A 94091-nucleotide genomic window follows, 5' to 3' on the forward strand; every position below is an offset into this window, starting at 1 on the left:
GTCGTGTAAAGCCCCGAAGTATATTAGTTTTTCAGCAAGCGACGTTGAAGAAAAATCCTTGGAGAAACATTAACATTGTTATCCCATTGCATTTTGAGTGTTTAATCAGGAATGTAGAATCGTTTTTTATTTATAGTTTTTATAAAGGTGAGCACAATTATTTAAAAAAAGATGAGGAAAAAGGTATATTTAAGATGTGCATTTAGGGCATAGAGGAATGTATTTCATTCCCCCGAGACTCCCCCGAAGGTTTTTTTAAACAAAAAAAGAGGGTCAATTAAGACCCTCTAAGTTGTTGTAAAAACAGGTAAGTACACCCGGGGGGATTCGAACCTCCAACCGCCTGATTCGTAGTCAGGTACTCTATCCAGTTGAGCTACGGGTGCAAAAAAATTGAGAGCATCAAAGATAAGAACTTATGTGTCGCAGGGCAATTATTTTTACCGGCTAAATTACCCGACATAAAACAAAGGATGCTTTTAAATTTCCGTTATAGCTCACCGAGAGAATGGTAATATCATCCGATTGGTCCGCTTTGCCCATAAATTTCAGTACATCCACAATCAGGCTTCGGATCAGTTTATCGAGCTCATTATTAGAATGCTTCGCGAGGAATCTTTCAAGGAGATTATTTTCGTGCCACAAAGCTTACATGGTATGTAACGGTAGATACGGAACATTAACTTTATACATATAGACTAGTAGATCGAATATAGCTAAAAAGCACAATGCTTGATATCAACATCCGAGTTATCACCTGAGGGTATTTCAGTTTTATAAGTCCATAAAACGTCTTTAAAATCTCATTTTATTTACTACTTTAAGGGTCAATTTTAATTGAGTTCTTGCCATGCGTCATCATAAAACACCGTATTTACTTTCATTCTTTGCTCTCTTTCTATTTCTGACCGTTGATGTTTTAGGTCAAACTGATATAAACACCTTCAAAAAAGCCGTAAGCAATTTAGAATTGCGAAGTATTGGTCCTGCCGTTATGGGTGGGCGAATTGCAGATATTGCGGTTAATCCTGAAGACAAAAGTGAGTGGTATGTAGCGGTAGGCTCGGGAAACCTCTGGAAAACGAACAACAGTGGGACTACATGGAATACCGTTTTTGATGATCAGGTATCCTATTCAATAGGAACGGTTACCTTAGATCCCAACAATCCAAGTGTGGTTTGGGTGGGTACCGGTGAAAATGTGAGTGGTCGCCATGTAGCCTGGGGCGATGGGGTGTATAAAAGTTTGGATGCCGGGAACAGCTGGCAACATATGGGATTGGAAGGGTCAGAGCATATCGGGAAGATACTGGTGAACCCGGAGAACAGTGATATGATTTTTGTGGCAGCTGAGGGACCGCTCTGGTCTGAAGGTGGACAAAGGGGATTGTATAAATCCATGGATGGCGGAGAAAGTTGGGAAGCAGTACTTACCATCGATGAACATACGGGGGTGACGGATGTCGTATTTGATCCTTCGAATCCGGAAGTGCTTTATGCCGCTACATATGAAAGAAGAAGGAAAACGTGGTCTTTCATGGCGGGCGGACCCGGTTCAGGTATTTACAAATCGGTTGATCATGGCGAAACATGGAAAGAAGTGACGAATGGACTACCGAGCGGCGACATGGGTAAGATTGGGCTGGCTGTGACTGCCGCAGATCCACAGATCGTGTACGCAACTATTGAAGCCGGTGTCGGGGAAAGAGGCTTTTATCGTTCAGCCGATAAAGGGGAGAGCTGGGAAAAACGAAACAGTTATTTATCGGGAGGTACCGGCCCTCATTATTATCAGGAAATTGTAGCTTCTCAAACAGATCCGAATTTGGTATATCAGAATGATGTTTTCATCCATGTAACCCGAAATGGCGGAGCTACTTTCGATTACCTGGGTAACGGGCGGGAAAAGCACAGCGATAACCATGCACTTTGGATTGATCCGGAAAATGGGAAACATCTTATCGCCGGTTCCGATGGCGGTCTGTACGAATCTTTTGATGAAGGGACTACTTGGAAGTTTTTCCCAAATCTACCTATTGCTCAATTCTACAAAATCGCCATCGATAATGCGGAGCCCTTCTATAATGTAGTGGCCGGAGCCCAGGATTTAGGAACACTTATCGGCCCGTCAAGAACGACAAATACGGCGGGAGTGCGAAATCAGGATTGGTACGTTCCCTTAGGAGCAGATGGCTATGATGCTGCTTTTGATCCTGAAAACCCAGATATCGTATATATGGAAATTCAGGGCGGTGAATTGTATCGACTTGATCGCAAAACAGAAGAAATTATAAGCATCAAACCTCGTCCCGAACCCAACGATCCACCGGAACGATATAACTGGGACAGTCCGGTTATAATAAGTCCGCACGATAACCATACGCTATATTTTGGATCACAGCGACTTTGGAAAAGCACGGATCAGGGTGATTCTTGGGAAGCTATAAGTGAAGATCTTACCACCAACACCAATCGCTATACCCTGGAAATGATAGACCGTGTGCCAAGTGTGGACGCGCTTTATGATAATGGGGCCATGTCATTATATGCTACGTTAACAGCCATTTCTGAGTCGCCAATTCAAGCGGGTTTGCTGTACACCGGTTCGGATGATGGATTAATTCACGTAAGTAAAGATGATGGGGAAAGCTGGAATCAAGCCGATGCCCTGCCGGGTGTGCCGGAGCGTTCTTTTATTAACGATGTAGAAGCCTCGAAGTTCAATGAAGAAACCGTTTTTGCTGTAGCGGATGCCCATAAACTGGGAGACTATTCTCCATATATTTTTATGAGCACCAATGCCGGTAATTCATGGAAATCCATTTCCGGTGATTTACCTGACGGCGTAATCGTCTGGTCTATTAAGCAAGATCATATCGATGAAAACCTGTTGTTCATTGGGGCAGAAAACGGGATGTATGTCTCTCCAAATAAGGGCGAAAATTGGATCAAGTTTACGAGGGGAGTACCAACTATCGCTTTTCGGGATATTGAACTTCATGAACGAGATCATGATTTAGTAGGAGGCACCTTTGGTCGTGGGATTTACATTTTGGATGACTATTCTTCATTGAGAGGTATGCGGGACAACCTGGATTCGAATACTATTTTCCAGGTAAGGGATGCTTGGTGGTATGTGCCCAATATTCCTATGCAGGCGAAGGGAATGCCATCTCAGGGTTCAATGAATTTCCATACTCCCAATCCTGAATTCGGGGCGATGATAACCTATTATATTGACGATGTTCCTCAAACAGCGAAACAACAACGCCGTGAAACGGAACAAGCCCTTGAAGCTGAGGGAGAAGATATTCCATTTCCGGGCTGGGATACATTGTCGGAAGAATCCGAAGAAAATGCCCCAAGCGTACTATTGCTTATCAGGGATGATGAAAATAATGCGGTTAGATGGCTGCAGGGTAATACTGCAACAGGCTTGCACCGTATAACATGGGACCTGAGATATCCGGCGCCTAATGCTATTTCACTGTCAACGCCCGACTTTCAGCCCCCTTGGGCCGGTTCACCGGAAGGTCCTATGGCTGCACCTGGCACTTATTCCGTAGAACTGTTTATTCTGGATAATGGAGACCTCCAATCACAAGGAGCAGTACAGGAATTCGTAGTAAAGCCCACACCCGCAGTGGAAGGAAATGCCAATTTCGAAGCTGTGGCAGCATTTAATAAAACCACCAGTGATATATATCGACAAATGATTGTAGAGAGCAGAAAGTTGGGCGAAGTCAGTAACAAACTTAGTTATATGAGGGAGGCAATAAAGCAAGCCAGTTCTGCTGAACCTGCGCTATTTGAAGGTTTGAAAGAACTTGAAAGTGAACTTGCTGATATACAAGAAGCCTTGTCAGGAGACCGAACCCGAGGAGCATGGAATGAAGCTTCGGCACCGTCAATGATGTCAAGAATATGGATGGCGAGAAGTGGATGGTCCACTACACAAGCACCCACAGAAACCAGCCGAAGACAATTGGAAATTGCCAAGGCTCAATTTGATGAATACTTAACTACTACGGAATCATTTTTTGATATGGTATCCGCGTTTGAAGAAGAGCTGGCTGCTGCAGGAGCCCCATATACGCCGGGAAGGAATAACTAATAACTGAAAGCAATTACCTCAGCCCAAACACCATTAAGGAAATGTTCGGTGTTGGAACTGCGGATTATTGGGATTAAAGGATCTCGCTGATTTCAGCAATACCTGAATCCGTGTTAATCCGAAAATCCGGTTAATCTGTGGTTCAAATAGCATATTTCGGAAGAAGCGGAGCATAGAAATTTTAGGTTATTTAAAAGGTTGGAAGAGGGACAAATAAAAGTTCATGTGATTAACTGTTTAGTTTCAAATTGATGCAAACCAATCCGCAAAAGATTGCCACCAGTTTAAGCCCGTAAGATCAAAATAAATGGGGATTTCAATAATTAAATAAAGCAGTAGTAAGCTGGGATATACCCATTTGGCTTTTCTATTATTACGGTCAATAATGGATAAAGCTATCAGGATCACATTGATAAACCCGAACGTTATCCACTGATTGCTAATTTGAAGCTCGGGTGCAATCATCCCGATAAACCGGGCCAGGATCGGGTCGATGAAGGTAAATGAAGTAGCTATCATCAATCGGGCATGAACGGTTTTTTTTTGCGATAATAGATGGCAAACCCGTAGGTGAAAGCAAAAACAAAAGCGAGAGAGAGTTGCAAGTAAAGCACATAGGTGCGCAGTGAAAATAAAGATTCTGATGCTGTTGAGATCTTATTATGTGCCAACAGTAAGATACTGATAATAACCAAGCCGGCTATGGAATATGAAATTTTCCCCAAGGTGCGATGCAGGTCCAACAGACGTTTTTTTATGAGATACGGCTGCACAATCAGTAGAGCAAACCAAAAAATGGCCGTAAAGGCGTGAAAGTGGACATAAAATGAACTCTCAAAAAATAAGAGGTAATAGCTTTGCCAAAAAGCCACAATAGATAATAACAGAAGTCCAATAATCAGTGTGCTTGAATTTGTGTAATCCAGCTTAGCTGTTTTCATAGGCCTCAAGTATTCTACACCGAATAATCCGATATCAGATGTAATTAACTATACAATTTTGATTAAGGGAGAAAATCTGTAAAACAATGATTGCCTGAATATTACATCAAACCAGAAATACAGTACCCGTTAATTAGTTATTAAAGTTAGTATGGCTTTTCATTAGAAGAGAAATCACTAAAGACAAATCAAACCCATAACTTTTAATAAATATCTTAAACTAACACAATATTTTTCATATCAAAATACGATAGGACTGGATTTTAAAGCAGAAAATTGTATTAATGGAACACCCTTTTTAACCAAACAGCTATTATTATGAACTACAATGTTTCGGAACGGTACAATTGTGTAATTATCAGTCTTAAAGGTAATGTTATGGGAGGTCCTGATGCGGAAGAATTCAGAGACCAGCTCCACAAATTTATTGATGAAGGAAAGAAAGAGGTAATTGTAGATCTCGGAAAAGTAAAGTTCATGAACTCATCCGGACTTGGAATTTTAATTGGCGGGATGACAACCATGAAAAATGCAGGTGGTGAAATGGTTATTTGCCAGGCTGACAAAAAAATCGAAAGCTTGTTGATGGTAACACAGCTTATTAAAGTTTTCAATCACTTCCGCACACTGGATGAAGCCGTGGAACATTTTAGCGATGACGAAGAGTAATAAAAAATCCCGCACTAACTGAATAATGCGGGATCAACATTTTTCACAAGCCATCCGGTGATTTATTTCACCGGACGGTTTTTTTACACTTGTAAATTAATACTATCCACTAATTGTCATCCTTGTAGATGTTAGATCATTCGATGACAGCTACTAGTTTTTTTTAAAATAAAACGGAAATGTCCTCCCTTGAGGGAGGTGCCGGGCTGAGCGGATGCGAAGTCTGGCGGTGGGTGTTGGTGCTAAGGGCAACACCTCTCTTACTATTCCCAATACCTTAGATTCTGAGTTGTATCACTCTACACTTTCCTTGACACCAACACCCCTCAAAATCAGTCAGGAACAACTGACTGATTTATCTCCCCTCAAGGGGAGACTTCACTTACTTAACATCTACAGGTGTGAAAACCTTAATTGTTTAAATTTTATTAATACCGGTACTGATCAGATTTATAAGGCCCTTTAATCGGTACACCGATATATTCGGCTTGCTCTTTTGTAAGAGTTTCCAATTCAACACCAATCTTTGAAAGGTGCAGACGAGCCACTTTCTCATCCAGTGATTTTGGCAGTACATGCACACCCGGCTCAAATTCTTCCGGACGATTCCAAAGTGCAATTTGTGCCAGCGTTTGGTTGGTGAAGCTGTTGCTCATTACAAAAGATGGATGTCCGGTTGCATTACCGAGGTTCATCAATCTTCCTTGTGAAAGCAGTACTACTTGTCTGCCCGTTTCTTCAATGGTAAACAAATCAACCTGTGGCTTAATGTTTTCTTCTTCAGAATGCTCTTTCAGCCAGGCTACATCAATCTCATTATCAAAGTGACCAATATTTCCAACGATGGCTTTGTCTTTCATCTTCAGGAAGTGGCGGTCTTTGATGATGTCTTTGTTACCGGTTGCGGTTACAAAGATATCTCCTTCCTCAACGGCGCTGTCCATAGTTTTAACTTCATAGCCATCCATTGCGGCCTGTAGTGCACAAATAGGGTCAATCTCGGTGACAATAATCCGGGCTCCTGCACCACTTAATGAAGCGGCTGTTCCTTTTCCTACATCTCCGTATCCGGCTACAACAGCTACTTTGCCTGCCATCATTACATCGGTGGCACGACGAATAGCATCGGCTGCAGATTCACGGCAACCATATTTATTATCAAACTTTGATTTGGTAACAGAATCGTTCACGTTGATAGCGGGGAGGGTCAACGTACCTTTACGCTCACGTTCAATCAGGCGAAGTACACCGGTGGTGGTTTCTTCAGAAATGCCGTTGATGCCATCAATGAGCTCTGGATATTCGTCAAGTACCATATTGGTGAGGTCGCCACCGTCATCTAAAATCATATTTAGTGGCTGTCCGTCAGGGAAGAATAGGGTTTGCTCAATGGCCCAGTTAAATTCTTCTTCGTTCATTCCCTTCCAGGCATACACCGGAACGCCGGCTTCAGCCATAGCAGCTGCGGCATGATCTTGGGTGGAATAAATATTACAAGACGACCAGGTTACATCGGCTCCAAGCTCGATCAGCGTTTCAATAAGTACCGCAGTTTGGATGGTCATGTGCAAACATCCGGCAATACGGGCACCTTTAAGCGGCTGCTCGTCTTTGTATTCTTCTCGGATGGCCATCAAGCCGGGCATCTCGGCTTCAGCTAAGTCGATTTCCTGCCGACCATAATGGGCCAACGAAATATCTTTTACTTTATAAGGTAGTTTCTCTTCTTTTACTTCAGGCATAATGAATTATGATGTTTTGTTTTGTTCTATAATTTCTTTGGTGTCTTGATAGTCATTTCCGGTTAAACCGAGCTCCGCTTTAATCAAATAACCTTGTGGGTCTAAAAATACTTTAAAAGGAATTCCGAGAGTAATGACTTCATCTCCAACTTTATTTGTGTCCAATACATACTCAAAATCGTAATCTTGATTATTCATGAAATTTTGGACGTCTTCACGGGTATCAGAATTATTTAAATTTACGGCAACTACAACAAAGTCGTCCGGGTATTCATTCTGAAGTGAATCCATGGCCGGAAAGACTTGTAAACAAGGACCACACCAGGTTTCCCAAAAATCAACAAGTACGACTTTACCCTCGAGGTCTTCAACTTTTAAAGTTTCTCCATCCAAGGTTTCAAACTCAGCATTCCAGATAGCTTGGTCAATATTCTGTTCAGTTTCGGTGAGCTCCCTGGGATTTTGACGTTCAGAAGAACAGGCTGTAACTGCCATAATTATTATTACTGATACGACAAAAAAGGCATGTTTCATAAAAAGGTGTATAGTTGAAATTAACTTGGTCAAAAAATAACACTCAAAGATACAATATAGTTCTGATAATGTAGAGCCCAGATTCCTGATGAATATTTTTTCTTGATGCAAAATAGAGTCATTAAAAAATGGAATGCTCTTGGAATAGTTTGTTAAATAATTTTTTTGTTTATTAATATTGGATTAATGTTTAGAACAGGTGAATCTGTGATAAATTAAATTCTTATTAAAATTAAAGATTAACCAAAATCATAATACTATGAGAAAAAGCTACTATTCGAAATTGCTGGCTGTTTTTTCTGTGATATTTTTTAGTACACAGATTGCAATAGCTCAGTACACAGTAACCGGTACGGTGACAGAAGCCTCGACCGGAGATGTATTAGTAGGTGTTACCATTTTTGATGCTGAAACTAACAGCGGTACATCTACGGGAATTGATGGCGAGTATTCACTGGAGCTACCTGCAGGGACAACCACCTTGCGGTTTTCTTCAGTTGGATTCGTCACCAAAAATATTGAAGTATCAGGGTCAAACGGAGAAGAAGTTACCTTAGATGTGGAGCTTCGAACCGACTTGGCAAACCTTGAAGAGATCGTTGTTTCAGGTCTTGCTTCCAATATAAAACGAAGTAACCTTGCTAACGCCGTAGGTACGGTATCAGCTGAGGAGCTGGCAGGCATTTCCGTAACTCAATCTGTTGACGGTGCTCTTTCAGGTAAATTATCTGGAGTGAATATTGTATCAAGTAGTGGTGCTCCCGGTGGTGGTAGTAATGTTCAGCTACGCGGTATATCTACACTTGGTGCCGGTTCTTCACAGCCACTTTATGTAATTGATGGTATATATGTTGATAACTCTGTTATATCAACTGGTAGGTCATCAGTAAGTGGCGCAGGTGGCTCAAGTCAGGATGGGGTTGCTAGTCGTGTATCTGACCTTAACCCTGAGGATATAGAATCGATTGAAGTTCTAAAAGGACCTTCTGCCGCTGCTATCTATGGTAGTCGTGCGAATGCAGGTGTAATTATTATCACTACCAAAAGAGGGCAGGCCGGTGAAACTCGTGTAAGTATCAAACAAGATGTCGGGTTTGCTAAAGTCAGAAATCTGTTGGGCTTTGATAAATGGACAGAAGAAAAAATAAACCTTCTTTATAGTGGTAACAGGTTAGATACCGAGTTGGCATTATTTCGCCAAAATGGAAATCTTTTAGATTATGAGGAAGAAATGTATGGTGAAACTGGGTTGCTCACGAATACCCAAATTAGTGCATCAGGTGGTAATGAGCGTACTCAATTTTACTTAAGTGCTGGTATTCAGAGTGAAGAAGGCATTATCAAGAGAACTGGATTTGATAGAAATAATATTCGTTTGAATATTGATCATTCAATTAATAATAATATATCAATTTCATCTTCCTCGAATTATATTAGAACTGATTCTGACAGAGGGTTTACCGGTAACCAGAATGGAACCGGTGGTAGTATTGGGTATAATATTGCTTATGTGCCTAGTTACTATGACCTAAGACCTGATGAAAATGGTAATTACCCTAACAACCCATATTTTGCAGAAAACCCTTACGCAATTGTGGACCATGCTGTGAACAACCAGTTAGTAAACAGGTTTCTGCAAAACTTAAATCTTGAAGCACAGTTATATTCTGATGAGAATAGCTTCCTGACATTCAATACTCAAGTTGGTTTTGATTATTTGAATGCAAACTCTGAAGTTTATTTTCCTGAATGGTTTCAATCACAACAGGCAAGTGCAACTCCTGGTGATGTGATTCATGGTAAGCAAGATAACTTCAACTTGAACCTTCAAGCTTTTCTTGTTCACAATATTGACTTGGCCGGATTCAATTTTAATACCCAGTTAGGATACACTCGTATTTATGAGGAATCTAACCGCCTGTTGAATAGAGGTAGAGGTTTAGCTCCAGGGCAGACAAACTTGAATCAGGCTCAGGTACAGTCCGTATTTGGGCAAAGATTTCAAGAAGTGTCTGAAATTGGGCTGGTTGCTCAGGAAGAGATCAACTGGGAAGACAAGTTGATCGGTACTGTAGGTGTTCGTTTTGATAAATCAACGCTAAATGCTAATCAAAACGAATTTTATGCATTTCCAAAAGCTTCATTAGCAGCAAACCTGACCAACTTTGATTTTTGGAGTATCGATCAAATCGATCAGTTTAAGCTGAGGACAGCTTACGGTGAAACCGGTGGAAAAGCATCCTTCGGTTCAACTTTTGAAGCACTTGGAGGTGTAAATATAGGTGGGAATCTTGGTTCTGTTATCTCAACAAGAGCAATTGATCCCAACCTAAAGCCAGAGACCGCAAGTGAGATAGAGTTTGGTGCAGATATTAGTGCTTTTGAAGGTAAAATTGGATTAGAGGCAACATATTATATAAAAGAAGTGCGTGATCTGATCCTTGATCAAAGTCCACCAGCTTCTACTGGTATAAGTGCTATAGCTACGAATGCAGCAGACTTAGAAAATAAGGGATGGGAACTTACGCTTACTTCCTCACCTGTAAGGTCATCAAATTTATCCTGGATGACGAAATTGATGTATTGGAAAAATGATTCAGAGATCACTCGCTTGGATATTCCTTCTTTTGAGACAGGTGGATTTGGTCTTTCATTAGGTCAATATCTGATCCGTGAAGGTTTTTCACCGACAACCATCGTTGGAAACCCGCAAGATCCAGGGCTGACTTTTTATGGCAATGCGCAACCGGATTACCAAATGTCATGGTATAATGAACTTAACTTTATGAGCAACTTCGACTTGAGTTTCTTATTCCAATACAGTAAGGGCGCAGATAATATTAATTTAACAAGCTTCTTGCTTGATGGTGGAGGAAATACTCCTGACTGGAGTGATGATGATGACGGCGATGGCACACCTAATGGTCTCGATAGAGGGCCATTCAACCCAAGTCGTTTTGTAGAAGACGCAACGTTTCTAAAACTTAGAGAAGTTGGTTTATACTATACAGTACCAGCTGATGTAGTGGATGGTCTTCTAAATGTGGAGAGAATCAGATTGGGTGTTTCTGGTAGTAACTTGTTTGTAATAACCGATTACACCAGTTACGATCCTGAAGTGTCAAACTTTGGTGCACAACCAATAGCACAATCGGTAGAGGTTACCCCTTACCCTAACTCCAGAAGAGTATTCTTCCATATAAATCTCGACTTTTAAGAATGATTATCATGAATAAGATTAAAATATATTTACATAGTACAGTATTTGTACTGTTATCAGTTTTTATGGTAACAGGATGTAATTTGACAGAGGTAGATGAGGTTGTAGACCCCAATAATCCTTCTGTAGCCGGTGTATTGCAAGATGCCTCCAGAGGTGAATTGCAAAACATGATCACGGGACTGGAATCACGCCATCGAGGGTATGTGTCTAATGCTACTCTACTCTATGGTTCATTTGGTCGCGAGGTTTGGGCATTTTTTGAATCAGACCCACGATTTACTATTGACTGGTTGGGACAGGAAGGCATAACTCCTTATCCTAACTTTTTTGCATCAGGGGGTGTTTATAACACGCCTTATCAGGCAATAAAACAAGCCAATTTACTTATTGGTGCAACAGAAAATACATCCAGTATTACTGAAGCAGAAAAGAGTGCAATACTTGGATTTGCAAAAACTATCAAAGCATTCCAATACTTGATTCCACTTCATGGTCAGTACCAAAATGGAATACGTTTTGATGTTGATGAACCCTTGAATCCAGGTCCTTTCCTCAGTTATGATGATGCTCTAACAGAGATCCTTGCTTTATTAGATGAAGCACACAGTGATTTGAATAATGCTTCTTCCACTCTCCCATTCAGTTTAACGGATGGGTTTGGTGAGTATGGCTTTGATTCAGTTGACGGCCTTATTGAAGTAAATCGAGCTATCAAAGCCCGTACTTCTATTTATGCTGAAGACTGGGACGGTGCATTAGATGCCTTGAATAATTCCTTTATGGAATTAACTGCAGGTGAGGCCAGCATGAATACAGGAGTTTACCATGTTTACGGTAATCCCCCTGATGCATTCAACCCGCTTTATGAGCCGCTTGATGCCAATACAAATCAGATTATGGTTGTACATCCATCTATGATTGATGATGCTGAAGCCGGTGATCAGCGTGTTGCAAATAAATTCTACGAGCGTGCTGTACCGGTTTCAAATGCAAATGTTCCGGAAGATGCTTCATACCAAGATGCTCGATGGGCGACAAACACATCGTCAATTCCATATTTAAGAAATGAAGAGTTAATTCTTATATATGCAGAGGCGTTGGCTCAAAGAAATCAAGGAACAGATATAGCTGATGCAGAAGCAGCTGTTAACCTGATTAGAAATACATGGGGTTTGCCTTCTGTAAGTCTAAATAATACCCAAGAAGTTATTGATCAGGTGTTATTTGAGCGGCGTTATTCCCTCTGGGCAGAAGGAGGACATCGTTGGATAGATGCCAGAAGGTATGATCGACTGGACGAGATTGATGCGAGATACGGTACAGTATTTACTCAATTAGAACGTCCGACAAGTGAAACCAACTTCGAGAATAATAACTGATGAACATCAGTTAAATATTAATTTTAAAGAGCCCCTGATTAATCAGGGGCTCTTTTTTTATTGTTATAAATCATATCTTTGCCCTCATGATGTACGATTTCACTATTATTGGGGCTGGTATCGTTGGCCTCTCAACAGCTTATAAATTATCTCTCAAATATCCGGAAGCAAAGATCCTTATTCTTGAAAAAGAAGACCGGGTAGCCGCTCATCAAACAGGGAAAAACTCAGGTGTTATTCATTCGGGTATTTACTACAAACCCGGCAGCTACAAAGCCAAAAACTGTGTGGATGGCCGTCACCAACTCGTCGATTTTTGCAAAAAGCACGATGTAGCCATGGAAGTTTGCGGCAAAGTAATCGTGGCTTCCGATGAATCTGAAGTTCCAAAACTCAAAGAAATATTTGAAAGGGGTTTACAAAATAAAATCGAAGGAATCGAACTAATTGGACACGAACGACTGAAAGAGTTAGAACCCCACGTTGATGGTGTTGCCGCTATCCATGTGCCGTGCTCCGGTATTGTAGATTATGTAGGTATGTGCCGTGTAATGATGCATTTACTGGAACAAGGCAATGGCACCGTCCAATTTAACAGTGAGGTGAATAACATCAGTAACAAAGGAGAATATTTACAGATTGAAGCCGGTTCAGGCAAAGTTAAATCTCAATATTTAGTGAATTGTGCAGGCCTGTATTCTGATCATGTAGCTAAATTTGCCGGTGTATATTCCCCGGTTAAAATTGTGCCCTTCAAAGGAGAGTACTATCAGCTTAAGCCGGAAGCCGAGTATTTAGTGAATGATCTGATCTATCCCTTGCCCAATCCTGAATTTCCATTTTTGGGCGTGCATTTTACCCGCATGGCGTTGGGGGGAATTGAATGCGGGCCCAATGCCGTTTTTGCCTTTAAGCGAGAAGGCTATAAAAAGGTGTCGTTTAATTTGAAGGAAACTACAGAGACCTTCAATTTCCCAGGATTCTGGAAAATGGCCAGAGAACACTGGCGCATGGGACTGGATGAATACCGACGCTCCTTTTCTAAAAAAGCGTTTGTTAAAGGACTTCAAAAACTGATCCCTGAAATTCGTGAAGAACATCTTGAGGTATCTCCATCCGGCATTCGGGCAATGGCACTGCAACCTAACGGTGAAATCCTGGATGACTTTTATTTTGAAGTGGCTGATCGTCAGATTCATGTGTTGAATGCTCCGAGTCCTGCAGCCACAGCCGGGCTTGCCATCGGTGATGAAATAGTGAATAAAGTAGATGAGAATTTCACACCTTCAGTTGCCATCTAAAGCTAATTGGCAGCATCGAGCTTGAATATATTGGCTACAACCCAGCGTTCGCCATTGTGTTTTAAAAGATATAGTTGGCTGGCCTCAAAGCTCTTTTGAAATTCTTGGTCCTTAAATTTATTCCAAATATCGTAGAACGTACTTTTATCCAAGTCTTTGAAAGCTAGCGTTAAATGAGGATGATATGGCCGTTCATCATAATTGTAATTGAAAATATCGGGATTGGAGCGCGCTACTTTTTCAAGTTTGGATTGTATTTCTGTGAGCTCCGGTGATTTCACTACATCAATAAAAACGACTTTTGGCGGGAAGGTAGAAAAATCATCAAAAGTAACTTCGAGCGGTTCCAACTTTTGTACGAAATTTTTAAGCAGTGAATTCAACGTATCTCTGTTTTTCTTTTCACAACGAAAGGGACTTAGCAGAGTGATGTGAGGTGGAGCATTCAGCGAGTGTTTACTGCCAAATTTATTCCTGATTTCCAGTTTTAATTCCTGAATATTATCTTTCAGAGGTGCAGGAGGGATGAGGGCGGTGAAGTAAAGTTGATTCATTTGTTCTTAGTGAAATATTGGTTAAAATATTTATATTCAGTGTATGAAAACCAAAGAATCAATACAAAATGCATTAAGAGAAGCACTTCCTGAATTGAAGAAAAAATATCCAATTCAGACTCTTTCTTTGTTTGGTTCCTATAGCCGTGAAGAATATAATTCAGATAGTGATATTGATATTTTGGTTGAATTTAGCAATCCGGTAGGAATTGAATTCATAGATTTGGCTGACGAGCTTGAAGAGCTTTTAACGGCAAAAGTGGATCTGGTTTCCAAGCATGGAGTTAAGCAAAAATATCTTAAAGAAATTGAAAATGAATTAGTGCATGTCTAAACGGAACATAAAACTGTTGTTAACAGACATGATTGAAGCTATTGACAAGATTGAGGCCTACACAAAAAATTTAGATCTTCCCGCCTTTCTTGAAGATTCAAAAACTTTGGATGCAGTAGTTCGAAATTTTGAAATTCTTGGCGAAGCTGCTAATCAATTACCTCAAGATTTTAGAGATAAAAATGAAGCTGTTCCATGGCACAAAATAATTTCAGTTAGAAACAGAGTAATCCACGGCTATTTTGGTGTAGATTATCAAATACTATGGAAGGTTATACAAGAAAATTTAAAAGAGCTTAAAGTTGAAATAGAGAAACTTTTAGAAGCGTGAGAAATCTTTTTCTAATTTTGAAATACGTATTTCAATTCTTTCCTGAATCCCCTCAGCCCCTAAATTTTACCGGCTCCATATCGGTGATAAGGAGACATTATTTTCTTACCAGTTAAAAATAACAGTGCTTCAGCTAGATATTAAGTGAAAAAAAGTTTTGATCTCAAATTCACTGTAAATAAATAATGAATTGAGAAAAAATGACACTTTCCTGTTATACTTAGCGTTGTGATAAATCCCATGAAATATTTCAAACACATATTATTTACAATTGCTCTGCTATCGGTTGGATTGTCAGCAGTTGCCCAGGTACAGTCCGATGAAGAGCTAACCGGAAAATCAGCGTATATCCAAGGGCTTGAAGCTTTTGAAAGCGGAGAATACGAACGAGCGGAAGAGCTTTTATTACAGGCAAAAAATAATCTGCCTGATGCGGCCGGCGTTAATTTTGCTCTTGCAGATACGTATTTGGAGATGAATAATCTACCCAGTGCTGCACTCTATGGGAAACAAGCAGTGGATAAAGATCCCGAAAATAAATGGTATCGGCTAAAACTGGCACACATCTACAGGCAAGCCGGGCGAAATGAGGCAACTTTAGATGAGCTGAATACCTTGCTTGAATATCACCCCAACGATTTTGACGTGTTATACATGCTGGCGGATACCTACAAAAGTTATGGTGAATTTGTGAGATCGAATGAGATCCTCGACAAAATTCTCAGGCTTAGAGGAGGAGATTCGGCTGTATTGATGCAAAAATTCAGAAATTATGAAGCGTTAAATCTCCCCGATTCAGCCATCGTTCAGCTTGAAAGAATTCGTGAAATAGACCCTGATAATTTGGAAATGCTGAATTTACTGGGACAGTATTATGCTCGCTCGGGGAAAACGGCTGAGGCCAAAGAAACGCTAAATGATGCCTTGGAAAGAAATGCCCGGGATCCACAGTCGCTGATTAACCTCGCTGGTATTTACCTGGATGAACAAAAATGGGACAGTGCCGGAACGTTACTAACCGATTTTGTTTCTGATCCTCTTAATGCAGCTGAGGAAAAAATGAATATTGCACGGTTCTTGTATTCTCGTGTTCAGGAGCAGGATCAAAACATACACCTCAAAGTTGAAACGGAAAGAGTCCTTGATGCTTTTACTGCCACCGAGCAGGATTTTGGCCCCGCTTTTACGTTAGCAGGACAATATTATTCCCAAACGGCTCAACCCGAAAAAGCCCTTGAAAACCTGGAGCAGGCCAATCAATTACTGCCTCAGGATGAAATGGCCTGGCGACAACGACTCCAGCTTTTATTACAGCAAGAGAGATATGAGGAAGTAACTGAGGTAGGAAGTCAAGCGCATGAGCGGGTTCCTGATGATGCCTTTATACAGTTTTTTGTAGGCAGCGCATATATGCTTTTGGAGAACAATCAGGAGGCTGAAAGATGGCTTGAAAATGCGAGTCGAGCTCCGGCGCGTCGACCGTTTAAATCAGCCATATATAGCACACTCGGAGATGTCCGTTCAAATCTGGGTGAGCACCAAAGCTCAGATGAATCCTATGAACTTGCGCTTCGGTATGATCCTGACAATGACAATGCAATGAATAATTATGCATACAATCTGTCAGTAAGGGGCGAAAATTTGGAAAGGGCTAAGGAGCTTGCTTTAAAAGCCATTGAAGTTGCGCCTGAAAACGCATCTTACTTAGATACCGTCGGTTGGGTGTATTTTAAATTGGGTGATTACGACCGGGCGCAACGCTTCATAAAGGCATCCATCGATACAGGAGTTGCAAGTGCAGAAGTGCTGGAGCATATGGGGGATGTGTATGAACAACTTGGGGATATGGAACAAGCCCGGGAATGGTGGCAACAGGCATTAGAAAAAGATCCGGACCGAACTCATCTACAAGAAAAAATTAATTAGTGTGAATTTAAGATCCCGTTTATTTCTCTGTTTAATTACAGGTGCCGCGATGTTGGTATCCGCTTGTAGCACTACACGCACGGCATCCATAGAGGGAGATTTCAGTAAAAGTAATTCTGATATAGAAACCTTTATAAATTCAGTTCCAAATTATAAGGACCAACTGAATACTTTATCTGGAAAGGGACGGGCATTGGTTAGCGAGCCGGGCAACAGCGACCGTGTCACTATCGATTTTAAAGCAAACAAAGAGCTGAGTTTACTCACCATTCAGAATAGAATTGGTATTGAAGGCGGGCAAATGTTGGTTGAGGAAGACTCTATCCTGATATATAATCGCATGGATAAAGAGGCACAAAAAATTTCTATCTATGACGGGCGAATGACCAGATTGAATGAATTAGCCTCTATCAATATTCTTGATTTGGTTAATTATAAAATTGAGGCAGCTGATGTGTCAGAGTTGTATGAAAGCAATAATTTATATCAGTTTCGTTTGAAAAACGGAGCCCGGGTTTATACAGATAAGTCCGAGGGCACAGTGAGACAGGTAATTCAATCATCTTCCGGTGAGGCTCCTTACTCAAAAATAGTATATGAAAGCTATGGTGAACTGGAAGGATTCACATTGCCCCGAAAAATAACGATATTCAGTGCAGATGAACGGTCAAGGGTGGTATTTTTGGTTCGTAGTTTAGAAATTAATCCCTCCCTCGGTTCATTCTCAATAGATATTCCGGATAACATTAAAATTCAGCGGTTATGAGCTTTAGCAATTTTATGAAGGCAAGTATCGGTTTTCTCCTCATTTTGTTGATGAGTGTAGATGTTACGGCTCAAAGCTATGAGCAAAAAAGGGAAGAGCTCTTAAAGCGGCAAGAAAATACCCGGGCAGAAATCAACGTGCTTGAAGCCAGAATTCGGAATTACCAAGAGCGAATTAATAATGCTGAGAAACGCTTTGATAATTCTTTTCAGCAACTACAGTCTTTTAATAATCTCATTGCCCTTCAGGATGATAAAATTCAAAACCTGGAAGATGAACAACAACAAATTCAGGCTGAAATAGAGCTCACCGAAAAAGAGATTGAATTACGGGAATTAGAACTTGAGCAGCTTATCGAGAATTATCGGAATATTATATTGTATGCCTATAAAAATGGGAGAAAAGGGAATCTTGAATTACTGCTGACTTCTGAATCCATCAACCAGATGTTGGTACGAGCCAATTATCTCCGCCGGTTTGAAGAACAAAAAAATAAACAAGCTGAAATTATCCGTCGTGCCAAGAAAGACCTTGACCAGGTTAAAGCCAACTTGGAAAACAGTTATCAGCGAAATCGGGAGCTGCTCTCTGAAATTCGGGATGAAAAACAGGAGCTGGGCGATCAGCGGCAACAACAGGAGCAAACGGTAGAACAAATTAAACAGGAACGAAGCGAATACCTGGAAGAACTTCGAAAAACCCGCGAGCAAAGAGAAAATCTTGAAAGCAGTTTTGCAGAACTGATTGAGGAGGAAGAAAGACTCCGGGCCGAAGAAAACGCCAGTCCGGTGACGCGCGAAAATTTTGTAAGTGATGAGGTTTTGCTCACCTATGAAGAAGCATTTTCACAGTCTAAGGGATTGCTTCCCTGGCCGGTTAACAGCACAACGGTAGCTAAGCAGTTCGGCCGGGTTCGAAATCCGCTGTATGGCACCAATACCGAACATCCCGGAATTGATATTGTGGCAGATGCAGAAGCCCCTGTAAGAGCTATTTCACCGGGATATGTGATCAGAATTTTACCTATCCTCGGCTATGGAAATGTAGTGGTAGTAAGACATGGAGCTTACTACACATTGTATGGCAACCTGAGCAGCATCAATGTGGAAATGGGTACTGTGTTGCAAGAAGGCGATATAGTTGGAAATTCCGGAACGCCTCAATCAGAATTGGGTGAAGTGTTGTTTTTTGCAGTTAGGGAAGGGGATGAGTTTGTAAACCCGGAAGTATGGCTGAGAAATCAATAGAAATTGCTTGAACCGGTATTGGAAATTTTCTGCATCTGTAATCATCTTCAAAAAAAGAAGATTAAAAGATGTGTTGTATTGGAATTTGGAGTTTGTTTTTAGGAATTTCTGCCCATCTTACTAAAACCGTTAATTATTAAACGAAATCGATTTGGATAATCTCCCAAGGTTTATTTTTTATGCATCCGGTGTATTTATAGTCTCAGCAGCATTCACACTTTTTTCTTCAGAGTTTTTGAAAAAAGTAGCTGACCCTACCTATGTAGGAACGCTTTTCTTATTGGGATTTGGTTTGGTTTACCTGAATATCGTATTTGTTTCAGGCCGACGATTTATGAGGAGGCTTCAGGGGGTGAACCCGGCGCCTTACATTTTTGGATTATTGGTAGTTGCACCTCCACTGGCTTGGGTAAATATATACGACGCAGGATTGGGTGATTTTGAACTCACTTTTATGTTTACGGTTATTTTAGCCTGTGGACTTGGAGCACTATTAGGACATCGGGCAGGATTGAAGGCACAAGTTAAATTTCGCCAAAATCTTGAAGAGTTTATTAAGCAAGATCAGGAATTAAACGAGAATGACAATCAAAACTAACTTTATGAAAACAATGAAAGCTACTGTACTCTCTGTCTTTTTGGGCCTTCTTTTTATGGGAACCGGGTGGGCGCAAACCTCCCAAATGGAAATTCTTCGTGATATTGGAGAAGCACCATCAGCAGAACGAATAGAAGCGGATATAACAGAATTGGTAAATTTTGAAACCCGCCATACCCTGTCTGATACAACGTCAGATACAGAAGGTATCGGAGCAGCACGCCGTTGGCTCAAAGCTGAATTTGAACGTATTTCTGAAGCCTGCGGAGGATGCCTGGAAGTATTTTACGTTCGAGATTATGTTGGAGGTGAAAACCGAATTCCGGAACCGGTAGAAATTGTAAATGTAATTGCTATTCAGCGCGGAACAGCCGACCCAAATCGGTTTGTGATGATGAGTGGTGATATCGATTCCCGTGTAAGCAATGTGATGGACGGTGAGTCCGTTTCCCCGGGTGCTAATGACAATGCATCGGGAGTTGCTGGTGTTTTAGAGGCGGCGCGTGTTTTAACACAGTATGAATTTGAAGGTTCCATTATGTACGCCCAGCTTTCCGGGGAAGAACAAGGATTGTTTGGTGGTCAGATTCTGGCAGAATATGCCAAAGAGCAAGAATGGGATATCAAAGGGGTTTTGAATAATGACATGATTGGAAATATACAGGGTATCAATGGGGTAATTGACAACACTATAGCCCGTGTATTTTCAGAAGGAACCCGGGCAGTTGAAACTGAAAGAGAAGCCCGAATGCGAAGATTTACCGGGGGAGAGGTTGATTCTCCGTCTCGCAACTTAGCTCGTTATATCGATAAAATGGCTGATGATTACATCCGGAATTTGGATGTGATGATGATCTACCGCTTAGACCGTTTTGGTCGTGGGGGACACCATCGTCCATTTAATGCGGAAGGGTATCCGGCAGTGAGAATCATGGAAACGAATGAAGATTATGTACGCCAACATCAGGATATCAGAACCGAAGATGGCGTTGAGTATGGAGATGTACTCAGTGAAGTAGAATTTAATTTTGCTGCTAAACTCACCGGATTGAATGCGGTAACAATGGCTGCTATGAGTTGGGCTCCAAGTCCACCGGCCGAAGTGGAAATTTCAGGAGCTGTTCGACCCAGTACAACCTTGAGCTGGAAAGCACTCGACCCTGACGAAAATCCCCAACTGGCCGGCTACAAAATCTACTGGCGACTAACGGATTCAAATCAATGGGAGAAAAGCGTATTTGTTCCTGCCGATAAGACCGAGCATACCTTAGAAAATGTAGTTATTGATAACTATTACTTTGGTGTTGCAAGTGTTTCTGAAGATGGCTTTGAAAGCCCGGTAGTATTTCCCGGTCCGGCAGGTAGTTTTGGGGAATAAATACCCGGAATAAACGCAACTTTGCCATAACTGATTATACCATAACTAATTCCCCCACACCTGATTCAAGCGTCTCGCTTGGATCAGAATTGGTTCTAAAGAATTATAGAAAAATTAATTGCTCCGGTCGTTTAAGATCGGAGCTTTTTTATTGAAGGGAAATAATTCGTACATCTTACCCACATAACACCCACCGCCTCCCATTCGGTCGGCACCTCCCTCAAGGGAGGACTATCCGAAATTGAATTCGAATTTTATAACTCAATTAAGACACTTGAGTAGAAACAAACTGGGTTAAGTCTCCCATTGAGGGGAGATCAATTCAAAAAGCTGTTCCTTTTTGAATTGTGAGGGGTGTTGGTGCAAAGGGCAGAGTATTTCTTGTTCTATATCACCTACGAAGAATAAGCCGGATCAAGCACCCGTTCAATCTTGAGTTTTTTACCCGTCACTTGTTTAAAGAGTTCAGACTTCCGTTCCGCTCCCCATATTTCAAGATAGGGTTCTCCTTCCGTGCGAATGTAGATTTTGATTTCATCTTCACCAGAATGTATCTGTAGATCTTTTACATTTTGATAGTGACTTCGATCCAGTCCATCAGCAACCCTGAGAATGCCTGATAGTTTTTTGATACGCTTTCGAATATCAGGACTCATTTTCCAATACTCCCCATGCCGTTTTTTGGGGGTGGATCGACGGTGATAGCGGGCCACATTTGCTATAATTTCAATTTCATCTTCCTTAAATCCCTTCAGGTCAGAATGCCTGATGATATAAAGCGCATGCTTATGATGTTTGGAGTGAGAAATGTAGTAGCCAATATCATGAAGGTAGGCGGCATATTCCAAGAGCTCCCGGTCATTATCAGATAAACCCAGTTCTTCCTGCAGTGTGTCGAAGATGGTGAGCGCCATATCAGCTACATTACGAGAATGGGTTTCGTGCCAATCGGTTTTTCGAAGCAACTCAAACACACTGCGACGGCGCGGATCAGCAAAAGCCCCGGTCCAGGGAAGCCCGATCATTTCCTTCTTGAGATATCGAATTACAATTCCTTCCCGAAGAGCTTGCGAAGAAATTCTCACCTTTTTAATACTGAACTTCCGAATCAGGAAATCGAGTAACACGACCCCGGTATTAATAAAGCCAACACGCTTTGTATCTAATCCGGAAACTTTTCTGCATTCTTTCTTCGAGAGCTTGATGAAGTCTTTATAAAACTCCTTGAACTCCTGAGCAGAAAACTCCATTTCATTTAGAGTTACATCAGTTGATTTATTTTTGCGGTTGGCAATCATCTGGGCGATGTTTTCCATGGTTCCGGAAGAACCAATGATGGTATCTGTTCGATGTTGGGCAAAGGCCTGGGCTACATCCCGAAGCTTTTCTTCATAATGGGTTTCCAGCGTTTGTATGTCATCTTCTGAAATTGGATCACTGGGTTTGAATATTTCGGTCATTCGGGAAACCCCGATTTTCTTACTGGCTGTGTAGAAAAACTCCTTTTCATTCCCCAGAATAAATTCAACACTTCCTCCCCCAACGTCAGCCATCAGCACCGGTTTCTCCGTCAATTTCACCCCGTGACGTACTGCCAGTCCAATTAACTCCGCTTCCACCCGACCCGGAATAGCCAGCATTTTAATACCGGCCTCATCAATACTTTTTTGGATGAATTCCCCGCCATTTTCAGCCTCACGAATAGCACTGGTGGCATAGGCGAGGATTTTCTCACATTCATAACTATCAGCCAGCCGTTTGATATTTTTCAGAGCAGACAAGCCTCGCTTAAAAGCTCCGTCAGAAAGACGTTTCCCCATTCCGCCCTTCGCTAATTCTACCATCTCCTTCAGTTTATCGAGCGTGCGGAAGCTGCCATCGGAATAAATATCCACAATGATGGCATGAAAAGAGTTGGTACCGATATCGATGGCAGCAATACGTTTTATGGGGGCGATCTGTCCGGAGCTGTTACTGTTTATGATCAAAATGGAAAGTAGTTTTTTAGGATGTGATTAGAGCATAACCAAAAGTACGGAGTTTTTACAGGGGAAAGGTGGGTATATTTTATGGTGAAGGTTATTCGAATTTATCTTGGTAACATTACTCAGGTTAAGTGCGAAAACATATGAACGGTTATTAATATAATGATTATTACCGTCACAGCAGTAATTATAGACCTTATTAAGATATATCCTTTGGAATGTTTGTAGAAAATGATGGTTTACTGCTGTGACAGTATAATTAATTATTTTCTGTTGGATTATTATTAATAAAAATTTATAATATTACTATTAACTGTTAAAAAAGTAATTATTGCAATTATGAAAGATATTGGACTAATTATTAAATGTCATCGAAAGAAAAGTAATCTCACCCAAATACAATTAGCGGACTTGGCAGGGGTGGGTAAGACGGCTGTATTCGATATTGAACATGGCAAGGAAACGGTTCAATTTGAAACACTTCAAAAAGTATGTAAGGCTCTAAATATTTCTATCGAACTGGATAGTCCTATTATGGAAATCTGTAAATAAGAGGTAAAACATGCGAAAAGCTGAAATATTTATGCAAAAAGATCTGGCCGGATTTCTGGTTGAAGAGGAAATGAATAAAAGCTATCAATTTAGATACCATGATAATTATGATGGAGCTCCAATTTCCGTGACTATGCCAGTTGAGCAGGAAGAATTTGAGTTCAATGAATTCCCTCCTTTTTTTGACGGATTGCTGCCTGAAGGAATAAATCTGGAGGCTCTTTTGAGAACTAATAAAATAGATCGAAATGATCGGTTTTCACAACTAATAGCTGTGGGTGAAGACATGGTGGGTGCAGTTTCAGTTAGAGAGGTTGAGGAATGAAACGTTGCCCTATTACTTATGAGTCTATTTCAGAAGGAAGTTACAGTAAAACAGGATTGCACAAACTAAATCCGGCATTGAATGAATTGAATCCTTTGCCCTACAATCAAAAAGAACAGATTCAGGAAGCCCAGCGCAGAATGACAAAAATGTCGATAGCTGGAGTTCAACCAAAACTTAGTGCGCAGCTAAGTATAAAAGATCGCACATTTAAAATCGTGGATAAGCATGGTAGTTTTATATTAAAACCACCATTGCCAAATTATGATCAGGTTCCCGAAAATGAAGATTTGACTATGCGGATGGCTAAAGCAGTTGGAATTGAAGTCCCGCTACACGGAATGGTGTACGCAAAAGACCGGTCACTTTTATATTTCATCAGGCGGTTTGACCGGGTAGGGAGATCCGGGAAAATTCATGTTGAAGATTTTGCTCAAGTTGCGGGAATGAGTCGAGAAACCAAGTACAATTACTCTATGGAAAAGGTAATATCACTGATTGACGAATACTGCACTTTCCCCATGGTAGAAAAAATGAAGCTATTTAAAAGAACCTTATTCAGTTGGCTCACTGGAAATGAAGATATGCACCTAAAGAATTTTTCACTGATTCACAGAGATCAAAAGATCCAGCTATCTCCCGCTTACGATTTGCTGAATACGACCATAATTCTTTCAAATCCTAAAGAAGAAATGGCACTTCCGTTGAAGGGAAAGAAATCTAACTTTACGCGGTCTATGTTTTTTTCATATTTAGGAAAGGAGAGGATGGGGTTAAATGAAAAAGTGCTATCAAAAATAGAAAAAGAAATAAGCACAAACATTCCTGAATGGGAAAAATTGATAGAGATCAGCTTTTTGAGTGATGATAAAAAGGAAGCCTACCACAATATCCTGAATGAGCGGTTTGAAATATTGAAAGGAGCATGAAGTATATTGTTATATTAAAACTAATTGATTAGTATGATTAGGTAAAAGGGGCCTGTAATTCGCTACGAAGCAGAGCGATTTTAGCGAGGTTGAAGTCGGGAACAGGTTTCAATCCCGATAGGGATGCCGGATGCATAGCCGCCGACAAAGCCAAGCGAAAGCGAGCGTTGTCGGGGTAGAAAGATGAGCACGAATCAAAACCTCCGCCCGGAATTTTTTAGAGTATTGATGGTTATCGGAGGTTGGGTAATTAAGTTGCTATGCGAAGTAGCAGCTTCACATTTGCGTTCCACAAGCATGAATGTGGAGATGAGAAAAAAAATTAAAATAAATTGTAACAATACATGGGGTTATTACTCTTGAAGTAAATAACTGAAAATACAGTTGAAGTTAAATCGTTTTGGGGTGAGGGGAACTCATCCATTGGAAGGATATAAATAACGGAAGATACCGAAAGGCACTTTTGGGCATCTAAATTATAAATTTAAATACATTTAATTTATGAAAAAACCAATGGAACAGGCATTGCAAATTCTAAAAGGAGATTTAAAGAAATTTTAACAGTTACAGAATGGGCAGATGAGATGAATTATAACTCCTTAACCTATTTTTCCCGAAATTCCGAAATCATTACGGTATAAGGCCTAAAGCTAAAATGATAGAACTGCGCATAGAAAAATTCTTCGATTTGATAAACAAAGATCATGAGCTCAGTTGCTATGAAATTGCTCTTGAACTTGGTTTACGGGATGAGATTGCCCTTAGTAAGTTTATCAATAATCATACAGAAAAATCACCACGAGAGTGGAAAAAGGGATAGTAAAATCAGTAAGTGAATTATCTTGATACATTATTAATAATTAAATTTATTTACCCTCATTCCTAATTAGATGCTAGGAACGTAACATGAGATTACCCAATCTCAATATAAATTTTGAACTAAAAGTTGATAAAATGGAAATAAAAAAGATACTAACAAGTTTTTTAATGACAGTAACACTATTTACCGGTGTAATGGCTTTCGTTGTTACCGATTGTGCCGCTTTTAGGATAGATGTAGAATATTATAATCCAGATACACAGCAAATAGATACAAGAGAAGAATGTGGTGTCTATTGTGATGATGGATTTAGTAGGAATATGCCATGTGATTCAGATTTTATACAAGACGTTAAATGAAGTTTTGTAAAAACATTAATTGTTAATTAAAGGCATAATACAAGTAGAACTTCTACTTGTATTTTTTTTATATGAGATTATTAATACTTACGCTAATTATTATTACTAGCAATTGTTTTGCTCAAGATAAATCAGAAATGACCGAGCTGGGGTATTTTGGCTCAATTGTTAATATTCATCAGATGAATAACGATTCTATTCTGGTGGTTAGTAATGGACTTGATAAGCATGTTCAGTTATATAGTCTATCACAGGGTGAGATTTTAAACCGAATAATAAGAGATGGAAAAGGGCCTAAAGAAGCAAAAGGAGTTGTAGCATCTGTACTGGAAAATGAAGGGAAGGAAAGTTACTTATATATAAATAGCCTGGGAGGAAAGTTCATCAAATACAATATGAAAGATTCGACAGCTGAAGAGACTTTAACTAAGGTTGTAAATGTCTCTTTCATGCAGGTCTTTCAAGATGATTTGATTATATCTAAAAATCTGGTGGTATTTCCTGATCAAATCAAAAATCGAGATTCAATTTCAATTGGCTATGTGCTTGACAAAAACAGTTTTAAAATAAATAAAGAATTAAAAGTATCTGTTGATTTATTTGATATAGAGAATATTAAAGGATTAGAGAGATTGGATTTTTTACAAAAAATAGATTTCAAAACACATGTGGTATATCTTGAAAAAAACGAGTTTCTTTTACTTGTAAGAGGAATGAATAAAGCTTTTTATTTAGATGATTCAGGAGATGTAATCAAAGTTTTGGATTTGGGTGATGTATTGCCTTACGAAATGGAAGTGGTAAATCATGAAATTTATGGATATGGGGTAAAAACACCAGGTATCATTAATAACATTTCCTATGTTAATTCTGATAGTAATGAAATTATCATCAGTTTTGGTCAAATTGGGGCAAATATAAGATCTGGCTATTTAAAAATAATCAAAACTGGTAGCGAGTTTATTATTTCAAAAGAAGTTTTAAGCGAACATAATGAAGTGAACTTTTTTGATACAAATATATATATGACAGGTAAACGTGTTTATATATATGGGAAAGCAAAAACCCGTACTTCCGAATTATACTTACTTGATACTAATTGATTTTTTCTCTAAATAAAAATTAATTGAAAGAGAGAGAAGTATTATAGTATTAAAGATTAAATGTGAGATGTGAGTTGGCAAAGTAAATATTTCTCCAAAACACCCACAATCAACAGGTAAATTATATAGGTATGCAAATAAGGACACAAACCAAATAGGAATAAACAGTATTAATGATACTAAGCTTTTTTTCCAGACCAAATTTGCTATAATATTTATTATCAATAGTAATGCAATAAAATAAATTAACTTTGCAATAAACTGTGTAACTGCAAACTGGAATAGTTCAAAAGTAAAAGCTATAATAAACGATAAAATAATTTCGGGCGACAAAATTTTACCAATAAGAGCTAATACAAATACTATTATAAGAAATATAACATTGGTAGTATATATATTAAGAATTCATAAAAATAATGTAATAAATGTTTATATAAGTTGCCGTGTTCAACTCACTACTTTAACAAAGTAATGTTTTAGGATTTATCAAATTTTTGAATGGGTTTAAATTTCAGGTTTTTAACGTTTTGCCTGATCAGCTACGAAACGACTGATAGAAGTTCTGTTTCAAAGCCGATTTATTGCAGTTACAATATTGGTTGAAATACACTTTTTCATTATCAGGGGTATTCCATTCGCTAAAATTTTTCACACCCGTAAATAAACCAGCCAAGGGCCTTCAGGCCTGCTTACTTACCTCCAAAATCTCTCCTTGCCCTAACTGCTTGGATTGGCTACCATAGGATAACTTATTGAACAAAGAAGTTTGTTTTCTCTCTGAGCGCTTGGCATTCTGATAAGACTGGTTAAGTTGTCGCGAATAATCTGAAAATTTGCACCATTTAAGATGTGTTAAACTTTGAGATCCTTCGCGTTAAAGTATGGACTCGAATGCACATTCTTGGGCGCTCTGGATGACAAAATCTAACCAATGAATACGCCAAAAAACTATTATGAGATTATTAACGCTACTATTTTTTATTCCTGCAATAGTGTTTGCAGCCTGCCAACCCAAAGAAACTCAAATCTCGCCATCCCCGGAAGCCGTAAATACCGTTCTCGACGACTGGCACGCTGCTGCCGCCGAAGGAGATTTTGAACGTTACTTCAATCACTTTGAAAACGATTCGTCTATTTTTATGGGCACCGACGCCACAGAGCGGTGGACGATTGCAGAATTCAAACCCTGGTCCAAACCCTATTTTGAAGATGACGGGGTAGCGTGGACTTTCACCCCAACCTTTCGCAAAATCTATTTTTCAGATAACGGCAAAGTTGCCTGGTTCGATGAAGAACTGGACACCCCGAATTTAGGTCCCGCCAGAGGGAGCGGAGTTTTGGTAAAAAATGAAAACGACTGGAAAATTGCCCATTACAACCTTACCATTCCTATTCCGAATTCCATCGTGGATGATGTAGTACAACAAATTGAAAATGAACTAAACAAAACGGAAGAACAATGAAAAAAGGGATACTTACCTTCGTATTACTAAGTTTTATAATCCCCCTGCAGGCACTGGCGCAGTTACAGTCGCCGGCTGAATTTTTAGGATATGAATTGGGCGAGCAATGGACGCCCCACTATAAAGTGATGAACTACTTCCGGCATGTGGCGGATGAATCAGCTATGGTTACGCTCTCCGAATATGGAAAAACCAATGAAGGTCGCGAGCTGGTGTATGCTGTGGTGACTTCCGTTCAAAACCAAACTAATATTGAAGAGATCCGGTTAAACAACTTGAAGCTTACCGGACTTGAAGAAGGAGAGCCTACGGAAAACCAAAAGGCGATTGTTTGGCTAAGCTATAATGTCCACGGGAACGAGACTTCATCCAGTGAAGCTGCGCTGAATACAATATATAAGTTGGTCACAGAAAATTCAGATTGGCTGCAAAATTCTGTGGTGATTATGGATCCGATGGTAAATCCCGATGGTCGCGACCGATATGTGAATTGGTTTAAGAGTGTGGTTGGAGAAGAAATTAATGTTCACCCGGAATCGCGGGAGCATAGTGAGCCGTGGCCCGGAGGTCGTACCAATCATTACTATTTCGATCTGAACCGCGATTGGGCCTGGCAAACACAGGTTGAAAGTCAGCAGCGCATAGCCGTTTACAACCAATGGATGCCCCATGTACACGTTGATTTCCATGAGCAGGGTGTAAACTCTCCCTATTATTTTGCTCCCGCTGCCGAACCGTTTCACCTTGCCATCACCGACTGGCAACGAGATTTCCAGACCATGATCGGAAAAAATCACACAAAATATTTTGATGAAGAAAACTGGCTCTATTTCACACGCGAAGTGTTTGACCTGTTTTACCCCAGCTATGGTGATACCTGGCCAACCTTCAACGGAGCCATTGGTATGACTTATGAGCAAGCAGGACACAGTTCTGCCGGTCTCGGAGTGATAACCGCCGAAGGAGATACGCTGACCTTAAATGACCGACTGACACATCATTCCACAACAGGACTTTCAACCGTAGAGATTACAGCTCAAAACCATGAAAGAGTTATTGAAGAGTTTTCAAATTATTTCTCAAATACCATCGAGAATGGGGATGGGGAATACAAAACGTTTGTAGTCAAGAAAAGCAGTAATCCCGATAAAGTGACCGGTCTGCTGCAATACCTGGATAAGCAAGAGATCGAATTTGGAATGGCTACCGAATCTTCCCGAACGGAAGGATATGATTATGCGACCGGCGAAACCGGCAGAGTGAATATTGAAGAAGGAGATTATGTGATAAGCACCTATCAGCCCAAAGGAACATTGGTCCGTGTACTATTTGAGCCAAAACCGGAACTGGTGGATTCGCTGACTTATGACATCACCGCATGGGAAATGCACTATGCTTTTGGAGTGGATGGTTACGCCATTCCAGGACAAGTAGAGGCAGGCCCGGTTGCTTCAACATCAGAAGATGACCTCACTCGGGTTATCGACAAGCCTTATGCATATTTAGCAAAATGGAATTCCCTGGATGATTTGAAGTTTTTAGCACAGATTTTGAAAAAAGGAGTGAAGGCACGATACGCACAGGAGGGTTTTGTGCTGAATGAAGAAGAGTATGCTCCGGGAACGCTAATCATCACCCGAAATGGGAATGAGCACCTTGGAGATGAATTCGATACGATTGTGAAAGATGAGGCAGGATTGCTGAACCGGGTATTGACACCTGTAGCCACCGGTTTTGTGGATTCCGGAAAAGATTTTGGTTCATCTGGAGTGCGATACATTGAAACTCCTAAAGTAGCACTTCTATCAGGAAGCGGAACAAGTTCTAATACCGTAGGACACATTTGGAACTACTTCGATCAGCAAATAGATTATCCCGTAAGCCTGATTAATGTAGATGATGTGAGTTCTGTGGATTGGGATGATTATCACGTGCTGATATTACCGAGTGTATATGGTAGTGCATTTGGAGATAGTGAAATGGACACCATCACAAGCTGGGTGCGTAGCGGAGGCACGTTAATTGCCGTTGATGGTGCCAATAATATGCTGGCCGGAAAGGATGGTTTTGATTTAGGCCGTAAAGAAAGCGAGGAAGCTGAAGAGGATGAAGACCCTGAAGATAAGCTGGTTAAGTACGGGGAAGCTTCCCGCGAACGAGCAAAGTACATGAATGCCGGTTCCATCTTCGAAACGACCATGGATAATACTCATCCTTTAGCTTTTGGATATGGAGAGGAGTACATGTCGCTAAAGCTCGGCTCCACAGCATTCGCTTACCTGGATAACGGCTGGAATGTAGGTGTAGCCAAAGAAGAAGCACACCGAAGCGGTTTTGTGGGCAGTGAAGCTAAGAAAGATCTCGAAAACACTCTGTCGTTTGGCGTTCAAAACATGGGCCGAGGGCAGGTGGTTTATATGATCGATAATCCATTATTCCGTGGTTTCTGGCATAATGGGAAGCTTTTGTTTGGTAATGCGGTATTCTTTGTTGGGAATTGATTTAAGGTGTTAAAGTGTTACGGTATAAAAATCAATCGTAACACGTTAACACTGTAACACTAAAACACACACTTTAAATTCTGCGAAATACTTCAAATGCTAACCACCAGTTGAGTTCGCCGGCAAGCTTGGTGTTTTCTTCATCGTAAAACCCCCGGATCAAGTTGGTGATCTTCTTTTGATCATAGGGGGAATAATTTCGGACAGAACTTGAGTTGTGAAGGTCTCTGACATACGGCTCCAGCCGGTTCAAGAAATGGACCTGAAGCGTACTTTCATAAGATAACCCTGCTTTTTGTTTAAGTCGCATCCATAGTGCAGCGGGCACGTCCTTTAGCCAATATGGATAGGAGGTAGTGCCTTTTACTAAATTTACTTGCTGGAGTACCGGTGCATTTTTTTTGATAATTGCTCTAAGCAATTGCGCATTTTTGCGTTGTTTGATCGGAAGGTTCAACACTTGCTGAATGAGCTCGGGCTGTAGAAACGGCATATAATTAAAAAGCTCGGCATCAGATCGGGATTGTTCCGGCCCGGCCCCGTTTGGTACCCGCGTGCGAATGGTAAAAAGATCCAACCAGTTTTCAACGCCTATATCTTTGGCTTCCGGCATAGCCTCAATTTCATGGGTGAGCTCTTCTTCGAATCCCTGAAGCATATGCTGATGTACTTCATCAGTGAAAATATCAGCCCGGTGTAAAAAGAGGTGAGGCATTATGCGAGATATATTTTTTTCAAGGATAGCCTTTTTTTCCTTTAGCAATAAAGACACCATAAACCGTCGGCGTGCGATCTCTCCAAAACCACCATCTACAACTGAAAGGGTTTCATTCCTGATATCATTATAAGCCTGAAGGGTGACCAAATGGGAAGGCGCAGCAGTAAATAAAACCTGCCCGACAAATTCCGGTAATTGATGTTCTAAATCGGGAAGTTCAGGAATTGATTGTTCGAGAATTCGGTGCTTGCGATTAAAATGTGTATTTAGCTGTTGGACTGTATGTAGGTCGGGGTGCTGTTCTTCGGCAAAGGTATGAAGCCCCCAGTTGGCCTCCGGTTTTTTGAGGAGAGTGGCAAACAGTACCCGGGAATCCAGTCCGCCGGAAAGACCCAACGATAATTCCCGATCCTGTTCTAAGGGAAGAGAAGTAAAGTGAAAAAGCCCATCTTCAAACTCTTGGGCAGAGGTTTGCTTCTTAGCGTATGTCCACCGCCGGTTACTAATTTTATTGTTATTAGGGGTGATGGAGGCATATCCACCCTGCGATAATCGATTCACCCCGTGTAAAAAACTATCATTCGAAAACTGATTAATTGCTAACCACCGGCTCCCAAATTTTTCCCAGTCAATATCAACTTCCGAAATCAGCTTTTTGATCCAGTCCAGGCGTGTTGAAAATAGTGTGTAGCCATTACCTTCATAAATAAAAATATTCCGCAATCCCAATTGATCGGTGAAGAGCTCTAGCCGGTCATCATTCCATTTGGCAACAGCAAAATGTCCATTCATTGCAGATAAGTTTCGGGGATCTGTACTTTCTTCCTCAAGGATACGTTCCCAGTCATTATGCTGAAAAATACTCGTTGCACTCTGTTGGCGACCAATACCAATTCCGCATGTAACCCATCCTTTTGAGTCCTCCAACTCAGACTGAAAAAATGATGTAGAAGAATGTCCCCCGGCAGTTATAAATAAGTTCTCGTTTTCAACTGAAAAGGAAGAATTGCTGCAAAGATTCCGGAGTTGTTTTCGCAGTGGGGGATTAACTCCATGAATGCCTGCAAACCATCCCATTAATTTCGGGCAAGTTCAGCTTCACTGGCAATGTATCCAAAAGCAGCCCAGTTGTCTCCCTCATAAACCTGAGACCAAATTTCCCGGGCCCGGTCATCTCGCCCGTTGATATCATGCCAAAAGCCAAGTCCATAGCCAAGGGTGGCATTATCCAGTTCTGAGTTTTCTTCTGATAGCAAATCTTCGGGGGTAAAGACTCCTTTAAAAACCATCAGAAGTTCATGGTAGCTGGTGTTTTCGATTAATTCTAAATTTGGGCTGACGGTTTCCAATAAATTACCGGCTTCCATATCGCGGCCCAGTTTACGGAGTGTCATGTATTTCCAATAGAGAAAAGCCACCCGCATATCATCATTATCAGCAATTTGAAGGCCATTATCGTAGGCGAGATTAGCCTGATCAAATTCGCCTTTCAAATAATGAGCTAAGCCCAAATGATACCAAGTGTTGGTTTGTAGTGAACTCAGCGGTTGGTTCTGTGCATTGGGTAGTCCGTCTTGCTCTACGACATCATCGGTTCCTTCAAAAAGTTGGGCAGCCTTTTGAAAATCATTGATGGCAAGATCAAATGCTCTGAGTGTAATATATCGATGTCCCCGGTGGCGATATAATCTCGGTTCTTCGGGAAATTCAATAATAGCCGATGAAAGCTGAATGATGGCCTCACGATAATCCCCAAAATAAGCTGTTTTTCTTGCTTCCCAAATGTAGCTGTCCACCGGGCGATTTTCTTCAAGAGCCAAAGCACTCAGTGAATCAATTCGGTTGACCATAGGTTCGGGAAGCGAGTCAATTTCAGTGTACAGGGTATCTTCCAGCAATGAAATTGTTTGAGTATGTTGAGGAAGATCCTCGAAGCGGGTCGTTTCATCTTGCGGCTGACAAGCCAGCATGAGTAGTGAAAGAGCTAAAAAAGAAAGTAATAGATTTTTCATGAATATCGGAGGCTAATTTGTGTAATGAACATCTTTTGGAATATATAGTTTTTAGAAGCTCATTTCTTATTGTCTTTATTCTCGGTGTGTAGCTCACCTTCGGGGAGGTTGAGTAATGGTCTGGTTGCTCGAATTCATCGACCCCTTTCTGTCTTTCCCCTTCAACAAGGGGAAAGGACGCTTTTGTGTGTATGGGATGCCTGAAATTAAAATGTCAAAAATCCATCTTTCCGCTCGGTGTGAATAGGATAAAATAAATTGATTTGATGAGAGCGGGGTGATGGATGGGTTTGGGGGCAAGAGGAGTTTTATGAGAGTTGGATTAGGTATGATGACGGTATAACTTATGTTTCCGTGGTCATCCGCCTGATCCGTGTCATCCGCGTTCTATTCGGTGGGTTTATCAGGATCAAACAACTTTTATCTGATATCGAACTTGTTCATTTTTTCTTGATAAAAAACGAACCAAAAAAATCAAGGCGGTCGAAAAAAGTGCTAAAGTTGACTGCATTCCGCTAAAATAAACTGAAGCTCCATCACCAATTGTTATCGCTTCTTAGTTTATCAGCGGAACAGTATATTTTTTAACGCTTCATTTCGTCATCTTTTATACGCTCTTTTTTCTAAGGCCGAAGGAGGGGCTGACTTTTTCTAAGTTATAAGATGATAGATATAGTTTACATCTTGAACTTCTCAGCGATGATCCGCTTGATCTGTGTAATCCGCGTTTCAATACGTTGGTGTTAATGGATAGAGTATAAATGAAGGAGTGCCAATAACGAACTTTAAATTGGATATTGAATATTCATCTGTTCGATATTCAATATTCTATAACACGTCTTCTACTTCATCTAATTTCACCCCAACAAGGCGCGAAATTCCGGTTTCCGGCATCGTTACCCCATACATCATCTCCGCCTTGCTCATAGTCTTTTTGTTGTGCGTGATGATGATAAACTGCGTGTCTTCACTGAAATTTTTAATCATCTTGGCGAAGCGCTCGATGTTGGCATCATCAAGCGGGGCGTCTACCTCATCCAATACACAAAACGGGGAAGGTTTGACCAGGTAGATAGCAAAAAGGAGTGCAATGGCCGTTAGCGTTTTTTCTCCCCCGGAAAGCTGTGAAATGCCGGAAGGACGTTTACCCCGTGGCTGAGCTTTAATCTCAATTCGAGCCTCCAGCGGATCTTCAACATCCTGCTCAATCAGCAAGTCGCAGTAGTCATCTTCTTCAAAAAGGGTTTTAAATACCTGCTGAAAGTTAACACGGATTTTCTCGAACGTTTCATTGAAGCGCTTCGTAGCCGTTTCATTAATCTCATCAATCGTTTCGAGGAGTTGCTCTTCAGATTCCGTCAAATCCTGAATCTGCTCTTCATAAAAATCGAGTCGTTCTTTTTCCTCTTTATACTCTTCGATGGCCAGCGGATTCACTTCCCCGATGCTATTCATCTTTTGCTTGAGCCAGCTGATACGTTCTTTCGCTTCTTCCGGCGTTTTGTCTTCGGGAAGTTCACCGGTTACTTGCTTCATCAGGATGCCATAGGTTTCCCAAATGTGATCGGATAATGCCTGACTCTGCATCTCCATTTTTTCACTAGCCATATCGAGATGGTGAACCAATTCCATATTCACCTCTTTGCGGCGGCGGACTTCCTTCAGTTCTTTTTCAATTTCATTGATCTTACCGCGCTGTTTGGCTGCGGCCTCTTCGGCTTTTTCGAGGGCTTCATCAGCTTCTTTTTTAGCCTTTTTATTGGTGGTTACGTTTTCCTCCAATTCCTCAATTCTGCCATTCAGCGTTTCGATGCGTTCTTTACTTTCTTTAGTCGAAGTTTTTCGGTTTTCAATGCGCGACTTTACATTCTCAATACCCGTCTCAGCCCGCTGCACATCTCGCTCCAGGTTTTCGACTTTATTTTTGAGATCCTGGTGTTTGAGCTGTGTGTCGTTGTACCGGCTTTGGGCTATGGACCGTTCATCTTCCAGCGTTTCGAGAAGCTCTTTTTTCTCCTGCTGCTTTTCATCCAGCCCCAGCATTTTTTGCTGCAATTCTTTTTGTTTGGGCTGAATGGAGTCAAGCTCTTCCTGGGCGGTTCCCTCGCTGCTTTTGAGGTTATCTTTACGATTAACCAATTCGCCAATGTTCTTTTGATATACCTGAATTTTAGAGCTCAAGCTGTGCTGTTGTTGCTCCAGTCGGCGGACTTCCTGCTCTTTCTCTTTCAGGGTCTGACTGAGTTTGCCGATATCCAGTTTCTCATATTTCTCAACGATTTGCTGAAGGTAGTTTTCCAGTTTGGATATTTCTTTGGAAGTTTTAGCCTCTTCCTTTTCCAGTTTCTCAATTTTATCCTTTAGTCCAACCCGGATGCCCGCATTCTTTTTCTTACTTCCACTTTGAAAAAACTTGGTTTTAGTGACTACTTCGCCATCATAAGTAACCCCTACGATACCATCCTTTTTCTTGGTTTCAGCATAGGCATCTTCGACTGAATCAAAAACCATAACATTGCCAAGTAGCAATTGCTTCAGCGCAGAATATTCGCGTTTCGACTTCACCGCGTCAAACAAACCCCCATCCTTTACCGGATACGTAGCAGCTAACTGATCGAGCGGGATAAAAGTAGCTCGCCCTTTTTTATTTTCTTTGAGGATCTTTGCTGCACGTTGGGCTTCATCCAGAGATTTTACGACTACAAAATTAAGGACATCTCCCAGTACAGCTTCCAGCGCCACGGCATGCTTTTGATCGGTATCAAAGATCTCTGACACCGTAGTCATATCTTTGAAATCAAAGCGATGATTTTCGATCAGGTATTTGACACTTCCGGGAAAGGCTTCATTGGAACTTGCCAAGTCATTCATTAATCGTATTTCAGACTCCAGAGATTCTTTCTTGCTCTGAAGCGTACGAAGTTCATCCTTAATCTCATTCTGCTTATCGGCAAACTGCTCCCGTTTTTCACGGGCGGTTTCAAGTTCTTCTTCCAGCTCATCGCGCTCTATAACCAGATTATCGAGCTTTTTTTCAATCAGGCCCTGCTCCCCGTTCATGTTGTCGATCTCGTCATTCAGATCTACAATTTCATCATTGATACGTGCGAGGTCACCCTCAGTATTCTCAAGCCGACTCTCAATTTTAATTCGCTTGGTTTGAAGCTGATTCAGTTCATTATTGGTAGCACTCAACTCAACTTCAATTTCATACAATTCACTGCGTTCGCGATTATACTGCTGCTGAATTTGTCCGTATTTCTTCTTCGAATCTTCGAGCGCTTTCTCCGATTTAGCCAGTTCATCATCAAAGCCTTCCAGTTTGGCTCGGCTCGAATCCAATAACTCCGTAAGCTCTTCTAAATCCTTTTCACCCTGCTCAATATCCTTAGCATATCCTTTGATGACCTTCTTCTCATTCTCAATTTTTTCCTTGGTGATACGAAGATTGGTATCGGCTTCCCGAATGGCGTTATGGAGCTGACTTACCCGGCGCTGAGCTTCTGCCTGCTGACGTTCTTTTTCAACCAGTTCGGCGCGTGCTTTTTCATCATTTTCTTCAAGCTCTTCAATGCTTTTGGTAATTTCTTTCTTCTCTTTGTCGGCATTGGTGATCCGCTCTTTCAGTGGCTCCAGCTCGTCCTTAATTTTATTGAACTCGTGGAGGGTGAGCGCTTTATCAAGGATTTCAAGCTCATCTTTAAAAACCTTGGCCTTTTCAGCTTTCTCGGCTTGTCGTTCCAGCGAACGGGCTTTTTTACGAAGTTCTACCAGTAAATCATCAACGCGTTGTAAGTCTTTTCTTGTGTACTCCAGTTTTCGCAGGGTTTTTTTGCGCTGTTCTTTGTATTTGGTGACCCCTGCCGCTTCTTCAAACAATCGTCGTCGATCGTTGTTTTTATCATTTAGAATTTCCTCTACCATTTTGAGCTCAATCACCGAATAGGCATCTGAGCCCATCCCGGTATCCATAAACAGCTCCATGATATCCTTCAACCTGCAAGTAGTTCCGTTTATAAGATATTCACTGTCGCCGGAGCGATAGAGTCGGCGAGAAATGGTTACTTCGCTGTATTCAATAGGGAGAATGCCTTGGTCATTTACAAAAGTGAGCGACACCTCAGCCATACCCAGCGCTTTTTTCTGAGCCGTGCCGTTGAAGATGACGTTGCTCATTGCGGAAGATCGAAGTAAGGAAGGACGCTGCTCCCCCAAAACCCAACGCAGTGCATCCACAATATTAGATTTACCACACCCATTCGGCCCCACAATAGAAGTAATGCCGCTATCAAACTTTACCTTCGTTTTATGAGCAAAGCTTTTAAACCCTTGTAATTCAAGTTCGGATATATACATGGATGGTGTTACGGTGTTTGAAGTGCTAAAGTGCTAAAGTGCTAAAGTGTTACGGTGTTAAGGTGATGCAAGGAAAAACCTTAACACCGTAACACCTAAACACGGTAATACCTACACCGTCATTATTTCTTTTTCTTTTTTCTCGAGGAGTTCATCAACTCTGGCCGTGTACTTATCCGTTAATTCCTGAATAAGATCTTCGGCTTCGAACTTAGAGTCCTCAGAGAGGGATTCTTTTTCGACTGTTTTTTTGATGGCGTCGTTGGCATCCCTTCGAGAGTTACGGATACTGATCTTGGCGTTTTCTGCAATGTCTTTGGAGTGTTTGACGAGTTCCTTACGTCGCTCTTCCGTTAATACAGGCAGAGGGATTAAAATGCGTTCCCCATCATTATTTGGGTTGAGACCAAGACCGGCAGACATTATTGCCTTTTCGATATCCTCCATTCCGGAGCGATCATAGGGCTGAACGATCAGGAGTCGTGCTTCGGGGGCACTCACATTGGCCAGTTGCTGAAGGGGCGTTTGTGAACCGTAATATTCCACTTTAATACCCTCTAAAAGGGCAGGATTTGCTTTTCCCGCACGAACGTGAGACAACTCCTTTTTAAAATACTTGGTGGCTTCATCCATATGAAGCTCAGCTTCGTCGATAATTTCCTGTAATTCTTCCGATATCATAATGCCAAGGATTTGTTAAATGTATGCTAAATGACTAAAAGACGAAGTTAATAAAAACAACAATGAGGACAAACCGATAGAATATCGAATATTGAAGTGGTTTTAGATGATAATTAAAAGAGAATAATCTAACTGTAGAAGAATGTATGGTAGTATTATGAAGAAACTTTCAACAAAATATCACCTAAAAAACCAATCCAACAAAAAAGCGCTTTCTATTTTTCAAAGGAACGATACTTATTTTGAACTAATTGGAATTATCCTGAACTTTAGGGTCCGTTGAAAATTCCTTTAAACCGCCTTTAAGGCACAAAAGAATACAATTTTATGGCGAAGGTAGAAGTGGTCATGCCCCAAATGGGCGAATCAGTGATGGAAGGTACAGTAATTGAGTGGGCCAAGCAGGTTGGCGATACCGTTGAGGTTGACGAAACCTTGCTCGAAGTAGCCACCGATAAAGTGGATACCGAAGTACCATCACCTGAAGCCGGTGTTCTCGTAGAAATTTTAGCTGAAGAAGATGAAGTGGTTGAGGTTGGAAAACCTATTGCCATCATTGAAACGGATGCGGATGCTGCCGGTGATGTATCTTCCGGCGGGGCTGATGAAGCGGAAGCAGATGAGGAAACACAAGAAGAAAGTGCGGAAGCCGAAGCTGATACTGAAGTTGAAGAAGAGCCTGAGCCGGAAGAAGAAGCTCCAGCAGCTTCAGGTGGCGGAGACGAAGGAGAGCGCATTGAAGTACAAATGCCACAGATGGGTGAGTCCGTAGTTGAGGCCACCGTGATAGGCTGGAATAAACAAGTGGGCGATGAAGTTGAAGAAGACGAAACGCTCCTCGAGATTTCTACTGATAAAGTGGACAGTGAAGTTCCTTCCCCTGCATCTGGAACACTAGTAGAAATTTTAGCCGAAGAGGAAGAGACTATTGAAGTGGGGCAAACCATCGCTGTTATTGCAACGGGTAAAGGTGCTGCTGCTTCAGGCGGATCTTCCAAGCCGGCTCCAAAAAAAGAAGAAAAAACAGAAAGCACCTCTTCTGCTTCTGCTCCAAAAGAAACTGAGACCGTAGCAGCTACTACCACTTCAAACGGAACGGAGCCTCAGCGAGTAGGAAGCGACGGACGATTCTATTCTCCGCTGGTACGATCGATTGCTAAAGAAGAAGGTATTAGTCAGGAAGAACTTGAGTCTATTGAAGGCTCCGGTCAAAACAATCGCGTATCCAAGAAAGATATTTTAGCTTACGTTGAGGATCGTAAAGCAGGTAAAGTTTCTGCTCCTTCGCAGCAAAAACAAGCAGCTTCAGCGGGTGGCGGATTAAGCAAGCCTACTTCAAAATCAAAATCTTCAGGCGACTCAATTTCTGCCGGACAGCTCGATGTAAAACATTCACCTTCCGGAGATGTCGAAGTCATCAAGATGGATCGTATGCGTAAGATGATTGCCGAGCATATGGTGAAGTCTAAGCAAACATCAGCTCACGTTACTACTTTTGCTGAAGTGGATGTAACGAATATGGTGAAATGGAGAAATGCCAACAAAGCGAAGTTCCAGGAAAAAACAGGAACCAAGCTCACATTCACCCCACTATTTGTAGAAGCTATTATTACAGCTATGTTGGAATATCCGCTTATCAACAGTTCAGTGGTTGAAGATGAAATCCACTTGAAGAAAGATATTAACTTCGGTCTGGCAGTAGCTTTAGGTGAAGGCGGCGAAGGCGGACTTATTGTTCCGGTTATTAAGAAAGCGCAGGAGAAGAACCTGGTGGGCTTAGCTAATTCTGTACATGATGTAGCCCAGAAAGCACGAAGCAAGAAATTGAGTCCTGACGACTTAGTGGGTGGAACTATCACTTTAACCAACTATGGAAGTGTCGGTAACCTAATGGGAACCCCGATTATAAATCAGCCGCAGGTTGCTATTATCGGAACCGGTGCTATTGAGAAGCGCCCGGTAGTGCGCGAAGTTGATGGACAAGATGTGATTGCGATCCGACAGATGATGTTCCTGTCTATGAGCTACGATCACAGAATTATTGACGGAGCCCACGGTGGAGCATTCCTGAATCGCATTAAAGAGATTCTGGAGAATTTCGATATCGACCGCTCGGTATAAGTAACAACCATAGCTAACAATTTTGGAGGCGCCCTCAAAACGGCGTCTCTTTTTATTTGAGCATGAAGCAATTTTCAGAAATCAGCGACATTCGAAAAGAAATTAAAGCCCTGAAAAGCACGGGGCAAAGTATTGCTTTTGTGCCAACTATGGGTGCTTTGCACGAGGGACACTTATCGCTGATTCGAACTGCACGTGAACATGCTGATGAAGTGGTGGTATCCATTTATGTGAACCCGGAGCAGTTTGGCCCCAATGAAGATTTTGAAGATTATCCACGCCAGATGGAAGATGACCTCAAAGCTTGTGAAGAGGAAGGAGTTGCCCTTGTTTTCACCCCGAATGATGAAATTATGTACGGTTCCGGGGAGAAGTATTTCGCCATCAATATCGAAGAGCTGAATGAGCATATGGATGGAGCCAGTCGACCCGGGTTTTTTGAGGGCATAGTACTGGTGGTAAATAAGTTGTTCAATATAATAGAGCCTGATATTGCTGTTTTTGGGCAAAAAGATATTCAGCAGTTTTTGATTCTCTCGCAGATGGTGAAGGAATTTAATCACGATATTGAATTGATTGCTGCCCCCATTGCTCGCGCCAATGACGGACTGGCACTCAGCAGCCGAAATGCCTACCTGAGTGATCAGGAACGAAAAATAGCTCCCGGCTTATACAGAGCATTGCAATATGTTGAAAAGCAAATTCGGGGGGGAGTGATGGAGCCTAAATTATTGTTGAATCACCAGCAGGATGAGCTGGAAGCGAAAGGCTTCAAAAATGATTATCTTAATGTGTTTTCAATGGAAACAATGCAGCCGGTTCAAGAACTCGAGGAAGGAAAGCAATACATTTTGGCCGGCGCAGTTTACTTAGGGAAAACACGATTAATCGACAATATAATTTTAGATCTCTGAACGAACGATGAAAATCACGATGTTTAAATCAAAGCTGCACCAGATGGCAGTGACGGAAGCAAACCTGATGTATGAAGGCAGCATTACTATTGATCAGGATTTGCTGGATGCCGCTAACCTTTTGCCGTATGAAAAGGTGCAGGTCTTAAATATCACAAACGGCTCTCGCATTGAAACCTATACGATTCCAGGAGAACGCGGAAGTAAAGTGTGTTGCCTGAACGGGGCCGCTGCCAGACTTACCCAGGTTGGAGATCGAATTATTGTGATCAGCTATGCGGAGATGACACCCGAAGAAGCAAGGGAACATAAGCCGCGCGTGGTGGTTGTGGATGAAAACAATGAACCCACCAAAATTTTAGATAATTCACAACCGGGTACTAAATACGACTTAGAAAAAGGATTGGTAGATAACACGCTTATTGACTAAATACAGGATTTTGATTTCAGGTCTGAAATAATAGTTGGGTTTTTCGGAGAAAGCTTATTGGGTGGCAAAATTTTAATTTGTAAAAGGGTGAAAACCAACGAACCCTGAAGCTTAAAAGTCAGTACAAAAACAATAATTTACAAGAAATGTAAAACTATTTTCGTAGTATATACGTCCTAATAATAAAGGGGTATATTTAAGTGCATTTTTAAAAATACAGACCAATGAAAAAAAGATATTTAATACCAATAATTGTAATAGGATTGTCATTTGTAGCTTGGCTTATGTTTGGCGGAAATGCCAATGACAATGTTCAGCTTACCACCACACCCAAAAAAGGTGAATTTGTTGTTGATGTTACGACTACCGGTGAGTTGAGAGCAAAAAATTCCGTCGAAATTTTAGGCCCGCAGGGAGGCCGTGATATTCGATTATTTAACCTGACTATTCAGCGACTGATTCCAGAAGGTACGGTTGTACAAAAAGGAGATTTTGTGGCTGAGCTGGATCGTTCGGAGATCACCGGTCGGTTGCAAGATGCCATGCTTGAGCTTCAACAGGCACAATCTCAGGTAACGCAGGTTTCTTTAGACAGCTCTTTAACTCTTTCTCAAGCTCGGGACAACTTGATTAACCTGGAATATGCGTTGGAAGAGCGACAAATCGCAGTTGATCAATCACAATATGAATCGCCTGCTGTTCAGCGACAGGCAGAAATTGACTTGGATAAAGCCCGACGTCAACTTGCCCAGGAACGGAAGAATTATCAAACCAGGGTGCAACAGGCAGAAGCTCAAATGTTTGAGGTTGAGACCGACCTTAAGGAGGAACAAAGCGAAGTTGAAAAGGTCCGATCTTTAATGCAAGAATTTACCGTGTATGCCCCTGCCAATGGTATGGTTATCTACAGGCGACAAAGAAATGGGACTAAAATTGCTCAAGGCAGTGAAATTAGTGCATGGGATCCCGTTGTAGCGGAATTACCGGATTTTTCAGTGATGGAGTCAGTAACCTATGTTAATGAGGTAGATGTTCAAAAAGTAAACCGGGATCAGGAAGTGGAAATAGAATTGGATGCCATTAAAGGTAAAAGCATGACCGGGATGGTAACCAGTGTGGCAAATATTGGTGAACAACGTTCAGGTTCTAACTCAAAAGTTTACGAAGTGATTGTGGAAATAGCTGAGTCTGACTCTGTGTTACGCCCGGCTATGACAACCAGTAACCGAATTATTGTAGATCGCCTGCCCGATGCCATGTACATTCCACTTGAAACGATTCATGTCCAGGATTCAACCAGCTTTGTATTTAAGCAGTCCGGATTATCGACCGAAATGCAAGAAGTGGAATTGGGACTTATGAATCAAAATGAGGCAGTAGTTCACCGAGGTCTCACTCTTGATGATGTTATTTATATGTCTTTACCTGATGATACCGCGGGCATTGAGCGCATCTATCTTGAAGAAGAAATAACCTCTAACTAAAGATAGCTGTGCTTCAAAAAATACTTTATAACTTCGACATTGCGCTCGAAGCCATCCAGCGAAACAAACTAAGAGCTTTTTTAACCTCATTGGGAATCATATTTGGTGTTTCATCCGTGATTGCCATGCTTGCTATTGGTACCGGTGCTCAGCAGGAAGTGTTATCACAAATGCAGCTATTGGGTACGAATAACGTGATCGTGCAGCCGGTGGTTGAACAGCGCCAGGGTAACGTAAATGAAGAGGGCCAACAGCAAGAGAGTACGAAATTTTCTCCCGGTCTAACTTTAAAGGATTTAGAAAGTATTCGAGATCATGTGCCTGAGGTTGAGCGATTGAGCCCCGAAATTGTGTACGAAACCAGCTTTATTCGAGAGGCCCGAATGAGAACCGGGAAGTTAGTCGGAGTAAATTCAGACTATTTTGATATCAGTAATTTTGAGTTTATTGAAGGCGGTAACTTCAGTGAATTACAAATTGGGCAGGCTGAACCGGTTGCTGTGATCGGTTATGATGTAAAAACACGATTTTTTCCCGGCGAAGATCCAATCGGGCAAAAAATTAAGGTAGGGCATTTATGGCTTACCGTTATTGGGGTTCTCGAAAAGAAAGAAGTATCGAACGAAAATATTGAAAATCTGGGTATCCGAAACTTCAACCTTGATATATATGCTCCTGTTTCAACCGTTTTACTCCGATTTAAAAACCGTGCTGTTGTCACAGCAAATGACTTAGATTCCGGAGGGAGCGGTGGCTCCACAGTCATAATGGGGGGCGGCGCGATGATTTTTTCAACGGGAGGAAGCAGTAGCTCTTCCAGTGATTATGATGGGAATTATAATCAGCTGGACAGGCTTATTGTGAAAGTTACCGACACCAAATACAGCGGGACCATTGCTGAAATTTTATCAAGGATGTTGCAGAGACGCCATAATGATGTAGTGGACTTTGAGATCATAGTACCGGAGCAGTTACTACAGCAAGAGCAGCAAACCAAAAGGATTTTTAATATCGTGCTTTCTACTATTGCCTCCATCTCGTTGATTGTTGGGGGAATTGGAATTATGAATATCATGCTTGCTTCGGTAGTAGAACGGTTTAGAGAAATTGGGGTTCGAATGGCCGTAGGAGCACAGAAAAAAGATATTGAACTACAGTTTTTAACCGAAGCACTTACCATAAGTGTTACCGGTGGATTTATAGGAATAATGCTCGGGATGGCATTTAGTTATATGATTGAAGCTTCCGCAGATATAGCAACTATAGTTACTCCCGTCTCAATTATAATTTCGTTTGGGGTTGCTGTTTTAATCGGAGTGGTATTTGGATACTACCCGGCAAAACAGGCAGCACAACACGATCCAGTACACGCACTACGACATGAGTAAACGATTTTTAAGTTTTTTGATCATATTTGCCGTTACGCTGATTACAACTCAGGTTCAGGGGCAAAATAGCAGAACACTCACATTAGAACAAAGCATTGAAATAGCCAAGGATAATAGTCCGCTGGCGCGTGCTGCTAATTTTTCCCTGGTTTCGGCGAAGTGGAGATATAAGTCCTTTCGGGCAGATTTGCTTCCCAGTTTAACGCTTGGCGGAGATGCCCCCAATTACAATAAATCCATTTTCTCAAATGTACAGGATGATGGTACGGTTACTTTTTCATCCCGAACACAGTCTGAGGCCTCGGTAGATCTTACCGTTCAACAAAATATATTGCCAACCGGAGGTAATTTGTCACTTTCAAGTGGTATTACAAGGTTGGGGATTTTTCAAAGTGAGAATACATATCTATGGCAAAGTACGCCATTGGTTGCTTCCCTTCGGCAACCTCTATTTCAGTACAATAGTTTGAAGTGGAGAAACCGTATTGAGCCGCTGCGGTATCAAATTGCCCAAAAGCAGTACGTGGAAGACATGGAAGACCTGGCGTTCAACACCACCCAAAGCTTCTTTGATTTCCTGCTGGCAAAAATTAATGTAGAGGTTGCTGAATTTAATGTCACCGTCAACGACTCGGTATATAATATTTCTAAAGGGAGATATCAGGTGGGAAGTATCGCCGAAAATGATTTACTGCAAACTGAATTGGCTTTACGTAATGCTGAAACTTCTTTAACCACAGCACGGCTAAATTTTCAAAGAGCCGAAGAAAACTTTAAGGCTCTGTTAGGTATTCCGGATGAAACAGTAATTGAAGTATTGGTCCCCGAAGATGCCCCGGAACTTAATATAGACGTTGAAAAAGCGTTAACGCTGGCCCAGGAAAATAACAGCACTTCCCTTGAATTTGAGCTTAGTGAAATTCAGGCTAACCAAGCGTATGATCAGGCTCGAAAGGATGCCGGGTTTTCAGCAACCATACAAGCAAGTTATGGATTGAATCAAACGTCGGATGATTTTTCTGATTTGTATGAGAACGCACAGAACCGACAGTTTTTTACCCTTGGTTTTGAAATACCGATTTTTAACTGGGGTAAAAATAATGCGGAGATACAATCGGCACGAAATCAGCAGGTATCAACGGCTAATACCATTGCCTACCAAAAGCTACAGTTTGACCTAAATGTACGAAGTACGGTTCGGGAATTTTCGCAGCTGCAAAGTCAGGTTGAACTTGCTGAACAATCTGATGAAATTGCCGATCGCCGTTATGATGTAGCTCAGAATCGATACCTGATTGGTAAAATCGACATCACAAACCTATTCATTGCTCAAAATGAAAAAGACAGTGCGCGGCGAAGCTATATTCAAGCACTCAGAAATTACTGGACCGGCTATTACAACCTGCGCCGCCTCACACTATATGACTTCGAACAAGGTGCTCCAATAACCATAGATGCCGACATGTAATCGGACAGTCTTGAATAAAGAATAGTAACACAATTTATATTGTGATGTGCTCGACCTTTTATCAAGGAGCCAGAGTTAGAATGAAATAGATCAAAGAACTGCCATCGCTGTAGATTTTAGATAATTTGCCCACAAAATAGTTTTTAGATTCATACAGAAAAAGTCCTCCCTTGCCTGTCCCGTACAAGCGTGTCGGGGAGGGAGGTGCCGGACTGAGCGGATGTGAAGTCTGGCGGAGGGTGTTGGTGCCAATGCCAAGATTGCTTTTACGGTCTAATTTTCTACAATAGCCATTATTCTGAGTAATGTCAGCCTGAATTATCCTTGGTGCCAACACCTCTCACAACAAATCAGGAACAACTGATTTGTTGATCTCTCCTCAAGGAGAGACTTTTTCTGGGCAGTTTAACGAAAATTGCCATCGAATTACTTAGCATCTACAACCTCCCCACAATAACTCAAACGATTCGTATCTTTGGGGTGTTTAAATCAATCACTTACTGAACACTAAAAAAACAAAAGAAACGCATGGTTATTATAATCGGTGCCGGTCCCATCGGACTTGCTACAGGAATTGCCCTTCAACAAAATGACATCCCCTTTAAGATTATTGAAAAAGGCTGTTTAGTCAATTCCCTTTTCCACTATCCCACCAACATGACGTTCTTTTCAACCTCCGATAAATTGGAGATCGGAAATATCCCCTTCATTTCTCATGGATCGAAGCCTACACGAGCAGAGGCCCTGGAATATTATCGCAGGGTGGCAGAGCATTATAAACTTCCTGTTAATTTATATGAGAAAGTTGAAACTATGGAAGGGGAAGACGGCAATTTCACGGTTAAAACGGATAAAGCAGAGTATAAAGCAGATAAAGTAATAGTTGCTTCCGGCTTTTATGGAAAGCCAAATATGATGGGCGTTCCCGGAGAAGATCTTCCCAAAGTAAAACATTACTATGACGAGCCTCATCCCTATGCCTGGCAGAAAGTACTGGTGATTGGCGGCGGAAATTCCGGTGTGGATGTAGCCCTTGAATGCTGGCGAGGCGGAGCTGAAGTCACCATGTTGTTAAAATATGACTCCATTAAGCCAACCGTGAAATACTGGGTAAAACCGGATATCGAGAACCGGATCAAAAATGAAGAAATCCCGGCCTACTTTAATTCGGAAGTAAAAGAAATCAGAGAGAAAGAAGTTATTATTAACACTCCTGATGGGGAAGTAACCCTGGAAAATGATTTTGTACTTGCCATGACTGGCTATCATCCCAATTATGAGCTTATGGAAAGTTTAGGAGTAGAGCTCACCGACGATGAAAAGTGCATGCCCGTTTACGATGAAGACAGTTTGGAGACCAAACAAAAAGGAGTTTATGTAGCGGGCGTGGTCTGTGGCGGTATGGATACGAGCCGACTTTTCATCGAAAATTCGCGCGTTCATGCAGAACAGATAGCAAGCCATATAAAGCGGAATTTATAGCGTAATATTCCACGCCGGCTTAAAATCTTTATGATGACCCTCGTTGCTCAGCTCCGCTGCGCAATGCCTGCCGGAAGCACCGCTTCCAAGGGGTTGAATTGGGGTTGGTTGCTCGAATTCATCGACCCCTTTCTGTCTTTCCCCTTCAACAAGGGGAAAGGACGCTTTAGTGAGTTTGGTATGCCTGAAATAAAAAAGTCAGGAATCCATCTTTCCGCTCGGTTTGAATGGGATGGGATCATGAATTCAATGAGAGCGGGGTGATGGATGGGTTTTGGGGCTTGTAGTATATCTTCTGTTTGAACCATGATTTGTGGGATTTTAGGATGGGCAGGATTTTTGTTTGGGAAGGTCAATAAAATTCAAAACGACATAAAGTCATTCTGAACACTTGAAGGATCATGTTTTTTTGTGGAGCATGCCATGCCCATGTTGCATTGCTGCGTAATGGCCGTCTCGTAAGCTTCGGCTGTAGTCAATTTTGATCTGTGTAAGCAGATAGAAATCGTTTTTTATATATTGGTGAGTACTAAAACAGATAGAGTAATATGGATAAAAACAACGCAGTCAGAGAAGAATTGGCTGAGTGGATTTCTAAACCGGGAAATGAAGATCTATTTGAAACATTGAAACTTATCAAAGAAACGGAAACGTCTGGCAATGACTGGTATGAAGATTTAACGGGACCGGATAAAGAGTCAATAACAAAGGGACAAAAAGATCATAAAGAGGGGAGAACGCTAAGCAGTCAAGAGTTCTGGAATGAAAATGGCTGAACGAAAGAAAGTAGTTTGAATGAAGATCCCACATCATTGAACCAGCGTGCACGAGTTGGTCGGTTGGTAATCCGCCGGAGAGGATTTCTTGATGTCTAATTGAAATTAAATAATATCATATTTTTGATAAATAGATACTTGAAGTTAATGACATCTTTCTTCATAATCTTTAAATGTGATTATCCTGTAAAAAATTAATTCATAGTGATATATGGAAAAACTAATTGAGCTTTTAAAAGAGCCGTACGATCCAAACGTTTGGCCAGATAAATCAAAGCAAGGTTTTGAAGAACTTTTTGGATCTACTGGCGGGAGATACCCAAAGCGAGCAAGTGATGAAATAAGCTTTAGGACACCGAAATTTAATTCAGGTTCAAAAAGCGTTCCTTTTTCAGCAATTATTCATGAATCAAATCCAGATAGCGGAGGATATGGTGGAATGAGCTTTGTGATTTTTCCAGTACCTGAAGCACCTTCTATGATTGCGATGGTTGTTGGGACACAGGGCTTAAGTCCAGATGAGCATATTATTGGCAAGCCAGGTCATTCTAGAAAGGTTAATGCTATTTGTAAATGGTTAAACACTGAAAGCAAAAGTGATAAACAAGTTGCGTGGGCCAAAAGGGAGGCAGTGAGAACAGACATTTCAGTACCCGACAATGTTCGGAAGGAATATCCAGAGTATAAAGAGATTTTTGACCGGTACGGTGATGTAATATATGGGTTCTGTGCCGCCAAAGATGACATACTTGAAAATGCTATGAAGGTTTTTCTTGATTTCTATTTTCAAGAAAGAGGGCATTCAACGTTGTCGGCTTTCGAAGATGAAGCGAAAAATATAAAAACATCGTATTTCAATCATTTAATGCCTACGACTAAAAAAAATGATTTGAAGCAGCTATTGCAAGATCGAAAATTTGTGATACTGCAAGGCCCTCCTGGAACAGGGAAAACAAGGCTGGCGAATGAACTTCTAAAAGAAGACTATGATAATAAAGGAAGTGCAATTCAGTTCCATCCGAATACAACATATGAAACGTTTATTGGTGGGCTGTTTCCAAGGACTACAGAATCTGAGTTGGGTTTACAGTTTCGGATAAAACGAGGGCATTTGCTTGATGCCGTGGTGAAAGCTCAAAAAACAGATGAAGATATTCTTTTAGTAATTGATGAGATTAATCGCGCTGATCTTTCTAAGGTTTTAGGCGAAGCCATTTATAGCTTAGAACCACATGAAAACCGGACCATTGAATTGCCTTATGATTTTGGAGAACCCATCAAGAATACAATGTCGATTCCTTCAAATCTTCACATCCTTGGCACAATGAATACTGCTGATCGGAGCATATCAATTCTTGATGTCGCGATTCGACGAAGATTTGCATTCGTGGATATGTGGCCACATGCTGAAATTGTAGAAAAGTATGGAAATGAGATCACCAAACCTGCTTTTCAAAAACTACTTGGGATTTTCATTGAATACGCTCCTAATGAATCATTCGCTCTTATGCCAGGCCATTCATATTTTATTGCACATAAAGATGTGGATGCGGCAATTCAGATGAAAACAAACTTAATTCCTCTTCTAAATGAATATCTGAATCAAGGGTATGTATCTAACTTTGCAGATGCTATACACGCTTATATCCAAGAAATTGAGCAGCTTTAAATTTATAGCTTGTGGCTAAAAAACAATCAAATACAGACTGGGTAAAATCATTACAACCCAGCAGGTTGAATGTATTAGAACTCAACGATTCTCAAAGAACTTATCTGCCAACAATTTTTTTGTCACAGCATGTAAACGCTCGTAATGAAGATCCAGTAGTAGCTAAGCTTGTCCACCAATTTTTAAAAATAAATAGGCACTATTTAAACGAGCTTGATATACAGGCACAGCTAAGTTATAGCGGAGATAATATTAAGTTGAATCTTAAGTCGCACACAAAGATCGGCGCTATTCCGCTTCTATCTCCCATTACCCATAAAAATGAGTACAGTCTTGTTATAAAACCAAGATTTGGTTGGAATGGGGTGGGCCCCATTTTATCAAGAACAGGGTTTAGATATTTGCCTCAGATTTTAGAATTACCACAGCTTCGAATATCTGAGACCCACATTCCACCTTGGGTACTATCTACTGTTATTCTTTCAAGAATTGAAGCTCTCATCAAAAAACTCGACCGACGTTTTGAGATGACTACTCAGGTTAATCCTATTCCCAAAGGATCGGTGGATTGGGCAGATTATGCACAAAAACAAATACCAAATGCTAAATTTTTAAACTTCAATTGTACATACTCTGATCTAAGGGATAATAGATTAGTGAAGTCATTTATCAAACACACGTTGCTAAAACAAAAGCAGAGCCTGGAAACACAAAGAGATTTCGGGATTTTTGTAATTCAACTGATTGATTATTGTGACTCACTTTTGCAGAACGTTTATGATGCATCACCTGTAAAACCAACACCCCTACAATTGAGTAAGCTTTTATCTCAATCATTTGAATGCGACACTCTAACAAAAGGTATCCAAGCTATAAAATGGACCAGTGAGGAGAAGGGACTTGCTGGAATTGGTGATCTCCATGGCCTGCCGTGGTCAATGAATATGGAGGTACTATTTGAATCTTATCTTGAGTCGGTGATTACAAGAATCTCGGAAAAAATTGGTGGCGTCATAAAATCGGGTAGATTACGTGAAACCATCATTCCAATTAATTGGGATCCTCCGTTAATAGGCTCTCAGCGATCTCTTGTCCCAGATATTGTATTTACTCGGAATGATGACCTTTTTATTATTGATGCCAAATACAAAGATCATTGGGAAGATTTAAATATCAAAAACTGGAATAATTTAGAGGATGTAATAAAGGAAAGGCATCGCAATGATTTACTACAAATATTGGCTTATTCAACTGGAGTGAATCAGAAAAATATTAGTTGTTGTTTGGTGTATCCCTGTAAAAAAGACACGTGGAAATCGCTCTTAAAACGTAACAGACACATTCATAAGGCTGAGATAAATAGGGGAAGTAAGCGAATAAATGTTTTTCTTACCGCAGTTCCCTTTGATTTGGATGAAGAGGATATTGAAAAGTTATTACCGATATTTCTAAAATAATTTTTCCTTTATTCAATAATCCTCCATCCCCGGAATTACATTTCTTATCCCACGACGCAGATTTTCCACATCGCGTTTATCGCGGAGAATCAAGTGGATATGCGTATGGAACACGGGTTTCCTCGCGGCTTCTTTCATATCATAGCTCCAGGTTCGAGTTACCGGTTCGTGTACATCTGCCATCTTGCTATATCATCTAACCTCCAAATACTCCCCAACAAAATCCCCAAGCGACTCCACTTCCTCATCAAACTTCAACACAATTTGTGAGCAGACAAAATTCACCCATTGTTCGATTTCAGAAGTGGATTCAAAATGATGAAGGAAATCCATCCGGAGATTGTCAACCGAAAAGTCCTCATTAAAGAACAAAAATAGATCAGGTTTAAAAGAATCTCTGTAATTCTTTGGCTCTTCGTTTAGGCAAGATTCAAGTACCCTGATTTTCTGTTCGTGTGTCATCAAGAATTAAGTTTAATTGAGTAACGGTATTTATTGAATTTAACAGTAAAATGCGAAATCTAATCCGGGTGATTTTTGGTGATTGGCTGTTGGTGATCAAGGTGTTGGTGGCACCGGTAAGGAGAGGTGGTGAACTACAAACTATAAGCCCACGTAACACGGAGAGTTTGAAGCTGGAGCTTCAGGAAGGGCGTTCGCCAAGCAGGAGCTTGGGAACGAGTTAAAAAAATGTCTGACCAAGGTTCAACTATCGGACTAAATGTAATCGTGACGATATACTATGCATTCAAGCTCATCCCAAAATCCCACAAATCACGGCTCAAAAAGAAAGGAATTGGATAGAGGTTTTAAAGAGAGGTCGTCATTCAATCGGTTCACCCCGAAACAGAAAAGCATAAAAAAGGCCCGACCGGATTGCATCCGTGGGCTTGTTTTTTAAATAACTGCTTTCAATATACGGCGGGATCGGGGCCTTGACCAAATTTAATTCACAATGGGTGAGTAATGATAGATAATGATTATTCAATCATATTTGATGTTTGGTAATAAAGGGTGAATGGGGAATAAAAAGTGTTGTGTTGTGTGCGATTCTTAAGGATTGTAATCCGGTTGAAGCCGAAAACTGTGCGGTGGGAATGAGGTGAGGTGTGAAAATCCTGTAAGATTGTTGGATTGTGACAGTGCACTTGCCAAAGTATCGTTGTTAAAGCTCCCAAGTTGTATCAGGGAGATCCCGGTTCTGCACTTTTCCCGTATGCACGGGACTGCAGCTTAACCGGGATGACGAGGAATAAATATCGAATATTGAACAGATGAATATTCAATATCTAATTGTATTTGTTCAGGCTTTTTTAAAACAAAATTACCCAACAACCGTCATCCCGCACGAAGTGCATACGGAGATGCGGGATCTCCTGCCATAGGGATTACTTCACTAAGGGCTCGTTGTTGAACCTCCCAAGTCGTTTCAGGGAGATTGCTTCGTCGTTTGACAACCAGCCTTACATTATACATGGTCGTCTCCTTGCAATGGCAGGGGAAGTTATGGGTTGGGAGATAGTATTAAAAAACTCACCACAACATCGTCATTGCGAAGGCTGACTTGAGCGATAGCGAATACAGCCTGTGGCAATCTGTTTGATGGTGGAAACGAATGTTCTATCGTCTCGTTGTTGCAGATCCCAAATTGTATCAAGGAGATTGCCGCGTCGTTACAATTCCCAAACCTGCGTTATACTTTTTTGGCTCCTCGCAATGACGGGGTTTTATTATTTGGGTTTGTTGGTGGTATTAGGGAGATTGCCGCGTTCCCGTGAATACGGGGCAATGACGGGTTTATATGGAAGGCTCAAAAAAAAAATCCCTCAGACGAAAATATTCACCTGAGGGATTAATGCAAGTAGTGAGAACCTTAGTCCTCGCTTAGTTAAGTTTACTTGTTCATTAGTTTTCTGAATTCATCTAAAGTACCGCGAACGGCTTTAGCTGATTCATCCAGAAGTTCTTGTTCTTTTTCGTTTAATTCAACCTCAATTACTTCCTTCACACCGCCCTTGCCAAGCTTCACAGGCACGCCGATGTATAAGTCGTCGATTCCATACTCCCCATCAATGTGCGCGCAAACGGGCAGAATTCGGTTTTGGTCGAGCAGGATGGCTTCAACCATCTGTGCTGCAGCAGCACCGGGTGCATACCATGCAGATGTTCCCATCAGTCCTACGATCTCACCACCACCTTTCTTGGCGCGGGATACAATCTCATCCAGGCGATCTTCGTCAATGAAGTGCGTGATTGGCATTCCTGACAGCGTGGTAAAGCGTGGCAGGGGAACCATGGTGTCGCCGTGGCCACCCATAAGCAGGGCCTGAATATCCTTAGGTGATGCATCCAATTCGCTGGCGATGAATGCACGGAATCGGGCGGTATCAAGGATGCCGGCCATTCCCATTACTTTGTTGTAATCCAGTCCGCTTGCCTCTTTGGCTACCTGTACCATCACATCCAGTGGATTTGAAACCACAATAATGATGGTGTCGGGAGAATGCTTTGCTAATTTTTTACTGACATCACTTACAATATTAGCGTTGATCTCGAGGAGGTCGTCGCGGCTCATGCCCGGACGGCGCGGAACACCGGCAGTAATTACACAAACATCTGATCCTGCAGTATCGGCATAATCAACCGTTCCGTTGATGCGCGTATCATATAAATGGATGGGAGCTGATTCCCATTGGTCAAGCCCCCGGCCCTTGGAAGGGTAGAAGGTCTTATCTCCATCTTTTTTTTCAATATCAACGGCTACAATTTCTTTGCAGATATCTCGCTGTGCGAGTACGTCTACTACGGTTGAGCCAACATTACCACCGGCTCCAACTACTGTTACTTTCATGTGTTTATGATTTTAAAGTGTACGGTTACTGTTTAAAAATACTTTCTCTTTGTGAACTCCTTATAAAGATAAGAAATAAGCACCCATGATTCAGATTTGAGTGGGGATTTATAATACTTACTATAGCGTCTTCATTGCTGTGGATATTAGATAATTGGAGGACAACATTTGAGAAAATGAAGTCTCCCCTCGAGGGGAGATAAATCAGTCAGTTGTTCCTGACTGATTTTGAGGGGTGTTGGTGCCAAGGAAAGTGTAACCTGATACAGTTAATAATTAAAGTTAATGGGAAAAATGAGATCGTAAAAACAATGTTGCCCTTGGCACCAACACCCTCCGCCAGACTTCGCATCCGCTCAGTCCGGCACCTCCCTGAAGGGAGGATTTTACATCAAATCAAACTAATTCTTTTTTTCCGAATACTCCGGCAGCAGCTCCATAAAACGGGCGGAGGTGCGGATGCCACGGTAGAAATCTTTGATGGAGAAGTTTTCATTTGGGGAATGGATTGCGTTACTGGTTAGGCCAAAACCCATCAAGATAGATTCTGCCCCAAGCACTCGTTTGAAATCGGCTACAATAGGAATGGAACCTCCTTCGCGGGAGAATAAAACTTCTCCCTCATAGACATCTTCAAAGGCTTGGGCACCGGCTTTCAAACCATAAAAATCCAAATCAATAACTACCGGATGGCCGCCGTGGTGTTCGGAGACAGTTACTTTTACCGTGTCTGGCGCTAATGACTCTACATATTCCTTGAATAGTTTGTTTATCTCATCAGGCTTTTGATCGGGAACCAGGCGCATACTCACTTTGGCATTGGCTTTGGAAGGAAGTACCGTTTTGGCTCCCTCACCCTGATAACCGCCCCAGATTCCGTTTACATCCAGGGAAGGCCGGGCGGAAGATCGTTCGAGGGTGGAATATCCCTTTTCACCGTGAACGGCATCAATGTCGAGGGTTTCTTTGTATTCTTCCACATCAAAAGGGAGTTGCTCATAGGCCTCTCGCTCGGCTTCGGTGAGGTCTTTTACTTTATCATAAAAGCCGGGAATTTGAATGATACCGTCTTCATCTTTCAGTTGGGCAATAATTTCACACAAAACATTCGCCGGGTTTTCAACAGCGCCGCCGTATACTCCGGAATGAAGATCACGATTGGGACCTACCACTTCGATTTCCAGGTAAGCAAGGCCGCGGAGTCCATACGTTATGGATGGCTGATCTTCCTCAAACATAGCCGTATCAGAAATGAGTACCATATCACAGGTCAGCAAGTCTTTATGCTCCTCAAGAAACGGAACCAAATTAGGAGAGCCGATTTCTTCTTCTCCCTCCAATAAAAATTTCACATTGATGGGGAGTTCTTGTCCCGTTTTTACATATGATTCAACTGCTTTTAAATGGGTGAATGACTGTCCTTTGTCATCACTGGCGCCTCTGGCATAAATCAATCCGTCTTTGATGGTCGGTTCAAATGCGGGAGTATCCCAAAGTTCATCGGGGTCGGAGGGCTGTACATCATAATGGCCATAAATGAGCACGGTAGGACGATCATCATGCGGACAATGTTCGCCATACACGATAGGATTGCCGGGTGTCTCAAATTTTTTGACCGTGGTTAACTCAAGATTTTCGAGTTGTCGAACCAAGAAGTCAGCGGCTTTATGGATGTCCTCTTTTTTGGTGGAATCGGTGCTGATGCTGGGTATGCGCAATAGCTCAAAAAGCTCGTCTAAAAATTTATCTTCGTTTGCGCTTATGTATTCTTGGTTAGACTTCATTTTCTATAAATATGGTTAAGAATTTTTTATTCAGAATTTAAAATAAGCAGCTTGCAGCAAAATATTTTATGCTGACAAATGCTGATTTAAAGTATCATTATGTCGTTGTCCGGAATCCATCCAAACTGCCCGTTTCCAAGGCGAATGTAGAGCCATCCCTCTTGTTCGTCACTTTTCCAGTGATCGACGGTTAAGTCGTATCCTTCGTAAGCAATACTGATGAGGGTACCGTTGGTTTCCGGCTGTTCTAACACGCGTTTGGAATCGGAAACCAATACGGCTTCATCATATCTTTGATTCACATAATCCGCATAAAAAGCCAATCCGGCGATGGCTGTTCCAATAATAATGAGTGATAAAAGGTATGGAAAGGTTTTATTGAGTGAAATTTTATTCAGCCAGCCAAGGTATAAAAGGATCAGTCCACTTGTAGTAATTAAAAATCCTATGATAAAAAGTCCTGATGCCGTGATTTTATTATTAATCCAATCAACGGCACGATCCCAGGGCAATTTGGGCAGGGTTGCGGACTGTCGGCTGAATTGACTTTCAACATATTCAAGGGCAGTTTCAGCTCGGTCTCGAGTGGTTTCAAACTGTCGGGCTTTCATGAAATAATATTTGGCCAGCCCCATGGAGTCAAGTTGAACAGCTGTAATGCCCATGTTCAGGAACAAACCTCCCGAGACCTGTCCTGATTCCTCAATCATACGATAGATAGTCATGGCTTCATTGAGTTCCCCGTTTTCGAAATACGTGTTAGCCTGATCGAAATCGGCCTGTTGGGCAAAAGCGACCATGCCGTGAGTAATCATGAAAAGCAGAAAAACTACAATCTTTTTCATGTGAGCTTACCGATCTCTTTGATTAAGGTTTTCGTTTTCTGGATATCTGCATCCAGGCCCTGCTGGGAAATATTGGGGGCATAAGCGATACTCTCGCATTTATCGAGGAGCCGCTTTAATTCTTTGGTGAATTCAGAATCTCCCAACTCTTCAATGTTACGGGCAATCTCCCGATGTGAAAGTCCGGCCGGCGGAAGATTGAGTTTATCTGTTATGAATTGGATTAATGCCTTTTCAAGCAGGTGATATCCTTTTTTGATATCAGTCTCATTTTCAGCTTCTTCCAGCGTTTTTTGGGCGGTATCGGTTGCAGTCCGTGACCGTGCAAAGGCGGTATCGGTATTCATTCGGTCATTATATTTTTTATACCCAAACGCAGCGGCCGTTAAAAGAAGGGGGAGGAAAATCAAAATCCACACCCAGACTTTTTGATAAAGCACTGTGTGTTTACTTGACTGCCATTGGGCTAATCCCGTTACCGGTTCTACATTGAACCGAAGTTCACTTTCGGTACTTATTGTAGCGTTGGGATCACGTTCTGCAGTAAAGGATATTTCGGGCAAGGTTTCAATGACATATCGCTCCCGGTTTGGATCGAAAAAGGCAATTCGTGCTTCCGGAATCATGTAGCTTCCTTCATTTCGAGCTACTAAAATATCGGTGAAAATACGGGTACCTGATACATTGCGATTCAATCGTGAGATATCTGTTTGTTCCTGGGGTGTGTATTCTTCGAGCCCGGCGGGATATTCAAATTCCGGTTTATTTACCAATGGAACATTTCCGGAGCCATCAATTTCCGTTACTATTTCAATGCTTTCACCCACCAAAGCAGATCCGGTGCTGATTTTCCGGGAAATATCATATTGTCCGACCGCACCAATAAAAATAGCATCATCAAGTTCAGGCAGTGATTTAACGTCAATGGTTACGGGCTGAGAGGAGATATTCATGCGTTCCTGCCCCATCCCAAAAATTGAATTTCGAGAACTTCGCTGGCGGACGGATACTGAAATCTCAAAAGGGCTAATGGTGAGTTCCCCTGATTTGGTTGGGAAAATGGCATATTGCAATAATCCGGCTTTGTTGTATCGAACTCCGTTTATGATGGTTGAGGTAGTTTGTGCCCGTTGCGGATATTGTAGTTCCTCTTTCCAAAACCCTTCAGCTTTCCAGCCGGGGGTGGGTTGATAAGATGAGACTTCAATACCGTTTTTAAAATATAACACCACATTCGTTATCACCTGCTCCCCTACATACGGATCTGTAGTGCTCGGCTCAAGACGAACATAAATATCGGGGGCTCGTTCGGCTTCACCGGAATCTATGGTAGAAGGATCTAAAACTTTGAAACTGATCGGATCTGTCCGGTATGTTTCATCCTCAATATTTACTTCTATGGAGGGTACGGTGAAGTCGCCCGGAGATTCAGCTACGAAAGCATATCCAAACGTATAGGAGACGGAAGGTTGTCCATTGACAAGTGTGTATTGAGTGCTTCTGCTGGTGCTGCCCCTGATCCATCGGAGCCCCTCAAAATCAGGGATACCCGGCTGTTGCAGGGAGCCAAAGGAACTGCCGCGTATAGTAAGTTCTAAAGTGACTTGTTCCCCGGAAAAGACATTGGTTTCAGAAAGGGAAGCTTCAACTTCGATGTCTTGATCTTGCGCTTGTCCAATGTTGACAAAAGCAAAGAAGCAAAAAAGTAATAGCAGAAATTTTTTTAGCTTACCAATCTTTGTCATGCTTGGCGCTTCCATCTGATTTCTTCTTTTTAAACTCTTTTAGCAGTTCTTTTTCTTTTTGAGCCAGGGCCTGAAGGATTTTTTCAGCATCTTCTTTGCTAATCTGCTGTGATTGCAATTCTTCTGGATTTATTTCCTGTGGCTGTTGTTGCTCGTTTTGATTTTCCCCTTCGCTTTGTTGCTCTTCTTGTTCCTGATTTTCTTGATTCTGTTGTTGTTGCTGATCCTGCTGTTCCTGTTCTTGCTCCTGATTTTGTTGCTGTTGATCTTGCTGCTGCTGTTTCTCTTGTTCTTCCTGCAACTTCTGCATCAAAGCATTCAGCTTGGGATTATTTGGATAGTTAGCAAGACCATTTTGCACGTGGTTGATAGCCGTCTGGAGGTCAGCATTTATAAAAGATTGGGCACCATTGTGAAAATAGACATCAGCAGATTGAGCCCAGACTCCTGAAGAAAAGATCAACGCGAAAATGATTGTAAGTAGTTGTTTCATAGGTCTCAATTGGAGTTTATATCTGATACATTTTTGATGCGCTCAATAAAGTCATTAAAAGCGCGAACCGTTTCGTCTGCCTGTAATGCTCGCTGCATTAAATTGTAAGCTTCCGAATATCTACGTTCGGCCACCAGCTTCTCGGCTTGTTTTTTCATGGCAAGAGCATATTCACTGGGTTCCGGTGGCGGCTGATTTTCCTGCTCCTGATCTTGTTGTTGTTCTTCCTGCTCTTCCTCTTTCTGTTGTTCAGCCAGCGCTCGTTCATAATTATGTTTAGCGTCTAAATCAGAGGGATTCAATTTTAGGGCATTCTTAAAATGGGTTGCAGCCGGTTTCCACTTACTCCCTTCAGCAAGCAAAGTTCCGATATTATATTCGGCCATTGCTTTTTCTTCGGGAGATTCAACTAAACTTCGGAACTCCATAAAAGACTGTATGGCATCTTCTACTTTTCCCTGCTTGGCCTGGGCATTTCCCAGGTTGAAATAGAATTTAGCATTGTTCGGTTCCTCCTCTATAGCTGCCAGGTAAAGTTGTTCGGCCTCTTCATAATTACCGGCTTCGTAAGCTTCGTTGGCTTCACGACCATCATTAACCGCGGCACCCACAAACAGGATAAAAAACAGGATATATGAAAAAAGTTTATTCACAGGTTTAAATATTTTCAGCTAATGCAATGGTTTCTTCGTCCATTAACATGTTGGTGAACACGTTGTTAACGTCATCGTTGTCTTCGAATTTTTCCATCATTTTCAGATTCGCTTCTGCGGTGCTTTCATCTACCTTGGTTTCAGTCACCGCCTCTCTGATAAGAGTCGCAGATTCAATATCATATCCGCTCTTCTCCAGACGATTTCTAACCTCAAAAAGTTCTTCACGTTCGGTAAACACCACAAACATTTCATCATCGGTATCAACATCAGTAGCACCGGCATCGATGGCAGCGAGCATAAACTCTTCATCGTCTAAATCATCAGAAGGAACCTGGATCATGCCTTTTTGTTCAAACATGTATCCAACGGAACCGGAGGTGCCCATATTACCCCCGTGCTTGGTAAAAATATGTCTGATTTCTCCAACAGTTCTGTTGTTGTTGTCGGTAGTCACTTCAATGAAGTAAGCAATACCGCCGGGGCCATATCCTTCAAAAGTAGCTTCCTCATAACTGGCACCGCCGGTATCTTCTCCGGTGCCCCGCTTAATGGCTCTTTCTATATTATCTTTAGGGACATTATCGGCTTTGGCATTATCTATTGCTAAAGAAAGTCTTGGGTTTCCATCGGGATCTCCGCCGCCTTCACGGGCAGCTACGGTAATTTCCTTAATATGTTTGGAAAAGATCTTGGACCGCTTTTTATCCTCTTTAGCTTTTTTGTGGCGTATATTCGCCCATTTCGAATGTCCTGCCATAGGAGATCATTAAAATTTATTTACAGTTTATTAGCCTTATAATATAAAAATTGATGACGTGGATAAGAAATGTTGCAACATATTTTTAAGTGCCATCAACTTATAACAATCTTACATTAACAACAGGCTAAAATATTGAAGAAACCAATCTGTTAAAGAGTGTGTTAAGTTGCTATTGAAAGTTACAGATTGTGTATTTTTGTGTATTAATTTTTTTAAAAATTTACTGTATTTGAAATGAATATTGGAATTGTTTGTTATCCTACCTTTGGCGGAAGTGGTGTTGTTGCTACAGAATTAGCAAAGACCTTAGCTAAGAACGGCCATAATATTCACATGCTCAGTTATGCGCGCCCGGCGCGTCTCGATACCCTTGAAACCGGGATTACCTACCACGAGGTTTCCATTAATTCTTACCCATTATTTGATTACCCACCTTATGCACTGGCTTTGGCATCGCAGATGGTTAACTTGATTGAGTATGAAGATCTGGATTTGTTGCACGTGCACTATGCGTTGCCGCACGCCACCAGTGCCTATTTAGCAAAACAGATTATGCGGGAGAGAGGAATCCTTGTTCCCATCATCACTACTTTACATGGTACTGATATTACCTTGGTAGGCCGGGATCCCAGCTATAAACATGTGGTCGAATTTTCCATTGATAAAAGTGATGGGGTAACTGCCGTTTCAGAATATTTAAAAAAGGAAACCTATGAGCACTTCGACATCCAACAGGATATTCGGGTAATACCAAATTTCATTGATCTCGATCGGTTCAAGAAATCAAATAAGAGTCATTTTAAGAAAGCCATTTGCCCCAATGATGAAAAGGTAGTGGTGCACGTCTCCAATTTCAGGAAGGTAAAGCGTGTACCGGAAGTGGTGACTGTTTTTTCCAAGATTGTAGAGGCTGGAATTGATGCTAAGTTATTACTAGTCGGGGATGGCCCGGATCGTCAAAAAGCAGAGCAACAATGCAGGGACATTGGCATTTGTGATAAGGTTCGCTTTCTGGGTAAACTGGAAGAAGTGGAGGAAGTATTGTCTATCGCTGATCTATTTTTAATTCCTTCCGGTTCCGAAACCTTTGGCCTTGCCGCCCTGGAGGCCATGAGTTGCAGTGTTCCTGTAATTAGTTCTAATATTGGCGGACTCCCTGAAGTAAATATTCACGGGCAGACTGGATATTTATGTGATTTAGATGATGTGGAGTGTATGGCAAATTATGGAGTCAAAATTTTAAGTGATGAGAAACTTCACAAGAAAATGGCTGATAATGCCCGAAGTCAGGCAGTGCGTTTTAATCAGGATGAAATCGTAAAGCAGTACGAAGAATTTTATGAAGAAGTGAGCAAGCGGTTGAAAGACACGTCTGAAACTTCTACTGCATCATGAGCTTTTTAAGGAAAAGGAATTGAACCCCAAATGGGAAGATCTTGCTAAGGATTGGTTTTCTCAGTTCTACCACAGAAGTTGTCACCCAGAGCGCCCGGCCTGTTATATTCGGTATGTAATAGTGAACGCGATGGATCTCAAAGATTGAATGACATCCCAAATAGGATATTGAGATCCCTCGTGTTCACTTATATATTCTTTTCGTATTTAGGGGGCACTTGGGATTGTAGATGTTAGATAATTCATTCACAAGAAGATGTTGAAAAAGAGAAGTCTCCCCTGGAGGGGAGATAAATCAGTTAGTTGTTCCTGACTGATTTTGAGGGGTGTTGGTGCCAAGAAAAATGTAGTCTGATACAGCTCACAATCAAAATTAATGGAGATAATGAGATAATAAAAGATGTGTTGCCCTTAGCCCCAACACCCACCGCCAGACTTCGCATCCGCTCAGTCCGGCACCTCCCTCCCCGACAAGCGTGTACGGGACAGGCAAGGGAGGACTTTAACGTATTATTTGAAAAAAACTAACTAGCAGTTGTCATCGAATTATCTAAAATCCACAATCCGCGTTCCATTCACATGTTTGATAGAGTTTCAAAAAAACAAAAAGCCTGCTTTGTTAAAAGCAGGCTTTTCAATTTCAATAAGAAATCAACTTCCGATTAAGCCAACACCTTAGATACTTCCTCAGCAGCTTCTTTCAACAATACAGCTGAAATAACATTCAGGTCGCTGTTATCGATGATTTCTTTGGCTTCTTTCGCATTGGTTCCCTGAAGTCGCACAATAATCGGTACATTTTTCACTTTCTCGGCAATTTCAGGATCTTTCACCGCTTCAATAACGCCATTGGCAACACGATCGCAACGAACAATCCCGCCAAAAATATTAATCAGAATAGCTTTCACATTTTGGTCTTCAAGGATAATACGGAAGCCATTTTTTACGGTCTCAACATTAGCTCCGCCACCTACATCAAGGAAGTTGGCAGGCTCGCCACCGGAAAGTTTAATGATATCCATAGTTGCCATCGCAAGTCCGGCGCCATTTACCATACAACCTACATTTCCATCCAGTTTGATGTAGTTGAGGTCGTATTTTTGAGCTTCAAGCTCCAGTGGGTTTTCTTCGGATTCGTCCTTAAGCTCAGCCAAATCTTTATGGCGATACAGGGCGTTGTCATCAAAAGTCACTTTGGCATCCAGCGCGTATACTTTGTTATCAGGCGTAGTGATCAAAGGATTGATCTCAAACATATTAGAATCGGTTTCCTCATACGCATTGTAAAGTGCATGAATAATTTTGATTCCATTTTTGAGCGCTTCTCCTTCCAGCCCAAGAGCAAAAGCTATCCGTCGTGCTTGATTTGGCTGAAGGTCCATGCCTGGTTCAACCCATTCCTTAACAATTTTCTCAGGGGTTTCTTCAGCTACTTTCTCAATCTCAACTCCACCTTCGGTAGAGGCCATGATGACATTCTTACTCACAGCACGGTCGAGTAAAATCCCGAGATAAAATTCAGATTCAATATTCACACCGTCGGTTACATACAGTCGCTGTACAAGCTGACCTTCTTCACCGGTCTGAACGGTCACAAGCACATCATCCAGGAGATTTTCTGCTGTTTCTCTGACTTCATCAATGGTTTTGCAGAGTACAACTCCTTTGGCATTATTCTTTTTAGTGCGCCCTTTGCCACGTCCACCGGCGTGAATTTGAGCTTTTACTACAAATAGGGAAGCACCGTCTTCTTTAAGCTTTTTGGCAGCTTCAACAGTTTCTTCTACGGTAGTAGTGGCAATTCCGGCTGGAACGGCTACCCCATATTTTTCAAGAATTTCTTTGGCTTGATACTCGTGTATTTTCATGGATACCTGTTTAGTATTTAAAGCTTTTTTTAGGGTGCCAATAATACCGAGATTAGGAGCTAAAAGAAAGCAATTGCAAGATTCTTTACATCCGTGCGATTCCGGCTAATTATTTTGAATTATATATTCTAAAGCAGATGATTTACCTTTGGCATTTACTACACACAAACGCTAACTTTCGCAATCAAAAGCAAAAAGGTATTACCGCTTGAAGAAAGCCAAAATCATGACCGCTGAAGACCTGAATCGCACCTACCTGCGATTGGCCCATCAATTTTTGGAGGGTTATGATGATCTGTCCCGTCCCGCTATAATTGGGATGCAGACTCGCGGTGTTCACATGGGGAAACGAATTCTCAGTGAAATTAAAAAAGAGTTTGGTGCAGAAATTGATTTTGGCGTTTTAGACGTCACCTTTTACCGGGATGATTACCGCTCAAAACTGAAAATGCCGGAAGTTCAAGTCACCGAAATACCTTTCGACCTATATGACCGAGATATCATTTTAGTGGATGATGTACTCTATACCGGCCGAACGGTACGGTCTGCAATGGATGCTTTAATGTCGTATGGGCGGCCACGCAGCATAAAATTTTGCTGTATGGTAGATCGTGGCCATCGTGAATTGCCAATATCCGCTGATTTTATGGGGATATATTTACCTACGTATGAAAATGAAGAAGTACGGGTGAAAGTGAAGGAAATAGACGATGAAGACGCCGTGTATCTCGTAGAAGTTGAGGAGGGCAAAGATGAGTAAAAAATCTACCGAATATCAGTTTAACCAAAAACACCTGCTTGGCCTTGCCGATTATTCTGCAGATGATATTCTTTTTGTGCTGGAGCAAGCCAAATATTTTCGTGAAATATTAGACCGCCCCGTACCCAAAGTTCCTACTTTGCGAGATAAAACGATCGTAAATCTTTTTTATGAAAACAGTACCCGAACCCGACTCTCTTTTGAGTTGGCTCAAAAAAGAATGGGTGCTGATGTCGTTAACTTTTCGACCGGTTCTTCGAGTACCAAGAAAGGAGAATCCCTAAAAGATACCATCCGTAATATCAGTTCCATGAAAATTGATATGGTGGTAGTTCGGCACGAAAGTCCGGGCGTACCCCACTTCCTCACACAATGTGTAGATGCAGCTATTTTAAACGCCGGTGACGGTGCTCATGAGCATCCCACGCAGGCCTTGCTCGATATGTTCACCATGCAAACCCTTCATCCCGATTTGAAAGGGAAGAAAGTTGCTATCATTGGGGATATTGCCCACAGCCGGGTGGTTCGCTCAAATATTATTGGTCTTAAGAAATTGGGAGCAGAGGTTGTGCTTTGTGGTCCAAAAACATTGATCCCGGTTTTTGTAAATGATATGGGAGCTGAAGTCTCCTATAATCTGGAAGAAACCTTGGAATGGTGTGATATAGCCATGGCCCTTCGAATTCAGCTAGAGCGACAGGATAAGGGCACTGAATTTTTCCCCTCATTGAGAGAATATCATGAACGATTTGGCATCAAGCTTTCTCATCTTGAGAAATATCCTGATTTTAAGGTGATGCACCCAGGCCCCATTAATCGCGGCGTTGAAATGGAAAGTGAAGTTGCAGATAGTGACCGTGCCGTTATTTTGGATCAGGTGACAAACGGGGTGGCTGTGAGAATGGCTATTTTATATTTATTAAGCGGGGGCAACCGAATATAATTCTTGATGCTTGAAATAGTATATTAAGCAGATAAATCATTTATTTTGTCAACAGTTAAAACAAAACAAATAACAGAAAATATTACGAAAGAATCCTCAGATATTGATCAAACTCCCGGGGTAACAGTTGGAATTCCCGTACTTAATGAAGAAGATCATATTGAGAGAGTTGTATCCGGGTTTTTGAACAGTAACTATCCCAATTTAGTGGAAGTTTTAGTTGCTGACGGGGGGAGTACAGATCGGACCAGGGAAATAGTTCAAGAACTTTCTGAAAAAGATAGTCGGGTTAAGCTGATTGACAATCCCGATAAATTCCAGTCTTTTGCATTGAATAGAATGATTGAACAGGCTGAAGGGGAAATTTTTCTGCGTGCTGACGGTCACTGTTTATACAAAGAAGACTATCTTGAAAAAAATATAGAAGTGTTTTTAGAAACCGGTGCCCGTAACGTCGGGGGAGCCCAGCGATATGTTGCTGCCAATCCTATTCAGGCCGGTACCGCCCTTGCCGTAAAAAGCTTTTTGGGAAATGGTGGAGCCAAATATATGGACGAGAACTACGAAGGCTATGCAGATACTGTTTTTCTGGGCTGTTTCTGGACTGAGGATCTCCGTGAAATTGGTGGCTTTAACACCAAAAACATCACCAACCAGGATTCGGAATTAAATCTTCGTTTGATAGAAAATTTTGGCGAAACTGTGTTTGTGAGTCCAAAGATAAAAAGCTGGTATTACCCGAGGGATTCTTATAAAAAATTATTCAAGCAGTATTTTCGCTATGGGCGTGGCCGTTTTTTAACGAAGATTCTGCATCCCAAAAGTTCCCCTATTCGAGGGCTTACTCCATTCGTCTTTATTTTTTCCTTAGTTATTTACTTGATAGCCGATCTGGTATCATCGGCTAATCTTTACTTTCCCCATGTGGCAGCCTTTTTAGTTGCTGTAGTTTTGATAGAATCATTTCGGATTTCTGTTACCAACTACAAGCAATTCAAAGAAGAAAACTGGAAGGGAGATACAAAGAGTCCGGGGGTATTATCTCTTTGGTGGCATACTGCTTTTAGCGTGGTAGTGATGCAAATAGGACACTTTAGCGGTTTTAGTTATCAGCTATTGAGAAAGATATTTTTGAGAGTAAAAGGGTGGTAGAAAAAGTGATCAACGGCGGTGTATTTTGGAAGTAACAACAAAATATCCTGATTTTATTATTATTGGAGCAATGAAATGTGGTACAACCAGCTTGTATCATTATTTAAGTCACCATCCGGATATTTTCATGCCCAAAGAGAAAGAGCTGGATTATTTCGTTGAGGAGATAAACTTTTCAAAAGGGGAGGAGTGGTATGCATCACAATTTACGCAGCAGTATAAGTTGAATGGAGAGGCGTCACCAAATTATACGAAAGCTCACTTATTCAAAGGTGTTCCCCAAAAAATACACCAACTATTGCCTGATGTTAAACTAATATATCTATTTCGGGACCCTGTTGAGAGGGTGTACTCTCATTACATACATAACTACTCAATTGGCCGGGAAACAAGACCTTTAACTAAAGCTTTAACAGCAGACAGTAACTACCTTAAAACGAGCAAATATTTTTTTCAGGTGCAAGAGTATTTGAAATACTTTGACAGGTCACAGTTGCTTATTATAAATGCAGAAGAGCTAAGAACTAATAAGGAAAAGGTGCTTCAAAAGGTTTGTGCTTTTCTTGGGGTTGAATTTGATTTTGAAGAGGGGATACTTAGCCAAGACTTGCATAAATCAAAAACCAAAACTAAAAGGTCAGCTTTTAATACTTGGGTATTAAACACTTCAGTAGGAAAGTTCCTGAAAAATACGATCCCTGAAGGGTGGAAATTATACTATAGAGAGAAGACAGAAAAACCGCTAAAAAAGCCGGTCATGAGTACAGAGTTAGAACGTAAAATTGAAAAGAATTTACGGGAAGACTACTCCAATTTTAAAAAATTTATTACCGATCAATCGACTGTATCAGAGTGAGTATAGGAGTTCTTGTTTTTGATTGACTTTAGAACTTTTATCGGGATTAGTACTCAGACGAATTTTATAGAACTTTAAGGTGTAATTGTCGGGATTTAGATTCTTAGAGTCATAAAAAATATCTGCTAAAGCTCGGTATGATTGAGGTTCCGGCGTATTGGCATTTAATAGATTTCCTAAATATCCTCTTAAACGAACCACTGAATTAAATTCATTTTTAAAGTTGGCATCTAAGAGAGGAATTGACTCTGATACCACCTCAGAGTTTTCATTTTCAGCTTGAATTAAGATGCTTGGTACGGTTGCAGATTCTATAGACGCAAAGGTGGGATAAACCCCAAAAGGCCAGCTGTCAATAAGTAAGCTTCCGGTAGCAACATTCCCAAAAATAAGAAACCCTCCAACAATGAAGTACTTTAGATAGGATTTAGGTTTGTTTAAAACCTCTACCTCAGAAAGATTAAAGTTTTTGAGTGTATTTGAAATGAATGCAAAAACTTTACTCCAATTGATAAAGATTACATAAAGTACCATGAGGCTAAAGAAGGGATTTTTCATGAAATACCATACAGATACATGAAAACCCAATGCCCCAATGACGAACAGGGGGCGAATTTTTTTATAGAAAAGCGCGAAAATAAAACCTATTTCTATAACTAAAGTCATAAAAGCAGCTGATTGATATAGAAATGGGTAATGATCGATTCTGAAGAATGGAGTCCATCCATCTAACATGAGCCATTTAGAATACAACTTAAATTTCAAGTTCTCGCTAAAAGCCCACTCAAAACCGGAAATGGAAAATTTCCAAAATCCCGGGAAAAAGTATGACAGCCCAATTAAAATCATTACGATTTTTATTGGTACTCCATAGTTACTGGATTTCACTCCATTAATTTGAGGGATATTATTTCGCCAGCTATCAATTGATAAGCAATGACCGATAGGGCTTACACTTAATATTAGTAACACATACCACAGAATATGATAGTGGTCGATTTTGCCAAAAAACTGAGGAATACCCATAATAAAAAACCCCGTTAAGGTAGCACCAATCATCATAGGTTTTGTATAAACGCCGAGTAGTGCACCAATGCAAAATACAGTAAAAGCGAGGCCGAGATAATAAACGAATTCAGGGTTAGTTATAGCCTCAATGACATATGCTGCCCCAACCTGTAGGAGCGACTATAGCATCTCGACCTAATTGAGACAGTTCATATGCGGTAGCCGGAAAATTCGAATAAAGAATTAATGACAGCACACTTATTCTCAAAACGGCTAAGTTAACCGGGGATTTTTCCTCAAGCAGGAACTTTTTAAATTTTCTTTGTTGAATTCTGAAAATATCCCAGAAAAATATGGCTGCTATTACCCCTATTAAGATGAGACGATTGATATATTGAGGAATGAGCTGTTGGTAATATTGAAGGTCGCGTGAAGTGGGATCCTTAAGCTGATGTTTGTTTAAAAGCTTATTCAGGTACTCAAAAGATTCGCCTTGGAATGCCGATTCTATCAATGGCATTAAAAAGAAAACCTGAACTATCTTAGCCAAGAAGATAATTCCGAGTATTATCAGAAAAAGAGGTAAATAAGGTCGTAAGTTTTTCATAAACTCCTTTAATTCTAAGCCTAAGTCCAAAGTTAATCAATTCATTTTCAATAATGGGGGAAAACATTATAGTAGTCCATGTTTCAACTGTACATTCTTGGCAGGACCCCAGGATTTTTGATAAAGAGTGCAAGTCTCTGTCGGCTGCAGGATATGATGTTCATCTAATTACACAGGATGGAATAAATTCAAAAGTTGACGGGGTTCAAATCCATAGCTTGAATTATGAAATCAAGAATCGCTTGAATCGTTTTTTTGGGGCTTCAAAAAAGATATTTCAACAAGCGCTTTCCTTAGATCCTCAAGTAATTCATTTTCATGACCCCGAGTTAATTCCGGCTGCTTTAAAGCTGGCCAAGAATAATAATGTCCACATTATTTATGATATCCATGAGGATAATACAACGGCTATACGTCAACGAGAATACCTGCCGGAATTTATAAAACCGCTGGTTATATGGTTGGTCAATTTTTATGAGCGTAAAGCTGCCAATAAAATTCACACTATAATTGCTGAAAGTTATTACAGCGAAAGATTTCCAAATGCAGTGCCGATTTTAAACTATCCTGATTTATCATGGATGGAAGAAAGAAAAACGGATTCCATTTATCCGGGGCTTATTTATGCAGGGAATGTTCGGGAAGACCGAGGAGCTTTGAATCATGCTCGGATACTAAGTTACACAGATGACTTTGAGGTATGGAGTATAGGACGTTGTGAGCCTGATTTATACGATCAAATGAAAAAAGAAGCTGAAGATCGATCAGACAAATTAGTTGCCAAAGGTGTAGGAGCATATGTGCCTTTTGAGGAAATTACGGAGTTATACAAGAGTAAAAATTGGCTGGCAGGACTGGCTTTATTTCCTTACAGTAAACATGTTAAGAATAAACAACTGACCAAATTTTTTGAATATATGGCCGCCGGCATACCGATCATTTATTCCGGTATGGATGCCTGGGTTGAATTATTGAAGCCGTTGGGAGTAGGAATTGCCATAGATCCCCAAAATAAAGCAGAGATAAAAGAGGCTATTCAACTTCTAAAAGATAACCCTGAGTTACATAACAGAATGGGAGAGAATGGACAAAAGGCAGTAAGAGAAAAATTTAACTGGGCAAGGGAAGAAAAGAAGTTGGTAGATTTATACAGGTCAATTAAATAAGCTCTTGGTAATTTTTTAAATTTTGGAGCTCAATGGTATTCTTTTATTAAATTTTTCACTGAAATTCTGAAAAAATACATACCCCGTAGAGACAATTATTAAAGTGATGGGCATCATTAAAACTCTGAAAGCAAGCCCGTAAAATCCCAAAAGGACAGAACCAAAAATAGGGGCAATAGCAAGTACAGGTAATTCTTTGGAAAAAGTACTCAACAGGCTGGAGGAAAGAACATACATCGGATGATCCGCATATTTTTTGAATATGGCCTTCCAGCGACTCGTTAGTTTTCCATATATAATTTCGCCTTGGTTTCTGAATAAGATTAAAACGCTTAAAATTCTGCCGGTTATGTGCCCGATGATTAAGCCAGTGTACGAAAAGCCAAGAAAAGGCAACGCGGATTGAACGGAGACCATGCTTCCGGTTTGACCAACCTTGGCGATCGAAAGAGTTTTAAAGTTTTTTTTATTTATATGCACCTGATTCCCGGTGCTGAAAAAGGCATTGGCCAGGGCTCCGATTGGTATCAGTATAATCGCCAAGGGGGGGTATATTAAAAAGAGCAGATAAGGAGTTGGCTGAAAAGTAAGAAAGTCCCAGTAAGAAGATGCTTGTTAAAAAAGTAACACGAATGGTAAATATGGTCAGGTTTTTTGATTCTGTTTTATCCTCTGACAATACAATAGCAAACTCTATCGTCAAGGTTAACAGAAGGGTACATACAACCACTCTCGAACTGAAAAATGAAAAGACTCCAATTTCTTCTGGGGTATAGAGCCTGGTTATAACCGGACTAAAGAGCAAGGCAATAGCTTGGGCAATAAGGGTTCCAGTGCCTACATGACCTACATTTTTATGAATTCAGAACCCGGCATGTTAGTGAAGAAAATCCGAAGTTTTAAAAAAATTTCTTTGAATATGATTGTACAGGCTATGAATTAATGATAGAGTTTTTACTCTGAGAGTATAATATAACTTGCGTAAAAATATGCTGTAGTTGGAAGTATTAGTATAAGTTTAATTAATAGGCATTTTGAAATTATGAATGGTAAAGAGTGATTTAATCTTTATGATATTGACAACTTAAACCCCTATTATTCTTTTTTTAATTCAAGCAACTATCCCGACTTAATAAAATTTTTAGCAGTCTGACTTTTGGAGAACTCAACAAACAAGAAAAACGAGCTGTTAAAAGGTGCTTTGCTGTTCAGGAATGTACTGTGGAGTTTGGGGGGGAAAGTTTTACCCATCGCAGTGGCCCTGTTTGCCATACCTGTTTTAATTGGTAAACTTGGAGATGCCCGTTTCGGTTTACTATCCATAATTTGGGTTATAATAGGGTTTGCTTCGTTCCTGGATTTGGGTTTGGGGCGTGCGGCGGTAAAATTTATATCAGAAAAAATAGGGCTGAATAAGGAAGAGGATATCCCTGGAATTTTTGGGGTGGCCTGGCTGATAATACTTTGTATCGGAAGCTTATTGGGCGTTATGTTATTCTTTTGTGATGAATTGCTGGTACAGCAGGTTTTTGAAATTGAGGAACATCTGCACGAACAAGCCCGGCTTTCGGTGATTTACACCGCCATAGCGCTTCCTTTTGTATTCAGTAATTCGGTGTTCAGTGCGGTGTTCAAAGCTTATCAGGAATTCAAAACACTGGCTTGGATTCAGGGTAGCAACAGTATTCTAAATTATCTGGCTCCGCTTTTAGTATTGGTGTATACCGATCAGTTTTCTGTGGTTATAGCTTCCTTAGTGTTTCTAAAAGTGGCTACGTTCGCGGTTTATTTGGGAATTTTAGTAACTGTCAGGAAAAATTTATTTCACTTTGATTTCTCTAAAATTAAGAAAAGTGTGAAACCCTTGTTGTTATTTGGTGGATGGGCCTCGGTATCCAATGTGGTTAGTCCGTTATTGGATTATTTTGATCGGTTTTTGATCGCCTCTGTTATTACTGTAGCAGCAGTTACTTATTATGCTACCCCGCTTGATATCCTTGTTAAAATAAGTGCGATTTTTGTTTCTGTAGTTACCGTTCTGTTTCCGGCCATTTCCAATGCGGTAGTGCATGACAAAAAGCGAAGCGGACAATTAATGAGGGGGGGGATGGAGGCTACTGCCTGTTTTTCCTTTCCTATTTTGTTGTTTATTGCGTTTTTCTCTTTTGAGATTTTGGAACTGTGGATTAATACAGAATTGGCTGCGGAAAGTATGATGGTTCTTCAGGTGTTTTGTGTGGGCTACTATTTGAAAAGTCTCACCTATATACCTTATGCTTTTCTACATGGATTTAATAAGCCGGATATAGCTGCCAAAATCCATTTGTTCGAGTTGGCGGTTTATGCAATCATTTTATACCTGTTGGCGAGTGCCTATGGCATTTTAGGGGCGGCTATTGCTCATTCTGCCCGTCTCTTTATGGACTATTTATTGATGAGTATTTATGCCGACCGACAATTTTCGGGGAACAAGAACTTTCAAAAATTCTATGGTATGGCCTTTCTCTCTGCCGGGGCTATTACATTGAGCTTTCTGGTAGAAAGTTTTGAAATAAGACTGATGTTGTTTCCAGTCATTGTAGTTATTTTTGCATTGGTGATGTGGAAGTATCAGCTTTCGGGAGAAGTGAAGGGTTTTTTCAAAAGCCCAACTATATTTCGTTAGCCCGGATTAATCATTTTCGGTTTTTTGTAACATTTCTTATCATTCATGTAATCCCTTCATAAAGATAAATACGAAGCAATAGTAAATGAGGAATATTACTATAGGGACTGCGTAATTATCCTTTGGTAAGGTTTGAGCCGGGTTTGTACTTATTTATACGTTAATAAATACCATTTAAAAAGCGTACCAAATTGTTTAAATTTTTTCTTTTTCAGGGTAATCAAAGCGGTAATAAATCGCCAAAAATATCCAAAGCTGCCACAAAGACGATTTAGAAAAATCAGGTTTGGGTAATATTTTTTTATAAAGATTTTTTTTGAACGATGCTTCTGAACTTCCATTTTAAGAAAAGATTTTGAGGTGGAAGTCCCGCCAATATGCTTTACTTTGGCTTTTTGATAATAAAAAACGGAATAGCCAGCTTTTCGAACCTTAAGACATAAATCCCTTTCCTCCGAATACATAAAAAACTCTTCTCCCATCCCTTTTACGTCGCTATACAATTGCGATGACAAAAACAGTGCGCTGCCTTGTACTACATCTACAGCCCCGGATTGTTTTGGTAAGTAAAACTTATGACGGTTTGGCGGATAAAATAAGAGGGCTCCAAAAGGAATTGCCAGGCTGATAAGTGAACTGATTTTAATATCCCCGATGACACTTGGATAAGGTTCCAGGTTTTGGTTATACATACAGGGTGCAATCAGTCCTATGGGAGGTGCGCTTTCCATTTTTTTATAAAATAACCCCAAAACATCATTTAATAACAAGGTATCGGGGTTAAGGATAAACAAGTATTCACCGCGGGCAATATTGGCTCCGATATTGTTAGCCTTGGCAAAGCCAGCGTTTTCTCCGGTTGAAAAGTAAGTTATATCCTTGTGTATACTTTTTATGATATCAATATCTTGTTCTTGCTCCTCAGAATTTGAAACGATGATAACCTCAAAAGAGAGAGAAGAGGTGGTTTGTTCCAAGATGGATTTAATACAGTCGTTCACATCATCCAGTGAATGGTAGTTGACAATTATTACCGAGACATCAAAATGTGGAGTGGTTGCCATGCTATGCTTTGATATGGGATGGTGCTATTCGATTCGAGTAGTAAGTTACAAAAACAGCCATCAATGAAATGACCAGCAGGCAGTCAAAATGATAAAATTGTGGACTGGTATTATTTACAAAAAGTATTCCGATTAACACAGAAAAAACAGTAAGTGCAATGGCTTTTATTTCTGGAGCGGTGTGATATTTATAAATCTGGTAACTTTTTATTAGGATTGAGACTGAAAGGGTTATAAACGCTATAAGTCCCAATATCCCCATTTTATACCAAACCAGAAGATAGCCATTGTGTATAAAATATCGCTGTTCAACAAAATTAAGGAAAAGCAATTCTCTGCGATAGGTCGTTCCCATTCCATAGCCCGCAATGGGGTTGGCAACAATTTTTTCCCAAACTGCTACGGTTTCCAGCCAGCGTTCTTTTAAAGAGATATCTAACTCTCCGGTTCCCAGGGTTTCAAACCGTTTAGCCAAACCTTCCAGAGCCAGGGCCAATTCATCACTGAAAAAGAACACTATAACAACTCCTAAAATCAGCATTATGCTACCGAGATAAGTTAAAAGCTTCTTTTTTAGAGATCTGTCGCTGATTATAAACACGGCTGTTAATGCAAAAGAAAAAGCCAGCCAATACCCCCTGCTTTGAGTGATAATCAAATCAACAAATAAAAGAAGAAAGAGCAAAATAAAGAACAGTTGCTTCTTGAAGGCCTGTGCCATAATAGCCTTCACAAAAAAGAAAATACTGCCGGTCAGGAGTATAACTTCGTTTGCGGCTACCCGAGCACGTTCCTGCTGCCAGGGCATAAAAGCCTCCAGTAAAATTTCCCGGTAATAAATAAGATTTCGGATGGCTACAAACAGAATAATAACGATAAAGGTATAGTAAAGTGCTTTTTTACCGGTTTCATGATTAGCCAGTTTCCTAAAGGCGAAGTAAAAAACAAACGGAATAAAGTTAATGGCATCGGCAAAAATATTAAACAGACTGGCCTGATGAAGAAATCCTAAAATAATTCCATAACCGGTCAGTATTAGAATACCAAAGGCAACCTGATCCAAAATACTTTGCAAAGGCAACTTTAGCTGACAAATCCAAGGGATAAAATAAAAGATGAAGAAGATGCCGAATGTGGAAAAGAAAACGAGATCCTGAATTGCAAAGCCTTCAGGAGAATCTAAGTAAAGAGGGGAAAGAGCAATTAATAAATAAGGAATTATGAGTGGGTGTCGGATAAAAAGCCAAGCTATAAAAAAAGCCAAGGGTACAAGAGCAATGACAAAGGGAGGATAATCTTGGAACAGATATACAGACCCGATAATTATCAGGTTGAGGAAAAAGAATACAATCAGCTCTTTTGCTGAAAAATATTTGATCTGAGCACCTATCACGTTAATCCTGATTGGTGATTCTGTGTATCAGGTCGTTGTTTTTTCGAAAACTCAAAACGGCCACATAATACAAGAAACACAAAATCAAAGCAGATATAGCCGCCATTAAGACGATAAGCATTCTTTTGGGTTTGTCTTTTAAAACCGGGACCACCGGTTCATCTACAACACTAACAATTGGCAGTGCTTTGGCCTCTTCCATTTTGGCTTGCTCATATACCGGAACCAAGAATTTTTGAATTTCTTTTTGAATTTCAACCTCCTGCATTAGCCACATATAACGATTTGAAATTTCAGGAAGGGCTGTAAAATTAAGTTCAATATTGTCTGGAAGAGTATCACTATATACTTCTTCAAGCTTTTTACTAATGGTTTGATATTGATTAAGGGCGTTTTGATAGGCGGTACTTGAAGTGTTGACCGTTTCTTCCAACAAGTTTAGTTCAATTTCGGCACGGTATTTGGCAGTGCTAAGACTAGCTATTACTGAGAAGTATTGTTCTACTTGAGTTGGAAGCTCCAAAACACCATATTTTTGCTGGAAACTTTTTAATTCAGTAGATAAACTATCAAACTCGGTAATGGATTTCTGATATCGGGTTTCTATAAAGTCACGATATTTAGAGGCCTCACGGGTAGCTATAGTGGTACTCCGTGTATTTAGTTTTTCAATTAAAAAATCAGCGATCATTTTTGCTGTATCGGGATCAGTATCCCAGACATCAATAATAAAGTTACCCTCTTCTTTAGACTCAAAGTTTAAATGATCTTCTAATGTAAGAATGGCTGCTCTTAGAGGATCTTCAGCTTCCGAGGTTTCATACCGTTCTATTAAATTAAATTTTTCTACTACTTCCTTTTTTACGGTATAGCTTTCCAATATGATATAGAAGCGATTGGCTTCATCCGATTGACCGCCAAGAAATGAACTGGCAATCCCCTGTAGCCCCCCTTCTTCAGCAAAAAGATCAAACCCAATTCCCCTGGAAGGATTGGGTAGTAGATTTGCGGTTGATTTATATTTATTGTTTAAGAATAAAGAAAATATTGCCACAATAACTGAAACTGCAAAGACCAGTACAACAATTTTTATTTTGTTTTTGTAAAGTTCCCGGGCAATTTCAATCCATTCAGGAGAAGAGTAGTTAGAGTTCATCAAGGGGATATCTGTTATATTTTCTATTAGTTAGTTTCTAATATTTTGGATGGCCACATAAGTGGTGATAATTCCGGTAATAGTAGAAATACCAGTCAGTATAAGTTGGATTCGTGTATTCTTTATTTGTTCTCGCTGCACCTCATAAGTTCGTTGGGCTGTCAATTCATCATAAGGGATACGGTTTACGAAAATCCGATCACCGGAACTTAAAGAGGTTTCGTGAGGTTTATACCAAGACCCTGTCCCTGCTTTCATAACAAATACTTGACTTTTGTTTGCCGATAAGGCAAAACCTCCAGCCTTTTCAATATAGTCATCTACGGATAATTCAGTACCCGAATAATGGTAATAACCGGGGTTGTTGACCTGGCCAAATACAAAAACGGTTTGCTCATCTCTGGGTACAAAAAGTTGGTCCCCGTTGAATATTTTAACTCTTTTTAGTTGTTCTTCATCGGTCAGGTCTATGTAAACCTTATTCCTACTTAATCTGGTTTCCAAGTTTAAATACTCGAAGCCCTGTTGTAGCTGGTCAGAAGTTCTTTTTAAAACATCAGTATTAAATTTATTTGGGGCTTCGTTTTGGAGATAACCGCTGCGTTCAAGGTAAGCAGCCGCAGGCAGAGCATCTTTAGTCATATTTCCGGCTAAATCTATAAGGTCCAAAGCTGTTGTTTCTCCTGGATGTATGGGGAACCGACCTTGAATTCCTACTTCCCCGGTGACCCACGCTGAAGCATTTTTCACCTCCTCCTGATTTTCAGGAACTACAAGTCGGTCATTTGGCAACAGTTCAAAGCTATCCCAATCATTTTTTGAAAGTTCTATATGTTCAGTTTCATTGTTATTATTTCTGTAAATGTATATCACAGAAGAGTCTGCATTAGCACGGAGTCCTCCAACCAATTGTACTAATAAAGCAGGAGTATCGGTTGGGGAATAATTAAAATCATTAGATGTTTTAACAGCTCCGGAAATACTAACTCTTGGGCTTTCAATACTTATTCTTTCAATATTAATTTTGTCTCCATCTCTTACAATGGGGTTTTCTTCGGTTATACCTGCTTTATAATATGCTACAAGATCGGCTGTTTCTTTATGTCCATCCAAGTGGGTTATTTCTACATTTCTAAAGTTATAAGCATCATTATTTAATATTTCACTGCTTTTCTTTTCTATAGGTTGCCCTGTTTCTTCATCAATCTCAAGATTTTGAAATGCACTGTAAATTGCTTCATCCAAACGAGTAAAAGGTTTTAAAGTATATTTTCCGGGATATGGAATTTCACCCGAAACATGCACGGTTGGAGCTCTTGGATATTCCAGACTAATGGTTACCGAAGGGTCTTTAAGTACTTCACTAACCGTTTTCTGAACAGCTATTTCAGCTTCTGGAATAGTTTTCCCTTTTACTTTAACAGTGCCTAAAGAAGGAATAATAATATCACCGTTTGGGTTTATAAATAACCCCCGCAAAACAATATTTTGACTCCCTTTTATAGTTACAGTAATTAAATCGTTTGAGCCTAAAATATAGTTGCTTAGATCGGTAGATTCGTCAATGGGAACTAACTCTCCGGCCATTAATGCTCCAATTGCATCCTGATAATAATAACCTTGTAGTATATTGTTGAACTGAAGATTGAATGTTGGAGTCTGTTCTTGTTGATTATTTTCCTGCTGTGCAAATAATTCAGTTGAAACTCCCATAATTAAAACAATTAAAAGAAAAAGAAAGGGAGCAGGTTTCAAGAAGTTCATTATATATTTTTTTAAATTTTTTTTGCTTTTTTTGCGAGCTAAAATAATACCGGCAATTACAAATATAGCTCCAATATATTGAAGAATTGCGAGTTCTTCACCCAATAAAATCAATCCAAAAACTAAACCCAAAACCGGAACCAGATTTTGATATGCAGCCGTCCTGACAGCCCCAATTATCTTTACACCATTGTTCCACATGATGTAGGCTAAACCGATGGATAAGGCTCCACTATAAAGAATTCCACCATACGCCACTAACGAAATTCCCGACCAGTTTAGTTGAATCAGGAAAGGAAGTCCAATCAAAGACAAGGTTACCAGTCCCACAATAGACATAAATGCAGAGTATTGAAGCGGACTGTAGAAGGGCAGAAATTGTCTGGACAAAATGGTATACGTAGCCCAGCATAGTGCGGCGGCAAGGGTGATCAGGTTGCCCAAAAAAGTTTCTGATTTAAAGGAGAGCTCGTCGCTGCTCCCCAAAATGATCAGAGCAACTCCAAGGAAAGCCAAAATTACGCCTATAGATTTATATAGCGTGAGTTTTTCGCTGGTAAAAAAATGGGATAACAGCGCAACCCAAATGGGGATGGTTCCCAGCATCACGGCCGCATTGGCCGCATAGGTATAGTTGATTCCGATGATGAAAAACAGTTGATAAAATAAATTTCCGATGATACCGATACCAACCAATTTCCAGAAATGATCTTTCTTGACCATGAGGGAATATCCACGCTTTCGGGTGAAGTAGCATAAGATGGAGGTGGCAAAAACAAACCTCAGGGCATTAAAGCTGTATGGATCCATCTCCTGCAGTGAGACTTTTACAATGCTGAAATTTAAGGCCCAAATAACAGCTACAAGAATTAGGCTAAGATCAATTAAATAGGTTCGGTTCAATTCACGCTCATTTTTTATGAAGCTCAAAGGTAAGAGGATTGATACATAAACCGAAACAACTTTAGAGCATTAGCGCATCGCTTTTAAACCGACAAAATACTTCGTTGCAAAAAAAATGAGAAAAGATGGGAACTAAATGTAAATGTTCTTAGTTTTTGACCTGTATTCAAAAAATGACTTAAAGTCAATATATGGGAACATCCGAACGCAAAGAACGAGAAAAAGAGCGTAAGAAAGAACTTATTTTAGAGTCGGCCGAGCAGCTGATTCTGGAGAAAGGACTGGATCATCTGAATATGGATGAAGTTGCGGAGCGAGCTGAGGTAAGCAAGGGTTCTTTGTACCATTACTTCAAAAATAAAACCGATCTGGTACTTGGTATTTGCAATAAGGCAACCGGGATGTTATCCCAAGAAATTGCAAAAGTTATAACCCGGGATCTGTCGGGCATTGAAATGGTGTACACCATAGGCGCAACATTTTTAAATTTCGTGCGCGATCACCCCGAGTTTTTCCGCTCAATGCGTTTCTTTGATAATCTAAAGGAGACATCTCAGCTTGATGACAGTGAGTACATATCTTCCTGTCAAAGCAATATGGAGACCTCATTTACCACTATGGTACGGGCTATTCAAATTGGCATGCAAGATGGTTCCATAAATAGTTCTTACGATCCAAAAGAATTAGCAGTCTTGCTTTGGAGTACGTCACAGGGATTGGTGAATATGGCTTACCTCCATCAAAATACCCCACATTTTCAGTTGTTGGAGAAAAATCAAATTGAAGTGACCGGTATGTTTGAAAGTTATATGAAACTGATTGGTCAGGGGATTGCAACTGAAGATGGAGAAATAACAGATGACTTGAAGTCAATTTTTGAAACAGAAAAGGATTGAATACGTATCGATCGCCGAAATTTTATAAAACATAGTAGTTATAGCTTATTAAACAATGATGACCCGTCTTTTTACCCGCACAGCATTATTAGGTATCAGTTTTATTTTTCTAATCTCCGGAGCCGGATTTGCACAGGTTGAACGAGATTCTTTATTAGATAACAGTGAACTCACCCTGGAAGAAGCCATTAAGCTGGCAGTGATAAATAATCCTGAAGTAAACCGTGCCATATTATCCGTTAAAGATGCCGATGAGATGGTGGATATCGCCTACAGCGAAGTGTATCCAAATATATCGTCCTCGGTAAATTATACACGGAACTTTGAGGTGCCTGTTCAATTTGTGCCGGGGGAATTTTTTGGAGGGGACCCTGGAACTTTTATTCCCGTTGAGTTTGGCACCGACAATAACTGGCAGGGAGGAATTTCGGTTCAGCAAAATATCTTCCGAGGAGAAGTTTTCGTTGGCCTGTCGACATCGGTAATTTTTAAAACGGTTCAAGAAGAAAACTTAAGGGCGGTAACACAGCAGGTTATAACGCAAACACGAAGTGCTTATTACGGCGTGTTAGTGGCTAAAGAGCAAGTTCGTTTGCAAGAGGCTCAAATCAACCGATTGGAGCAGAATTTAGAAGAAAACAGGTCGCGACAAAGAGCCGGTTTGGTAGATGATTATGCCGTTACGCAACTGGAAGTGCAGCTCAGTAATCAGCGTCCACAATTAATTGAAGCTGAGTATGCGCTAAAAGAAGCATATCGAAATTTGAAAGTAGCGCTTGGCATTCCGCTGGAAGTGGATTTTGAAGTAGTAGGAGATCTAAATTCATTTGACATCGTAGATCAGAATTTTACGGCAGAGCAAAACAGGGCTATAAAAAAAGTGGATCAAATGAATCCGTTTGCCTTCGAAAAAAGTACCGAAGAGCAGTCCGATTTTATTGAAGCTCGCGGTGACGTAAGAATATTGCAGGCTCGCTTAAATTTAAATGAAAAAGAAATTCAGGCGGTAAAAAGCCGATTCTTGCCAACGATAACGGCCTCTTACAATTTACAATGGAGTGCAGCAGAATCAGGAACACCAAATTTCTTTGAAAATAGTTCTCGTTTCCAGACGATGGGCGTAAATGTGAACCTTCCAATTTTTGAAGGGTTTAAAAGAATAGCTGATGTACAGAGAGCACAAATAGCTCGTAAAGATATCGAAGTACAACAAAGGGCTGCTCGATTAAATGCAGAAAATGAAATTGAATCTGCTGCCGAGACATTAAATAAAGCTTTTGAAACAGCAGAAGCCCGAAAACAGGCTTTAGCTCAGGCGCAAGAAGGATATGAGCGAGCCCTAAAGAGATTGGAAAACGGGATTGGTTCACAGATAGAAGTGACCGATGCCGAAGTACAAGTACGGCAGGCGGAAGTCAATTATGCCATGATGGTATTTGAATATCTAAGTGCTAAAGCGCAATATGATTTAGCTACCGGGCAAGTTCCCTATGTGGATACCCTGCCTGAAGTCAGTGAATATTAATAAATACGAAAAGCTCAAATTTTAAGTAATGAAGAAATTAAACCTGGTATTAATAACCCTTTTAACAATGGCCTTTGCTATGGCTTGTTCTGAGGATGAAAGTTCTCAAAATGGTGAAGATGAGCCGGTTGGGAAATCCGTAAATGTAGAAACAACGGTTTTAGAACCATCCGAATTTAGAAGTCAGCTGCGCATTGTAGGTAATGTGGAAACCAAGAATGATATCATGATTTCTGCCGAAGTTGGAGGCAGGGTTCTAAGTCATCATATATCAGAAGGTGATGAAGTTCAAAAAGGAGAGCTTATCATGAGTTTGGATACCGCCAAACTTCAGCAGGAAAAGGCTCGATTAGAAGCAGCCACCTCCCAAGCAAGAGAAAATTATGAACGACTCAGAACAATCTATGAAGAGGATAGCATTGGCTCCGAAATTGATTTTTTGAATGCGAAATTTAATTACCAACAAAGTGAGGCTGCTTTAGCTTCCATCAACGTGGATATTGATAATGCTCGAATTACTGCACCCTTCACCGGAATTGTTGAAAATTACCTGGTTGAAAAAGGGGAAATAGCTTCACCCGGAGTGCCGGTGGTACGTTTGATAGGTTCAGATACCTTCATCATTTCAGCCGGAGTTCCTGCCCGATATGCAGATGTCGTAAACAGTGGAGATGAGGTAGAAGTTTGGTTTGATTCTCAAATGGCTGATACCCTTCAAGGGCCTATCACGTATGTAGGCAAAAGTATCGATCCCCAGAGCAGGACCTTCAGAGTAGAGGTTCTTTTACCTACCGATAAACAGAGCTACAAAGTAGATATGATAGCTAATCTCAGGCTGAATACCCTTTACGAAGATAATGTCATCATTGTAAGTGAAGAGTTTATTTACAAAGAAGATGATGAATTTGTGACCTTTGTTAAAGCTGTTGATGAAGAAGGAAACCCCATAGCAGAGAGAAGGGTGGTTGAGCTGGGACCATCTTTCAAGTCAGATGTAATTATTCGCGATGGGCTTGAATTCGGGGATGAATTGGTAACTATAGGCTCTGCTTTTCTCAATGAAGGGGCTCGTTTAAACATCATTGAATCAGAGGGCGGAAATCTCGCTTCCCAATAATACAATATAAAAAGAATCTGGAGAATCATTAAACAATGAGTACGGATAATTTAAATAACGAAGCTAATAATCAAGGGGGCGATAATGAAAATGTTGCAGACCGGAAAGAATTTTGGCTTTCTTCTTTTTCAGTAGATAACAGGATAAGTGTATTAGTACTGGTGGCGCTTATTGCCGTTATGGGGGTAATTTCTTACGTAAGCATACCTAAAGAATCATTTCCTAACATAACAGTACCAAATGTTTTTGTTGTTACTATCTACCCGGGTGTTTCTCCGGAAGATATGGAGAGCTTGATTACCCGAAAGCTCGAAGATGAGTTGAGTAACATCAGCGATGTTAAAACAATGACTTCTACATCCTCTGAAGGTTATTCAAATATAAACCTGGAGTTTAATACCGGTATTGATATCGATGAAGCCCTGCAAAAAGTGCGGGAAAAAGTAGATTTAGCTAAGTCTGAGCTTCCCGAAGACGCCGAAGACCCACAGATTCAAGAGGTGAATTTATCGGAATTTCCCATCATGCAAATAAACTTGTCGGGAGATTATAACCTCGACATTTTGAAAGAACTTGCTGAAGATCTTCAGGAGGAAATTGAGATGGTCCCCTCTGTTTTAGGGGTAGATTTAACGGGGGGCCTGGAAAGGGAAGTGCAAGTGGATGTAGACTTGCCCAAGCTTAAGTACTACAATTTAAGTTTCACTGACATCATTGCCGCTATTCAACAAGAAAATGTGACCGTGCCGGGCGGTGATATCACTGTAGGCACAAAAAACTTTCTTTTACGTGTGCCGGGTCAATATGAAACAACAGCTCCTATTGAGGATATTGTTATAAAAACCTTTGAAGGGCACCCGGTATATATTCGGGATTTAGCCTCCGTTACATTTGGATATAAAGACCGTGAAACCTATTCCACCTTAGATAATTCTCCGGTAATAACATTGGGTGTGAAGAAGCGAAGTGGCGAAAATATACTTGAGACTTCATCTGAGGTAAAACGTATCCTTGACGAAGCACTGCCTACCCTACCACCAAGTACGGTATACAAAATCACCAACGATCAAAGTACCGATATCAAAAACATGGTGTCGAGTTTGGAAAATAATATCATTTCAGGGCTGATATTAGTAGTAGGTGTTCTGCTCTTTTTCTTGGGTGTTCGGAATGCTTCCTTTGTAGGAATATCCATTCCACTATCCATGTTTTTGTCCTTTATTGTACTCAGTGCTCTTGGAATAACTATGAACATGATCGTCCTGTTCTCGTTGATACTTGCACTGGGGATGTTGGTTGACAATGCCATTGTGGTAGTTGAAAACATCTATCGATATCTGGAAGAAGGATATGACAATTTTGAGGCCGCTAAAAAAGGAACAGGTGAAGTTGCTTTACCTATTATAACCGGGACCACAACTACTGTGGCTGCCTTTGCTCCCATGATTTTTTGGCCGGGTATTGTCGGGGAGTTTATGGGATATCTTCCAAAGACATTAATTATTACCCTCTCAAGTTCACTTTTTGTTGGGTTGATTATTAACCCGGTGATTTGTGCTTTGTTTATGAAAGTGGACACAGAGTCGGGTAAACCGGTAATGACCAAACGTGGTAAACAAATTCTTTATGGCTTGGTTGGAGTTACTTTGGTAATACTGCTGGTTTCCAGCTTCATAACCTGGACGATGCTGATAGTTTTAGGCGGGATATTATGGCTGACCAACCGGTTTATTTTAAACCCTATTGGAAAGTGGTGGCAGCGAGAGGGACTTAATAATATGTTGGATAAATATGAAAACACGTTGTCCTGGGCACTTGATCATCGATTGACTACTATAGGTATTTCTGTAGCAGTCTTGGTTTCCAGTATTGTTGTATTAACCGCTTTTTTCCCGGGATCGGAATTTTTCCCCGAAGACATTCCTCCGCGTGATGTGTATGTGCAAATAGAAACACCGGTAGGTACTGACGTTGAGTTTACCAAAAGCGTGGTAGATAAAGTTGCTGCCCGGGTTGAGCAAATGCCCTACAATATTGACTATAACACTATCTTAGCCGTTTCAGGTACAGCTATTTCAAGTGACCCAAGCGGGGGCGGCGGTGGAAATTCAACCCATTTAGGAACCGTAGCCATAAACTTCAAAGATTACGAAGAGCGCCAAAAAGATATTTTTGAGGCCATGGAGTACATGCGAAATAATCTTTCAGGTTTGGTTGCCGGCGCTAAAATCACCGTAGAGAAACCCCAGGATGGTCCGCCAACAGGCCCACCTATCAACCTGGAAATTTCGGGTCCTGAGATGAGGAGACTCACCCAAATTTCCAATGAAGTTTTAAGGAAACTGGAGTCCGATTCTATTTATGCAAAAATGGATGGGCTGGAATCTGATTTACCCGAATCCCGCCCCGAGGTTAAAGTTGAGGTAGACCGGGAAAAGGCTGCATTGTTTGATCTGAATACCAACCAAATTGGTATGACTATAAGGCAAGCCATCAATGGTGTGGAAGCTTCAAAGTTCCGTGATGGTAAAGAAGAGTATGATATCATCGTTCGTCTTTCAGATGAATACAGAGATGACTTAAGTACTCTGGCTAACCTTACGATTTTTTATGAAGGTGTTCAGGTACCGCTTTCCGAAGTAGCAACATGGGAAGTGGGAGATGGTTTTGGCGGTATCCGTCATAAGGAATCAGAGCGGGTGATAACGGTGAGTGCAGATGTGCGCTCAGGCTACCAGTCTAATGCCGTGCTGGCTGAAGCACAAACGTTGTTAAGTGATTACCTGGATGGACTTCCAAGTGGCTACAGCTATGAGTGGACCGGACAACAGCAAGATCAGCAAGAATCGTTTGAGTTTTTAGGAAGAGCCTTTTTGATAGCCCTGTTTTTAATTGCGTTTATTTTGGTGTCTCAATTCAATTCTATCGCAAAACCGATCATCATTTTGAGCTCGGTAATTATGTCAACAGCAGGGGTTTTCTATGGATTGGTGACATTCCAAATGGCGCTTGGCCTTATGGCAATTTTAGGGATTATTTCATTGGCGGGAGTTGTAGTAAATAATGCCATTGTATTGATTGACTACATCGATATTTTGAGAAGCAGGGATAAACTTGATCTGCGTTCAGCACTGATTGAAGGTGGAAAAATTCGTTTCCGTCCTGTAATCCTGACTGCGATAACAACCACGCTTGGTTTAGTTCCGTTAGCCATAGGCTTTAATTTTGACTTCATTGTGCTGGTTTCAACACCAATTGAGTTTTTCAGTAGTCTGGGTGAATATATTTACTGGGGTGGTGAACAAGCAGCCTGGTGGGGCCCGATGGCTATTGCCGTTATTGTAGGGTTGATATTTGCTACCGCTCTAACACTTATCTTAGTTCCGGTTCTTTACAGCGTAATTGAGCGAGGACGAAGAAAATTAAACACTACTTTATTTGGAACTCCGGAGCCGGGCATTATCAAAGATCAGAGTGAACTGAATGGAGAGCCAAAGTCGAATGTAAATCTTCAGCCGAATACCTTATAGGCGGCCGAAGAATTGAGTTTTTAAAGTCTGTGTATATTTCATGCACAGACTTTTTTATTGTATAAAACTTTTATCTTTACAGAAACTTCAAAACAAAAAACTTCCGTGATACAAAGACCTCAAACCGTATTTTTAGCTATAGCATCTCTGTTAAATTTCTCAGCTTATTTCACTGCTATTTATGAGAAGGCAATGAACGATCCTCAACTATGGATTGGAATTGGCCTGGCAAGTTCATTGATTATCCCTGTAATCATAAATGTAGTGAGCATTTTTCTATATAATAACCGTCCGAATCAAATTTCATGGATCAAGCGCTCGGCTCTTATTCAGATTGTAGCTTTTGCTTTTTGTATAGGCATCTTGTTTTCGTTAGGTGGATTTGGAACCTATTTATGGGATGAAACCCTTGGCACCGGCTTGGTATTATTAGGGTTGGTATTTCAAATGCTCGCGGTGCGGTTCATTCGAAAAGACGAAGAATTAGTTCGCTCCATGGATAGAATTCGATAACATATTTTGACTCAATCCTACTCTAAACTCAAAGTTTACTCTATCCTTGCCATTGGGTTAACTACCTTTGGTTTTGCCCCTGTATTAGTAAAATTTGCTACCGATTACTCAGCACTTCTTTTAGTAGCCATTCGCACAGTGGGTGCATTTTTGATGTTAGTTCCCATGTACCTTTATCAAAAAAACAGCAATCAATATGATGTGAAAGCCGTAGGGAGTGACAACAAATGGATGGCCTTAGCCGGTATTGCGTTAGGATTACACTTTACCTTGTGGATAAGCTCACTGTATTACACGTCAGTTGCATCGGCTTCGGTGCTGGTAACCATTCATCCCATTATGCTGATTGTGGCTGAGCGAGTTTTATTCAAAATGAATTTTGCTCCAACTGTATGGATAGGAGTTTTTGTAGCTTTTGCAGGCTCTGTGCTACTTAGCGTTTCTGACTATAACGCCGCTACTACTTTTGCAAACCCTGCTTTAGGAAACGGGATGGCCTTTGCAGCAGCAGCCATATTTGCCGTTTATTTTTTAATTGGCAGAAAAGTACGACAGAACCGATCCTGGCTGGGATATGTATTCCCCGTCTATGGATATGCTGCAGCAACCTGTGTGATCATTTTATTGGTAGTTGAAGGTCTGCCTGAGCAAATTGACAGCAGAGTATTTTGGGTTGGAATGGCTTTAGCGGTAGGACCACAACTTATGGGGCATGGTTCTTTGAATTATGCAGTAAAATTTGTCTCTCCAACACTCTTATCCACACTTATTTTAACGGAGCCTATTTTTGCAACGGTTCTGGCGTTCTTCATATTAGGTGAGCTGCCCGCCATTTTATCATTTGTGGCTATTTTTGTAACACTGGTTGGAGTGATGCTTACCTGGAAAAAGAAGCCAAAACATCAGAGAAATCAATCTTAAGAAAAACTTAATTTAGCCTGTATTTCTTAAGAACTTCTGGGGTACCTGATCTAAATAAAAGGACGACAATGTTTTACTGAGGCTTTGAGTCTTTTAAATACTAAAAACGTTTACCGAGAAGTTGAGTTCAAAAAATTAGCATAAGACAAAAAATTAACCGTAATTGATAATAGTATAATTTTAGCATCTGGAATTGGATTTATTATCGTTTTTATAATAATGAAGAACACCGAAATTCATGCTTTCAACTAAAAATCATATTGTTGGTTTGTCGAGGTACATACTGCTTAGTGGATGCAGTCTAATGCTCCTCGTAAGTTGTTCTGAGACATCAGAGCCTACACCACGTACGGGAAATTCCTTATCTGTTTCTGTGACTGAACCGGTCGAAAAAGATTTTGCGGAGATTAAAAACGAAGGCATTTTGCGGATGATAACCAGCTACAGCTCCGGTTCCTATTTCTTATATCTGGGTATACAGGTTGGTTTCGAATATGAATTGTTAAAAGCATTCACCAAAGAAAATGATTTAGCTCTGGAAGTAGTCATTCCGGGACCCGGTGAAAGTCCCTATGATCTGTTAAATAGTGGTCGCGGTGATATTATAGCCGCCAACTACACCATTACCCCGGAAAGAAGGCAGGTCGTCAATTTCACAAGGCCTTATAACTTAGTCGATCAGTTGGTAGTGGTTTCCGATGATTTGGGTTTTGAGCCCGAGAGTATTACTGAACTTGAAGGAATACCTATCAGTGTCCGCAGGAACAGTTCTTATTATGTGAGATTGCAAGAGCTAAAGGAAGAGGGCTTTCCTATTGTAATAAATACCATTCCTGAAGATGTAGACACCGAAACAGCACTTTTCCAGGTTGCTGATGGAGAATATCAGGCTACCATTGCTGACAATAATATCTATGATGCAGCAAGTAAATATATGACCGGGTTGGTTAAAGGACCGCTGATTGCTGAAAGTGATACCATCGCCTGGGCCATTCGAAAAAATGCGCCGGATCTTGAACATCAGTTAAACCAGTTTTTATATAAACATTTTAGGTTCAATGAAGATGGTGAGCCCAAAAGATCAGCTTTCCTGAATGTACTTAGGAAAAAATATTTTGAGTCAGGCAATCAAATTGCGGATTACTTCAGCCCCAATTATCAGGGAAATCAGTACAGCACCATTTCTCCTTATGATGAAATGATTAAGCAAATAGCTGATGAATATGACTTAGATTGGGTGATGCTTACGGCTATAGCTGCCCAGGAATCCCGATTTAATCCGTCTTCGGTTAGTTGGGCCGGAGCGGTGGGTATTATGCAGGTGCTGCCCCGATTTTCTGAAATTTCGCCGGACTCGCTATACATTCCTGAAGTAAATATTCGGGAAGGGGCTAAAATTCTAAAATCCCACCTAAAACATTATGCTTACATGGATTCGACAAATCAATGGTCGTTTGCATTGGCGGCTTATAATGTGGGGCAGGGACATCTTGCAGATGCCCGTAGATTAGCTATTGATCATAATAAAGATCCTAACGAGTGGGAAAATATTTCAGATGCATTATTGAAATTGATGCAGCGGAAATATTATCAAAATGCACGCTACGGTTTTTGCAGAGGGATAGAAACGGTGCGTTATGTTAATGAAATCATGAACCGCTACGATACCTATCAAACAATCCTTGCTTATAATGAGATGAAACAGTCTACGGGAAGAGGTGTGTTAGGTATTCAGACCTTTAATTAGCTTTTAAGATCAGCAGGGTAATGTCATCATACTGAACACCATCAGAAAAATCTTTAATGTCGTTGATGACTGCATTCATGATATCCCTGGAGGATTTATCCCGATTTTCTTTCATACACTCAATTAAGCGCTCTTCTCCATATTCTTCGGTTTGATCCGGATCCATAGCTTCTGTTACTCCATCGGTATAGCAAACAAGCAAGTCGCCGGGCTTTAATTCAATTCTTTCGGAATCGTAGGGAGCCATAGTAGGCATTGCACCCAAAATTACTCCACCGGCATCTAACTCTTTAGGTTCATCTTCATTTTTATGGAACAAAAGTGGATTATTGTGCCCGGCATTAACATAGTCTAAATATGTGCCATCACTTGAAATTTTGCCCCAGAAAAAGGTGATAAATTTATCAGCAGGAGTATTGTCATGAATGATATCGTTGATACTTCCGGTGGCTTGTGAAAGGGTAATATCAATAGGAGCGAGGGCGTGCAACATAGACTGAAGATTTGCCATAAGCAGTGAGGCAGGAACTCCTTTGCCGGTTACATCAGCGATAGCTAATATATGTCCGCCATCGGGAGTGTCAACCACATCAAAATAATCGCCGCCCACTTGTCGGGATGAAATATTGGTGCCTTCCAGGTCAAATCCCTCAATTTGCGGAACCGGGGATGGGAGCAATCCTTCTTGAATGGTTTTAGCAAGGTTAAGCTCTTCTTCCATCTGCTTCTTCTCGATCTGTTCTTCAAGAAGAAGAGTTTTTTGAATTGTTAATAAGGCTAAATTTCCGAGGGATTGCAGAAAATCGACTTGCTCCCGGCTGTACTCTTCCTTGTTGGCAGGAGCCCCAACACCAACCACACCGATCTTTTCATTTTGAAACCGAAGTGCTATGACCAACTGAATACCATTCTTATCCAGGAAAGGACAGTCATGCTCTTGATCACAATAGAAAACATCATCCAGTTCAAATAGAGAGTTTATGTCTTTCTTAGAGGGCTTTTCTTTGAGGCCACTGCTTGCAATAACTGATTTCTCACCCTCTACATCCAAAACAAAGAAAAAGGTTCGGATAAGCATTTGTCCCAGCATGGCAAACTTAAAAGTACGGGCGATTTCATCCTGATCAACCATCAGGTTAAAGTCTTTGCTGAGTTCAAGAAGGGTATGTAAATCGTGCACCTTACGATCCAGTTTCCTGTTGATTCTTCGCAACTCTTGGAACATTCGCGAATTTGCAATAGCAACGGATGAAATGATTGTTAGGCTTTCAATAAACTCAAGTTCGCTTTCAGTAAAAGGTTGCTTGGTACCCTTGGGACCTAAACACAAAAACCCAAGATGATGATTGGTAGTTCTCAGGTTAAATAGGATACTTTCTTCCTGCAGGCCTATTTTCTCCATGAGTTCCGGGTATTTTTTCCCTTCTAAAACGGACGTTTCCAAGGCCTCAGCGTTAAAAGAAAGCTGAACGGTGTCATCCTCATTAAGATGATTTTTCCCCTTGATTTTACTGACCTGGTAATGATCGTCCGGACCCTGGTTTATCAGGATCATACCCTTAGGGACTAACAATTTCCCCATGGTTATAAGCAACAAATTATTCAGAACAAAATCCGGTTCCTGCGACTCAATCAGCATTCGGCTTGTCTCGAGAAGGGTTCGAAGTTCAAACCGACTTTGACGCTCTTCAGTATTTGAAAGGCTCATCTTTTTATCCACGTGGCGTCAGAGTTTTTTGACCATTCGGATTTCATTTTTCTTCCCCTTACGATTGTATTGCACCTGGTCCATTACTTTTCGAATCAGATACACGCCCATTCCCCCTCTCTTCTTCTGTTTAATGCGTTTCATAAGGTCGGGCTCACTGTAGGTGCTGGGGTCAAAACTTTCTCCCCGGTCCATCAATGAAATCCAAAGCTGGGTAGCATCAGAACCAATCTCAATATCAACTTTTTCGGAAGGGGTATTTTTATAGGCGTGTTTAATAATATTGGTATATGCTTCGTCAACGGCCAGGCGAATATCTGAAATGACCTTGTCGCTGAGTCCTATATCTTCGGCGTGGGCAGCTACAAAATCACGTACTTCTGCCAGGTGCTCTGTAGAAGCATCAACAGATAGGGTTTGTATTTGTTTTGTTCCTGCCACGGTATTCTGCTACTTCTTAATTGTCAAAGCTCTGTAACGCTTCTTTTTCATCTTCAAGGATATCGTATAAGGTAGGGAAGCCCAACAGATCAAAAACATTATAGACGCGGTCGTTCATGTTCGTTAGCTTTATATCTCCCCCTAAACTTCGCACATCCTCAATGTATGCCATAAAAACACCCAATCCGGCGCTGGCTATGTAATCGAGTTTGGAACAGTTTACGATTATGGAATAGTTGTCATCTTCGATCAACGATTTTAAGGCATTCTCAAGATGGGAAGCTGTATGAGCATCCAGCTCACCGCTGATATCCAGTACAGTTACATTGCCTTTTTGGCGAGTAGCGATGCTGAAATTTTTCATTTCGCTTAAATTATAGTTTCTGAATAATGTTGAGGTCGCATAATAACGTAAACCAAAGAATTAGAAAAGTTTTAAGGGTAGAGGATTACGAATGTTGAAAAAAAAAGATGCAAAAAAATAGGGCATTGCATTTTTCATATGCAATGCCCTGACTATTCATCAAGAGAGACGCTACTTGAGCGCATCTTTAATTAAGCAAATGCTTGGGAGAGAGACAACTATAAATTCCTGCCGTATTTTTTGATTTAGCTATCAGCTCGTTCAACTTGTGAAACCCAATACCCGGTATCTAATTCACTTCCCAATTCCTGTCCAAATTCTTCGGCTTCTTGTTCTGCTTCAAAAAACCCGACTCTGAGCCTGAACCAAATATCTCCGGTGGCTTCATCTCCTATTTTTACCGTATAAACACTCGGGTAATCACGCTCCCTGAGCTGATCCCTATATTCGTTTGCCTGTGTTTCAGACCTGAAAGCTCCAACCTGAACGGCGTATTCTCCGTCTTCAGAAAACTGAGGTTGTGCTTCCTCTTCGGTAATTTGTTCCTGTTTGTTTACACGAGCTAAGCTATCTTCCCGGGCTTGCATCATTTCAGCTATTCGCTGTTCTTGAACTTGTTGTAATGAATCAAGTCTGGCTTGCTCAGCGGCTTGTCGTTCTTCTTCGCTGGGGCCGCATGCCTGGATGCTAAGTAAAGCAGCAGCGAGTAACAGCGTGTAAATCCCTAATTTTTTCATGATTCCTAAAGTTAAATTGATGGTTGTAAATAGTTTTATTCTTATAAATTAAACTTACATCATCCCACTCTGTTTCACAAATATTGACGTATCTAAACTTTCAGAAAGACCTAAATAGTCCTTATCTTATATAGACTGAATCTAAATGATTTTTTATTGGTTCAGAAAATGCATGGAAAAACCTCTTTTACAAATAACCGGACTTACAAAATCGTTTGACCAAAGCGGCCCTGTAGTTAATGATGTCAGTTTTGATGTCGGAAAGAATGAGATATTTGCTTTATTAGGACCCTCTGGCTGCGGAAAAACTACCACTTTACGACTCATTGCGGGTTTCGAACAGTGCGAAGAAGGGGAGGTATACATTGAAGAAGAACTGGTAGAAAGTACTCAGAAAAGAGTCCCACCCCAAGACAGAGAAATCGGTTTTGTTTTTCAGGATTATGCATTGTTCCCCCACATGACAGCACTGGATAATGTAGCATTTGCATTGCGAGAAATTGAGCGTAAAAAAAGGCCGGTGCTTGCCGAAGAAGTTCTTTGTCGCACGGGTATGGAGAAATATAAACACCGCATGCCGGATGAACTCTCCGGTGGACAACAGCAGAGAGTAGCTCTGGCGCGGGCTATAGCACCAAAACCAAGACTGGTTTTAATGGATGAACCGTTTTCAGGCTTAGATGCCATGCTGCGAGACTCCACCCGAAAAGAAGTTCGGGCAGTTCTGA

The 94091-nt window shown here is 40.8% G+C and carries 81 protein-coding genes, 1 tRNA gene and 1 riboswitch; of the genes, 46 read left to right on the forward strand and 36 right to left on the reverse strand.

Translation table 11 applies throughout. From position 1 onward, the window contains the following. A partial coding sequence (locus RI561_RS05025; RefSeq protein ID WP_395079133.1) for a hypothetical protein occupies positions 1 to 206 on the forward strand: 206 nt, incomplete at its 5' end. Between the two features lie 106 nt (positions 207 to 312). Here the strand turns inward: RI561_RS05025 and RI561_RS05030 are convergent. Further along, positions 313 to 386, reverse strand: a tRNA-Arg gene (locus RI561_RS05030). 464 nt (positions 387 to 850) lie between these two features. Here RI561_RS05030 and RI561_RS05035 point away from each other — a divergent pair. Beyond that, positions 851 to 4114, forward strand: coding sequence for a WD40/YVTN/BNR-like repeat-containing protein (locus tag RI561_RS05035; protein ID WP_395079134.1), 3264 nt, complete (start codon positions 851 to 853; stop codon positions 4112 to 4114). 243 nt (positions 4115 to 4357) lie between these two features. Here the strand turns inward: RI561_RS05035 and RI561_RS05040 are convergent, their stop codons facing one another. Next, the gene (locus RI561_RS05040; RefSeq protein WP_395079135.1) at positions 4358 to 4633 is read right to left on the reverse strand and encodes a hypothetical protein; all 276 of its coding nucleotides are present in this window, start codon (positions 4631 to 4633) and stop codon (positions 4358 to 4360) included. After that, positions 4633 to 5055: a hypothetical protein gene (locus RI561_RS05045; RefSeq protein WP_395079136.1), complete on the reverse strand. Its 423-nt coding sequence runs from the start codon at positions 5053 to 5055 to the stop codon at positions 4633 to 4635. The genes RI561_RS05040 and RI561_RS05045 overlap by 1 nt, the downstream gene beginning before the upstream one ends. 318 nt (positions 5056 to 5373) lie before the next feature. On the opposite strand from RI561_RS05045, the gene RI561_RS05050 reads away from it, so the two are divergent. Further along, complete coding sequence (locus tag RI561_RS05050) at positions 5374 to 5724, forward strand: STAS domain-containing protein (RefSeq protein ID WP_395079137.1); 351 nt, start codon at positions 5374 to 5376, stop codon at positions 5722 to 5724. 428 nt (positions 5725 to 6152) lie between these two features. Here RI561_RS05050 and ahcY read toward each other — a convergent pair whose 3' ends face one another. Together ahcY and RI561_RS05060 are read right to left on the reverse strand one after the other, a co-directional pair. Next, positions 6153 to 7466: an adenosylhomocysteinase gene (gene ahcY, locus RI561_RS05055; RefSeq protein ID WP_395079138.1), complete on the reverse strand. Its 1314-nt coding sequence runs from the start codon at positions 7464 to 7466 to the stop codon at positions 6153 to 6155. A gap of 6 nt (positions 7467 to 7472) precedes the next feature. After that, complete coding sequence (locus RI561_RS05060) at positions 7473 to 7961, reverse strand: TlpA family protein disulfide reductase (RefSeq protein ID WP_395079139.1); 489 nt, start codon at positions 7959 to 7961, stop codon at positions 7473 to 7475. 298 nt (positions 7962 to 8259) lie between these two features. Here RI561_RS05060 and RI561_RS05065 point away from each other — a divergent pair, with 298 nt between their 5' ends. From RI561_RS05065 to lhgO, 3 genes are all read left to right on the forward strand, one after another. Continuing rightward, positions 8260 to 11217, forward strand: a complete 2958-nt coding sequence (locus tag RI561_RS05065) for a SusC/RagA family TonB-linked outer membrane protein (RefSeq protein ID WP_395079140.1) — start codon at positions 8260 to 8262, stop codon at positions 11215 to 11217. Between the two features lie 11 nt (positions 11218 to 11228). Beyond that, complete coding sequence (locus RI561_RS05070) at positions 11229 to 12602, forward strand: RagB/SusD family nutrient uptake outer membrane protein (protein WP_395079141.1); 1374 nt, start codon at positions 11229 to 11231, stop codon at positions 12600 to 12602. 89 nt (positions 12603 to 12691) lie between these two features. Next, positions 12692 to 13903 carry an L-2-hydroxyglutarate oxidase gene (gene lhgO / locus RI561_RS05075; RefSeq protein WP_395079210.1) on the forward strand — a complete coding sequence of 404 codons (1212 nt, stop codon included), beginning with the start codon at positions 12692 to 12694 and terminating at the stop codon, positions 13901 to 13903. 2 nt (positions 13904 to 13905) lie between these two features. On the opposite strand, the gene RI561_RS05080 is transcribed toward lhgO, so the two are convergent. Further along, positions 13906 to 14457, reverse strand: coding sequence for a 2'-5' RNA ligase family protein (locus RI561_RS05080; protein WP_395079142.1), 552 nt, complete (start codon positions 14455 to 14457; stop codon positions 13906 to 13908). A 43-nt stretch (positions 14458 to 14500) separates the two neighbouring features. Between RI561_RS05080 and RI561_RS05085 the strand changes: the two genes are divergently transcribed. The 7 genes from RI561_RS05085 to RI561_RS05115 all read left to right on the forward strand — a co-directional run bounded on the left by RI561_RS05085 (position 14501) and on the right by RI561_RS05115 (position 21037). Then, on the forward strand, positions 14501 to 14791 hold the full coding sequence (locus RI561_RS05085; RefSeq protein WP_395079143.1) for a nucleotidyltransferase family protein: 291 nt from the start codon (positions 14501 to 14503) through the stop codon (positions 14789 to 14791). Continuing rightward, positions 14784 to 15122 (forward strand): DUF86 domain-containing protein, encoded by a 339-nt coding sequence (locus tag RI561_RS05090; RefSeq protein WP_395079144.1) that lies wholly within the window; start codon positions 14784 to 14786, stop codon positions 15120 to 15122. Before RI561_RS05085 ends, RI561_RS05090 begins: the two co-directional genes overlap by 8 nt. 240 nt (positions 15123 to 15362) lie before the next feature. Continuing rightward, the gene (locus RI561_RS05095; RefSeq protein WP_395079145.1) at positions 15363 to 17048 is read left to right on the forward strand and encodes a tetratricopeptide repeat protein; all 1686 of its coding nucleotides are present in this window, start codon (positions 15363 to 15365) and stop codon (positions 17046 to 17048) included. A gap of 1 nt (position 17049) precedes the next feature. After that, entirely contained in the window at positions 17050 to 17814 is a 765-nt protein-coding gene (locus RI561_RS05100; protein WP_395079146.1) for a DUF4292 domain-containing protein, read from the forward strand. Next, entirely contained in the window at positions 17811 to 19061 is a 1251-nt protein-coding gene (locus RI561_RS05105) for a murein hydrolase activator EnvC family protein (protein WP_395079147.1), read from the forward strand. The genes RI561_RS05100 and RI561_RS05105 overlap by 4 nt, the downstream gene beginning before the upstream one ends. Positions 19062 to 19212: 151 nt before the next feature. Continuing rightward, a complete protein-coding gene (locus tag RI561_RS05110; RefSeq protein WP_395079148.1) occupies positions 19213 to 19659 on the forward strand; it encodes a hypothetical protein in 447 nt (148 codons plus the stop codon). Positions 19660 to 19663: 4 nt separating this feature from the next. Next, entirely contained in the window at positions 19664 to 21037 is a 1374-nt protein-coding gene (locus tag RI561_RS05115; protein ID WP_395079149.1) for a M28 family metallopeptidase, read from the forward strand. 395 nt (positions 21038 to 21432) lie between these two features. Here RI561_RS05115 and RI561_RS05120 read toward each other — a convergent pair whose 3' ends face one another. Then, positions 21433 to 23025, reverse strand: coding sequence for an HD domain-containing protein (locus RI561_RS05120; protein WP_395079150.1), 1593 nt, complete (start codon positions 23023 to 23025; stop codon positions 21433 to 21435). 336 nt (positions 23026 to 23361) lie between these two features. Here RI561_RS05120 and RI561_RS05125 point away from each other — a divergent pair, with 336 nt between their 5' ends. From RI561_RS05125 to RI561_RS05145, 5 genes are all read left to right on the forward strand, one after another. Continuing rightward, complete coding sequence (locus RI561_RS05125; RefSeq protein WP_395079151.1) at positions 23362 to 23574, forward strand: helix-turn-helix domain-containing protein; 213 nt, start codon at positions 23362 to 23364, stop codon at positions 23572 to 23574. Between the two features lie 10 nt (positions 23575 to 23584). After that, entirely contained in the window at positions 23585 to 23899 is a 315-nt protein-coding gene (locus RI561_RS05130) for a HipA N-terminal domain-containing protein (protein ID WP_395079152.1), read from the forward strand. After that, positions 23896 to 24828 carry a HipA domain-containing protein gene (locus RI561_RS05135; RefSeq protein ID WP_395079153.1) on the forward strand — a complete coding sequence of 311 codons (933 nt, stop codon included), beginning with the start codon at positions 23896 to 23898 and terminating at the stop codon, positions 24826 to 24828. The genes RI561_RS05130 and RI561_RS05135 overlap by 4 nt, the downstream gene beginning before the upstream one ends. A gap of 906 nt (positions 24829 to 25734) precedes the next feature. Next, on the forward strand, positions 25735 to 26007 hold the full coding sequence (locus RI561_RS05140; protein ID WP_395079154.1) for a hypothetical protein: 273 nt from the start codon (positions 25735 to 25737) through the stop codon (positions 26005 to 26007). A 71-nt stretch (positions 26008 to 26078) separates the two neighbouring features. Next, positions 26079 to 27110 (forward strand): hypothetical protein, encoded by a 1032-nt coding sequence (locus RI561_RS05145; RefSeq protein ID WP_395079155.1) that lies wholly within the window; start codon positions 26079 to 26081, stop codon positions 27108 to 27110. Here the strand turns inward: RI561_RS05145 and RI561_RS05150 are convergent. Then, positions 27093 to 27515 (reverse strand): MauE/DoxX family redox-associated membrane protein, encoded by a 423-nt coding sequence (locus RI561_RS05150; protein WP_395079211.1) that lies wholly within the window; start codon positions 27513 to 27515, stop codon positions 27093 to 27095. The two genes, RI561_RS05145 and RI561_RS05150, sit on opposite strands and share 18 nt — an antisense overlap. 548 nt (positions 27516 to 28063) lie before the next feature. Here RI561_RS05150 and RI561_RS05155 point away from each other — a divergent pair. Beyond that, positions 28064 to 28573 (forward strand): nuclear transport factor 2 family protein, encoded by a 510-nt coding sequence (locus RI561_RS05155; protein WP_395079156.1) that lies wholly within the window; start codon positions 28064 to 28066, stop codon positions 28571 to 28573. After that, positions 28570 to 31074, forward strand: coding sequence for a M14 family metallopeptidase (locus RI561_RS05160; RefSeq protein WP_395079157.1), 2505 nt, complete (start codon positions 28570 to 28572; stop codon positions 31072 to 31074). The genes RI561_RS05155 and RI561_RS05160 overlap by 4 nt, the downstream gene beginning before the upstream one ends. A 73-nt stretch (positions 31075 to 31147) precedes the next feature. On the opposite strand, the gene RI561_RS05165 is transcribed toward RI561_RS05160, so the two are convergent. From RI561_RS05165 to frr, 4 genes are all read right to left on the reverse strand, one after another. Next, positions 31148 to 32869, reverse strand: coding sequence for an asparagine synthase-related protein (locus RI561_RS05165; RefSeq protein ID WP_395079158.1), 1722 nt, complete (start codon positions 32867 to 32869; stop codon positions 31148 to 31150). Next, positions 32869 to 33804, reverse strand: a complete 936-nt coding sequence (locus RI561_RS05170; RefSeq protein WP_395079159.1) for a tetratricopeptide repeat protein — start codon at positions 33802 to 33804, stop codon at positions 32869 to 32871. Before RI561_RS05170 ends, RI561_RS05165 begins: the two co-directional genes overlap by 1 nt. Positions 33805 to 34632: 828 nt before the next feature. Then, positions 34633 to 38160, reverse strand: a complete 3528-nt coding sequence (smc, locus tag RI561_RS05175) for a chromosome segregation protein SMC (RefSeq protein ID WP_395079160.1) — start codon at positions 38158 to 38160, stop codon at positions 34633 to 34635. A gap of 111 nt (positions 38161 to 38271) precedes the next feature. Then, positions 38272 to 38841 carry a ribosome recycling factor gene (frr, locus tag RI561_RS05180; RefSeq protein ID WP_395079161.1) on the reverse strand — a complete coding sequence of 190 codons (570 nt, stop codon included), beginning with the start codon at positions 38839 to 38841 and terminating at the stop codon, positions 38272 to 38274. Positions 38842 to 39168: 327 nt separating this feature from the next. Between frr and sucB the strand changes: the two genes are divergently transcribed. The 7 genes from sucB (at position 39169) to RI561_RS05215 (ending at position 48128) form a co-directional block, all read left to right on the forward strand. Further along, positions 39169 to 40962 carry a 2-oxoglutarate dehydrogenase, E2 component, dihydrolipoamide succinyltransferase gene (gene sucB / locus RI561_RS05185; protein ID WP_395079162.1) on the forward strand — a complete coding sequence of 598 codons (1794 nt, stop codon included), beginning with the start codon at positions 39169 to 39171 and terminating at the stop codon, positions 40960 to 40962. A gap of 62 nt (positions 40963 to 41024) precedes the next feature. Beyond that, on the forward strand, positions 41025 to 41876 hold the full coding sequence (gene panC, locus RI561_RS05190) for a pantoate--beta-alanine ligase (RefSeq protein WP_395079212.1): 852 nt from the start codon (positions 41025 to 41027) through the stop codon (positions 41874 to 41876). 7 nt (positions 41877 to 41883) lie between these two features. Continuing rightward, a complete protein-coding gene (gene panD / locus RI561_RS05195; protein WP_395079163.1) occupies positions 41884 to 42306 on the forward strand; it encodes an aspartate 1-decarboxylase in 423 nt (140 codons plus the stop codon). A 224-nt stretch (positions 42307 to 42530) separates the two neighbouring features. Continuing rightward, a complete protein-coding gene (locus RI561_RS05200) occupies positions 42531 to 43790 on the forward strand; it encodes an efflux RND transporter periplasmic adaptor subunit (protein WP_395079164.1) in 1260 nt (419 codons plus the stop codon). Positions 43791 to 43798: 8 nt separating this feature from the next. Further along, positions 43799 to 45178, forward strand: coding sequence for an ABC transporter permease (locus RI561_RS05205; RefSeq protein WP_395079165.1), 1380 nt, complete (start codon positions 43799 to 43801; stop codon positions 45176 to 45178). Further along, positions 45171 to 46646, forward strand: coding sequence for a TolC family protein (locus RI561_RS05210; protein ID WP_395079166.1), 1476 nt, complete (start codon positions 45171 to 45173; stop codon positions 46644 to 46646). Before RI561_RS05205 ends, RI561_RS05210 begins: the two co-directional genes overlap by 8 nt. Positions 46647 to 47174: 528 nt before the next feature. After that, entirely contained in the window at positions 47175 to 48128 is a 954-nt protein-coding gene (locus tag RI561_RS05215) for a YpdA family putative bacillithiol disulfide reductase (RefSeq protein ID WP_395079167.1), read from the forward strand. Between the two features lie 47 nt (positions 48129 to 48175). Here RI561_RS05215 and RI561_RS05220 read toward each other — a convergent pair whose 3' ends face one another. Beyond that, positions 48176 to 48436 (reverse strand): hypothetical protein, encoded by a 261-nt coding sequence (locus RI561_RS05220; RefSeq protein WP_395079168.1) that lies wholly within the window; start codon positions 48434 to 48436, stop codon positions 48176 to 48178. A 240-nt stretch (positions 48437 to 48676) separates the two neighbouring features. Here RI561_RS05220 and RI561_RS05225 point away from each other — a divergent pair, with 240 nt between their 5' ends. From RI561_RS05225 to RI561_RS05235, 3 genes are all read left to right on the forward strand, one after another. Further along, positions 48677 to 48904, forward strand: a complete 228-nt coding sequence (locus RI561_RS05225; RefSeq protein WP_395079169.1) for a hypothetical protein — start codon at positions 48677 to 48679, stop codon at positions 48902 to 48904. 1 nt (position 48905) lies between these two features. Further along, positions 48906 to 49004: riboswitch (SAM-I-IV-variant riboswitch) on the reverse strand. Between the two features lie 111 nt (positions 49005 to 49115). Next, positions 49116 to 50573 carry an McrB family protein gene (locus RI561_RS05230; protein WP_395079170.1) on the forward strand — a complete coding sequence of 486 codons (1458 nt, stop codon included), beginning with the start codon at positions 49116 to 49118 and terminating at the stop codon, positions 50571 to 50573. Positions 50574 to 50584: 11 nt separating this feature from the next. Then, a complete protein-coding gene (locus tag RI561_RS05235) occupies positions 50585 to 52030 on the forward strand; it encodes a hypothetical protein (protein ID WP_395079171.1) in 1446 nt (481 codons plus the stop codon). 12 nt (positions 52031 to 52042) lie between these two features. Here RI561_RS05235 and RI561_RS05240 read toward each other — a convergent pair whose 3' ends face one another. Both RI561_RS05240 and RI561_RS05245 read right to left on the reverse strand, forming a co-directional pair. Continuing rightward, entirely contained in the window at positions 52043 to 52213 is a 171-nt protein-coding gene (locus tag RI561_RS05240; RefSeq protein ID WP_395079172.1) for a hypothetical protein, read from the reverse strand. Between the two features lie 9 nt (positions 52214 to 52222). Beyond that, positions 52223 to 52492, reverse strand: coding sequence for a hypothetical protein (locus RI561_RS05245; protein ID WP_395079173.1), 270 nt, complete (start codon positions 52490 to 52492; stop codon positions 52223 to 52225). Positions 52493 to 52542: 50 nt separating this feature from the next. On the opposite strand from RI561_RS05245, the gene RI561_RS05250 reads away from it, so the two are divergent. Then, a complete protein-coding gene (locus tag RI561_RS05250) occupies positions 52543 to 52716 on the forward strand; it encodes a hypothetical protein (protein WP_395079174.1) in 174 nt (57 codons plus the stop codon). Positions 52717 to 53368: 652 nt separating this feature from the next. On the opposite strand, the gene RI561_RS05255 is transcribed toward RI561_RS05250, so the two are convergent. From RI561_RS05255 to RI561_RS05290, 8 genes are all read right to left on the reverse strand, one after another. After that, a complete protein-coding gene (locus tag RI561_RS05255) occupies positions 53369 to 53506 on the reverse strand; it encodes a hypothetical protein (protein ID WP_395079175.1) in 138 nt (45 codons plus the stop codon). Between the two features lie 418 nt (positions 53507 to 53924). Beyond that, a complete protein-coding gene (mdh, locus tag RI561_RS05260) occupies positions 53925 to 54881 on the reverse strand; it encodes a malate dehydrogenase (protein ID WP_395079176.1) in 957 nt (318 codons plus the stop codon). A 401-nt stretch (positions 54882 to 55282) separates the two neighbouring features. Further along, a complete protein-coding gene (locus tag RI561_RS05265; RefSeq protein WP_395079177.1) occupies positions 55283 to 56665 on the reverse strand; it encodes a dipeptidase in 1383 nt (460 codons plus the stop codon). Positions 56666 to 56751: 86 nt separating this feature from the next. Beyond that, complete coding sequence (locus RI561_RS05270) at positions 56752 to 57510, reverse strand: hypothetical protein (RefSeq protein ID WP_395079178.1); 759 nt, start codon at positions 57508 to 57510, stop codon at positions 56752 to 56754. Further along, positions 57507 to 59255 carry a BatD family protein gene (locus tag RI561_RS05275; RefSeq protein ID WP_395079179.1) on the reverse strand — a complete coding sequence of 583 codons (1749 nt, stop codon included), beginning with the start codon at positions 59253 to 59255 and terminating at the stop codon, positions 57507 to 57509. Before RI561_RS05275 ends, RI561_RS05270 begins: the two co-directional genes overlap by 4 nt. Beyond that, complete coding sequence (locus RI561_RS05280) at positions 59239 to 59748, reverse strand: hypothetical protein (protein WP_395079180.1); 510 nt, start codon at positions 59746 to 59748, stop codon at positions 59239 to 59241. The genes RI561_RS05275 and RI561_RS05280 overlap by 17 nt, the downstream gene beginning before the upstream one ends. Before the next feature lie 5 nt (positions 59749 to 59753). Beyond that, complete coding sequence (locus RI561_RS05285) at positions 59754 to 60401, reverse strand: tetratricopeptide repeat protein (RefSeq protein WP_395079181.1); 648 nt, start codon at positions 60399 to 60401, stop codon at positions 59754 to 59756. Positions 60402 to 60405: 4 nt separating this feature from the next. Then, the gene (locus RI561_RS05290) at positions 60406 to 61161 is read right to left on the reverse strand and encodes a YebC/PmpR family DNA-binding transcriptional regulator (protein ID WP_395079182.1); all 756 of its coding nucleotides are present in this window, start codon (positions 61159 to 61161) and stop codon (positions 60406 to 60408) included. Positions 61162 to 61398: 237 nt separating this feature from the next. Here RI561_RS05290 and bshA point away from each other — a divergent pair, with 237 nt between their 5' ends. After that, positions 61399 to 62559 (forward strand): N-acetyl-alpha-D-glucosaminyl L-malate synthase BshA, encoded by a 1161-nt coding sequence (gene bshA / locus RI561_RS05295; protein WP_395079183.1) that lies wholly within the window; start codon positions 61399 to 61401, stop codon positions 62557 to 62559. A 662-nt stretch (positions 62560 to 63221) separates the two neighbouring features. On the opposite strand, the gene sucC is transcribed toward bshA, so the two are convergent. Further along, positions 63222 to 64427, reverse strand: a complete 1206-nt coding sequence (gene sucC / locus RI561_RS05300) for an ADP-forming succinate--CoA ligase subunit beta (RefSeq protein ID WP_395079184.1) — start codon at positions 64425 to 64427, stop codon at positions 63222 to 63224. A 208-nt stretch (positions 64428 to 64635) separates the two neighbouring features. Here sucC and pyrR point away from each other — a divergent pair, with 208 nt between their 5' ends. Genes pyrR through RI561_RS05320 form a run of 4 tightly spaced genes read left to right on the forward strand, consistent with a single transcriptional unit; the run spans position 64636 to position 68138 of the window. Continuing rightward, positions 64636 to 65187 carry a bifunctional pyr operon transcriptional regulator/uracil phosphoribosyltransferase PyrR gene (gene pyrR, locus RI561_RS05305; RefSeq protein WP_395079185.1) on the forward strand — a complete coding sequence of 184 codons (552 nt, stop codon included), beginning with the start codon at positions 64636 to 64638 and terminating at the stop codon, positions 65185 to 65187. Continuing rightward, positions 65180 to 66130, forward strand: coding sequence for an aspartate carbamoyltransferase catalytic subunit (locus RI561_RS05310; RefSeq protein WP_395079186.1), 951 nt, complete (start codon positions 65180 to 65182; stop codon positions 66128 to 66130). The genes pyrR and RI561_RS05310 overlap by 8 nt, the downstream gene beginning before the upstream one ends. Positions 66131 to 66175: 45 nt before the next feature. Further along, positions 66176 to 67282, forward strand: coding sequence for a glycosyltransferase family 2 protein (locus tag RI561_RS05315; protein WP_395079187.1), 1107 nt, complete (start codon positions 66176 to 66178; stop codon positions 67280 to 67282). 25 nt (positions 67283 to 67307) lie between these two features. After that, positions 67308 to 68138, forward strand: coding sequence for a sulfotransferase domain-containing protein (locus RI561_RS05320; protein WP_395079188.1), 831 nt, complete (start codon positions 67308 to 67310; stop codon positions 68136 to 68138). Here the strand turns inward: RI561_RS05320 and RI561_RS05325 are convergent. Together RI561_RS05325 and RI561_RS05330 are read right to left on the reverse strand one after the other, a co-directional pair. Then, complete coding sequence (locus RI561_RS05325; RefSeq protein ID WP_395079189.1) at positions 68130 to 69200, reverse strand: hypothetical protein; 1071 nt, start codon at positions 69198 to 69200, stop codon at positions 68130 to 68132. The two genes, RI561_RS05320 and RI561_RS05325, sit on opposite strands and share 9 nt — an antisense overlap. A 91-nt stretch (positions 69201 to 69291) precedes the next feature. After that, the gene (locus RI561_RS05330; protein ID WP_395079190.1) at positions 69292 to 69753 is read right to left on the reverse strand and encodes a hypothetical protein; all 462 of its coding nucleotides are present in this window, start codon (positions 69751 to 69753) and stop codon (positions 69292 to 69294) included. Between the two features lie 53 nt (positions 69754 to 69806). Here RI561_RS05330 and RI561_RS05335 point away from each other — a divergent pair, with 53 nt between their 5' ends. Beyond that, positions 69807 to 70919 (forward strand): glycosyltransferase, encoded by a 1113-nt coding sequence (locus tag RI561_RS05335; protein WP_395079191.1) that lies wholly within the window; start codon positions 69807 to 69809, stop codon positions 70917 to 70919. A 15-nt stretch (positions 70920 to 70934) separates the two neighbouring features. Here RI561_RS05335 and RI561_RS05340 read toward each other — a convergent pair whose 3' ends face one another. Together RI561_RS05340 and RI561_RS05345 are read right to left on the reverse strand one after the other, a co-directional pair. Further along, positions 70935 to 71462 (reverse strand): oligosaccharide flippase family protein, encoded by a 528-nt coding sequence (locus RI561_RS05340; protein WP_395079192.1) that lies wholly within the window; start codon positions 71460 to 71462, stop codon positions 70935 to 70937. Continuing rightward, positions 71386 to 71649 (reverse strand): hypothetical protein, encoded by a 264-nt coding sequence (locus RI561_RS05345; RefSeq protein WP_395079213.1) that lies wholly within the window; start codon positions 71647 to 71649, stop codon positions 71386 to 71388. Before RI561_RS05345 ends, RI561_RS05340 begins: the two co-directional genes overlap by 77 nt. 426 nt (positions 71650 to 72075) lie before the next feature. On the opposite strand from RI561_RS05345, the gene RI561_RS05350 reads away from it, so the two are divergent. Beyond that, complete coding sequence (locus RI561_RS05350; protein WP_395079193.1) at positions 72076 to 73584, forward strand: flippase; 1509 nt, start codon at positions 72076 to 72078, stop codon at positions 73582 to 73584. Positions 73585 to 73733: 149 nt separating this feature from the next. Here RI561_RS05350 and RI561_RS05355 read toward each other — a convergent pair whose 3' ends face one another. From RI561_RS05355 to RI561_RS05370, 4 genes are all read right to left on the reverse strand, one after another. Beyond that, complete coding sequence (locus RI561_RS05355) at positions 73734 to 74648, reverse strand: glycosyltransferase family 2 protein (protein ID WP_395079194.1); 915 nt, start codon at positions 74646 to 74648, stop codon at positions 73734 to 73736. A gap of 1 nt (position 74649) precedes the next feature. Further along, positions 74650 to 75723, reverse strand: coding sequence for an O-antigen ligase family protein (locus tag RI561_RS05360; RefSeq protein WP_395079195.1), 1074 nt, complete (start codon positions 75721 to 75723; stop codon positions 74650 to 74652). Positions 75724 to 76042: 319 nt separating this feature from the next. Continuing rightward, the gene (locus tag RI561_RS05365) at positions 76043 to 77197 is read right to left on the reverse strand and encodes a GumC family protein (protein WP_395079196.1); all 1155 of its coding nucleotides are present in this window, start codon (positions 77195 to 77197) and stop codon (positions 76043 to 76045) included. 30 nt (positions 77198 to 77227) lie between these two features. Further along, the gene (locus tag RI561_RS05370; RefSeq protein ID WP_395079197.1) at positions 77228 to 79891 is read right to left on the reverse strand and encodes an EamA family transporter; all 2664 of its coding nucleotides are present in this window, start codon (positions 79889 to 79891) and stop codon (positions 77228 to 77230) included. 164 nt (positions 79892 to 80055) lie between these two features. On the opposite strand from RI561_RS05370, the gene RI561_RS05375 reads away from it, so the two are divergent. The 7 genes from RI561_RS05375 to RI561_RS05405 all read left to right on the forward strand — a co-directional run bounded on the left by RI561_RS05375 (position 80056) and on the right by RI561_RS05405 (position 90113). After that, complete coding sequence (locus RI561_RS05375; RefSeq protein ID WP_395079198.1) at positions 80056 to 80760, forward strand: TetR/AcrR family transcriptional regulator; 705 nt, start codon at positions 80056 to 80058, stop codon at positions 80758 to 80760. Positions 80761 to 80815: 55 nt separating this feature from the next. Then, entirely contained in the window at positions 80816 to 82285 is a 1470-nt protein-coding gene (locus tag RI561_RS05380) for a TolC family protein (RefSeq protein ID WP_395079199.1), read from the forward strand. A gap of 28 nt (positions 82286 to 82313) precedes the next feature. After that, on the forward strand, positions 82314 to 83402 hold the full coding sequence (locus tag RI561_RS05385) for an efflux RND transporter periplasmic adaptor subunit (RefSeq protein WP_395079200.1): 1089 nt from the start codon (positions 82314 to 82316) through the stop codon (positions 83400 to 83402). A gap of 35 nt (positions 83403 to 83437) precedes the next feature. Continuing rightward, the gene (locus RI561_RS05390) at positions 83438 to 86932 is read left to right on the forward strand and encodes an efflux RND transporter permease subunit (RefSeq protein ID WP_395079201.1); all 3495 of its coding nucleotides are present in this window, start codon (positions 83438 to 83440) and stop codon (positions 86930 to 86932) included. Between the two features lie 105 nt (positions 86933 to 87037). Beyond that, entirely contained in the window at positions 87038 to 87445 is a 408-nt protein-coding gene (locus RI561_RS05395) for a DUF4293 family protein (RefSeq protein WP_395079202.1), read from the forward strand. A 6-nt stretch (positions 87446 to 87451) separates the two neighbouring features. Beyond that, positions 87452 to 88366 carry a DMT family transporter gene (locus RI561_RS05400; protein WP_395079203.1) on the forward strand — a complete coding sequence of 305 codons (915 nt, stop codon included), beginning with the start codon at positions 87452 to 87454 and terminating at the stop codon, positions 88364 to 88366. 238 nt (positions 88367 to 88604) lie between these two features. Next, positions 88605 to 90113, forward strand: coding sequence for a transglycosylase SLT domain-containing protein (locus tag RI561_RS05405; protein ID WP_395079204.1), 1509 nt, complete (start codon positions 88605 to 88607; stop codon positions 90111 to 90113). On the opposite strand, the gene RI561_RS05410 is transcribed toward RI561_RS05405, so the two are convergent. The 4 genes from RI561_RS05410 to RI561_RS05425 form a co-directional block, all read right to left on the reverse strand. Beyond that, on the reverse strand, positions 90106 to 91833 hold the full coding sequence (locus RI561_RS05410; protein WP_395079205.1) for a PP2C family protein-serine/threonine phosphatase: 1728 nt from the start codon (positions 91831 to 91833) through the stop codon (positions 90106 to 90108). The two genes, RI561_RS05405 and RI561_RS05410, sit on opposite strands and share 8 nt — an antisense overlap. Positions 91834 to 91839: 6 nt before the next feature. Continuing rightward, positions 91840 to 92262, reverse strand: a complete 423-nt coding sequence (locus RI561_RS05415; protein ID WP_395079206.1) for an ATP-binding protein — start codon at positions 92260 to 92262, stop codon at positions 91840 to 91842. A gap of 16 nt (positions 92263 to 92278) precedes the next feature. Beyond that, entirely contained in the window at positions 92279 to 92626 is a 348-nt protein-coding gene (locus tag RI561_RS05420) for an STAS domain-containing protein (RefSeq protein ID WP_395079207.1), read from the reverse strand. Positions 92627 to 92871: 245 nt separating this feature from the next. After that, on the reverse strand, positions 92872 to 93363 hold the full coding sequence (locus RI561_RS05425) for an SPOR domain-containing protein (RefSeq protein WP_395079208.1): 492 nt from the start codon (positions 93361 to 93363) through the stop codon (positions 92872 to 92874). Between the two features lie 172 nt (positions 93364 to 93535). On the opposite strand from RI561_RS05425, the gene RI561_RS05430 reads away from it, so the two are divergent. Continuing rightward, positions 93536 to 94091: ABC transporter ATP-binding protein (locus RI561_RS05430; RefSeq protein WP_395079209.1), on the forward strand; the 556-nt coding region annotated here is incomplete at its 3' end.

Source organism: Gracilimonas sp. (assembly GCF_031581265.1).
Taxonomy (GTDB): Bacteria; Bacteroidota; Rhodothermia; order Balneolales; family Balneolaceae; genus Gracilimonas.

Excerpts from the sequence above, each read along its gene's own strand:
- RI561_RS05035 (WP_395079134.1), top strand. The coding sequence starts at position 851 with ATGCGTCATCATAAAACACCGTATTTACTTTCATTCTTTGCTCTCTTT.
- RI561_RS05040 (WP_395079135.1), bottom strand. The coding sequence starts at position 4,633 with ATGATAGCTACTTCATTTACCTTCATCGACCCGATCCTGGCCCGGTTT.
- RI561_RS05045 (WP_395079136.1), bottom strand. The coding sequence starts at position 5,055 with ATGAAAACAGCTAAGCTGGATTACACAAATTCAAGCACACTGATTATT.
- RI561_RS05050 (WP_395079137.1), top strand. The coding sequence starts at position 5,374 with ATGAACTACAATGTTTCGGAACGGTACAATTGTGTAATTATCAGTCTT.
- ahcY (WP_395079138.1), bottom strand. The coding sequence starts at position 7,466 with ATGCCTGAAGTAAAAGAAGAGAAACTACCTTATAAAGTAAAAGATATT.
- RI561_RS05060 (WP_395079139.1), bottom strand. The coding sequence starts at position 7,961 with ATGGCAGTTACAGCCTGTTCTTCTGAACGTCAAAATCCCAGGGAGCTC.
- RI561_RS05065 (WP_395079140.1), top strand. The coding sequence starts at position 8,260 with ATGAGAAAAAGCTACTATTCGAAATTGCTGGCTGTTTTTTCTGTGATA.
- RI561_RS05070 (WP_395079141.1), top strand. The coding sequence starts at position 11,229 with ATGAATAAGATTAAAATATATTTACATAGTACAGTATTTGTACTGTTA.
- lhgO (WP_395079210.1), top strand. The coding sequence starts at position 12,692 with ATGTACGATTTCACTATTATTGGGGCTGGTATCGTTGGCCTCTCAACA.
- RI561_RS05080 (WP_395079142.1), bottom strand. The coding sequence starts at position 14,457 with ATGAATCAACTTTACTTCACCGCCCTCATCCCTCCTGCACCTCTGAAA.
- RI561_RS05085 (WP_395079143.1), top strand. The coding sequence starts at position 14,501 with ATGAAAACCAAAGAATCAATACAAAATGCATTAAGAGAAGCACTTCCT.
- RI561_RS05090 (WP_395079144.1), top strand. The coding sequence starts at position 14,784 with ATGTCTAAACGGAACATAAAACTGTTGTTAACAGACATGATTGAAGCT.
- RI561_RS05095 (WP_395079145.1), top strand. The coding sequence starts at position 15,363 with ATGAAATATTTCAAACACATATTATTTACAATTGCTCTGCTATCGGTT.
- RI561_RS05105 (WP_395079147.1), top strand. The coding sequence starts at position 17,811 with ATGAGCTTTAGCAATTTTATGAAGGCAAGTATCGGTTTTCTCCTCATT.
- RI561_RS05115 (WP_395079149.1), top strand. The coding sequence starts at position 19,664 with ATGAAAACAATGAAAGCTACTGTACTCTCTGTCTTTTTGGGCCTTCTT.
- RI561_RS05125 (WP_395079151.1), top strand. The coding sequence starts at position 23,362 with ATGAAAGATATTGGACTAATTATTAAATGTCATCGAAAGAAAAGTAAT.
- RI561_RS05130 (WP_395079152.1), top strand. The coding sequence starts at position 23,585 with ATGCGAAAAGCTGAAATATTTATGCAAAAAGATCTGGCCGGATTTCTG.
- RI561_RS05135 (WP_395079153.1), top strand. The coding sequence starts at position 23,896 with ATGAAACGTTGCCCTATTACTTATGAGTCTATTTCAGAAGGAAGTTAC.
- RI561_RS05140 (WP_395079154.1), top strand. The coding sequence starts at position 25,735 with ATGAGATTACCCAATCTCAATATAAATTTTGAACTAAAAGTTGATAAA.
- RI561_RS05145 (WP_395079155.1), top strand. The coding sequence starts at position 26,079 with ATGAGATTATTAATACTTACGCTAATTATTATTACTAGCAATTGTTTT.
- RI561_RS05155 (WP_395079156.1), top strand. The coding sequence starts at position 28,064 with ATGAGATTATTAACGCTACTATTTTTTATTCCTGCAATAGTGTTTGCA.
- RI561_RS05160 (WP_395079157.1), top strand. The coding sequence starts at position 28,570 with ATGAAAAAAGGGATACTTACCTTCGTATTACTAAGTTTTATAATCCCC.
- RI561_RS05165 (WP_395079158.1), bottom strand. The coding sequence starts at position 32,869 with ATGGGATGGTTTGCAGGCATTCATGGAGTTAATCCCCCACTGCGAAAA.
- RI561_RS05170 (WP_395079159.1), bottom strand. The coding sequence starts at position 33,804 with ATGAAAAATCTATTACTTTCTTTTTTAGCTCTTTCACTACTCATGCTG.
- smc (WP_395079160.1), bottom strand. The coding sequence starts at position 38,160 with ATGTATATATCCGAACTTGAATTACAAGGGTTTAAAAGCTTTGCTCAT.
- frr (WP_395079161.1), bottom strand. The coding sequence starts at position 38,841 with ATGATATCGGAAGAATTACAGGAAATTATCGACGAAGCTGAGCTTCAT.
- sucB (WP_395079162.1), top strand. The coding sequence starts at position 39,169 with ATGGCGAAGGTAGAAGTGGTCATGCCCCAAATGGGCGAATCAGTGATG.
- panC (WP_395079212.1), top strand. The coding sequence starts at position 41,025 with ATGAAGCAATTTTCAGAAATCAGCGACATTCGAAAAGAAATTAAAGCC.
- panD (WP_395079163.1), top strand. The coding sequence starts at position 41,884 with ATGAAAATCACGATGTTTAAATCAAAGCTGCACCAGATGGCAGTGACG.
- RI561_RS05200 (WP_395079164.1), top strand. The coding sequence starts at position 42,531 with ATGAAAAAAAGATATTTAATACCAATAATTGTAATAGGATTGTCATTT.
- RI561_RS05210 (WP_395079166.1), top strand. The coding sequence starts at position 45,171 with ATGAGTAAACGATTTTTAAGTTTTTTGATCATATTTGCCGTTACGCTG.
- RI561_RS05215 (WP_395079167.1), top strand. The coding sequence starts at position 47,175 with ATGGTTATTATAATCGGTGCCGGTCCCATCGGACTTGCTACAGGAATT.
- RI561_RS05220 (WP_395079168.1), bottom strand. The coding sequence starts at position 48,436 with ATGGTTCAAACAGAAGATATACTACAAGCCCCAAAACCCATCCATCAC.
- RI561_RS05225 (WP_395079169.1), top strand. The coding sequence starts at position 48,677 with ATGGATAAAAACAACGCAGTCAGAGAAGAATTGGCTGAGTGGATTTCT.
- RI561_RS05230 (WP_395079170.1), top strand. The coding sequence starts at position 49,116 with ATGGAAAAACTAATTGAGCTTTTAAAAGAGCCGTACGATCCAAACGTT.
- RI561_RS05240 (WP_395079172.1), bottom strand. The coding sequence starts at position 52,213 with ATGGCAGATGTACACGAACCGGTAACTCGAACCTGGAGCTATGATATG.
- RI561_RS05245 (WP_395079173.1), bottom strand. The coding sequence starts at position 52,492 with ATGACACACGAACAGAAAATCAGGGTACTTGAATCTTGCCTAAACGAA.
- RI561_RS05250 (WP_395079174.1), top strand. The coding sequence starts at position 52,543 with ATGCGAAATCTAATCCGGGTGATTTTTGGTGATTGGCTGTTGGTGATC.
- RI561_RS05255 (WP_395079175.1), bottom strand. The coding sequence starts at position 53,506 with ATGTATAATGTAAGGCTGGTTGTCAAACGACGAAGCAATCTCCCTGAA.
- mdh (WP_395079176.1), bottom strand. The coding sequence starts at position 54,881 with ATGAAAGTAACAGTAGTTGGAGCCGGTGGTAATGTTGGCTCAACCGTA.
- RI561_RS05265 (WP_395079177.1), bottom strand. The coding sequence starts at position 56,665 with ATGAAGTCTAACCAAGAATACATAAGCGCAAACGAAGATAAATTTTTA.
- RI561_RS05270 (WP_395079178.1), bottom strand. The coding sequence starts at position 57,510 with ATGAAAAAGATTGTAGTTTTTCTGCTTTTCATGATTACTCACGGCATG.
- RI561_RS05275 (WP_395079179.1), bottom strand. The coding sequence starts at position 59,255 with ATGACAAAGATTGGTAAGCTAAAAAAATTTCTGCTATTACTTTTTTGC.
- RI561_RS05280 (WP_395079180.1), bottom strand. The coding sequence starts at position 59,748 with ATGAAACAACTACTTACAATCATTTTCGCGTTGATCTTTTCTTCAGGA.
- RI561_RS05290 (WP_395079182.1), bottom strand. The coding sequence starts at position 61,161 with ATGGCAGGACATTCGAAATGGGCGAATATACGCCACAAAAAAGCTAAA.
- bshA (WP_395079183.1), top strand. The coding sequence starts at position 61,399 with ATGAATATTGGAATTGTTTGTTATCCTACCTTTGGCGGAAGTGGTGTT.
- sucC (WP_395079184.1), bottom strand. The coding sequence starts at position 64,427 with ATGAAAATACACGAGTATCAAGCCAAAGAAATTCTTGAAAAATATGGG.
- RI561_RS05310 (WP_395079186.1), top strand. The coding sequence starts at position 65,180 with ATGAGTAAAAAATCTACCGAATATCAGTTTAACCAAAAACACCTGCTT.
- RI561_RS05325 (WP_395079189.1), bottom strand. The coding sequence starts at position 69,200 with ATGATGATTGGTGCTACCTTAACGGGGTTTTTTATTATGGGTATTCCT.
- RI561_RS05330 (WP_395079190.1), bottom strand. The coding sequence starts at position 69,753 with ATGAAAAACTTACGACCTTATTTACCTCTTTTTCTGATAATACTCGGA.
- RI561_RS05335 (WP_395079191.1), top strand. The coding sequence starts at position 69,807 with ATGGGGGAAAACATTATAGTAGTCCATGTTTCAACTGTACATTCTTGG.
- RI561_RS05355 (WP_395079194.1), bottom strand. The coding sequence starts at position 74,648 with ATGGCAACCACTCCACATTTTGATGTCTCGGTAATAATTGTCAACTAC.
- RI561_RS05365 (WP_395079196.1), bottom strand. The coding sequence starts at position 77,197 with ATGAACTCTAACTACTCTTCTCCTGAATGGATTGAAATTGCCCGGGAA.
- RI561_RS05375 (WP_395079198.1), top strand. The coding sequence starts at position 80,056 with ATGGGAACATCCGAACGCAAAGAACGAGAAAAAGAGCGTAAGAAAGAA.
- RI561_RS05380 (WP_395079199.1), top strand. The coding sequence starts at position 80,816 with ATGATGACCCGTCTTTTTACCCGCACAGCATTATTAGGTATCAGTTTT.
- RI561_RS05385 (WP_395079200.1), top strand. The coding sequence starts at position 82,314 with ATGAAGAAATTAAACCTGGTATTAATAACCCTTTTAACAATGGCCTTT.
- RI561_RS05390 (WP_395079201.1), top strand. The coding sequence starts at position 83,438 with ATGAGTACGGATAATTTAAATAACGAAGCTAATAATCAAGGGGGCGAT.
- RI561_RS05405 (WP_395079204.1), top strand. The coding sequence starts at position 88,605 with ATGCTTTCAACTAAAAATCATATTGTTGGTTTGTCGAGGTACATACTG.
- RI561_RS05420 (WP_395079207.1), bottom strand. The coding sequence starts at position 92,626 with ATGAAAAATTTCAGCATCGCTACTCGCCAAAAAGGCAATGTAACTGTA.
- RI561_RS05425 (WP_395079208.1), bottom strand. The coding sequence starts at position 93,363 with ATGAAAAAATTAGGGATTTACACGCTGTTACTCGCTGCTGCTTTACTT.